The sequence below is a fragment of the Enterococcus sp. AMC1252 genome (genome assembly GCF_058216515.1).
Map to the genome: position 1 here is coordinate 2,133,475 of NZ_CM177097.1, position 115,343 is coordinate 2,248,817.

Annotated in this window: 104 protein-coding genes, 1 other RNA gene, 1 pseudogene and 1 other annotated feature (2 of these 107 only partly in view); of the genes and pseudogenes, 19 read left to right on the forward strand and 87 right to left on the reverse strand. The window is 35.3% G+C overall.

What is annotated here, in order from left to right; all coding sequences use genetic code 11:
* A protein-coding gene (locus tag AC4BB5_RS10070) for an aldo/keto reductase (RefSeq protein WP_490456023.1) crosses the window boundary here: on the reverse strand, window positions 1–370 show its beginning. 614 nt of this gene lie to the left of the window's left edge; the window shows 370 of its 984 coding nt (coding positions 1–370); it begins with the start codon at window positions 368–370; the stop codon falls past the left edge of the window.
* Window positions 371–486: 116 nt separating this feature from the next.
* Here AC4BB5_RS10070 and AC4BB5_RS10075 point away from each other — a divergent pair, with 116 nt between their 5' ends.
* Window positions 487–1,320, forward strand: coding sequence for a helix-turn-helix transcriptional regulator (locus AC4BB5_RS10075; RefSeq protein WP_490456024.1), 834 nt, complete (start codon window positions 487–489; stop codon window positions 1,318–1,320).
* A 1,304-nt stretch (window positions 1,321–2,624) separates the two neighbouring features.
* On the opposite strand, the gene AC4BB5_RS10080 is transcribed toward AC4BB5_RS10075, so the two are convergent.
* The 16 genes from AC4BB5_RS10080 to AC4BB5_RS10155 all read right to left on the reverse strand — a co-directional run bounded on the left by AC4BB5_RS10080 (window position 2,625) and on the right by AC4BB5_RS10155 (window position 16,372).
* Entirely contained in the window at window positions 2,625–4,367 is a 1,743-nt protein-coding gene (locus tag AC4BB5_RS10080; RefSeq protein ID WP_490456025.1) for a class I mannose-6-phosphate isomerase, read from the reverse strand.
* On the reverse strand, window positions 4,342–4,884 hold the full coding sequence (locus AC4BB5_RS10085) for a glucose-6-phosphate isomerase family protein (RefSeq protein ID WP_490459057.1): 543 nt from the start codon (window positions 4,882–4,884) through the stop codon (window positions 4,342–4,344). Before AC4BB5_RS10085 ends, AC4BB5_RS10080 begins: the two co-directional genes overlap by 26 nt.
* Window positions 4,885–4,908: 24 nt before the next feature.
* On the reverse strand, window positions 4,909–5,685 hold the full coding sequence (locus AC4BB5_RS10090; protein ID WP_490456026.1) for a glucose-6-phosphate isomerase family protein: 777 nt from the start codon (window positions 5,683–5,685) through the stop codon (window positions 4,909–4,911).
* The gene (locus AC4BB5_RS10095; RefSeq protein WP_490456027.1) at window positions 5,675–6,091 is read right to left on the reverse strand and encodes a PTS sugar transporter subunit IIA; all 417 of its coding nucleotides are present in this window, start codon (window positions 6,089–6,091) and stop codon (window positions 5,675–5,677) included. The genes AC4BB5_RS10090 and AC4BB5_RS10095 overlap by 11 nt, the downstream gene beginning before the upstream one ends.
* Before the next feature lie 69 nt (window positions 6,092–6,160).
* The gene (locus AC4BB5_RS10100) at window positions 6,161–6,979 is read right to left on the reverse strand and encodes a PTS system mannose/fructose/sorbose family transporter subunit IID (protein ID WP_490456028.1); all 819 of its coding nucleotides are present in this window, start codon (window positions 6,977–6,979) and stop codon (window positions 6,161–6,163) included.
* 2 nt (window positions 6,980–6,981) lie between these two features.
* On the reverse strand, window positions 6,982–7,794 hold the full coding sequence (locus tag AC4BB5_RS10105; RefSeq protein WP_490456029.1) for a PTS mannose/fructose/sorbose/N-acetylgalactosamine transporter subunit IIC: 813 nt from the start codon (window positions 7,792–7,794) through the stop codon (window positions 6,982–6,984).
* Complete coding sequence (locus AC4BB5_RS10110) at window positions 7,794–8,297, reverse strand: PTS sugar transporter subunit IIB (protein WP_490456030.1); 504 nt, start codon at window positions 8,295–8,297, stop codon at window positions 7,794–7,796. The genes AC4BB5_RS10105 and AC4BB5_RS10110 overlap by 1 nt, the downstream gene beginning before the upstream one ends.
* Before the next feature lie 93 nt (window positions 8,298–8,390).
* Window positions 8,391–9,098, reverse strand: coding sequence for a GntR family transcriptional regulator (locus AC4BB5_RS10115; RefSeq protein ID WP_490456031.1), 708 nt, complete (start codon window positions 9,096–9,098; stop codon window positions 8,391–8,393).
* A gap of 327 nt (window positions 9,099–9,425) precedes the next feature.
* The gene (locus AC4BB5_RS10120; protein ID WP_490456032.1) at window positions 9,426–9,941 is read right to left on the reverse strand and encodes a YjbQ family protein; all 516 of its coding nucleotides are present in this window, start codon (window positions 9,939–9,941) and stop codon (window positions 9,426–9,428) included.
* Window positions 9,942–9,944: 3 nt separating this feature from the next.
* Complete coding sequence (locus AC4BB5_RS10125; RefSeq protein WP_490456033.1) at window positions 9,945–10,646, reverse strand: triose-phosphate isomerase; 702 nt, start codon at window positions 10,644–10,646, stop codon at window positions 9,945–9,947.
* A gap of 14 nt (window positions 10,647–10,660) precedes the next feature.
* Window positions 10,661–11,488 carry a class II fructose-bisphosphate aldolase gene (locus AC4BB5_RS10130; protein ID WP_490456034.1) on the reverse strand — a complete coding sequence of 276 codons (828 nt, stop codon included), beginning with the start codon at window positions 11,486–11,488 and terminating at the stop codon, window positions 10,661–10,663.
* 11 nt (window positions 11,489–11,499) lie between these two features.
* The gene (locus tag AC4BB5_RS10135) at window positions 11,500–11,784 is read right to left on the reverse strand and encodes a PTS sugar transporter subunit IIB (RefSeq protein ID WP_025869074.1); all 285 of its coding nucleotides are present in this window, start codon (window positions 11,782–11,784) and stop codon (window positions 11,500–11,502) included.
* Between the two features lie 24 nt (window positions 11,785–11,808).
* Window positions 11,809–13,146 carry a PTS galactitol transporter subunit IIC gene (locus tag AC4BB5_RS10140; protein WP_490456035.1) on the reverse strand — a complete coding sequence of 446 codons (1,338 nt, stop codon included), beginning with the start codon at window positions 13,144–13,146 and terminating at the stop codon, window positions 11,809–11,811.
* Window positions 13,147–13,164: 18 nt separating this feature from the next.
* Window positions 13,165–13,620: a PTS sugar transporter subunit IIA gene (locus tag AC4BB5_RS10145; protein ID WP_490456036.1), complete on the reverse strand. Its 456-nt coding sequence runs from the start codon at window positions 13,618–13,620 to the stop codon at window positions 13,165–13,167.
* Between the two features lie 2 nt (window positions 13,621–13,622).
* Window positions 13,623–15,596, reverse strand: a complete 1,974-nt coding sequence (locus tag AC4BB5_RS10150; protein WP_490456037.1) for a BglG family transcription antiterminator — start codon at window positions 15,594–15,596, stop codon at window positions 13,623–13,625.
* 221 nt (window positions 15,597–15,817) lie between these two features.
* A complete protein-coding gene (locus tag AC4BB5_RS10155; protein WP_490456038.1) occupies window positions 15,818–16,372 on the reverse strand; it encodes an NAD(P)H-dependent oxidoreductase in 555 nt (184 codons plus the stop codon).
* A gap of 179 nt (window positions 16,373–16,551) precedes the next feature.
* Between AC4BB5_RS10155 and AC4BB5_RS10160 the strand changes: the two genes are divergently transcribed.
* The gene (locus tag AC4BB5_RS10160; RefSeq protein WP_490456039.1) at window positions 16,552–16,848 is read left to right on the forward strand and encodes a winged helix-turn-helix transcriptional regulator; all 297 of its coding nucleotides are present in this window, start codon (window positions 16,552–16,554) and stop codon (window positions 16,846–16,848) included.
* 89 nt (window positions 16,849–16,937) lie between these two features.
* On the opposite strand, the gene AC4BB5_RS10165 is transcribed toward AC4BB5_RS10160, so the two are convergent.
* The 13 genes from AC4BB5_RS10165 to AC4BB5_RS10225 all read right to left on the reverse strand — a co-directional run bounded on the left by AC4BB5_RS10165 (window position 16,938) and on the right by AC4BB5_RS10225 (window position 32,352).
* Window positions 16,938–17,909: a LacI family DNA-binding transcriptional regulator gene (locus AC4BB5_RS10165; RefSeq protein ID WP_490456040.1), complete on the reverse strand. Its 972-nt coding sequence runs from the start codon at window positions 17,907–17,909 to the stop codon at window positions 16,938–16,940.
* A 13-nt stretch (window positions 17,910–17,922) separates the two neighbouring features.
* Window positions 17,923–21,228, reverse strand: a complete 3,306-nt coding sequence (locus AC4BB5_RS10170) for a GH36-type glycosyl hydrolase domain-containing protein (RefSeq protein ID WP_490456041.1) — start codon at window positions 21,226–21,228, stop codon at window positions 17,923–17,925.
* 14 nt (window positions 21,229–21,242) lie between these two features.
* On the reverse strand, window positions 21,243–23,390 hold the full coding sequence (locus AC4BB5_RS10175) for a glycoside hydrolase family 3 N-terminal domain-containing protein (protein WP_490456042.1): 2,148 nt from the start codon (window positions 23,388–23,390) through the stop codon (window positions 21,243–21,245).
* A 33-nt stretch (window positions 23,391–23,423) separates the two neighbouring features.
* On the reverse strand, window positions 23,424–24,254 hold the full coding sequence (locus tag AC4BB5_RS10180) for a carbohydrate ABC transporter permease (RefSeq protein ID WP_490456043.1): 831 nt from the start codon (window positions 24,252–24,254) through the stop codon (window positions 23,424–23,426).
* Window positions 24,255–24,268: 14 nt separating this feature from the next.
* Entirely contained in the window at window positions 24,269–25,153 is an 885-nt protein-coding gene (locus tag AC4BB5_RS10185) for a carbohydrate ABC transporter permease (RefSeq protein ID WP_490456044.1), read from the reverse strand.
* Between the two features lie 118 nt (window positions 25,154–25,271).
* Window positions 25,272–26,513, reverse strand: coding sequence for a sugar ABC transporter substrate-binding protein (locus tag AC4BB5_RS10190; protein WP_490456045.1), 1,242 nt, complete (start codon window positions 26,511–26,513; stop codon window positions 25,272–25,274).
* A gap of 290 nt (window positions 26,514–26,803) precedes the next feature.
* Window positions 26,804–27,490 carry an alpha/beta hydrolase gene (locus AC4BB5_RS10195; protein ID WP_490456046.1) on the reverse strand — a complete coding sequence of 229 codons (687 nt, stop codon included), beginning with the start codon at window positions 27,488–27,490 and terminating at the stop codon, window positions 26,804–26,806.
* 232 nt (window positions 27,491–27,722) lie between these two features.
* Window positions 27,723–28,037, reverse strand: coding sequence for a carboxymuconolactone decarboxylase family protein (locus AC4BB5_RS10200; RefSeq protein WP_490456047.1), 315 nt, complete (start codon window positions 28,035–28,037; stop codon window positions 27,723–27,725).
* Between the two features lie 19 nt (window positions 28,038–28,056).
* Entirely contained in the window at window positions 28,057–28,473 is a 417-nt protein-coding gene (locus AC4BB5_RS10205; RefSeq protein WP_490456048.1) for a cupin domain-containing protein, read from the reverse strand.
* 36 nt (window positions 28,474–28,509) lie between these two features.
* Window positions 28,510–29,493 (reverse strand): aldo/keto reductase, encoded by a 984-nt coding sequence (locus AC4BB5_RS10210; RefSeq protein WP_490456049.1) that lies wholly within the window; start codon window positions 29,491–29,493, stop codon window positions 28,510–28,512.
* A gap of 118 nt (window positions 29,494–29,611) precedes the next feature.
* Entirely contained in the window at window positions 29,612–30,025 is a 414-nt protein-coding gene (locus AC4BB5_RS10215) for a MerR family transcriptional regulator (protein WP_490456050.1), read from the reverse strand.
* Window positions 30,026–30,236: 211 nt separating this feature from the next.
* Window positions 30,237–30,791 (reverse strand): hypothetical protein, encoded by a 555-nt coding sequence (locus AC4BB5_RS10220; protein ID WP_490456051.1) that lies wholly within the window; start codon window positions 30,789–30,791, stop codon window positions 30,237–30,239.
* Window positions 30,792–31,200: 409 nt separating this feature from the next.
* Window positions 31,201–32,352 (reverse strand): hydroxymethylglutaryl-CoA synthase, encoded by a 1,152-nt coding sequence (locus AC4BB5_RS10225; protein ID WP_490456052.1) that lies wholly within the window; start codon window positions 32,350–32,352, stop codon window positions 31,201–31,203.
* A gap of 185 nt (window positions 32,353–32,537) precedes the next feature.
* On the opposite strand from AC4BB5_RS10225, the gene AC4BB5_RS10230 reads away from it, so the two are divergent.
* A complete protein-coding gene (locus tag AC4BB5_RS10230) occupies window positions 32,538–34,958 on the forward strand; it encodes a hydroxymethylglutaryl-CoA reductase, degradative (RefSeq protein ID WP_490456053.1) in 2,421 nt (806 codons plus the stop codon).
* Between the two features lie 497 nt (window positions 34,959–35,455).
* Here AC4BB5_RS10230 and AC4BB5_RS10235 read toward each other — a convergent pair whose 3' ends face one another.
* Both AC4BB5_RS10235 and AC4BB5_RS10240 read right to left on the reverse strand, forming a co-directional pair.
* A complete protein-coding gene (locus tag AC4BB5_RS10235; RefSeq protein ID WP_490456054.1) occupies window positions 35,456–36,634 on the reverse strand; it encodes a tyrosine-type recombinase/integrase in 1,179 nt (392 codons plus the stop codon).
* 103 nt (window positions 36,635–36,737) lie between these two features.
* Window positions 36,738–37,094, reverse strand: coding sequence for a DNA-binding protein (locus AC4BB5_RS10240; protein WP_490456055.1), 357 nt, complete (start codon window positions 37,092–37,094; stop codon window positions 36,738–36,740).
* A 448-nt stretch (window positions 37,095–37,542) separates the two neighbouring features.
* Here AC4BB5_RS10240 and AC4BB5_RS10245 point away from each other — a divergent pair, with 448 nt between their 5' ends.
* Window positions 37,543–38,487, forward strand: coding sequence for a hypothetical protein (locus tag AC4BB5_RS10245; protein ID WP_490456056.1), 945 nt, complete (start codon window positions 37,543–37,545; stop codon window positions 38,485–38,487).
* A gap of 148 nt (window positions 38,488–38,635) precedes the next feature.
* Here AC4BB5_RS10245 and AC4BB5_RS10250 read toward each other — a convergent pair whose 3' ends face one another.
* The 15 genes from AC4BB5_RS10250 to AC4BB5_RS10320 form a co-directional block, all read right to left on the reverse strand.
* The gene (locus tag AC4BB5_RS10250; protein ID WP_490456057.1) at window positions 38,636–38,845 is read right to left on the reverse strand and encodes a helix-turn-helix domain-containing protein; all 210 of its coding nucleotides are present in this window, start codon (window positions 38,843–38,845) and stop codon (window positions 38,636–38,638) included.
* 74 nt (window positions 38,846–38,919) lie between these two features.
* Window positions 38,920–39,315: a sigma-70 RNA polymerase sigma factor region 4 domain-containing protein gene (locus AC4BB5_RS10255; RefSeq protein WP_490456058.1), complete on the reverse strand. Its 396-nt coding sequence runs from the start codon at window positions 39,313–39,315 to the stop codon at window positions 38,920–38,922.
* 14 nt (window positions 39,316–39,329) lie between these two features.
* A complete protein-coding gene (locus AC4BB5_RS10260) occupies window positions 39,330–39,794 on the reverse strand; it encodes a hypothetical protein (RefSeq protein WP_490456059.1) in 465 nt (154 codons plus the stop codon).
* A 94-nt stretch (window positions 39,795–39,888) separates the two neighbouring features.
* Window positions 39,889–40,896 (reverse strand): ADP-ribosylglycohydrolase family protein, encoded by a 1,008-nt coding sequence (locus tag AC4BB5_RS10265; RefSeq protein ID WP_490456060.1) that lies wholly within the window; start codon window positions 40,894–40,896, stop codon window positions 39,889–39,891.
* Complete coding sequence (locus AC4BB5_RS10270) at window positions 40,893–42,851, reverse strand: beta-glucoside-specific PTS transporter subunit IIABC (RefSeq protein ID WP_490456061.1); 1,959 nt, start codon at window positions 42,849–42,851, stop codon at window positions 40,893–40,895. Before AC4BB5_RS10270 ends, AC4BB5_RS10265 begins: the two co-directional genes overlap by 4 nt.
* A 121-nt stretch (window positions 42,852–42,972) precedes the next feature.
* Window positions 42,973–43,806, reverse strand: coding sequence for a BglG family transcription antiterminator LicT (gene licT, locus AC4BB5_RS10275; protein WP_490456062.1), 834 nt, complete (start codon window positions 43,804–43,806; stop codon window positions 42,973–42,975).
* A 230-nt stretch (window positions 43,807–44,036) separates the two neighbouring features.
* On the reverse strand, window positions 44,037–45,065 hold the full coding sequence (locus AC4BB5_RS10280) for a lysozyme family protein (protein WP_490456063.1): 1,029 nt from the start codon (window positions 45,063–45,065) through the stop codon (window positions 44,037–44,039).
* Window positions 45,052–46,830 carry a CD3337/EF1877 family mobilome membrane protein gene (locus tag AC4BB5_RS10285; protein WP_490456064.1) on the reverse strand — a complete coding sequence of 593 codons (1,779 nt, stop codon included), beginning with the start codon at window positions 46,828–46,830 and terminating at the stop codon, window positions 45,052–45,054. Before AC4BB5_RS10285 ends, AC4BB5_RS10280 begins: the two co-directional genes overlap by 14 nt.
* A gap of 15 nt (window positions 46,831–46,845) precedes the next feature.
* The gene (locus AC4BB5_RS10290) at window positions 46,846–49,368 is read right to left on the reverse strand and encodes an ATP-binding protein (protein ID WP_490456065.1); all 2,523 of its coding nucleotides are present in this window, start codon (window positions 49,366–49,368) and stop codon (window positions 46,846–46,848) included.
* 13 nt (window positions 49,369–49,381) lie between these two features.
* A complete protein-coding gene (locus AC4BB5_RS10295; RefSeq protein WP_490456066.1) occupies window positions 49,382–50,068 on the reverse strand; it encodes a TcpE family conjugal transfer membrane protein in 687 nt (228 codons plus the stop codon).
* A gap of 2 nt (window positions 50,069–50,070) precedes the next feature.
* Complete coding sequence (locus AC4BB5_RS10300) at window positions 50,071–50,394, reverse strand: TcpD family membrane protein (protein ID WP_490456067.1); 324 nt, start codon at window positions 50,392–50,394, stop codon at window positions 50,071–50,073.
* Window positions 50,395–51,414 (reverse strand): conjugal transfer protein, encoded by a 1,020-nt coding sequence (locus AC4BB5_RS10305; RefSeq protein WP_490456068.1) that lies wholly within the window; start codon window positions 51,412–51,414, stop codon window positions 50,395–50,397. It lies immediately after the preceding gene.
* An 18-nt stretch (window positions 51,415–51,432) separates the two neighbouring features.
* Complete coding sequence (locus AC4BB5_RS10310; RefSeq protein WP_490456069.1) at window positions 51,433–51,795, reverse strand: hypothetical protein; 363 nt, start codon at window positions 51,793–51,795, stop codon at window positions 51,433–51,435.
* Window positions 51,792–52,277, reverse strand: a complete 486-nt coding sequence (locus tag AC4BB5_RS10315; protein WP_490456070.1) for an antirestriction protein ArdA — start codon at window positions 52,275–52,277, stop codon at window positions 51,792–51,794. Before AC4BB5_RS10315 ends, AC4BB5_RS10310 begins: the two co-directional genes overlap by 4 nt.
* Before the next feature lie 12 nt (window positions 52,278–52,289).
* Entirely contained in the window at window positions 52,290–53,591 is a 1,302-nt protein-coding gene (locus tag AC4BB5_RS10320) for a replication initiation factor domain-containing protein (protein WP_490456071.1), read from the reverse strand.
* A gap of 401 nt (window positions 53,592–53,992) precedes the next feature.
* On the opposite strand from AC4BB5_RS10320, the pseudogene AC4BB5_RS10325 reads away from it, so the two are divergent.
* Window positions 53,993–55,395: pseudogene (locus tag AC4BB5_RS10325) on the forward strand (IS3 family transposase).
* A 146-nt stretch (window positions 55,396–55,541) separates the two neighbouring features.
* On the opposite strand, the gene AC4BB5_RS10330 reads toward AC4BB5_RS10325, so the two are convergent.
* The 11 genes from AC4BB5_RS10330 to AC4BB5_RS10380 form a co-directional block, all read right to left on the reverse strand.
* Complete coding sequence (locus tag AC4BB5_RS10330) at window positions 55,542–56,966, reverse strand: FtsK/SpoIIIE domain-containing protein (protein ID WP_490456072.1); 1,425 nt, start codon at window positions 56,964–56,966, stop codon at window positions 55,542–55,544.
* 6 nt (window positions 56,967–56,972) lie between these two features.
* Window positions 56,973–57,377, reverse strand: coding sequence for a DUF961 family protein (locus tag AC4BB5_RS10335; protein WP_490456073.1), 405 nt, complete (start codon window positions 57,375–57,377; stop codon window positions 56,973–56,975).
* Window positions 57,378–57,393: 16 nt separating this feature from the next.
* On the reverse strand, window positions 57,394–57,714 hold the full coding sequence (locus tag AC4BB5_RS10340; protein ID WP_429976361.1) for a hypothetical protein: 321 nt from the start codon (window positions 57,712–57,714) through the stop codon (window positions 57,394–57,396).
* A gap of 22 nt (window positions 57,715–57,736) precedes the next feature.
* Window positions 57,737–60,403 carry a SpaA isopeptide-forming pilin-related protein gene (locus AC4BB5_RS10345; RefSeq protein ID WP_490456074.1) on the reverse strand — a complete coding sequence of 889 codons (2,667 nt, stop codon included), beginning with the start codon at window positions 60,401–60,403 and terminating at the stop codon, window positions 57,737–57,739.
* Between the two features lie 134 nt (window positions 60,404–60,537).
* Window positions 60,538–62,472 (reverse strand): NACHT domain-containing protein, encoded by a 1,935-nt coding sequence (locus tag AC4BB5_RS10350; RefSeq protein WP_490456075.1) that lies wholly within the window; start codon window positions 62,470–62,472, stop codon window positions 60,538–60,540.
* A gap of 263 nt (window positions 62,473–62,735) precedes the next feature.
* Window positions 62,736–63,596, reverse strand: coding sequence for a hypothetical protein (locus AC4BB5_RS10355; RefSeq protein WP_490456076.1), 861 nt, complete (start codon window positions 63,594–63,596; stop codon window positions 62,736–62,738).
* 231 nt (window positions 63,597–63,827) lie between these two features.
* The gene (locus AC4BB5_RS10360) at window positions 63,828–64,472 is read right to left on the reverse strand and encodes a hypothetical protein (RefSeq protein WP_490456077.1); all 645 of its coding nucleotides are present in this window, start codon (window positions 64,470–64,472) and stop codon (window positions 63,828–63,830) included.
* 341 nt (window positions 64,473–64,813) lie between these two features.
* On the reverse strand, window positions 64,814–65,161 hold the full coding sequence (gene rplS / locus AC4BB5_RS10365; protein ID WP_010761540.1) for a 50S ribosomal protein L19: 348 nt from the start codon (window positions 65,159–65,161) through the stop codon (window positions 64,814–64,816).
* Window positions 65,162–65,305: 144 nt separating this feature from the next.
* Window positions 65,306–66,055, reverse strand: a complete 750-nt coding sequence (trmD, locus tag AC4BB5_RS10370; RefSeq protein WP_490456078.1) for a tRNA (guanosine(37)-N1)-methyltransferase TrmD — start codon at window positions 66,053–66,055, stop codon at window positions 65,306–65,308.
* The gene (rimM, locus tag AC4BB5_RS10375) at window positions 66,045–66,569 is read right to left on the reverse strand and encodes a ribosome maturation factor RimM (RefSeq protein ID WP_490456079.1); all 525 of its coding nucleotides are present in this window, start codon (window positions 66,567–66,569) and stop codon (window positions 66,045–66,047) included. Before rimM ends, trmD begins: the two co-directional genes overlap by 11 nt.
* Before the next feature lie 118 nt (window positions 66,570–66,687).
* Entirely contained in the window at window positions 66,688–68,055 is a 1,368-nt protein-coding gene (locus AC4BB5_RS10380; RefSeq protein WP_490456080.1) for an Nramp family divalent metal transporter, read from the reverse strand.
* 386 nt (window positions 68,056–68,441) lie between these two features.
* Here AC4BB5_RS10380 and AC4BB5_RS10385 point away from each other — a divergent pair, with 386 nt between their 5' ends.
* Both AC4BB5_RS10385 and AC4BB5_RS10390 read left to right on the forward strand, forming a co-directional pair.
* Entirely contained in the window at window positions 68,442–69,041 is a 600-nt protein-coding gene (locus AC4BB5_RS10385; RefSeq protein ID WP_490456081.1) for a TVP38/TMEM64 family protein, read from the forward strand.
* A 93-nt stretch (window positions 69,042–69,134) separates the two neighbouring features.
* The gene (locus tag AC4BB5_RS10390) at window positions 69,135–70,937 is read left to right on the forward strand and encodes a glycerophosphoryl diester phosphodiesterase membrane domain-containing protein (protein ID WP_490456082.1); all 1,803 of its coding nucleotides are present in this window, start codon (window positions 69,135–69,137) and stop codon (window positions 70,935–70,937) included.
* Window positions 70,938–70,994: 57 nt separating this feature from the next.
* Here AC4BB5_RS10390 and nth read toward each other — a convergent pair whose 3' ends face one another.
* The 7 genes from nth to AC4BB5_RS10425 all read right to left on the reverse strand — a co-directional run bounded on the left by nth (window position 70,995) and on the right by AC4BB5_RS10425 (window position 76,805).
* A complete protein-coding gene (gene nth / locus AC4BB5_RS10395; RefSeq protein ID WP_490456083.1) occupies window positions 70,995–71,642 on the reverse strand; it encodes an endonuclease III in 648 nt (215 codons plus the stop codon).
* Between the two features lie 12 nt (window positions 71,643–71,654).
* Window positions 71,655–72,371 (reverse strand): DnaD domain protein, encoded by a 717-nt coding sequence (locus AC4BB5_RS10400; protein WP_490456084.1) that lies wholly within the window; start codon window positions 72,369–72,371, stop codon window positions 71,655–71,657.
* Between the two features lie 36 nt (window positions 72,372–72,407).
* The gene (locus AC4BB5_RS10405; RefSeq protein WP_490456085.1) at window positions 72,408–73,907 is read right to left on the reverse strand and encodes a carboxypeptidase M32; all 1,500 of its coding nucleotides are present in this window, start codon (window positions 73,905–73,907) and stop codon (window positions 72,408–72,410) included.
* Between the two features lie 11 nt (window positions 73,908–73,918).
* On the reverse strand, window positions 73,919–75,082 hold the full coding sequence (locus AC4BB5_RS10410) for a THUMP domain-containing class I SAM-dependent RNA methyltransferase (protein ID WP_490456086.1): 1,164 nt from the start codon (window positions 75,080–75,082) through the stop codon (window positions 73,919–73,921).
* A 258-nt stretch (window positions 75,083–75,340) separates the two neighbouring features.
* Window positions 75,341–75,711, reverse strand: an RNA gene (rnpB, locus tag AC4BB5_RS10415) — RNase P RNA component class B.
* 23 nt (window positions 75,712–75,734) lie between these two features.
* The gene (gene gpsB, locus AC4BB5_RS10420; protein ID WP_490456087.1) at window positions 75,735–76,169 is read right to left on the reverse strand and encodes a cell division regulator GpsB; all 435 of its coding nucleotides are present in this window, start codon (window positions 76,167–76,169) and stop codon (window positions 75,735–75,737) included.
* 96 nt (window positions 76,170–76,265) lie between these two features.
* Entirely contained in the window at window positions 76,266–76,805 is a 540-nt protein-coding gene (locus tag AC4BB5_RS10425) for an SLOG family protein (RefSeq protein WP_490456088.1), read from the reverse strand.
* A 61-nt stretch (window positions 76,806–76,866) separates the two neighbouring features.
* Between AC4BB5_RS10425 and recU the strand changes: the two genes are divergently transcribed.
* Window positions 76,867–77,508, forward strand: coding sequence for a Holliday junction resolvase RecU (gene recU, locus AC4BB5_RS10430; protein ID WP_490456089.1), 642 nt, complete (start codon window positions 76,867–76,869; stop codon window positions 77,506–77,508).
* Entirely contained in the window at window positions 77,498–79,825 is a 2,328-nt protein-coding gene (locus AC4BB5_RS10435) for a PBP1A family penicillin-binding protein (RefSeq protein ID WP_490456090.1), read from the forward strand. The genes recU and AC4BB5_RS10435 overlap by 11 nt, the downstream gene beginning before the upstream one ends.
* A 45-nt stretch (window positions 79,826–79,870) precedes the next feature.
* On the opposite strand, the gene pyrG is transcribed toward AC4BB5_RS10435, so the two are convergent.
* The 4 genes from pyrG to AC4BB5_RS10455 form a co-directional block, all read right to left on the reverse strand.
* Window positions 79,871–81,472 carry a CTP synthase gene (gene pyrG / locus AC4BB5_RS10440; RefSeq protein ID WP_490456091.1) on the reverse strand — a complete coding sequence of 534 codons (1,602 nt, stop codon included), beginning with the start codon at window positions 81,470–81,472 and terminating at the stop codon, window positions 79,871–79,873.
* Between the two features lie 242 nt (window positions 81,473–81,714).
* Window positions 81,715–83,385: a peptide ABC transporter substrate-binding protein gene (locus tag AC4BB5_RS10445; RefSeq protein WP_490456092.1), complete on the reverse strand. Its 1,671-nt coding sequence runs from the start codon at window positions 83,383–83,385 to the stop codon at window positions 81,715–81,717.
* 32 nt (window positions 83,386–83,417) lie between these two features.
* The gene (locus tag AC4BB5_RS10450) at window positions 83,418–84,788 is read right to left on the reverse strand and encodes a transglutaminase-like domain-containing protein (protein WP_490456093.1); all 1,371 of its coding nucleotides are present in this window, start codon (window positions 84,786–84,788) and stop codon (window positions 83,418–83,420) included.
* A gap of 15 nt (window positions 84,789–84,803) precedes the next feature.
* Entirely contained in the window at window positions 84,804–85,868 is a 1,065-nt protein-coding gene (locus tag AC4BB5_RS10455) for a dipeptide epimerase (RefSeq protein ID WP_490456094.1), read from the reverse strand.
* A 302-nt stretch (window positions 85,869–86,170) separates the two neighbouring features.
* On the opposite strand from AC4BB5_RS10455, the gene AC4BB5_RS10460 reads away from it, so the two are divergent.
* Together AC4BB5_RS10460 and AC4BB5_RS10465 are read left to right on the forward strand one after the other, a co-directional pair.
* Complete coding sequence (locus AC4BB5_RS10460) at window positions 86,171–86,737, forward strand: helix-turn-helix domain-containing protein (RefSeq protein ID WP_490456095.1); 567 nt, start codon at window positions 86,171–86,173, stop codon at window positions 86,735–86,737.
* A gap of 125 nt (window positions 86,738–86,862) precedes the next feature.
* Complete coding sequence (locus AC4BB5_RS10465; protein WP_069644547.1) at window positions 86,863–87,204, forward strand: metal-sulfur cluster assembly factor; 342 nt, start codon at window positions 86,863–86,865, stop codon at window positions 87,202–87,204.
* Between the two features lie 193 nt (window positions 87,205–87,397).
* Here the strand turns inward: AC4BB5_RS10465 and AC4BB5_RS10470 are convergent, their stop codons facing one another.
* From AC4BB5_RS10470 to ppdK, 8 genes are all read right to left on the reverse strand, one after another.
* Window positions 87,398–87,571 carry a hypothetical protein gene (locus AC4BB5_RS10470; RefSeq protein ID WP_490456096.1) on the reverse strand — a complete coding sequence of 58 codons (174 nt, stop codon included), beginning with the start codon at window positions 87,569–87,571 and terminating at the stop codon, window positions 87,398–87,400.
* Between the two features lie 374 nt (window positions 87,572–87,945).
* Entirely contained in the window at window positions 87,946–88,389 is a 444-nt protein-coding gene (locus tag AC4BB5_RS10475; RefSeq protein WP_490456097.1) for a hypothetical protein, read from the reverse strand.
* A gap of 431 nt (window positions 88,390–88,820) precedes the next feature.
* Window positions 88,821–89,168, reverse strand: a complete 348-nt coding sequence (locus tag AC4BB5_RS10480) for an EamA family transporter (RefSeq protein WP_490456098.1) — start codon at window positions 89,166–89,168, stop codon at window positions 88,821–88,823.
* Entirely contained in the window at window positions 89,165–89,533 is a 369-nt protein-coding gene (locus AC4BB5_RS10485; RefSeq protein WP_490456099.1) for an EamA family transporter, read from the reverse strand. The genes AC4BB5_RS10480 and AC4BB5_RS10485 overlap by 4 nt, the downstream gene beginning before the upstream one ends.
* 15 nt (window positions 89,534–89,548) lie before the next feature.
* Entirely contained in the window at window positions 89,549–90,517 is a 969-nt protein-coding gene (locus AC4BB5_RS10490) for an alpha/beta hydrolase (protein ID WP_490456100.1), read from the reverse strand.
* Between the two features lie 135 nt (window positions 90,518–90,652).
* The gene (lysA, locus tag AC4BB5_RS10495; protein WP_490456101.1) at window positions 90,653–91,954 is read right to left on the reverse strand and encodes a diaminopimelate decarboxylase; all 1,302 of its coding nucleotides are present in this window, start codon (window positions 91,952–91,954) and stop codon (window positions 90,653–90,655) included.
* Window positions 91,955–92,046: 92 nt separating this feature from the next.
* A complete protein-coding gene (locus AC4BB5_RS10500) occupies window positions 92,047–93,153 on the reverse strand; it encodes a serine hydrolase domain-containing protein (RefSeq protein ID WP_490456102.1) in 1,107 nt (368 codons plus the stop codon).
* A 133-nt stretch (window positions 93,154–93,286) separates the two neighbouring features.
* Entirely contained in the window at window positions 93,287–95,896 is a 2,610-nt protein-coding gene (gene ppdK, locus AC4BB5_RS10505) for a pyruvate, phosphate dikinase (protein WP_490456103.1), read from the reverse strand.
* 172 nt (window positions 95,897–96,068) lie between these two features.
* On the opposite strand from ppdK, the gene ccpN reads away from it, so the two are divergent.
* The 4 genes from ccpN to AC4BB5_RS10525 all read left to right on the forward strand — a co-directional run bounded on the left by ccpN (window position 96,069) and on the right by AC4BB5_RS10525 (window position 100,925).
* Window positions 96,069–96,704 (forward strand): transcriptional regulator CcpN, encoded by a 636-nt coding sequence (gene ccpN / locus AC4BB5_RS10510; protein ID WP_490456104.1) that lies wholly within the window; start codon window positions 96,069–96,071, stop codon window positions 96,702–96,704.
* 90 nt (window positions 96,705–96,794) lie between these two features.
* Window positions 96,795–97,607: a pyruvate, water dikinase regulatory protein gene (locus tag AC4BB5_RS10515; RefSeq protein WP_490456105.1), complete on the forward strand. Its 813-nt coding sequence runs from the start codon at window positions 96,795–96,797 to the stop codon at window positions 97,605–97,607.
* A gap of 15 nt (window positions 97,608–97,622) precedes the next feature.
* Entirely contained in the window at window positions 97,623–99,518 is a 1,896-nt protein-coding gene (locus tag AC4BB5_RS10520; protein ID WP_490456106.1) for a fructose-1,6-bisphosphatase, read from the forward strand.
* A 450-nt stretch (window positions 99,519–99,968) separates the two neighbouring features.
* Window positions 99,969–100,925, forward strand: coding sequence for a serine hydrolase (locus tag AC4BB5_RS10525; protein ID WP_490456107.1), 957 nt, complete (start codon window positions 99,969–99,971; stop codon window positions 100,923–100,925).
* A gap of 120 nt (window positions 100,926–101,045) precedes the next feature.
* On the opposite strand, the gene AC4BB5_RS10530 is transcribed toward AC4BB5_RS10525, so the two are convergent.
* The 10 genes from AC4BB5_RS10530 to AC4BB5_RS10575 all read right to left on the reverse strand — a co-directional run bounded on the left by AC4BB5_RS10530 (window position 101,046) and on the right by AC4BB5_RS10575 (window position 110,520).
* Window positions 101,046–101,681, reverse strand: a complete 636-nt coding sequence (locus tag AC4BB5_RS10530; RefSeq protein ID WP_490456108.1) for a V-type ATP synthase subunit D — start codon at window positions 101,679–101,681, stop codon at window positions 101,046–101,048.
* A gap of 6 nt (window positions 101,682–101,687) precedes the next feature.
* The gene (locus AC4BB5_RS10535) at window positions 101,688–103,064 is read right to left on the reverse strand and encodes a V-type ATP synthase subunit B (protein WP_490456109.1); all 1,377 of its coding nucleotides are present in this window, start codon (window positions 103,062–103,064) and stop codon (window positions 101,688–101,690) included.
* Window positions 103,057–104,838, reverse strand: a complete 1,782-nt coding sequence (locus tag AC4BB5_RS10540) for a V-type ATP synthase subunit A (RefSeq protein WP_490456110.1) — start codon at window positions 104,836–104,838, stop codon at window positions 103,057–103,059. Before AC4BB5_RS10540 ends, AC4BB5_RS10535 begins: the two co-directional genes overlap by 8 nt.
* Before the next feature lie 181 nt (window positions 104,839–105,019).
* On the reverse strand, window positions 105,020–105,331 hold the full coding sequence (locus AC4BB5_RS10545) for a V-type ATP synthase subunit F (RefSeq protein WP_490456111.1): 312 nt from the start codon (window positions 105,329–105,331) through the stop codon (window positions 105,020–105,022).
* Entirely contained in the window at window positions 105,321–106,322 is a 1,002-nt protein-coding gene (locus tag AC4BB5_RS10550; protein WP_490456112.1) for a V-type ATPase subunit, read from the reverse strand. The genes AC4BB5_RS10545 and AC4BB5_RS10550 overlap by 11 nt, the downstream gene beginning before the upstream one ends.
* Before the next feature lie 37 nt (window positions 106,323–106,359).
* Window positions 106,360–106,941, reverse strand: coding sequence for a hypothetical protein (locus tag AC4BB5_RS10555; protein ID WP_490456113.1), 582 nt, complete (start codon window positions 106,939–106,941; stop codon window positions 106,360–106,362).
* A gap of 13 nt (window positions 106,942–106,954) precedes the next feature.
* Window positions 106,955–107,428, reverse strand: coding sequence for a V-type ATP synthase subunit K (locus AC4BB5_RS10560; RefSeq protein WP_010760283.1), 474 nt, complete (start codon window positions 107,426–107,428; stop codon window positions 106,955–106,957).
* A gap of 15 nt (window positions 107,429–107,443) precedes the next feature.
* Entirely contained in the window at window positions 107,444–109,447 is a 2,004-nt protein-coding gene (locus AC4BB5_RS10565) for a V-type ATP synthase subunit I (protein WP_490456114.1), read from the reverse strand.
* Window positions 109,434–109,760, reverse strand: a complete 327-nt coding sequence (locus tag AC4BB5_RS10570) for a hypothetical protein (protein WP_490456115.1) — start codon at window positions 109,758–109,760, stop codon at window positions 109,434–109,436. Before AC4BB5_RS10570 ends, AC4BB5_RS10565 begins: the two co-directional genes overlap by 14 nt.
* A gap of 166 nt (window positions 109,761–109,926) precedes the next feature.
* Window positions 109,927–109,974, reverse strand: a sequence feature (sodium ion sensor (DUF1646 type); this cis-regulatory element may regulate processes involved in with the transportation of sodium ions).
* A gap of 228 nt (window positions 109,975–110,202) precedes the next feature.
* The gene (locus AC4BB5_RS10575) at window positions 110,203–110,520 is read right to left on the reverse strand and encodes a hypothetical protein (protein ID WP_490456116.1); all 318 of its coding nucleotides are present in this window, start codon (window positions 110,518–110,520) and stop codon (window positions 110,203–110,205) included.
* Window positions 110,521–110,698: 178 nt separating this feature from the next.
* On the opposite strand from AC4BB5_RS10575, the gene AC4BB5_RS10580 reads away from it, so the two are divergent.
* The 4 genes from AC4BB5_RS10580 to AC4BB5_RS10595 form a co-directional block, all read left to right on the forward strand.
* On the forward strand, window positions 110,699–111,025 hold the full coding sequence (locus AC4BB5_RS10580) for a hypothetical protein (protein WP_490456117.1): 327 nt from the start codon (window positions 110,699–110,701) through the stop codon (window positions 111,023–111,025).
* 453 nt (window positions 111,026–111,478) lie between these two features.
* Window positions 111,479–112,393, forward strand: coding sequence for a helix-turn-helix domain-containing protein (locus AC4BB5_RS10585; protein WP_490456118.1), 915 nt, complete (start codon window positions 111,479–111,481; stop codon window positions 112,391–112,393).
* Window positions 112,394–112,771: 378 nt separating this feature from the next.
* The gene (locus AC4BB5_RS10590) at window positions 112,772–114,409 is read left to right on the forward strand and encodes a hypothetical protein (RefSeq protein WP_490456119.1); all 1,638 of its coding nucleotides are present in this window, start codon (window positions 112,772–112,774) and stop codon (window positions 114,407–114,409) included.
* A 718-nt stretch (window positions 114,410–115,127) separates the two neighbouring features.
* On the forward strand, window positions 115,128–115,343 hold the 5' end (the start) of the coding sequence (locus AC4BB5_RS10595; protein ID WP_490456120.1) for a DUF4393 domain-containing protein. It continues 603 nt past the right edge of the window; 216 of the gene's 819 nt are visible here — the first part of the coding sequence; its start codon is at window positions 115,128–115,130; the stop codon falls past the right edge of the window.

The window sequence follows — 115,343 nt, forward strand, 5'->3', positions numbered from 1 at the left end:
ACAAATCTATATAATCAGTCTTTAGACGTTTTAAACTACGCTCAATGCTATTTTTGATATATTCAGGAGATCCATCAAGCAGTTTTTTCCCACTTGCATCTGTAGATGACGTAGAATCGTATACGTTCCCAACTTTTGTTGCCAAGAAAACATTTTTCCTATGTTCCTTCAACGCTTTTGCTAGTAGCTCTTCATTCTTTCCAGCGCTATAAAAATCTGCTGTATCCCAAAAATCACAGCCAATTTCAAGCGCCTTTGCCAACACATTTAAATTTTCCCTTTCATCTGAAGGGCCGTAAGCATGCGTCATTCCCATACAACCTAGCCCTATCTCGCCCACTAAATCCTTGCCTATCTTTCTTTTTTCCATTGTTTATCCACTCCTTTGATTGATTTAAGTACAATAGAAGCATATACTAATCTAATTCCAGAAAGTAGCCGTCCGTTTATCCTAGGATAAATAGTGATAGAAAAGAGTGAGTAGTAATGGAAAATCAAACTAAAAACAAGGAACTTGGTCATTTTTTAAAAAGTCGCAGACAAATGATCTCACCAGCCCAAGTCGGCATACCTGATAGCAAGCGTCGCCGGACTTCTGGACTAAGGAGAGAGGAAGTGGCTTTGCTTTCAAATGTCAGCGTCAGTTGGTATACACGACTAGAGCAAGGAAAAGAAATACAGGTTTCTTCCCAAGTTTTACTAAGTGTCGCTAAAACATTGCACTTAAACGCTGATGAAACAATTTATAGCCTGAATCTTGCTGGATTTAGTTCAGGACTTTATAAAAACACCCCTCCTGAAAAAGTGTCTTATATGGTCCAACATGTTTTAGATAGTTTTGTGTCAGCTCCTGCGATAGTTCTTGATATTTATTGGAATATTATTGCTTGGAATAGCGTCGCTTGTTCTCTCTTTTATGATTTTGAACAATTAGAGCCGTGCGACTGTAACTTGATTAAATTACTCTTTTTAAATGTTGATTTCAAAAAACTGTACCAACAACCGACTTGGGAAATGAAAGCTAAAATAACATTGGCAAATTTCCGGCGTTCTTTTGCACAAAACGTCAATGATGAACAATTCTTATCGTTTATAGAACAATTAAAGTTACTCAGTTCGGAATTTAATATTTGGTGGTCAGATCACGACATTGCAGTCGAACACGAGTTGACTAAAAGTATTGTTCATCCTCAATTGGGTGAATTGACTTTTGAGCATACCAGTTATACACTTTCTGATCAGAATAATCTTAAAATGTATATCAACCTTCCTAAAAAAAACAGTGATACAGAAAAGAAGATTCTAAATTTTATAGGTTAAAGTAACCTTTGTTTCTAGTAAAAAATAACATCAATACTTTAGCAAAAGGCTAAAATGTAATTACAATAGATTGAATGATGAGATATAAAAAAGTTTTTTTAATGACATTTCTAAAGAGATATGGCTTTTTTATTATGATTTTGGTCATTTTTAGCGAGCTTATTATGTCGTTTATTTTGATTACTTTTTAGCCTCATTATGATCCGATTTTGATGTTAATCAGTAATTTTGGTGAAAATGGGAGTCCAACAAAATGTTTTTTAGAATGTGGCAGTTGGTTGACGGTAGTCTATTTCTTTTAACCGTGCTAAGCTTTTATGAACGATTTGAAAGAACGTCCAAGTCGTTAGCTGCCCAGCTTAGTATTATGATATCCGTTTTTTGCGTTAAGTGATTGTCTTGTTACTAGTATATTTGACCGCTCGCCTAGCATAGCAACTATTGAAACTGTGATCCATGACTATGTCTCAAACTCTGGATTTGAGGCACTGCTTATTGTGATCTTTCTTTTAATCAGACTCTACATTTTGGAAGAAAATTGGTTGCCGATTCGTAGATTTTTCCACGTTTTTTCTTTTCGGTCTATTTTATATTTTTATTTGCAACACAAAAAAATACTTATTGTAAGAGAGCTGCATATTCCATGTTCGAGTTTGGCAACGAGTCAATTTATTGTTTCTCTATCTGTCATTACTCTTTGTCTGTTCTCTACGAGTCCCTGTAGCTAAAGTATTAAAAATTAGCGAATATTTACCTGATCATTAAACGCCCATCACTACGATCAATTGGGGGTTAGGGGTCTGAGTCGTCACATGTTTCAATTTATTTTGTGTTGTAATTTTTATGTCAATCAGCTCTTTTTTCATATTGTTTCTCCTACTTGGTTGATACATCAGTCTTAACGATTTAAATAATAATAGGGACTGTTTACTTTCAAATATTTATTATTGAATGTGAATTTATACCTAAACTAAACTTTCTGGATTTGTGTTATTAGACTACGTCTTACCACACAAGACTTATTTTTCGGTAAATAACCAATCAACTTAAGAAAACTTTTAACATCATTCGACGTTTGATCGTTCGACGCTAAAAGTTTTTTTGCTATTCTTTTTTTTGAACTGCAATTTGGTTCATTTTGTAATCCATCCAATTCAAAGCCAAGCTTAGTTACAAGAGGTGGATGCTACCTAATTCCTGTGTTTTAAATTTTGTTAATTTCTACTTATTTTACGATGGAGTTTTGCTACTCCCAACGTAAAAAACTATTCCTTTTGTCACACACTCATTTCTGTTCGATCATCTTATCGAACAAAGGCTTTCATTGTTTTGATTGTTTTACCTAAACTGGCTCCAACTGGTTCAATATCGTATGTTTCAATCGTTGCAGGAATAATAAATGTCTGAGCATATTGAACGCGATAAGGAGCAAATTCTCCTGTAGGACTTGTCACTAGCGCCTCTTCTCCTTCAACTAAGTTCAATACATTAACGCTTCCATGATTTTCATGATGTACCTTTTGATTAAATGTATGCCGTCTCGTTTCAATAAACTCTGTTTCATGAAGACCAGTTTTTTCTTCCAACCAGCCTTCACCTTGAGCTATCGAAATAAAAGGATTGATCAGTTCTTTTTCGACCCACTTTTTATCTTTGTAACTATCAATATTAGGTCCTCCGTGATCGATATTAACAGGTCTAGGCAAGCCATCAAAATCTACTCGATCCCAATCCCAAAGCTTAAAGGTAAACCGATTTGGTGTTGCACTAATTTCTAAAATAACAGAATCTTTTCCGCTAGAATGAATGGTACCTGATGGAATAGAGTAATGATCATGTTTTTTCATCACATGGCGGTAAATATATTTTTCATCATCAAAACTTACTTGACCTTTTTCAGCTTCTTTTAAAGCATTGATCAACTCGTCTTTTTCAATCCCTTCATTAACCCCTAAATAAACAACAGCATCATTTTTTGCTTCTAATACGTAATAACTTTCATCCTGTGTATAATGAACACCAAATTTTTCTTGGGCATAGTCTACTTTTGGGTGCACTTGTAAACTTAGATTTTGTCCATCCATCGTATCTAGAAGGTTGAACCTTATAGGAAATTCATGCCCAAAATGTCCGAAAGTCCGCTCACCTAAAAGCTCTTCTCCAAAATTAAAAATCAAATTATTGGCCGGTACTTCAACACAAATGCCAGAAAAATTCAAAAGCAAACTATTTTCTTCTGGTACACCATTAAAGCTCCAAGCTAAATTCTTTTCCTCATGGCCAATGTCAAATGTTTTTTGCATCCAAGTACCGCCCCAAATCCCCGGATCAAAAAAGGGCACCAGCGAGAATGGCTGAAAAGCGACTTCTTTCAAACCGTTTAAGTAATCACGATACACAATCATTTTCGGCTGATTTTCGTCATGGATATCTAATAAATAATCTATTCTTTTAGCAATTTTCCGCTTATAACGATCCGCTACAGGCCATTCAAAGAAATATCCGCGTTTGATCATACGTAATGAATCTTCTCCTGCATTATTTCCCAGCCAATTACTGTATTCTCCAGACCGATAACGTTTTTGAATTTCCCAACGCGCTAGGTCTACATAAATCAAAAGATCAACATTCTCAACAAGAGAGGCCCCGACGCCATACAAAACCGAAAGCTCTCCTTGAGTTCGTGTTTCATTCAATTTATCTGTCACACGATTGATTTTTTTTTCATCAATAAAGTCTTCAAGAACATGATGGCTCATCAGCCCAAAGATGCGATCATCTGTTAAATTATCTTGAATTCTTTTATTTAAATCAGATGCGTCTATAAATAGTTCAGTTCCCTTGATAACTGTAGCTGGTTTTAATGGGCGAATGATTTTTTCCAACAAAAGCGTTTCATTTGTAACTGGATAACATTCGATGGCGATCGTTAAAGATTTTTGTTTGTTTTTTTGTTCTAATAACGTTTTGACAATTCCTTCATAAGATGTAAGAACAGTTGCCTGATTTTGCATTTTTATCTCAGGTCGTACAATGGATGACTTCAAATTTTCCCTCTCCTTTTTTAAATACTCTGATCGGAAAATGACAGTTAACGTAATCATGCCCAGATTCTGTTAACCAACACGCACCGACTGATAGTTTTTTAGTACCGATATTGATCAAACGATGACTTGTTTTCCCATGAATATAATGGATCGAACCTTGTGTAACATTCTGGAGTTCATAAGTCCCATCCTCATAAACTAAAAGCAACAGTCCACACCCTTCCAAGCCCCAATAATATTCCCCGGTATCTTTTTTTTGGTGCACATGACCTTTAGTCATATAAAATTCTTCGCCCACCGTTCCAGGCTCCACATGAGAAATTCCTAGAAAAAGACCACCTTCTTGTCCCTCATATAACCCGTTATCGTGATATTCAACTTCATAAATAACCTTAGAAAGATCAAACTCTTGGTTGCTTTTTTGATAATAGTCTAGGTAACTTCCAAGCATAGTTTGACTGACTCTAACGGTCTTTCCTTCAAAGCAAGTTAGCTTTTCATTGAACCGAATCCTCACTTCATTCAATTTTTCAGATCCTTTCTACGGCTGGAAATCTACCCAAATTTTTTGATAGTTTAATGGTTCAGTAACAAAGTCAAAGACAGATGTTTTTTCTTCGTATTGCGTATATAAATTCTTGTTTGATAAACCAAATTCTGGATAATCCCTAGGTTGTTCTATTTCTAATCCTTCGTGTATATAATGAGAGTTGCCTATCCATTTCGTTACACCTGCCTCAACTACTGGATAGTAGGCCAACCCTTGACGTTTTCTAATTTCTTTATACTCAAAGGCGTAATCTCGAATACACCAAGCCCCAAAAAGCATTGTTTTATCTTGAGAAGCATTCACGGTATAATGAGCCCAATTTGGCGGTACGATAACAATATCACCAGGTTTAGCTAAAATCACTTTGCACCGACCTGGTAACGCCTCAACAAATTCTTGCATATAAATATAGGCTTCTCCTTGCCAAATTTCATAAACCTCAGGTGTTGAAGAACCACAAGAAGTAGATATTGCATGAATATGACCTTGACCTCGGACCAATTCGTTTCCGATTAACCCGGCATTATATGCAACGATTCCATATAATAAATGACGTTTTTTTAAGTCTTCATAATGTTCTTTTTTCCCCACATCCATCGCAATAGAATATAAAATCTCCGGTCCTTTTGCCTCTTTATCTAGCAAACTTGAACGAACCTCTTTCAAGCTTCTTTTTTCTACCACGTCAGGATGAAAAATAGCTGATCCAAATTGTATAGATAAATCATCGTCTTTCAACTGAATATCAAGTACTCGATCAAAAGTCATCGTCCATTTCTCCATCCGAAAAGATTGTGTAGTCTTGAAGGCTCTCTTTCGCTGCAGTGATTGCCTCAGGAATTAATTGTTCAAGTGGTTTTACTGCATTTGATAACACCAACTCCAACACTAAAGGAAGGTTCATTCCACTTAACAAGATGACGTTTCCTGTTTCAGCAAAAAAACTATAGGCAGTAGCTCCTGGTGAACCTGAAGGGATATCACTTACAATAATCGTTTTCTCAGTGTTATTTTCATTTTCTAAAAGACTTAGTTTCTTTTTAAAATACTCGATTCCTTGTTCATCAAGTTCTACTGCATAAAGTTCTGGTTGCTCGCCGACAATAAACTCTAGAGCCTTTTTCATCCCTGTTGCTAAACCGAGGTGACTTACTAAGATGATTCGATCATTCATTTTTATCATGTCTCCTTTATTACTTTATTCAACACACTAAATTATAAATGAGTAATTGTGTTTGTCTTTTTAAAATAGATAGGCCAGACCTACGCCAGCAAATGCAACTACAAAATAAATCATAATTAACTTCACTGGTGAAACATTTTTTTTCGCCATCAAATACCAAGAAAGGAAAATCACTAAAAGCGGCGCTAATTTGGGAAAAATACCATCTAAAATAGCTTGGACATCAATTTCTGTTCCTGTTAAAGCAAACTTTGCAGGAATCTCAAGTTTTACATAAGAAGCTGCAACACCACCAATAACCGTCATGCCTAACACGGTAATGGCTTTTGTTATTTGTTGCGCTTTTTCACCTGTAAATACGTCGACTGATTCAGCACCAAGTTCATAGCCTTTGAAAAATAAATAGCGAGAGCCGAAATACATGATACAGTTATATGCCACGATATAGAAAAGAACTCCTAAGATACTCCCATTTGAAGACAATCCCATTCCGATTGAAAGTAAAATAGGAATCAACATCCCCGGCACCATTGAATCCCCAATTCCAGCCAATGGGCCCATTAAACCAATCTTCAAACTATTGATCAACTCACCCGTAATACCTGAGTTTCCCAGAGCCTTTTGTTCTTCAAGTCCGGCCGAAATCCCATTGATCAACGCTCCTACTTGTGGTTCTGTATTGTAAAACGCAGTGTGTCGCTCCATCATCTCTTTTTTCTTTTCGGGTTCTTCACTATATAATTTATCTGCGATTGGTTCCATCGACAGCGCAAAGCCCATCGCTTCTAAAAACTCAAAGCTCATAGCAACCAAGTTATACATCATCCATTTATGGTAGGATTTTGTTAAAGTTTTTTTATCTAATAATTTTTCTGTCATGATTAAAACTCCTCCTCATCGTCTTCATCCACTACACCATTCGGAGTAACCACACCTTTTTTACTTGAACCAGTGTAATATAGATACGCTATAACAGCTGCTACGATTGTTAGCGCAATCATATTTAGATTTAAAAAAACAATACAAACGAATCCTAACAAGAAGAATAAAAATAGCGAATTCTCTTTAACTACAGCTGTCAATAACATCGCAATCCCAATCGCTGGCAAAACACCGCCTAAGTAACTCATCACATCAATCAAATATTGCGGCATAGAATCTAACATTGATTTAGCAAATCCTGAGCCAAAATAAACAACTAAAAATGAAGGCAAGAAACGAGAAATAAAATTTATTACTTGAGGACCTGCAATAGCATTTAAGCGAAATTTCCGATAATCACCTTCTTGAATAGCCGCCACTGCTCGATGATTCCAAAATGAGTTGACTACTTGATATAAGTTAAACACGATCGTACCCAAAACACCGATTGTTGTTGCCAATGTTACGGCTACTTCGGTACTTGCATTTGAAAGCATAGCCAACGCAATAGCTGGAAAAGCCACAAAGTTTAGATCTGCTGGCATTTGTCCTCCAGGGGTGACCATGGCAATATAGACCGTCTGAATCGCAACACCAATCAAAATTCCTTGTTTTAGATCACCTAAAATCAAACCAACGATCATTCCTGACACCAATGGTCGAGTAATCGTGTACCATCCTCCTGTCAAACCTAACAACCAAGGTGTTGACAAAGCACCCAAGTAACAGAAGATTGATACTGCGAATGCTTGAAATAATAAGGGTCCATTCATTATTGTTCTCCTCCTTCAGCTTTCAATTCCATCCATGTTTTCTTTTTAGAATCAGGTACTAATTGAAATGAAACGGTCATTCCATTTTTTTGCAGCGTATCAAAAGCTGCTTCCTCTGCCGGTATCATACTTAAGTTTTTACCATATTTTTTCGCCCCTTCTCTAACACTCATCGGACCAACATTCAGCTCTTGATGTTCAGTGATGAAATCGGCACCGCTTTCAAAAATTCTAACAAGGGTTTCTGGAGAACGTGCAATCAGAAAATATTGCCTCTTGCTTTCAACAATCTTAGCCCATTTTTGCACTAGTTCCGCTTCTGTTAACACAAATCCTTTTAATGGTGAAGGAACTGCTGACTTCAACATTTTAGCGAGCACCGGATTATTTGCTGATGGATCATCCACCGCTACAACCCCATCACATTTTCTTTCACTCATCCAACGTGTAACTACTTGCCCATGGATAATTCGATCATCGATTCTAATAAACGAAATTGCCATTTTATTTCCTCCTCATATTGACATATTGTCATTACATTATATTATAAAGAAAATATATTCCTTTTTCAGAAATACACTTTCATTTACTTAAACTTAGCCCTCCACATAATATCGATATTCGCTACCAATATAAAAACACTCTGAATACTCATGAAACGCTTTACCTAATTGCTGTGTGATTCTTACTCGCTTTAATATTGGTGTATGTTCATGGATTTCAAGAGATTTTAATAATTGTTCACTTGGCTCGATTGCTTCAACGTATTCCTTGATTGAGTCCACAACTATATCATATTTTTTCAAGTATTCATAAAAAGATCCGTAATAGTCTTGGCTATCGGTTGAAAAACGTTGATCAAAAGTAAGATAAGTATCAAAAAAAGCAAATGCTAAATCGTCCGTTCCAAAAACACGTTGTAGATTTAAAACTGGATCCCCTTCTTTAATATTTAAAAAGTTTGCAATTTTAGCTGACGCAGTCTTTTTTTCTATTCGCGCTTTAAGAGTATGGACTTTTCTACCAAGATCATTCATTTCTTGTGTAAAGCTTTTGACAATTGTTTCTCTGATTTCAGGTTCTTTGGATTGTACGAATGTTCCAACCGCACGTTTACGATATAAAAGCCCTTCATTGACTAATTGATCAATTGCTTTACGGATTGTAATCCTACTGACATCATAGATATTACATAACTCAAACTCTGTAGGAATTTGATCTTCAACCTCCCACTCCCCAGAATGAATCTTAAATTTTAAGTCACTGGCGATTTGAATATATAAGGGCAACCTATTGTCGTTCATTGACTCACCTTCCGTTCACGTCTTATTGTCATAACAATAACACATGGACAAATCTATTACAAGTATATTCTCCATTTCAGTATCAATTAAAGTTATAAATCCTTTAAAAACACTACTTTTTTCTACATTATTGATTAGCAATTGGATTGTCTATAAATAAAACATTATTATATTTGTCATATACAATTTCCTTATTTGATATAACAAAAAAGTGATTGATACATGGCTCAAAGCAATCTGTACCAATCACATATTATCCAGATAAACGATGGGAGTTTAATACTTACGCCCCAACCTCTTTAGAAATGTTATTTCTGCTACAAAAAGTTATTCACCCAAAATCATTAACTGACATTTTCTATTCCGTTTGCGATTTTGATCAAAGTCAATAAAATAAATGTATCCAACCGAGCCTATTTGAAGTTCCGTATCTTTGACAATAAATGTTTCACTAGCACCAAATAAAGAAGCTCGGATATGGGCATCTCCATTCAAGATTGTCCCTGGATCACTTGGATAATTTGGATCATTCAAACTCATTAGAAATTCAAGATGCTTAGGGCCTGGATAACGGTAGTTTGTTTCTTCTGACAGTTCTCTTGGAATGATTTTATCTAATATTCGATTGAGATCTACTTGTAGAAATTCGTCCCCATTAAAATCCAAATCGTGGACATATTCTTCAAAAATCACTGAACAGGTCGTATGAGGTGATTGAACAACACATATACCATTTTGAACCTCACTCTCTTTTACAGCTTGTTTTACTTCTTCAGTGATATTATGATAACTCACACGTTGTCCGTTAGATGTTAAAATTAAATCCTTCGTATATGTCTTCATCCCTCATTGCTCCTTTGACTCTGCTCTGACTTTAGCAACTTCTTCCACCATATCGCGCAAAATTTGAAGAGAATCTTTCGCACATACGATTCCACTAGTCCCACCCGTGCCATCTGCTCCAGATTCTAATGCTTGCCGAACATCCGCAACAGTGCTGATTCCTGCGGCTTGCAGCACTAATATTTCAGATGAAACAGACTTCACGGCTTCATTCGTTTGTTTCATATATGAACTATCACTTGTATTCCCCGTACCAATTAACTCTGTTGGCTCACAAACCATTACGTCAGGTTTGAGTGTGGCAATTGCTTTGGCTTCTGCAATCGAATCTGCACAGGCAATAATCAAAATCCCTTGTTCTTCCGCTCTTTTCATGATGGTTACGAGCTGATTGATCCCAACAGGATGTTCAGCATGGTTCATAAATGTCGCTTGTACACCTGCTTCTACAAGTCCTTCTGGTAAAATATAGCCCATACCTGGTCCCACAATTAAGCCATCCATATGTTGCACCGTAATAATCAAATTTTTTGTTGCTTGGGCAATGCGATAGGCATCAACATATTGAACCGTGAAAAAAATATCTATGTCATATTTTTCAGCAAGTTCATCTGCCTCTATTGCTAGTCTTAGTGCTGCATCCCCATATAAATATGCTTTAGGATTCACACAGAAAAATGGCGCTCGAACTATTCTTTTTTTCAAAATGATCACCTCTTTTATTTAGTTGAAAATACTGTAAAGTAATGTTCCAATGTTTTTTCCATCGCCAGATTGGCTTCTTTTTTTAATTGAAAATAATCAGCAGGCTTCTCTTGATCGATCGATTTCATTGCCGCCGTAATAAAGTCAGTAAAAATATTGATTTTACTGATTCCTTCTGTAGCACATCGATGTAAATTATCATCTCCTGAAGAAGAACCTCCATGTAATACAAGCGGTATTTTTACAGCCTTTTGAAGTTCTACCAAGCGTTCAAAACTAATTTTAGGTGTCCCTTTATAAAACCCGTGAGCAGTTCCAATCGAAACAGCTAAAGAATCTACGTTGGTCTCTTCAACAAAGCGCACCGCATCTTTTACTTCCGTGTATATGGAATCGCTATGGTCGTGATTTTCATAATTCACACCCGAACCGACAAAACCGATTTCTGCTTCAACAACGACGCCTCTTTCATGAGCATAATCCGCAATTTCTTTGGAACGACAAACATTTTCCTCAAATGAATCAAGGGATGCATCGATCATGACAGATGAAAACCCTAATTCTATGGCTTGTTTTATGATCGTTTCATCTTGTCCATGATCTAAATGTAAGACCACCGGTACTTTCGCTTTTTTTGCTAAATAGTTGCCAATCAAAGATGCCTCTTCTAATGACATCATATCCATATGTGCCTGTGCAAAAGCAAGAATCAAAGGCTTATTCATGCGTTCAGCCACGCCCACATATGCTCGTGCCGAATCTAAGTCAAAGAAATTAGTAGCTGGAATCGCAAATTGTTCTTTTTGTGCCTGTTCAAATAATTCTTTAGATGTAACTAACAAAATAATTCCTCCTATTCTTTGATTTTAGCTTCAATTTCTTGATACATTTCCTCAGTTCCCATTCCCGTCAATAACGGTAACCCCATGATGATTTTATCTTTTATTTTATCTGGTACGACCGTTGTGCTTACGATAATGTCGTAATCATCGATTCGATTCATCTCATCAGCGACTTTTGATTGGTATAATCGTACATCATTCTCATAACCCTTTTCTTTCAGCCATTCTTTCACTTTATTTGTTACAATTGTAGAAGTAGCAACACCAGTACCACACATGATCAACATTTTTTTCATCGTCTATCCGTCCTCTCATTTCATTTATTTAGTTACTTGTCTTTTAGGTAAAACTTTATTTACATAGATCATTCCACATAGTACAACCACCCCTATGATGGCTAAACCACCCCAGCTCAATAATTTTGTAAGACCAACATACAGCCACGTTGTCCATAAACCACCTTCTGCTAGTGCTGTAATACTTGAATTCCCTTGGAGGTCAAAGTTTGCTGCCTTAGCTGACATCGTAACCAATGGCGCGACCCAAGAAGTGATATAAAGAATACTCACCATATAGATTGAACCTGCGATAACCGTTCGAACGATGTTGCCTGCAAAAACGGCTGCCATTAAACAAACTAAGAAAGGAATCGTTGCAAGGTCTCCAAACGGCAAGGTTGTATTTCCTGGTAAAATAACTGCTAATAAAATTGTAATCGGCACTAATAACAGAGAAGAAGACAGAACTGCAGGATGTCCTACTGATAATGCTGCGTCCATCCCAATATATAATTCTCTTCCTGGAAAACGTTTCTTCACAAATTCATTAGCTGCTTCTGAAATTGGTGTCAACCCTTCCATTAACAATGCGACCATTTTCGGCATCAACACCATTACAGCTCCTGTTTTAACAGCCAGTTGACCGACACCTGCAACATCATATCCTGCAAAAAGACCAATCACTAACCCAATCAGAAAGCCCATCACAGTCGAATCTCCGAAAATACCAAAACGTTTTTGGATCGTTTCAGGATCTGCTTTCCAGTTTTTGATCCCTGGAATACGATCGAATAACCAATTCATTGGTATCGCAAAAATAAAACCAGGTGCTGCAGTGCCATGCGGAAATGTAATATTAGGAAAGCCATAGAATTTTTTCACGATTGGTCCTAAAATATCACCAAACAATAAAATCATCATCATATACACCACTGTTGCTGCAATTCCGATTGCAAAGTTGCCAGTTAATGCATAGACTAAAGACGCAATAAACGCCCCATGCCAAAAATTCCAAATATCAACATTCAATGTCTTAGTTAGCCCTAAAATGATCAACGCCACATTTAGTAACACGCCTATAGGAATTGCCAAACTGCCTAAAACCGTTCCATATGAAATTGCGGCTGCCGCTGGCCAGCCCACATCGATAGTAGTCAAATTCAACCCAAAACGTTCAACCATCGCTTGCGCTGCCGGTCCTAAACTACTACTTAATAAATCAATCACCAAATTTAGACCTACAAACCCAACACCGACTGTCAAAGCAGATGTAAAAGCTTTAGCTGGTTTTGTTCCAAGAATCATTCCAAACACGAAAATCAAAATCGGTAGAACAACGATTGCACCCAGATCGACAAACCATTGTAATGCATCTAACATATTCTTTCCCCCATTTCTTTACGATAAACCCACTTGATGAATAATTTTAATAAATTCTGGTTTCGACTGACACTGATATAATTTTTCCATTATTTCCGACTTTTGGATCATACCGATCAACTTCTGTAACATCTCCAATTGTTCATGCGGCTCTTTCAATGCCAGCATAAAAATCATATGAACATCTACTGGCTTATCAGCGGTCCCCATTTCAAAAAATGTGATTGGTTCCTTCAAAGACATAAATGCAATTTGCGATTTTTTTACATAGTCACTATCAGTATGTGGAATTGCAACACCGATATTATTAACAGGAAGTCCTGTTGGAAAATATTCCTCTCTTTCAATAACATGTTCGAGAAAACTATCCGTAATAAACTGCTTCTCTCTTAATTCTTTGGTTAATCGTTGAAATGCTTCATTTCTATCCTTAACTTCTATCTGAAATTCAGCAATCTCACTATTAAAATACATGTTCAACATTCCCTCCTTTTCAAACAAACCATTAGTTCTTCTACACTTTGACTTTGAATGATCTGCTCAACACGCTCTTTTGAATCAATTCTGTCATATAAAGCCGAAACCAAATCTTTGGCTATGGCCATATCCTTTTCTGCAATTGCGATAGTAACAATCAGACGAACCTTATTTACTCCCCACTGAATAGGTTGTTTAGTCGTCATAAAAGATAATTTAGTTTCTTTTACTGTATCTGGTGCACTGTGCGGAATTGCTACTCCACTGACAATACTGGTATCACCTAGCTCTTCTCTTTGAACGATTGATTCTTCAAATCCTTCATTTACTAATCCTAGCTCTTGGTATTGTTGAATTAAATACTCTAAAATATCTTCTTTTTGATAAAAACCTTGATCTAAGAAAATTAGCTCATTTTGAACAAACGGAATCAGAGACATCGTGTGATTCTCTTTTGAATAAGTAAACGTTTTTTCGTTTTCACTAATGTTGGATAAATAAGTTGCAATCAACGCTACTTCTTCCGCTGTAGGTAAAGCAGATACATGAAACACTGGGATGCTCTTTATTTCAAGTGGAATTGCCGCGATAATCAAGTCAATGTCATCCACTGGATTTTGCAAGAGTTGTTTTTCTGTTCCGATTTCAACAATGACACTTGCAGGCAGATTTTGTTTGATGCGATTAAAAATCAATTCAGACGTCGCTAATCCATTACCACAGACAATCAAAACATGTTTCGTTAATTGAATTTTTTCAAATGCAACTTGAAAATGAATCGTCAAAAATGACACTTCATCTTCATTTAAAAAAAGTGAATAGTATTTTTCAAAAACAGCAGAAGCAAATTGAGTTAAGGTAAACATCGTAGTATATTGTTTTTTTATACTATCTTTAAGCGGATTTCGTACATAAATGTCGTTTTTTAATCTGTGGAGCATTGGCATGATATGCGCAATGAGCGAATGATATAATTGCTCATCTTTATCGACTTTCACATCAAGTAGGTGTGTCATATCATTGATCAAAGCATTTGTTACATCATTCATTTTTTTGTCAACAGGTAAATCAGATACTCCTGGCACAACACTATGAGCGAATAATAATGAACAAATATATTGAATATCGTTCTTAGAAAAAATACACTTTAATTCTTGGTTAATTTCTTCTGAGAAGTTTAATGCAACCATATAAAGCTGCATTTTCTGCAAATCCTTAAAAATAAATTCATTCTGCTCTTCCATATGATGCCCAGCTTTGAGCCTAGTTAAAAAAATAATCAGTGACAATTTTAAGGAGTAAACAAAATAATCATTCAGTATCTTTCCAGTATGAATCATTATTTTTTCAATGAAGTCATTCACTAATCGGATCACCTGTGATTCGATAATTTCAGACAGAAAATTTAAGCTATCTTTTTCGCTTTTTTCAGCATGTGGGTGGTATTTTTTGCTGTAACGTACTAAATATTTCTTATAGACCTTTTGAATCACAGTTTCTTTTTCAAAAGCATTGATTCTACGTTCATTAAGCGCACGAAGCTCCGTCTTTTTTAAATAATACAACACATCATCCATATCTTTTTTAATCGATTGCTTACTGACTAAAAATCGCTTTGCATATTCGTCATATGTTATTTTTTCATCAAAAAGTAAAATAGATGAAAGCATGATCAATTGTCGATAAGCTGGTGAAAATTCCTCATCTTCTAACACAAGGACCCGATCTTGCTGCACCACTGCTTTTAAGCGTTCTTTTGCTTCTTTAGTTCCAATTAAATAAACTCCTTTTCTTGGAACTCGATCGATCGTCAAATCGTTTTCACCAAGATAAGCCTCAATACTCTTTAAGTCTGTATACGTCGTCTTATTTGATACAGAGAGCTTCTTACTGAAATAGCTAGTTGCCTGATACTCTTTTTGATGCAGCAGTAAACGAATCAACTCATTTTCTCGTTTAGTCCGTTTTTCCATTTATCACACCTCCGGAAAGCGCTTTCCATAAATAGAGTATACGAATATTTTAATAGATAGTAAATCATCTTTTATTTCCACATTAATGTGGAAATAGTTATCATGATTGTTATTTTATGCATTAGGAAAGAAAAAAACAGTATCGGGAATTTTTCCCAATACTGTTTACTTATTCGTTTATTGATTTATTTTAAAATCAAAGATTTCTAATTTTTCAATTTTTACTGCTCATTAATCGAATTGATTTCTGTGATCTCTTGAATAAATTGAATATACCTCTCATACTCATTTTCCAACCTATTCTCATGAAAATTAGTGTTTGCGTCAAAAATGTATAGACTGTCTAAATATTCAGCTCTAATTGTTCTAATTGTTTCATAAAAACCATACATATAGCTTTCAATATCTCTAGAGTTAGATTGATTATATTGGTAAGAGCTCTTTGAGCCACCTGTTGTTATGATCAAAGCAATGTTCTTACCTTTTAACGCATGACGCTCACCATAGGCCCAATTATGTTCTAGTATCACTTCAAGCCATTTTCTTAAGCTTGAAGGAGCACTGTACCAAAAAATTGGAAATTGAAAAATGACTAAATCAGAAGAAAGCAGCATTTCTTTTTCAACCTCAACATCAATGTTACCATCTGGGTATTTGCGATCAATATGATGGACCTCCAAATCTAATTTTTCTCTACTTAATCTCTTAACCAAATACTTATTCATTGTTGACTCCTGTAAATGCGGATGTGACAAAACTAATACGTTTTTTCCCATAATTATCTTTCCTCCATTTATTATTTATGACTAAAAAATCAATAATAGCTAGAATTTGATTTACTGTCATAGCCAAGCATACAATAGATCTCGGATAATGGAAGTACGCACTTTATTTATATATGATATACTTTAGTGATAGTAAGTTTAAAAAAGATACTGTAAAAAGGAGGTATTGAATGACTGAAAATTGTCCTGTAAAAAAGACAGTCAATCTAATCAGCGGAAAATGGAAGCCGATCATTTTATTCCGCTTACTTTCTGGTAAAATGAGGTTTGGTGAGTTGAAAAAAGGACTTGGTAATATAACCAATAAGTCCTTGACTGATCAATTAAGACAACTTGAAAGCGATGGCCTGATCTCCAGAAAAGTCTATGCTGTTGTACCACCCAAAGTAGAATATCAGTTAACGGATAAAGGTCGGTCTATGGAAAGTATTCTGCGCTCTATGTCCATTTGGGGAGATACGTACTGAAAAATTTCAAAATCAAATTAAAGGGTGAGCAAAAACGTTTAGCATTTTTGCCCACCCTTTTAATCTAGTTGTTGTTCCATCCACTTATTCTACTCGTTTCCTCCAGAAAATGAAGCTCCATCTATATAACTTGTATAAATATGATCATCTTCTGCCTCTTCTCCAGTAATCAGCTGAATGATTTTTTCAGCAGCTAACATTCCCCAGCGATGTTTAGAGTAAGAAATCGTCGCTAATCTTGGCTGAACAAAGGCGCTAATATCAATATTATCAAAACCGATCAAGCGAATGTCTTTTCCGATTTGGTATGGTGTTTCTTTAAAATATTTATAAATACCAATAGCCATTTCATCATTCAACGCAAAAATATCCACAGGGAGTGTTGGCTCTTTTCCCATGATTTTTTTTGCTGCACGATATCCAGACGGCTCGGTAAAATCACCAGAAATAATGTCATATTCAATATCAAACCGCTCTAGTTCTTTGATACTAGCATTTAGTCGCTCTTGCCCATCGTAACTCTTCTGAGGTCCCGATACTAAGAATAACTTTTCAGTCTCGCAAGCAACTGCCTTTTCAATCGCTAGCGTAGCACCGCCTTTATTATCTAACAGAATTTTTCGGACATTTTCATGCGTGATCAAACGATCCAAAATGACAAGAAAATGCCCTCTGTCTGCATACTGTTCAATTTCTTTGTTTTTAAACGTCCAATCTAACACAATTGCCCCATCGACCATTCGCTCTGGAATAAATAAATGCGATTTATTTCCACTGCAGACGATCATCTCATAATTTTGGGCTTCCAGTCCTTTTTTGATTCCATCTAATAATTCACCATAAAAGCTGCCTCCATAATCAGCAAGATAAACACCGATTATATTGGTTTGTTGTCTTTTTAAGGTACGAGCAGCCATATTAGGAACGTAGTCCAGTTCCTCTGCAATCGCTTGGATTCTTGCTCGAGTTGCTTCTGTCACTTTGGAACTGCCATTTAATGCATAAGAAACAGTAGAAATCGATACCCCTGCTTTTTTTGCAATTTCTTTAATTCCTACCATGTGTGCTCATCTCCTAACAAAAAATATCTATTTGATTCTCTTGCCTATCTAATAATGCTGTAAATTCATCTAACTGGACGCTCAAGCCGCCTTGCCGATATGGATTTTGTTCTCTTTGTGCAGACAGCTCAGTACCATTTACCAAAATGAACTCTTTTTGATTGGTTAAATGAAATACGATTCGTACCACTTTTCCTGCTAATTGATACCTCATTTCTAATCCATCTAAACTAGTTGGTAATACAGGATCAAAAACCACATTCTCTTTGTCTTCACGAATACCTAATACATTTGTCAATAACTGATTCATATAAATACCTGGTCCGCTAGAATAAATTCGCCAGCCACCTTTGACACCAACTCGACCCTCTTTTAGTTTCCCAAAATTTTCTTGGGCATCATATCTAGTCTTAAAGTCGCCATCGGAACTGCTAAAATAAGCATTTGCTTGTCGAATTTCCGCATTTTTCACGTGATTTTTTATCTGAATCGGATTGATTCGATTCAATGCTTGCCACGTTTCATCTGTCTTCCCTAATTTGGCCATAGCTTCTGTGAAACGAATATGGGCATGAACATACTGCAACCCGATTTCACGACCAAAATTTGCCGATTGTTCAGCACGCTTAAAGTTTGTACTTACCCCACCTTGATAAGCAGCAGGATGATTCATCAAACGAACGCCATCAGGAAATTCTAAATGCTCTTTAATAATAGCATAATGGTGCTCTACCTGTTCAGTCGTCAACAATTCAGCAATCATGCTTCGTGTCATAGGGAGTAAACGATACTGGATCCCTGTTTTTTTATCAGTTGGATGAATCATAAATTCCACATGCTCTGTATCTTCCATATAAACAAATCCTGGAATCGTCTCAGAAGATAAAATATATGTTTCAAAATCCTTTTTGATATTTAGAGCTAATCCTTGTAAATGTTCCCCATACTCAGCATCAATTTCTTTTAATAGATTTGCCAGTTTATTTACCACTTGATAAGTTAAAGCAACTGTCCAGCTACTTGCCATATATTTTTTCAACTTATTATCATAAGGTTGTAAGGTATCATCCCAATCCCCATCGCTATAACATGATAAGTACGTTCCTTCTAAAAAATTATCTTCAATAAATTGAATTTCTTTTTTTATATGGTCGAATAAAAGATAATTTTCTTTCGTTTTTAAAAACGTCGAGCGGTCCGTATAGGGGATTTTCTCATCCAAAATTCCAAAATCTTTGGTTTTAGCCAGATAATCTGCAACGATTTTCATCGGCCAAACAATCACATCTCCGTGACTTTCATCGGCCTTTTGTTTTTCATATCGATCAAACATAAACCATTGGGGCCAATTTCCGTCATTTTGAAATTGGTTTGCATAAACAGTTTGAATAATTGAACGCACAACTTCTGGGCGATTGACTGCAAAGAAAAATTCTGTTGGTCCTTGGGAAACATCGCGTGTACCCCATGCAGCGCCACCATATTGTTCTAATCCATGAGGTGACAAATAATGAACGAGCATATTATGCGTGTACCAGCGAGCTAAAGCATTCATTGTGTCGACGTCTTCGGTTGCATGCGTTAACTGGAAATGATTTAATAATCCATTTATAAAAGTTAAGAATTGATTATTTTCTACTTGATAGTTGGTATTCACTACGTCGAATGTTTCCCCTGTAAAGGTTCCTTGGATATGCATAGAAAACTCTGATTGATCCTCGAGTACAAATACAGTTAAGCGCTCAGTTGATTCATCCGCTAAAAACAAACGTTCATCTGTCAATTCAAATGATTTATCTAGAGAAAAGTAATATGTTAATTCTGGGTATTCTTGCTGGATAACAGAATCAGTTGATGCTTTTACTGTCACTAAATTATTTTCTTTCGTAGTTGTATAAGCTGGCTCTTCTTCATCAGCGTTCATCACCAAGTGATTCGTTACAGCGAACGTATAATTTATCTTTTGCTGACTCTTTACTTCAGTGATAACTTCTCTAGCATCACATAGCGTAAACGTTCTCACCGTAATTATATCATTCTCTAATTTATAATACCATGTGGCAGAGTTTAATCCCATTTCAAAAGCAGATGGCATCGTTAATAATCGCCAAAGCTCGCCATATTTGATATAGATTCTTTGCCCAGATTGTTTCATGACATTTAATGAATTACGGCTATTACTCATTAATTTGTTCATTGAGGTATTGCCTAAAACAATCTGGGAATTAAATAAACCATACATATAAACCGTTGTACTTAGTACTGGATTTGCCACATCAAGTTCGGCGCCGCTTAATAAAATATGCCCATGCGCTCTTTCCATTACCACTTCTTTTTCTTTTAAAACAACATGATGATACTCTTCAGTAAAGAAAGAACCAATTTGACCATCGATTGTTTCAACTAGGTTTTGAGTAGGAAATAATTGGTTCCGCTCTTTTTCCGTTAACGTTTCACCTGTAATCGAATCACCGATTCTTTTCTCAACGACCTTCCCTTGCTCTCTACTATTTTCTATTTTTAACGAGTCGTAATTTTCCTTGATAATTGCTTTAGAAATCAGTGGTTGTTGAATGACGGTTTGTTGATTTTTAATTGGTGCTCCATAAAAAACGACCGTCATTGATTGACCCGTTACGTCAAATCTTTCTGTTTGTAATGCGATATAGGCAAATTCATATTGATACACTTCATTCGCTAGCCTTTCATGAGTCAACGCGATTGCTTGATTTGTTTCTTTATACTCACGACCAAAAAATTGATACCCATCTGTCGAAAAAGCGACTAGTTTATTTAAACTTCCTTGTTCGACTACTGGAAAGTTACCTTCTTGCGGTTGGTTTTGTCGAGATGAGATTGTGATCGTCTCACCTGCTTTTGTAACATGATGATCCACGTATTGGGACATGTATGCTTCATTTGATTGCACAGCCCCTTTTGTTGCATTGCCGATGTCTTGGCCGTAGATGAGGTCTATTTTCTGACCAGAGCCTTTCACTGTTACCTGCCAAAACCAAATACCTGATTTGGCAATTTGAAAATCGACTCGATAAGATACTTCTAAAAATACACCACTCCATGAAGCTTGTTCCTTTGACACTTGAAATTTACTTTTTGAGTTAGAACCTATCATGGGTACTGCTTGAATACCATTTTCATCATAAACTCTCAGATAAATCTGGTTACAGCTACCATCCAAGGGATTTCCATTCAGCTGATTGATCATAATATTTCCATGCATTATTTCATAAAGATCTCCAGTTTCTAAAAACGAAACCGTGGTTCCACCGTTTTCAATCGTTCGTTTTTGATACGCCATCTCAATCTTCCTATCTATTTCAATAATTTAAAGGTTTTAGTTAACACATCTCTACTATTTGATCCAACCATTACATCAAAAGATCCCGCATCACTGACAACTGTTTGATCACTATGAACATAGCGTAACAGTTCTTCTGTAATGACAAATTGAATTGTCTTTTTCTCATGCGCTTTAAGCGTTACTTTTTCAAAGCCTTTTAATTCCTTCACTGGACGAACAACTTCACCAACTTGATCACGTAGGTACAATTGTACAGTCTCTTGCCCTTGTATATCTGACTGATTCTCTACAGTAACGGATACAGTGATAGCTTCATTTGATTTTATTTCATTTGAGCTTAAGTTAAAGTCGGTATAGGTAAATTCGCTATAGCTTAAACCAAAACCAAAAGGATATTTAGCATAGTTCGAAACATCTAAATATTTTGATACATACTTTTCATCCCCTGGTTTATAAGGTCTGCCTGTATTATCGTAATTATAATACACAGGTACTTGACCCACCGTTTCAGGAAATGACATGCTTAAACGGCCGCTTGGATTATACTCTCCGTAAAGAATATCTGCTAACGCGGCACCACCTTCTGTCCCAGGGAACCACGCCTCAACAATCGATTTTGCAGAATCAATCCCCTCTAAATCAAGTGGGCGACCATTGTACAACGTCACAATAATATTGTCATTTACAGCCTGAATAGCATTGAATAAGTCTAATTGAGCTTGTGGTAAACGAATATCGCTACGACTTGATGCTTCCCCACTCATCCAATCCTCTTCTCCTAGGGCTAAAATTACTTTATCTGCTCCTTCAGCTAAAGAAACAGCTTCATCAATTGCCGCTTGAGTTGGTTCAAAATAGTCAAACACTTCTTTCCCAATCAAATAATCTGCATTAAGTTGCTTTACACCTTGTGCTAAAGAAACTGCTTCTTCTTTTTTTCCTTGCCAAGACCATACACCAATAACATCATTAGAATCAGCGCCTGGCCCTACAATGGCAACTTTATCTTGTTTAGATAATGGCAAGATTGCCTCATTTTTTAATAAGACAATCGATTTTCTTGCAACATCTCTAGCAATGTCCCGATGTTCTTTCGATAGAACCAACTCTTTTTCCAACGTCACATCTGCACCTCGATGGGGATTTTCAAATAAACCTAAATCATTTTTTAGCGTTAAAATTCTTAAAACCGCTTCGTCAAGAATTGCTTCGTCAATAACCTTTTCTTCAATCAATTCTTTTAAATTTTCGGTATAGCAAGTCGTCATCATTTCAATATCAACCCCTGCTTTTATTGCAAGTTCTGCGGCCTGTTTTTTATCTGCTGCTACACCATGAGGAATCAATTCAATTACAGCTCCCCAGTCAGAAATCACCACACCATCAAATCCAAATTCTTTTCTTAATACGTCTCTAAATAACCATTTATTCCCAGTCGCAGGAACACCATCTACCGTATTAAACGACGTCATGACTAACTTGGCGCCAGCATCAAGAGCCGCTTTGTATCCTGGTAAATAACTATCTCGCAATTGTCTTTCAGACATGTTGACCGTATTGTAATCTCGTCCACCAATTGCTGCACCATATGCTGCAAAATGCTTGACACAAGCTGCTACACGGAAGAAGTCATTTTGTAAGTCATCCCCTTGATACCCTTTAACAAACGCTTCTGCAAATCGACTATTTAAAAATGGGTCTTCTCCTGTTGATTCCATGACACGCCCCCAACGAGGATCACGAACTAAATCGACCATTGGTGAAAATGTCACGTGTAACCCGGATACAGCTGCTTCTTTCGCTGAAATTTCTGCAACTTTCTTAGCCGCCTCTACATCCCATGAGCTGCCTAAGCCAAGAGGAATCGGAAAAATAGTGCGAAATCCATGAATAATATCGGCCATCAAAATAGTTGGAATGCCTAATCGATTGTTTTCCATATAGGTCTTTTGCACACGAATCGCTTCTTTTGCTCCTGAAATGCCAAGTGTCGTTCCAGCATTATTGATATCTTCATGTGTCAAGCCAAGATCCGTCATGGGCCCTGTCTTTTCTTCTGCTTTTTCTGAGTAAAATTCTGCTGCTAATTGAAGTAATTGACCTATTTTTTCATCTAGTGTCATCTGCTTTAGTAAATCTATTAGTTGCTTTTGCTCCATATTTATTCACCTTTTCCTTTATATTGTTCTCTTTTATTTCATTCCAGATACATTAAATCCTTGTAAAATATACTTTTGGAAAATCGAAAATACAATTAAAATCGGAATCACCATAAATGTTGCTCCCGCCATTTGTAAGGCATAGTTTGAACCATGTTGGCCTTGTAGTAATTGTAAGCCGACCGATAACGTATAATATTTTTCATCATTCGCAATGATCAACGGCCATAAAAATGAGTTCCAACCGCCGATAAACGTTAAGATTCCTTGAACAGCCAAAATGGGACGACTTAGTGGTAAGATGACTTTGAAAAAGATGTACCATTCACTCGCGCCATCAAGTCGAGCCGCTTCAAGCATTTCATTTGAGATGTTGTTCATAAACTGTCGGAAAAGAAAAATTCCGAAGGCTCCCGCTAAGCCTGGCAAAACGATACCAATCAAAGTATTCGTTAAACCAAAAGAGTTTAAAAGTAAATACACAGGGATCATCGTTACTTGACCTGGAATCATCATAGTCGCTAATACCATTAGAAAAAGCGGATTTTTGCCTTTAAAATCAAACTTAGCAAAGCCATATCCTGCCATAGCATTTAATAACAAGCCTACGAATGAACAGGCTGTTATGATCAAGGTATTTTTAAGATACGTTCCAAAATTAAGCCTGATAAAAAGCTCTTTAAAATTATCAAATGTCGCATTCTTCGGAAATAAACTAGGAACGATCTGATTAATTTCCGCATTGGTTTTAAATGAAGAAAAGATCATCCAAAGAAATGGGAAAAAGGTCATAATACCCAGAACGCCTAGAAGGATACCGATAAAAAGCTTAAAACTCATTTGCGCATTTTTATGTGAATTCATAACGTTCTCTCCTTTTAGCCTTCATTTTCTTTTTGCTTCGTTTGGATTTTCATTTGAATACTAGTTACGATAATGATCGCGATGAATAAAATTACAGATCCTGCTGCAGCATAGCCAAACTTGTTGTATTGAAAACCTCTTTGATAAATGAATAATGCAACAGATAAAGTACTATCTAGCGGACCTCCTTTTGTCATAACGAAAGGTTCATCGAAAAATTGGAACCAACCAATCAAGGTCGTTACCGTCACGAAGAAAATCGAAAATTTTAATAGTGGGATGGTGATTTTTAAAATTTGCTGCCATTTATTGGCACCATCGATTTCCGCCGCTTCATAATATTCTTTAGGAATCCCTTGGATCGCCGCTAGGAAAATCAACATATTCAAGCCGATTGCTTTCCAAACAGCTATAATAATCAGAGAAAACTTCGATGTACTGGGATCTGTTAGCCACATAATAGGCCCTACATTTAAGTAAGATAATAAATGATTTAATAAGCCAATCGTTGGATTGTATAAATACATCCAAACAACAGATACTGCGACAGTATTTGTGATCGATGGACTATAGAATACTAAACGCATAAATGAGAAAAATTTATTTTCACCAAAATTGATCATAATAGCTAAAGCCAATGCAGAGGTAATGACAAGTGGGACACCGATAATCACATAATAGGCCGTATTGAACATTGCTTGTCCAAAAACCTTATCATTAAATATGTTCAAATAATTATCAAACCCGACAAAATTGATTCGAGAAAAATCTGCCAAACCAGCTAAACTCATATCGGTAAAACTAATCGTTACGGCAATAAAAATCGGTATAATCGAAAAAACAAGTAATAATGCTACGGCTGGAGCTATAAAGAAATAAGGGGATTTTGACTTTTTCATTGTTCTATTCCTCCTTGCCAAATCAATAGAAGGAACAAAAGACAGGGGTGTGTCTATGATTTATCAGAGAAATAATAAATAACACATTCTAGGCTTTTGCTCCTACTTTTACTTAAATTTATTTAATCAAGCTTTCTGTTTGTTCGTTTAGCTCATCCATAGCCTCTTGGAGATCCTTTCCGCTTACAACAACTTGCTCCCATTGCTTCATAAAATTTTGAGAGATTTCATCCCATTGTTTTAACAACGGCATTGGTTGTGACTCATTCAATTGTTTCCCGAAAACTGAAATTAGTGGATCGCTTTTGAACACATCGGAATTCCAAGACCCTTTATTGGTCGGAAGTGAATTCGTACTTTCAAAGAATTTGGTTTGGTTTTCAGATTTTGATAAATATTCGATCAATTTCATTGCATCCTCTTTTTTCTTAGAACTGTTAAAAACTGCTAAGTTAGCCCCACCTGTTACAGACATATTGTTTTTAGGGCCTTTTGGTAACTCAGCAACACCCCATTTTCCGTCAATATCAGGAGCAGAATCTTTGATGCTATTAATCATCCAAGGACCACTAATAAACATTGGTACAACACCTTCACCACCAAAGCTTTGACCGATTTCTAGACCTAGATCTGTTTTAGGTGCAGACCCATCTTGTACTAATTTATCTAAAAATTTTAAAGCATCAATCATTTCTGGTTGGTTAAATAGTGGTTTGTCACCTTTATCAAATAATTGAGAGCCATTTTGACGAGCAAACATAAAACCAAATGTTGGTTCTTTCAATTCAACACCAAAACCGTATTTATTTTCACCACGTGCTGCTAATTTTTTCGCTGCATCAGCTAGCTCATCCCACGTTTTAGGTGCTTCCTTGTAACCAACACTTTCTAACAAATCTTTTCTATAATAGAGTCCCCGGGTTTCTGTATACCACGGTACTGCGTATGCTTTTCCATCAAATTCAGTTGTAGCAACTGAACCATCAAAAAAATTATCTGATTTCATGACATCACTGTTCTTAACATCCTCCGTTATGTCCATTAGAGCACCGGCATCGACAAATTCGCTCATATATGTCGTCCCCATTTGCACAACATCTGGGCCTTCTTTAGAAGCCACCGCTGTTAATAACTTATCTCTAGAAGTAGACCATGGAATACTTTGAATTTTGACTTTGATTCCAGACTCCTTTGTAAACTCATCAACGATTGGCTTGATTCCTTGATCGCCATCACCCATATACCAAAATGTCAATTCATCTGAAGCGCTTTCTTTATCTCCTGAAGAACATGCCGCCATTACACCTACAGTTGCGAATAAAGTTGTTCCAAGTAAGCAAAGCTTTTTCCATGATTTCATACTTCCACTCCTCAATATTATTTAGTGAAACGTTTCTACAAAAATGATTATATTCCTTGCAACGAATAAAAGCAAGCGTTTTCTTTCTCTTTATACTGCTTAATTTCCCTCAGATAACGAGGATTCATTCAAACGAATAGAGAAACGTTTCACCGAATGCTCGTAATAAACACAGTTTGATAAAACGATTTTCTATTCTCAATAAAAAAATAAAACAACCTTATTGTAGTATTTCTACTTACTCAATAAGATTGTTTTGCCATACAACAGTCATATAATTATACAAAAAATCATTGCCGGATAAATTTTTTAATATCATTTATAGCCAAGTTTTTATTTTCTCCCAAAAATAATTGATGTCGACCTTTTTCATAAATTCTCAAAAATACATGTGCATTAATTGCTTTAGCTAAGTAATATGCGCTTTTATAATATGTAATTTCATCTTCCCTATTCTGTAAAATAAGCATTTTTTTATTGGGTGCTGTTGGAGGATTCATTTTCAGTTTGGTCTTAGTTTTTTTTAACACTGACAAAAATTGAAAACACGCTTGTATAGACGCCGTTTGTGCAGATTCAAAATAATAATTCAGCTGCGCTTTTTTTTTTAATAACAAACCTTTCATAACATCTTGCACAATTATGCTAGCATTATATAGATAGATTGGTGTGTTGCATAAAACTATTTGGTCTATTGATTCTCTTTCTGATACTTGAATCGTCAACAACCCTCCCATTGAAAAACCAATGCAGGTAATATGTGTATATTCTTGTTCAAGCTCCTCTAATTTATTCTCAACATCTGTTAACCATTGATCAGCTGTCGCTTTTGAAAAGCTTTGTTTATTTCCATCATGTCCGGTCAATCGAATCCAAAATGAATCAAGATTATTTTGTTTTAAGTTTTCATGTAAATAAAGGATTTCTTTTTCGTTACCACCGAACCCATGAATAATCAATATTGCTCTTTTTTTCATTTTGCCTCTCTTTCTTATAGATAAATGAATTTAGTATCAAAACAATCGTTTCTCAAACATAACAAAACATCCAACGATGTCATTTAATTTTTTCATATTTAACTTTACCATTTTATCTTATTTGTGCCCAATTATTTCCAACTTTTTGATTAATCTTAATGAAAATTTAGCATAAAAAGTGAATCGCTAAAAAGAAACATGCGTTTCACTTTTACACTAAATATAATCTGTTCTATTCACCAAAAACTTCTTTGGCTAGATTGAATGCTGACCACGCTTTTGGCCAACCTGTATAAAAGGCTAAATGAGTGATCAACTCCACCATTTCTTCCTTAGTCACGCCGTTTTGTTTTGCCATTTCCATATGGGGTTTTAACTGAGGCACCCCTTGGGTTAATAAACTTGAACAGGTAATCAAACTACGATCACGCGACGATAATTCTTCTTCTCTTGACCAAACTTCGCCAAATAATACATCGTCATTTAATTCTGCAAATTTCGGCGCAAAAACGCCTAGTTGATCTCTGCCAGCTGTTTGTTTTTTCATTAGGTAAGACTCCCATCTTTTATTCATTTTTCAGCGAATCATATAGTGCATCAGCAACTGGTTCTAACCACTCTGGCGTTCCTGCAGTAATTGCGATATGTTCAAACCAGCTATCTTTTGTAGCACCATGCCAGTGTTTCACGCCATCACGGGTAATAATAACATCCCCAACAGTCAAAAACTGAGCATCTCTCCCCTCTTCTTGGTACCAACCTTCCCCGCCAGTTATTAGCAAAATTTGAAATCCGTCACGGTGAATATGCCAATTATTGCGACAACCAGGTTCAAATGTAACATTCCCTATTCCCACATTGATGTCAGGCTCAGTAACCAAATTTTTTAAATAGCTTTGACCGATAAAATATTGTGCATAAGCATCATTTTTTTCTCCTACTGGAAAAATCACACCATTTTTTATTTCTTCGAACTTTGCCATTGTCTATTCCCCCAACTTTTATTAACATATATCCGCTTATTTATGCCCAACAATTACATGCGGAACATATGGTTCTTCTAAATACTGCACTTCTTCTTTGGTTAAGATTAAATCCAAAGCTGGGATTGCATTTGTCAAGTGACTTTCTTTCGTTGCACCAACAATCGGCGCAACAACCGGCCCTTTTTGTAGTAACCAAGCAAGAGCAATTTGTACTCGTTCAACACCACGTTTATTCGCAATTTCAGCTACTCTTTCAACAATAATGCGATCTTGCTCTGCTGTAGTGTCATATTTTGACATTGCCATCTTGTCGGTTTCAAACCGCTTAGTTTGCGCACTCCAGTCGCGTGTCAAACGCCCTGATGCCAATGGACTATACGGTGTCACAGCAATTTTCTGATCCTCACATAACGGCAACATTTCTCTTTCTTCTTCACGGTATAATAAATTCAAATGATTTTGCATTGAAACAAATTTTGTCCAGCCATTTTTGTCAGCTACCGCTTGGGCTTTTGCAAATTGCCATGCATACATAGCAGAAGCCCCGATATAGCGAACTTTTCCAGATTTCACTAAATCATGCAGAGCTTCCATCGTTTCTTCAATTGGGGTGTTATAATCCCAGCGGTGAATAATGTATAAATCCACATACTCCATCCCTAAACGTTCTAAACTAGCATCAATTTGATGGAAAATCTCTTTTCTCGAAAGACCACCGCTATTCGGCACATCTTTTTTCATCGTGGTAAATAATTTCGTAGCAACAACTATTTCATCACGATTGGCATATTCATTCAGTACTTTTCCAAGAATCCGTTCACTTTCCCCATATGAATAAACATTGGCTGTATCAAAGAAATTAATTCCTAAATCCAACGCTGTCTTAATCACTTTTTTACTCTCTTCTTCTTCTAACACCCATTCATGAAAACCACTCTTTGGATCCCCAAATCCCATTGCACCTAAACAAATTCTTGAAACGTCCATTCCTGTATTGCCAAATTTAACATAATTCATTGAATATCCTCCTTATGATGACTACTTTTTTCTTGTCGCTAAGTATAGGATACCTCTTAAAGTGAACTCTAAGTCAAGAGATTTATCTAATAAACAAAAAAACTCCAAACAAAAATGTTTAGAAGTTTTTTCTGTTTTGTTCCTTATTTTGATTAAAATCTCTTAACGCACTTTCTGCTGGAATCATATGCTCATCATAATTATCTAATTTAAACTCTAACCTTCCGATTGCAGTGTTTAGTTCTGTTGCCTTCTTTTTCAATTCTACTATTTGATTGGCAATAATTTCTTTACGAGCGGGAACTGTTTTATTTCCAATTTGAAATAGAGTTAAATACTCCACTAACGATTCAATCGATAAACCAGCATTTCTCATCTGTCTACTAAAAACAATCCAACGTAAATCTTCCTCATCGAACTCGCGAATCCCATTAACACTACGTTTCACAGGTGGAATCAAGCCGATTCGTTCATAATATCTAATTGTATCTGCTGAAACACCACTTAATTCACTCACCTTTTTTATATTCATAACCCAATCCTCCTTTGCTCATCACTCAATAAGTCTCTTCCTTTTTTATTATAGTACAATTTTCTTGTCCTATACAACTTCTCTCATTGAGTTACATCCCTATTTTACGAGATGCATAAAGGTTTAGAACTATAACAGCATTTAGAATAATAGACTTCTCTTCGTTATTAAATACCACCTTTGTTTAGTTATGGATTGTTAAAAACGTTTATCATGACGATAATTGCAATGAATCAACACTGGCAACCAACTCACTAACTCTTCCAGTAAACAAGCAATTTCCAACAGCTAAATTCATATAATCTATAGGTCTGATTAATTCCGGTGGCTTTGGTAAGATAACAGCCTGACTTTTTTCTAATATTTCCGCTACAAATTGAGAACAAAAATAATATTTCTTTCGTTGATATGGAATTGAAAATTTGCAACATACCAATCCGATGATACTGTAACGGTACTGCTTTTTTTCTGTTACCATTTGTTGAACTTCTTGCAAGGCTTGCGCAAAGACTGATTTTGTCACTTTCAATTCATACAAGACACAAGGCATTTCCTTGTGGTAATCAAAAAAAGAATTAGTCAAACTTTCTTGAACAAGTCCTGCTGGTAAAGGAAAATGCGGATGCTTGCGTCCAAAACTATAGAATTGGGTTAGCATTTTGTCAAAAGAAATCGAAACATGTGTATAATCATCTGACGTAGCCAAATGAATCAAGCGTGAGATATAAGTTGTAGAACGAGTTAATAAAATATAGATAGTTTTCATCATTTCCTCCTTTTTATCCGTTCATCTCTTAATCACTGTATCACTCATCTGATACAGTGGTAATATCTTTATTCTATTCAATTTCTTTTTTTCAAGTTATATCACAGATATAACAGTCGTGATTACAGCTAGGTGAGCACATATATTAAATGGATAAATTTAACAAAGAAATTACTAGTATTTTTCTATAGCAAATTGCTTCACCCTAACGTCGCTGACAGAAGCTTGAAGGAACTAGGGAGTCGTTTTGACCTTTCATCCATATAAAATAATTCCTGTCAAGTTCAATTGCTTTGAATTTGACAGGAATTATTTATTGTTTGATACATTTTTGTGATTCACAGGTAATAGACTCAACTATAAGCGATTATACTAAATAACTTTATACTCTATTTCTACTCCGAATTGACTAATTTTCCTTGTACGATCTAACTGTATTTGAAATAGAAGCAACACTAAAGAGAAGCGAATCTTCATACTCACTATCTACCTCAGTTTCTAAAACATCATTAAATATTTCTTCATATTCAGCAATAGATAGTACGTTTCGTTCTATTAATTGTTTTTGATGAAGATCTGTACGCAAGTATTTTTGGTAGTCTTCAACTAACTTGCCACTAAAGAATTCTGCCACAGTACCAGAACCGTAACTAAATAACCCAATTTGTTCCCCTGCGTTCAATTGCCCGTTCTCTAATAATGAAATCAAACCTAGATACAACGAACCAGTATACAAGTTTCCTACTTGTCGACTGTATACAATGCTTGCTTCATATTTTGCTAAAATTCGTTCTTGCTCTTCGGGTGACTCGTCTTCTAAAGCAGCTAGCAGAGCTTTTTTCCCCATTTTTGTATAAGGAATATGAAAAGCCAGGGCATCAAAATCAGCAATTGTTTTTTTATGTCTGCGCTGATATTCTTCCCAGACCTTTTGAAACGCTTGAATATACGTTTCATTAGATAATTGTCCATCCACCATTGGATAATCATGTCCAACTGGTCGCCAAAAATCATAAATATCTTGCGTTAGTGCCACACTATCATCATTTAATTGTAAAATTCTTGGATTGGTTGACACCAGCATTGCAACCGCTCCCGCACCTTGTGTCGGTTCTCCACCTGAAGCTAATCCATATTTTGCAATATCAGAAGCAATGACTAATACTTTACTTTCTGGATGACTTTGAATATGTGCTACAGCATACTGTAAAGCCGCCGTCCCTGCGTAGCAAGCTTCTTTTATTTCAAACGCGCGAGCAAATGGTTGAATCTCTAATAAGCGATGTAAAACGATTGCAGATGCTTTCGACTCATCGATACCTGATTCTGTTCCCACGATCACCATATCGATTTGATCTTTATCTTCATCTGATAAAATATTTTTTGCAGCATTTGCGGCAAATGTTACTATATCTTGCGTTTTTTTATTGACGGCCATCTTGTCTTGCCCGATACCAATATGAAATTTATTTGGATCTACCCCTCTTGCCAAAGCTAAATCGGTCATATCTACATAGTATGGTGGAACAAAAAAACTGATTTTATCTATGCCAACGTTCATTGTATATCTCCTTTGTCGTTATTCTCAATTCACTACATAGTATAATTTATCATAAAATCGCGCAAGATTGGTAGAAAAAAGAACAATTTAAAATTTGTTAAAGAATTTCGGAAGTTTTTTTATTATGGTTTATTGAGTATTCTTTTTTCACAAACCATGGTATATTTCATAGTGGAGGTGACGTCGTGGAAATCGTAATTATCGACGCCTTGAGAACGCCTATCGGCAAATATCGAGGACAATTAAAATCATTATCTGCAGTTGAGTTGGGAACCGCGGTTACAAAAGAGTTACTTAAAAGGAATACAAAGGCAGCAGAACATATAAAACAAGTCGTGTTTGGAAACGTATTACAAGCTGGTAATGGGCAAAATCCTGCAAGACAAATTGCACTCAACAGTGGATTAAGCTTTGAAGTTCCGGCTTTTACTGTAAATGAAGTTTGTGGATCAGGTATGAAAGCTATTAGTCTAGCTAAGCAAGCTATCCAATTGGGTCAGGCCGATGTTATTTTAGCTGGCGGAACAGAAAGTATGACAACTGCTCCTGCTATCACTTACAAAGAAGCAGACACCTATTCAAAACCTGCTCCAACTATGATGGTAGACGGTTTAACCGATGCATTTAGCGGTAAAGCGATGGGATTGACGGCAGAAAACGTTGCTGAGCAATATAACATTACACGAGAAATGCAAGATATTTTTGCTGTTCAATCACAATTGAAAGCAGCAAAAGCCCAAATTGAAGGAAAGTTTGTGAAGGAAATAATTCCTCTTTCCATCGATGGTACTATTTTTGAGCACGATGAAGGCGTTCGAAAAGATACTACTGTAGAAAAATTAAGTACATTAAAAACCGTTTTTAAAGAAAATGGCTCGGTCACTGCAGGCAATGCATCAACAATCAACGATGCAGCATCCGCAATGATCTTAGCTTCAAAATCATTCGCAGAAAAACATCAAATTCCTTATCTCGCTATCGTCAAAGATGTTACTGAAATTGGAATCGATCCAAGCGTAATGGGCATTTCACCGATCAAGGCTATTCAAACCTTATTACAACGCAATGATCTGACTATCGAAGACATTGATTTATTTGAAATCAATGAAGCTTTTGCGGCTTCTTCTATTGTCGTTCAAAATGAATTGAATATTCCTGAGGAAAAACTCAACATTTGGGGCGGTGGTATTAGTTTAGGCCATCCAATTGGTGCTTCTGGTACTCGAATCGTAACGACTTTAGCACAACAGTTAGAAGACACAAATGGTCGGTATGGAGTGGCTTCTCTATGTGTTGGCGGTGGTATTGGACTCGCTATGCTGATTGAACGTCCTAAAAAAAAAACAACAAATAAAAAATTTTATCAACTATCAAGAGAAGAACGCTTAGCGTATTTACAAGAAAATGGTAGCCTTTCTTTAGAAAGCAGACAAGAATTGGAAAACGTATCATTAGATACAGATACTGCTAATCATTTGATTGAAAATCAAATCAGTGAAATGGCCTTACCCATGGGTATTGTTCCGGATATTTTAGTCAACAATAAACACTACCAAGTTCCTATGGCAACAGAAGAACCATCTGTTATTGCCGCATGTAGTAACGGGGCTAAAATGATTCAACAATCTGGCAGCATTCACAGTGAATTAACAGAAGGTCTTTTACGAGGTCAAATAGTTTTTATGAAGGTTACAGATTCAACCTCAATAGAAGAAAAAATCATCCAGTTCTCAGAAGAAATTTTCATCCAAGCTGAGAAAAGCTATCCCTCTATTGTAAGACGAGGCGGCGGATTAAAAAGAATCCAAGTTCGACATTTTCCTGAGGACAGTAGCTACTTATCAGTGGATTTACTTGTTGATACCAAAGATGCTATGGGTGCAAATATCCTTAATTCTATTTTAGAAGGCGTCACAGATTTGTTCCGTCAATGGTTTGATGATGAAATATTATTTAGCATCTTAAGCAATTACGCAACTGAATCTATCGTAACGGCTACTTGTGAAGTTTCATTTGCTAGCTTAAGTAAAACAGGGACTTTAGAAGCTGGAAGGTTCGTTGCAGAAAAAATTGCCGCAGCTTCAAAACTTGCTCTACTAGACCCCTATCGTGCTGCCACACACAATAAAGGCATTATGAATGGAATAGAAGCTGTCGTTTTAGCAACGGGTAATGATACTCGTGCTGTAGCCGCCGCGGCTCACACTTACGCGGCTCAAGGAAATCGTTATCACGGTTTAAGCCGTTGGGAAATGACTGAATATGCCTTAAAAGGTACAATAGAATTACCAGTGGCTATTGGAACCGTTGGTGGTGCCATTAGTGTTTTACCTAAAGCTCAGGCTGCTTTAGAAATTTTAAACGTAACAGATGCCAAAGAATTAGCAGAAGTGATTGCAGCTATTGGTTTAGCACAAAATTTAGCTGCTTTACGTGCATTAGTTTCAGAAGGCATTCAACAAGGTCATATGTCCTTACAAGCTCGCTCTTTAGCCATGTCTGTTGGTGCCAAAGGAGCAGAAATCGAACTCATTGCTAGGAGACTAAAATCAGGAACAATGAATCGAGAACAAGCACTAGCATTCCTATCAGAATTAAGAAAATAAAATAATTATTTACTAGGAAAGAACTCGATAAATAAAAAATAAACTGTTAGCTAACAGTTTATTTTTTATGCGCTTTTCATTCTACTTTGCCATGTTATAAGCCATCTAAAAAGGTACTGCAGCAATTTACTCATTTTCAGTATAAGATGCTGCAATTAGCTTTGAGGTGGTATCGTGTTCTTATCAAGAATTTTTTTGTATTCAGTATTCTATCGTTAGTTAAGTACAATGCAACTAAAGAGAATCTTTTTTTATACATAGCGCCTTCTTATCTTTGCTTTTCAATTATTATAGGGATCATTTTACACTACTTATTTTGATCACCAATCCTGAGGTAGACAAAAAAATAAAACCCCTTGATAATCAAGGGGTTCATTGTTAATTAATAACAAGTTTTTAACGACGGATTTCTTTAATTCATGTGAAAAGCTTGTTTTTTATTAACGTAAAGCCATTCTTATTGGCTTGAATGCACTGTGACTGCATAATATTTGAGTTTAACTTTCTAATATTTCAAATGCTTTCAAAGGTTTCATTTTTTCTTCCGAAGTTAAATGGCGATAAATTTCAGACGTAGATTTATCAGCATGTCCCAATCGTCCTTTTAGAACTTCCCAGCTACAGTGCTGTGCAACTAAGCTTGCCATTGTATGTCGAGTTAAGTGTGTATGGAATGGTTTGGTAATTCCACAACGTTCTACACAACGCTTTATGTGATCATTTACATATTCTCTTCGATAAGGGATTCCTCTCTTAAATGGAGATAGATAAACAAAAAGATAGTTCTCTTTCACTCTAAATGGAAACTGTGAATTCAGATTATCCAAAACTGTTATTAGTTGTTGCAACTTTTCCATAACTAAATCTGTTACCACTACTCGCCTTGCAGAACTCACTGACTTAGTGGTCTCAATTTTGAAATCAATTTGTTTTCCTTTTACAGAAGTTTGCTTATAAAAAAGAATTTCATTATTTTCAAAGTCAATATCTTCTTTTTGCAAAGCTAAGGCTTCACTAATGCGACAACCAGTGTAAAATAATACATGAAAAAGTGTAGCTAGTGGTAACTCTTCATGAAGAATTGAATAATTTAACAGCATCCTAAGTTCATCAGTTGTAAGATATTTTTCATCTAAGGAATTCAACGATCTTTTTAAATCCGTCACACTTTTTTGATATTTTGGCATTGGCACATTCGTTAGAGGATTATCACTCAATATTCCTTTTTTTACACAATACTTAAAAATCATATTTAGCGTTTGTCTTAAAGAATACAATGTGTTCTTTGCATATCCTTGGGACTCACCGTCTATCCCTCGTTCTTTTAAAGAAAACATTAATTCTTCTAAAAAATCAGGAGTTAAATCAATCAATTTCTTTTCACCCAGCCACCTGTTCAAAGTCCCTACTAATTCAGAACGCTTATCATATGTGCTTATCTTTTGCTCGTTCAAGGATTTATAGTATAAAAACCATTGATCTGCAACAAGTGAAAATTTTTCATTTGAATTAACCAACTGCTTTCTCTTTTGTCGACTTTTTTTCAATTCCAAGAATTCTAATTGTGCCTCTCTCTTTGTTTTAAATCCTCTTCGTGTTGTTCGGAATGCTTGAAAATACCAAGTAACTTCACCAGAAGCACCAATATGTTTTTTAAAACGATCTTTTGTTTCCATTCTTACATTTCCTCCTCAGTTTGAAGGAGGTTGGAAAGCCAAATCTGAATTACTATATTCTCTATAGCTACTATTATAGTGCATCTCCTCTCAAATTTGAAGATTATATTGAACGTAATAACTGCATTTTTTCTCTAAAGTTTTCATAGTCATTTTTTTGATACCAGCTCATTATCTGATCTCTTGAATAATGACCTCGAATACCATACCAACAGCTCGGAAAATCGGTTAACTTGATTAATCGATTTAATGTACTGTCACTAATTTGGAATTCTCTTTTTAAATCATCATTAGTTAAAACCAATGGTAATCTATTTATTTTTAATAGTGTCGTTGCGTATCTCTCTAGAAAAGGAATTAACGTATTAATTAACTGATTTTCGATAGATTCTAAATTAATTTTCATCCCTCCATGTTCATAAAAAAATAACTTCATGACTTTTTGACATCGTATATTCATCTACTAATTTGCTAGTCAATCAAAACACTGTAAATTCTCTCACTTTTAAATCGCTTTAGGTAAAGCACATAGGAATTTCACCTCTCCTCAGTCTATGGGAGCCTTGCGGAAGTATCATTATATTCTGTCACCATCATTGCAACTTGATTACCTAGATCAAATCTTGCATTAACTAAATGTCGCTCGCTAAAGTCTTGGCGTAATTATGCTATAGCTTTGATAACAGAAAACGTAATTTAAAAGTTCATTATTCAATTTTCAAGGAACAATCGGCATTATTTTTGCCTTCACAAGGTAAATAGACAGAGACAGACATTTTGAAACCATAAAATTTGAAAATAACCTAAATTATGATAAACATGATCATTAACAATGAAAATTGATTAATTAGATGAATCTATTAAGTTTTCATGTATAATAGTATTATCTAATTTTATTGGAGGTAAACATGAATTTTAATGAAACTATATCTGAAATTAATATTGACGCTGAAAATTGGGCTGATTTAAAAAGTAAAGTAAAGAAAGAACTTAAAGAATTAGCATTGAAATCTGAACATAGTCGACTCTCGGATGAAGAAATTATACGACAGTACAAATTAAATAATCTTAAAGACGACTTAAAAAAGACCACATCTTCAATGAATGAAGTATCAAAAACTGATACAGAACTGTCATTAGCTCTAGCACGAGAATTAACCAATATTATTGCTGCTCAAAATATTGAAAAAGCAGATTTATCATCTATGAAGACAAATGATTCTATAAGAAGTAATCTATCTACTTTCAGAATCGCTTCCGTAAAGAGAGCACGTGTTCCACAATTTACCAGTACAGGTATATTTACTGCCTTATCAGCTCTATTTTTTATACCAACTAATATTTTTGAGCATACCTTCGCTGGAACTTTTTTTTCTAATATATCCATAAGTTACCCAACTTTATTAGTAACTTGGATGTTCAGTCTTCTCATAATGATCCATTTTTGGTCTTCAACAAAATATGTTGAAAATGAAATTGACTCCATTGTTGCAACAATTGGAAACGAATCAAACATGAACGCTCTATTTCAAGATTTTGTTCTTTCAAACCACTTTGTGGCAGATATGGAATCTAAAGACGTATTTTTAACACTTTCAAATTTTACGAACTTTATAAGAGAATATTTTTTCCGCAACACATTATATAGACCTTACACACACTTCTTAATTAGTAGAAGATCAATCAAAAGAAGATTTTTAAGCAATCCCGAATTACTCAATTCATTCGAACTAGCAGCAAAGCTCCAAATTGAAAAAGCCTTGGAAAACGAGATTATTACTGTAGACTCTAAAGGATTTGAAATTTCGTATAAGATTAACTCAGATTTACTTAACATACCTTCGACCACTTGAACCATATTTCTTTTGTTGAAGTATTATATTTAGATTAGTATTTTTTAACCCCAAACATTGATAAAAATCATATTTTCTCTTTACTCTCAATAAACTAAATACAGTGATTCTGAAACTTTTTTTGATTTCAGAATCACTGTATTTTTATCTATTCATTTAAATATTTATCAAGATCAAATGACTGTACCGCCACAATAAATTGAGTAGCTAGTTCTTGATAACAATCTTTGTTCACTTGTTTTGAGTAACGCCGTGAATAATTAATAATGGACGGCTCAAAAGAAAGGAATAGTTCGAGCAATGCCTCTTCATCTCCATCTTGTGCTTTTTGAAGAAGAGGAACTAAATTGACTGTCATAATACCTCCACCTAAATCATTAAGTTTGCGCCTTCAAACTTTTTTTGGTGGTGATTTATTACGAACAGTTATCTTTAAAGCAAAAGAAATTCTTTTAGCTTTCCAAAAACTTTTCGCTTTTTTTTAGAGATCATTTGACTACTTACATTCAGTTTTTTTCCAATTTCTGCATCTGAAAGTTTTTTTAGATACTTTTCATTCAGAATGAAAAATTCTTCATTGGTCAGACATGAAAAACTTAATCGAAGTTGTTCATTCTCAAAATTCATTTCAAAAACTTCTTCGGGAGTAAGTCCCTTTTCATTAAACCATAGTTCTCCTGATTGCTCATTTTGATTGAACTCTGTTAATTCCTTAGATTCGTGAGAAAATATTTTACCCTGTTGTTTATAAAAGGCATTTGCTTGACGTTTTAAGGTAACAGTAACATAACGAATAAAGATATAAGTGATGTCCATTTCTGTTTTCATATCGCAAGCACCTCCTATATTTGGGACAGGTGATATTGCCAATAACCACGGTAAGCACGTTCAATAGGCAAAGACCGCTCTTTTAGCATTTTGGGTAAAATGTTGCAAGTTAAGTTCTTATAAGAAACACACAATTCATATTCCGTATTTAATTTTTCCAATAGTTGTTGATTACTCAGCGGTACTGGACTTTGCTTTAAAATGGATAATATATTTTTAGATACACGATCAAAGGAAATATGATGCTGTGTTTTATTTTTTTTAAACAAATAGTCCTTACTTTTTATTTTTTCTTGCTCGAATACTGAAATTACTTTTTTGTCTCCAGACGAAACTTTATCGGGTGATTGATCTACAGAATTTAATTCATCCAAGCGCTGTTTTAATTCAGAATATTGTTTACTAATATCTCTCCTTTCTGCGATTAATTCTCTCATTAATTGGTAGATACACTCTTTTTCTTCTTGTATGTTTAACATAAAAATCCCTCCTAAAAGGTAAATAGGAGGGAGGATCACTTTTGAAACTAAAAGTGTCGAAATAAATTATTTTTTTGAAGAATTTTAGCTAAATTTATGATTGAAAATAAGGTGAATAAGGTAGAATATTTTTTGTTAATTCTTCAAAATTTAAATCATTGATAGTTTCTAGTAGATTGGTAGTTTTTTCATCGAATTCAGGTTGCATTCCACCACAAATTCCAGCACTAATTGCTCCAATTGTATCAGTATCCCAACCAATATTGGCACTAATTTTTGCAGCCTCCATCGGATTACCTTGAGCTAAATCAATTACTGCAAAAACTGCAGGGATTGTTTCAATTGTTTCAACGCTTGTTCCTAATTGTTCATAAATCATTTTAATTGCATCTTCTTTTTTCTCATTTCGAACAATATTTTTAGCGTATTCCATTCTGAATTTTAAAGAAGAACTAGGGTAGTCCCACCCCTTGTGCTTACTAGCATCGACAGCTTTAAAGGCAATGTCCCAGATATCATCAATACTTGTACCTCCGCTTAATACATAGCTCACACATGCAGCTACCGCACTTGCACCAGATATAGCAATGGTTGTGTTATGTGTAGGTAGGCAAATTTGATAGACTTTTTCTACTAGTTCATCCATTTTTTTGTAGTCAGATACAATACCAATAGGTGCAATTCTCATTGATGCCCCGTTTGTAGTACCTTCTCTACCTGTTTTTTCTAAAGGAACCCCATTTTCAATTTTTTTAAGTGCTTTTAATGTAGATGGACCAGAAACATATTCTGAAACACCTGAATGATCATTCCATTCTTTTAGTTTATTAACATAGTGTTCAGCTGTTAAGTGACCATTTTGCTCAACAATAGAATTTAAAATCATAACTGTATTTATGGTGTCATCAGTTACAGAACCAGCTTTCATAGTTCTTCCTAAAACATCATTCTCATCGCTATCAATAAAAGTAGATAAACCATCAGGGAATGCCGCTCTAATTTGATCCTGAGACCAGCATTCAGTTGGCATACCCATTGCATCACCGACAGCACCTCCTATTAATAATCCTTTAATTTTCTTTTCTAATTCTAAATTTTTCATGAAACAATTTCCTCCCTAATATTGTTTTTTATAAATTCTTTTCCTTTTTCTTTAAAAGGAATAAGAGTTAACAGTGGTGATAGTTCATCGACACCTAAGTTATCTGTTTCTATAACATCTAAATAATCAGATGAATTCGTTACAATAATAGCTGTCTCTGTTTTATATCCAGCTTTTGATATAGAGTCTATATCAAATTCGAGTAAAATATCTCCTTGCTTAACAATGTCTCCTTGTTTGAATTTAGGATGGAAATATTTGCCATCTAACTCCACAGTATCTACACCAACATGAATTAATAATTCTATATTTTTGTCTGAATTAGTGATTCCTATTGCATGACCAGTAGGAAACATTGTTGTTAAAGTTCCGTCAAAAGGAGCGTATATTTTTCCTTCTGCTGGATAAACCAATATGCCTTTCCCCATAGACTCGCTAGAAAATATATCATCTAAAGCATTTCCTAAAGCTGATACAGTTCCTTTTAGCGGAGAGTTTACTTCATAATCTTTATAAGTTTTTTTAGGCTTCTCCATTATTTCTTTTTCATCGGCAGGATCTTCATTAAAAGTAAAGTACGTGAGTGCAAACGAAACTAACATTGATATTGCTACCGCTATTAGGCTGACAAACACCCCTGAAATATTTCCATTATTAGGATTAATGAAACTAGCAAAACCCAAAAATCCGAATGAAAAAGCAAACATATCTGCAGAGAATAGGGTTATAATCACGCCACCAATAGTTGCTCCAATCATGGAATAAGCGAATCTTTTAACAATTGGTAACGTGAACCCATAAATGGCCGGTTCAATAATACAAAAGACACAAGAAATTAATGCAGGAACGCCCATGGCTTTTCTTTGTCGAGATTTCGTTCGTATCATAACAGCTAGAACCACAGCCATTTGAGCAAAAGAAGCTGGAAACCAAGTCGCCATAAGATAGTCGCTACCAGTATTTGCAAGATTTGTAATAGCGATTGTAATCAATGGCCAGTGAAGTCCTAAGACTACTAGCGGTTGATAAATCAGTGCTACAACAACGGCAGTTACGATTGGAGAGAAGTTATTTAACCCTGTTACTCCAGTTTCGATAAGCAAGCTAGCAATATTTGTGATTGGACCTATAACTAATATAGTTATAGGAACTGAAATGAATATAGTTAGAAAAGGAACCAGATCATGTGCCATTAATGGCGAAATTCTTTTCTTAAAGAAATGTTCAATTTTTGAAGCAAAGAAAGTTGAAAAAATAATTGGAATAACTGTTGTAGTATATCCATGTTCTGGGAACATAATTGGAATACCAAAAAATGTTTTATAGATCGATGATTCCAAAACAGTTCCTGAAAAAAGAGTATACAAGGAATCGCCTTCGGTTAAATTAGGTAGTAATTCTGGCATAATCAACGCTGCACCTAAAATCATCCCCACAAAAGGACTCATTTTAAACGTTTTTGCACTGGTATAACCTAAAATAATTGGAAAGAAATAGAAGACTGCTTGTCCCATAGCTCTTAATATAAAATAAGCACCATCATTTTGAGTTAGAAGATTAGTCGCAATCAAGATAGCAGTAATTCCTTGAATTAATCCACCTGCTACTAGCAGACTAATTACTGGAGTAATAACTTTTGTGATGATGTCGATGAGTTTGTTGAGTCCACCTTTTTTTTCTTCATTGTCCCCTTCATTGTTGTTAGAAATACCTGTTAATTCCAATATTTCGCTGTAAACATCAGCTACATGTGTTCCAACTACAACTTGAAATTTTCCACCAGCATTTTGAACCGTAACTATCCCTGAATGTTTCATTAATTTTTCTTCATCAATGAGTGAATTGTCTTTCAAGTTAAATCGCAAACGAGTCACACAATGTGTTAATTTATTTATATTCTCCTTTCCACCAACATTTTTAATAATGAATTCCGATAGTTCTTTGTATTTTCCCATAAGAGAGTTCTCCTTTCATATAAAAAAGCAACACCGAATCAGCAGCAATGAGGTAGATTACTTCATTGCCATCTCAATTCAGGTGTTGCCTGCCAAACAGTTACAATCCTGTGTACGTATGCTATTTTATTAGTCGTTGTATGTGTAACGTAAGGTACATTTTCTCATCAACAGTAACAGGTTGATGGAATTTTTTTTGAGTGTATTCAGCGATATCATCAACACAACTACTAACTTCTGAATATTTTTTCTTTACTTGTTCGTATATGGATTGATCATCACTTTCTTCTTCTAACTCATTATCTAAAATTCTATTTATAAAGAATTTTAAGTGTGTAAGGAATCTTCCAAAGTTTAATGAATTTGGTTCGATCTGGATATTAAAATGAGTTTCAATTATTTCTACAGTGTCCTGTATAAACTCTGTTGTAAAAATTGTACGAGTCATTTCTTCATTGTCGTATTGAGCATTAACAAAGTGAAGAGCTATGAATCCTGCTTCATCTTCGGGAAGTAGAATATTTTCATAGTATTTAATTAGTTCAAGCGAATGTGTTGCAGCTTTAAATTCTTTGGGATAAAATCTTTTGATTTCCCATAAAAGAGCATTGCTAACTGGAATAGAGTTTTTGTACCTATCAATCGCATAATTAATATGATCTGTTAAACCAATATAAATAATATCATTAAATTTTGTTTGTAATTCTTTTTCAGCAGAATTCACAATTTTATTTGTTAGTTCAAGTTGATTAACAGGAACTTCATTCAATAACTGTATAAACTGATTCATTGTTTGATCGGATTTAATTACAAATAATTTCTCTATTTTCGCTTTTTCTATCACATCACCTCTTTTTTTTTGAAAAGCAATTCCTCTACCTAAAACGATATGCTCTAGCCGTCCAACATCTTCTGCCAAAATAATATTGTTATTGTATATTTTCTTTATTTTCAACAATTAGCACCTCCTTTTAGGGAAAAGAAAAAAGACCAGTATAATACATAGCAGAAACCACAAAAGTGTCCCTCTTTGCATTATAGGTCTTGCCTGCTTAACAGTTACAATCCTAAAAATATTTCGTTTTTATGACTTAAGTATATATTGGAAGCGTTTAGTTGTCAATGGCAGTTTGAAAAAATAATCGTGATTTTTGAAAACTACTAAATAAATGAGCTTTAGAATACCTATGGAGTTCCATAGCCCATGATATAAGGACTGTCCCTTCCATAATTTTGTCTAGCAATAATATCTCCTGAATTCCCTTCAATCGTGTAGACAGTATTTTTTTCAAATTTTTCCACAATACCTACATGATCACTGACTCCATCACCATCCCAATCAAAGAAAATAATCACTCCACTCTTCGGCTCTACACCAGCGTTTTGCCATTGATTATTCGCTTTAAAATTACTTATTCCAGTTGGACAATAGGCAAATCGCTCCATCTTTACATTTGCTTTTTCTGCCACATAAGAAACAAAGGTTGCACACCATTCCACACGACTGTTAAAGCCATACCATCTCCAGTATTTTTCGCCACCTTCATGAATGCCTTCTCCTAGTTCATCTGATGCAATCTTGGCAATTTCGGAATTTCCACCAGTGCCAGTATTACTAGAATTGGAAGAGATATATTGCTTCACAATTTGACTATAAAACATGTTGCCATACGCATAGCGGTAATCATAACCTAAACCAATTGCCACTGGATTTGTGTAGGTAACCGTCTGTCCATTTGCTTGATTTTTGGAAAATTGAATGGCACTCTCCAGTGAATAGCTTTTTCCTGAATGACTCAAAAAGCCACCTCCGAAATTGTACGCCTGCACAATGTTTAAAACCTCATACTCTCGATGCCCTTTCCACATATCCGCAAAGTATTTAACCCCGACTTCTATTGATTCATCGGGGTCTGTTATGGAATTTGGTGGTCTCCCTAGGCTTTCACTGCATTGCATGATATCGGGATATTTTTCAGAATTCCCTCCTGTTTCTACCATGATAATTCCTAACAGATAGGGTACAGCTTCGGGTATCTCATTTTTAACCGCTTCTTTTGTTACTTTTTCTTTCCAACGAAGCACCACTTCTGGAAGGTTTTGTTCCTCTTCTGTGCCTGTAACACTAGTTGAAGAACTTGCTCCTCCAATCAATAGAATAAAGACAAAAAAGAAACCTAGTAGAAAAAGTGGCATACTCTTAGATAGCTTCATAAGCTGATTCCTCAATAGTTTCTACTTCCTCGTATGTTTCTTGTCTAAGCTCACCCATTTCTTTTGCTAATTGCTTGGCTTCTTTTGGTTCTACAGGTATTGGTTGGTGCTGAGGTTCAGAAGTAAAGCGAGGCGGTTCAATCTGATTGTCTCTATTTTCTTCGTTCGGGTATATCTGATGCTGCTCAGCTTTCTCAGAACTAGGTTGCTGGTGAAGGAACGCCTCATCCATTTCTTCCACTGGCAAGACTGTTTCTTGCCCAACTGTTGATACCACTGACACTGGTTCTATATCGTGTTCACCATAAGAATAGACTTCTTCTTTTTCACCAAGATCATTTGACTCTTCATTCTCTGAGTCATTTATTGATTCAATCACAGGCTCTGTTGATGCTGTATCAAATGAAACAATTTCTGGAGAAGTAGTGTCATTTCCAGCTTGAACCAATAAATTATCTTGGAAATCATTCTGTCGGTAGGCGTAATCTAACTCTACGCCTGAACGAAGATAATCATTTTCTGCGGTTTGGGTCTTATACGCTTGTTCTGCCAATCGGTTCTGTTGATCTTCACACTGCTCCATCTGTTGTTGCCGATTATTGGCAGCTCTTTTAGGAAAGCTAAAATCTCGTAGTTCTGTTTTTCCTTTCGTCAATGAACGAACAATCTGTCCTTTATTTTTCCAGATAAACAATCCTAATAAGACTTTGACAAATAAACCTACTAACATGGTGACAATATTTGTAACGACAAAGAAAGAATCCAATAGATTGATAATGGAAAAGAGTAACCCAAAACCAAAGCCTATCCCAACCTTTGAGGCAAACAACGTCCCCAGCATCATAAAGCCATTTTTTAACAAATGATGCATATTAGGAATCAGTGCTAAAAAGAGCAAGGATGGAAAGAGAAAAATGATCCCGTAAATCAATAGCTGAATCAAAATATTGGCAACACCTATTAATAGCACCGCAATCCCTATCACAAGTAACATTACAAACGTATTCAGTAATACAGCGACTTTTTCCGTCATACGATCCGAAGTCAGGTAAGAGTTTTTGTCAGAATCCTGTTTGATTTTTTTCTCAATTTCTTTCGTTTTTGCTTTGCCAAAGGCTTCTCCTTTTTTGACTAAATACAGCTCAAATTGTTCCTTTGTAATGTCTGTTTTTCCAAAATTGAGTAATGCATACGGCTTAATGATAAATTCATCAAAAATCAGGTTACGAATATTACTCGTGCCATCTAGCTGCTGCCCACCACCAATCAGTTTTTCTGTTGCGCTTTGATTACTGCTGTTTAGGCTACCGCTTGTTAAATCTACTAGTTGCCCTTGAACGTTCTGTGAAATCGTATTGACCTCTTGGACTTTTGTTGCACCATCTGAAAAAAACGCTATGCTCCCAGCATAAATCAATGTAAAGATACCAAAACGAATCAAGGCTTTTGTAATTCCTTTTTCAAAGAAGTCCTTCACTGATATGACAATTACAAAGGTAAAAAGTAAGATACCTAACACGCTAAATAATTGGTTGTAGATGGAACCAGCTGTAGAAAACAAATCTGGCAGTATCCCATCCAAAAGATTTAAACTAAACAATTTATCAATGACATAATCAAGTGCAAGAACCATATACTTAATCAGCCCAAAAGCAAGATTAATTAAGGCGTTTAGAACACTTTGTAAATTCTCATTGATACTAAACCAACCTCCCTTTTCAAAGAAAGACTGGAAGGAATCAATATCAAATACATCTTTTAACAATAGACTAGCTCCCTTCTATGCACTAAAGGCAGTTTCCACGTCTGCACTTGAATTTTTCTTCACGGTCTGCAACATTTGATGCAATTCTTCATAAGGACAATAGACCAACATTTTCCCAACCCGTCCTCTTAAATCTAAATAAAGACAATGGTACTTAGGCAAATTCTTTAGCCATTCAATGTTCTCTTCACTCACTTCTAACCCTAAATGACGAAGAATTTCTTCTCGCTCATCTTTATCATCATAGGTAAAAATACGCCCAAAATTCCCTGTGTCGTCTTCTTCTGCGGTATCTTTTACAGACTGTGTCACAATAATAAGAGTATTGTTAAAACTTCGACCAACTCGGCGCATAGACTTAATAATCGCTCGCCCATTTTTTGACGTGTTAAAAATCCAACTTTCATCAAAAAGTACCACGGTGCTTTCTTCCCGATCTCGCAAGCCAAATAATTCACAGAACTTCCCAATACACATCATTAACATAATTGATTTTCTTTGGGTAGCGCTGTAATCACTACTTAAGGTTTCTGCTCTAGGCATTTCTAGCCCTAACACTTCTAGTACTGTCACTTTGTTATGCAGATTCAATCCTTCATTTTCACCATAACTAAACGCCAATTCTAAGATAGACCCTTGAACAGATTTTTTAATCAAATTAGCAGTATCTCGGACTTCCTCATTGGTATTTTCTAACATAAAATCAACCACATGGAGAAGTCCGACTCGTTCCCCACCATCTCGTTTCTTTAAGACAACCTCAATGCCTTCCAACATAGCTAGGCGAGATTTTTTCTCTCTAGCATTAGTAAAATCATACAATTCTTCAAATAAATCTTGCGCCATATCTTTTGCGGCAACTCGATTCGGAATAAAGCAAATAGGATCAAGAACGCCTTTATTACTCTCTTTGTCTGGATCAAGTCGTACTTGATGGAAATGCTGCTGAACAAAGGTGCACGTTTCAGGGTATTTTTTCTGGTAAATTGGATCATTGATCACTTCCATGATCCAATCAAAGAATTCGGATTTTGGGTCAACATACAGCCCTTTTCCTTTCATCAATACAGAGAGGAAGAACACAAACTTAGCCAAATAGGATTTTCCATTTCCTGTGGGTCCTGTAATGGCAATGTGCGGACTATTCGCTTTCTTATCAGCGATATCACTTTGATTGCCAATAGAAGGATTAAAGAATACTGGCTTACGACTGGTTTTCGCAATTTCTTTAGGCGTTAAATTTCGTGTATTTTTTAATTCTGAAACCATGCCAATTGGGATGCCTACATTGTCCCCAATTCTATTTTCTACCCCTAGCATTAATTCGCTGATACCTTCTACGGTGGTGTAATGAATCCAATTCTTTTCGGGTCCTAATTTATTTCCAGACAAGAATTGGTGAAATAGAAAGACTTGATCAGCTAATCCTTTGACAACATCCACGTTGCGAGACTGGCAAAGAGAGAGCACCGTACGAATTCGGCTGCGACACTCTTCTGGCGTTTGACCAAAGACACCAAAAAGCCCCAACCATTTAATGACTGGGACTCGTAAATCAATTTTATTGTTTAAATCAGTCAGGGTATACCGATTGAACCGACTGGATTTCATTTCGGCATCCCCCATTGATAAGGTTTCTTTGGCGCTATTTTTTAAGCGTTTGGATGCCCTAGAAGATTTCCCTTTTAATCCTTTGCCTCCTTTCAAAGGCTCGAAATGTGCCTTCAATCGGAACTCTACTGGAAACGGCAGACTTTGAACAAGCTCTACCGCATGATTAAAGGCTAAGTTCGGCGCAAATTTATGAATCGGTAATAGCGCAATATAACTGGTTCCTTCCAAACTTCGTAGCTTTAACAAACCTTGTTCCTCTGTAGGATCAAGAATCGTATCGGTTAATGAATATCCTTCTTTTTCAATAAAATCACTATCAAAAGAGGTGTCCATCCCACGAACATAAGGATAGCGACAGACTTGTAACACTTCTTTTTCAGTTAATCTTCGACCATTGATCGCCCCGACTAATTGAAAGACTTCTGCTTCAATGATACGATAACGTGCCAAAAAATCCTCGTCAACGGTCATGTGGTACTGCGCAATCGCTAAGAGTTTGCCTGCATAATAATCCACCAATTCCATTGCTTTTCCTTTAAGAGAAGTGGCAGAAGACAGACTAGACAGCTTCACACCAATGTAAAATTTCTCTGTTGTAATCACTCGTAGCTGACTTTCTAATTCAGACAAAGTGCGATCAATTAAGGCATCGCCCATGTCTTGGGCTTGTTCATCAAAGCTCTTAGAAAAAGCAGACAATCGTTCATTAAGATTATATGAATGAGGGTTAAGAAATAACTCAAAGTCTTCAAAACGCCGCAAACTTTGAAGAAACTGTTGCCATTTTCGCTTGTGTTTTTCTTGTACTTCTTTGTTTTGACCAATGACATACTCACTTGGACACGTAAAGTATGCCCACACCTCATTTTCTGTCGTAATCAGCACATTGCGGTACACTTTATGAAAGGGTTGTTTTAATCTCATGCTTTTCCTCCTTTTACAATAATCGAGTAATACGTTTGCGTATGGATTGCTTGATTAATGGTTGGTATTGCTCTTTCAACTTGGGCACCTCTGTCAGTGGAAGCAATCCATCTGTATAGTGCCGATGAAGGGTCTTTTTCATAAGCAATACCTCATCATCTGTTTCAAATAATTCATAGAATCCTTCTTCTCTTGTCTGTATCGACTCAAATTCATGAATGAGTTCTGGAACAATGACTTCTTTTATTTCCTGTTTCACTTGATCAACGGTTATGGTACTCATGGGTCTAGGTTCCTCCTTTATTATTAGTTGTTTCAATGTGCAGCGGTGATAAATTGCTTTTTCTTGCTTCATTGTTTGAAGCTGCTCATGGTATAACACCTGATGCTTCATGACATACGTCACTAAATAGCTCAGGTAATCTTTTAGGAAAATGTCGGCTCGTTTGCCATCTGGTTCCACACGATTAAACAATTGAACCAATCCATAGGGAATCGCAATAGAGATCATAATCACCAACTGATTCATTCCAAATAAAAGCAATAAGCAGCTGAAAACCAGCGCAAAGCCCACAGTAGCGACAGTAAAATCTTGTGCATAGACCACAAACGGTAAATTGACATTTTTCGCAATTTCTCGAATCATATAGGGGGCATTAAACGGCTCACGATAATCTAAAATCTGTTTTTCTCTGTTCATGGTTATAACCCAAAATAGCTTTTTAGATTAGACAATGAATTTAGAACACTGGCTGGGTCTTTAATCACGGCATAAATAATGCCACCAAAAAACAGAATCGCAAAGCCTTGTATCCACTTTGAATTCATAAATTCTTTAATGACTAAATAAACAACAACGACACCGAAAATCGGGGCAATCCAATCATTCAAAATGTAATTGCTAGCTTCTTTTGCGTTCGCATCGGCATAAGCCAAAGGCGAGATTGAAAAGAATAAGAAAATCGCATTACAAATAGCTGAGAGTTTCATTGTTAGAAGTTGCTTGTTAGAATAGCGTTGATTCATTTAAATTCCTCCTAGATAATGCTGTAATTTTTCAATAAAGTACGTGTTGTCTCGGTGTTTCAGTCCTAATGTCATCGTTTCTAGATGACTACTTTTAGTCTGTCCATCCACCAGTTTGAACGTGACAAAGACGACAATCTGCTTCTCACTTATCAAGGGTTCAATCGTCACATCTCCAATTTGATAATCTCCAGTCAATAACTCTGGTTCTTTCATCAAAAAGCTCATGTCCTCTATCGAATCTGAAACATACTTTTCAAGAAAAGCTTGCACAAAACTAGTAATCGCCTTTTCCTCTTTGTTATCTAGTCGCTGGTACTGAGAACGATCGATTGTTGCTTGAAGTGTTTTTCCAGATATTAAAGAAGGTTCCATTGAAAAATAAGGATACGCAGTAATCTTAAACGAGTGATTGTCTAATTGAGTAAACGGGATATTCACTAGCGTTTTCGTTTCACTTTTCTCGTAATCAATGTATTTTTCTTTGACGGTCACTTCTTTGTTTCCTTCTTTTTTCTTCACTTCTCGTTCTTTTGTGACAGGTGTAGTAATTTCATAAGCAATCCTGTATTTTGCGATCGTTTGTCCCTGTTCACTCACCAAATCATAAAAATCAGCAGATAGTAATTTCCTCTCAAGTCCTGTATTTTTCTCTTCTTCCAGCTCAAAGTTGAAATAGGTGTCTTGTAACGTATCAAGCCTCTCCCCAAACGCTTTTTGATCAGCTGAAATCGAGATATAGGTCGTGATAAAGGGATGTAAGAACTGCTTGTATAATTCAGATGCAACAGGTGTACTCGTATTTTTTGATAGTTCTTTTTGGATGGTTTTGGTTAATGCTGCTTGTTCATTTTTTATCCTTCCTTGCATCTTGGAAGACTGAAACAACGCAATTGGACCACTTATCACTAAAAAAAGTGTCAGAATCAGAACACTCAAACGAACAGTTCGGATACTCGCTGCTTTTTCTTCTTTTAGGGCAACTGGTTTTGGTTGTTTTTTCTCTTTTATAAAGTTCATAGAGTCACTCCTTGTTTTTTAATGTAAAAAAGAGAACCCCTTTAATAAATAAAGAAGTTCTCTTGTAGAAAGCTGAATCCCATAAATTTTCAAACGACTAGGTTGGGAACTAAACAGATAGGTTGCTTTGTAAAGATCGTAGGAAAAACCACGATATAAACCAGTCTCACTAAAGCGCTCCAGTCCTTCAATATAAAGACTCGTATTCTTTGACAACATTCGTTCAAAGCACAGCTCCCTTTTAGGCTGAAACACTAAATTCTCTCGTTGTATCAATTTCTTAACCGTAAGAAATTGTCGAGCTTGTCGCTCAGGAATTTCCCCTTCCAAGCAAATAAATCCATAGCGCTTCAATTCCTCGGCTAATTGTTTCTGGTTCATGTCATGACCTCAATAATGGTATTGTCATTCGCTTGATAGAGCCTGCCATCTTGACGTAAATCTTCTCCAATTCCTTCATAGTCAATATTCCATTTGATAATATCTGGTACACCAGAGAGATAGCCAAGATCATCCATTAGTTGTTCGGCATAGGACGTATATGAATAACAATCAGCATAGATGTATATTTCATCAATCTGTTCAAAGGCTTCTAACAGATCATTGAAAAAACCAGCATCAATTAGTTCCTCCAGATACTTAATCGTTTCATGTCCTTCGTGTTCGTCAAACTGTTCAGCTACTTCATTCATATAATCAAAATCTTCAAAATTAAACAGCTTAATAGGCGCTGAGTAGTCGTTTATTTCATAGGCTTGTTCATCTTTTAATACTAACTTTTCTTGTACCACTTCCCACAGAATAGGCAGCTCAAACCAACGCCCTTTATGTGTTTTAGGGTTCTCAATATATAACTCAATCATATCGTTCACCTCTCATTCAAATAAAAATTGGGCGAGTAACTGTTCCACTTCTTGTTGTGTAACGGATACAGTTATAGAGGATACAACCTCTTCCTCTTCTTGTACTAACAACTCTTTAATCGTTGTGGTCAACTTCGCCAATTCCTCTTGGTCTTTTTCTTTCAATTCTGCTTGTTTAATACGGGTCATTAGTTCATCCGTACCAAATGTTTGATCCATAATCAAAATTTTCTTTAGCGTTGGAGCAAGATAATTGGAGAGCCAGCGTAATGACTTTTCATAATTAGGCTTCTCTCCTTTCATGGTCAGCTTCAATTCTTGCATACTTTCAATGACCAGTCGCCAATTAGTACTGTATTGAGTACGCAGCCCAGCTTCATCACAGTCGTAAACTTTGATTGCCGTGTCAATTAACTCTTTGACGACCCACTCTAGTGTTTCACCAGTGGATAATAAATATTCGACAAAAAGATAGGCTTTTTCATCTGCTAATCGAATCTCATAACGATTCTTAATGCCATACTTCTGACGAGCCATCTCTACAGAAATTAGTTCGTTTTTTGCCAGCTCACAGTCCTTTTGGTAGAAATTTAGATAAAAGGGGGATTGTCGTGAACCAAAATAAAGAGACATTCCCTTATTTAATCGTTGCCCATTTTTTATCACATAGCCTCCTGTAAAATCAAAGTTGCGAAAAGTGGTATCAACTAAACCTTGTTCGTATTTTTCTTTCAGTTCAAATAAATCATAGTTTGGATATAACAATGAAACTTGTTCATCTAATGCCAAATCAATTCTAGTAATCTTTGTATCAATTATTAGATGATTCCCAAAAAGATTCGTTTCATACAGCCGCCAAAAGAACTCTGTCCATGTTTCTTGTTGCTCTTCCAACACTAGCTCATATTCACGACATCCTTGACCTCGTAATTCAATCATGACACCCATATCTAAGTTTTCAGGATTAGCGAACACAAATATCTCACTAAAACAATAGGTTTCTGTATAGTGATTAAACCCATAATTTTTATAAATAAACACATCTGGATTCATTCGTAACACATTTTCAATAACTTGGTCTGGTGCATGAATCTTAAATCGAATTCGAAGAAAATCAATTTTTGCTTGCATCGGAAGAAGTCCTCCTTCTATACAGAATGTCTGGTTGATTCGTTCAATAGCAGCTTTTGTGAGTGCGCGCTTCCCTGTTTCAATCATGGATAAATAAGATTTACTCCAGTGAAGCTTCTCAGCAAATTGACGTTGGGATAACCCTAGTCGATTGCGTAATTGTCTAATCTCTTGATTGGTCATTTTTAGCCTCTTACCTTTCTTGTACGTTCACAAAATCAATCCAAATCGTTCACAAGTTTAAATGTCCATTCAAGCTTGGATACATAAGGTTTTCTGATGATTTTGTGTCCTCATTTTTAAAAAGTTACCCCCATGTTATTAAGTGGGGGTAACGGGTTAGAGCGAGCGTTGCTCGCCCTAACCTCTACACAGTCACAGACAGGATACCTGCCTGTTCCTTTTCGTTCTACCGCCACCCGTTAAGACGTGCGGCTTTCACAAGGAAACCTTGTTCATAGACGAAGTAGGGCGTATCAGCTCCTTCCATCCGCTGAGACAACGAAAAAAGGAAAACGAAACACACTTCTGTACCGACCCCCAAAAGTTAGACCTGAAAATCTAACTTTTGGAGGTTTTTTTGTATGGCAAAATACAGTTTTGAATTTAAACTTAAAATTGTCCATGACTACTTATCTGGTCAAGGAGGCACACCGTTTCTCGCAAAAAAGTATGGGTTTAAAAATAATTCTCAAATAAGTAAATGGATTAATAGCTATAAAGAATTTGGTGAAGAAGGATTACTTCGTAGTCGGGAAAATAAGAATTACTCTGTTCAATTTAAGTTAGATGCGATAGAGTTGTATTTAACTACAGAGTTGTCCTATCAAAAAGTAGCCAATCTTCTCAAAATGAACAATCCACCATTGATTGCGAATTGGCTTAAAACATATCGTCAGTTTGGTATAGATGGACTTTCTAAACAGAAAGGACGTCCACCTAGAATGCCTAAGAAGGAATTAAATGAAGCCCAACCATTACCAAGTGAACAATCTCAATTAGATAAACTAGAAAAAGAAAATAGAATGTTAAAAATTGAGAATGCCTATTTAAAAGAATTGAGGAGGCTACGTTTAGAGGACGAACAAAAAATGAACGAATCGCCCGAATCATTCACAGCCTCCGAGGACACTTTCAATTAAAAGATATTCTGGAAACCTTAAGGTTTCCAAAAGCCACTTACATGTACTGGCAAAAACGTTTAGACAGAATAAATTCAACACAAATGATTGAAGAAGAAATTCAAGCGATCCGTAAGGAACATCAACATTATGGCTATAGAAGAATAACACAAGAATTGAAGAGACGTGGATTTCAAGTAAATAAAAAGAAAGTGCAGCGATTAATTCAAAAGCTACAGTTACAAGTCAATGCTTTCACTAAGAAATCAAGGAAATACAATTCATATAAAGGAACCGTTGGTAAGATCGCTAGAAATTTGATTCATCGCCGATTCAACACCTCTGTTCCTCACCAAAAAATCACAACAGATACAACTGAATTTAAGTACTTTGAAGCAGATAAAGCAGGTATTCTTCGTCAGAAAAAACTCTATTTAGATCCATTTATGGATATGTATAACCGTGAAATTTTAAGTTACAGTCTGTCTAATCAACCAAACGGTAAAACGATTATGAGCGGTCTAGAAGAAGCTATCACTCAAACAAATGATTGTCCCTATCGTCGCACCTTCCACTCTGATCAAGGGTGGGCGTATCAAATGAACGCCTATATACAAACATTAAAGGACAACAGTATCTTTCAAAGTATGTCTCGAAAAGGAACCTGTTTGGATAATTCTCCTATGGAGAATTTCTTCAGCATTCTAAAGCAAGAATTGTATTACGGTAAAGTCTATCAAAGTCAAAATGAGTTAAGACAAGCAATTGAGAACTACATTTATTATTATAATCATCATCGGATTAAAGAAAAACTTAACTGGAAAAGTCCAGTCGAGTTTCGACAATTTAATCAACAAACTGCATAAAAAATAGAGTGAAAAAATCCACTCTATAAAAAGTCTAACTTTTTGGGGTCACTACATTCTCTTCCTTTCCCTTTTTTCATTGAAATGGGTTAGTTTTCCATATATTTGTTTGTCACTATTTAGCATCATATTTTGGCGTGACTCCCCTATCCCTCCGATCGTATTACTTCAAATGCTTCTTGTGCCTCTTCAATTTCCTTAGCAGTTGGATCAACCTCTCTGGTATCTAATAGTTTCATCGATTCAATCTTTTCAAATTCCTTTAAAAAGTTATAGCCTCTAGGAACAAGCGGCGCATAGAATTCTCTTGGTACAGCTGAACCATCATCCACATACCCTCTTCCTTTGATTGACTTATTGATGAATGCCTTATTTTTTTGATCCGATCCAAACGTCATATAATAGCCCTGTTCTTGAAGCTTTCCAACACTCACTCGAAACAGGATATTATCTCGAATCCCTCCACCAAAATTCTCTGCATCAGGGCGTTGTGTCGCAAGAATTAAGAAAACACCTGCTTGACGAGCCTTCAATACCAATTCTTTGACATACCCTAAAATTGCATCCTGTTCTTTATAATTTAAGGTTCCAAAAAAAGCCGCCCATTCGTCTACGATGATGAAATAAGGCGGAATATCATAATAAGCAAAGTTCTTACCTGTTGTATAGGTTGGGAGAAGTTTCATATAGACATAACGCCGATTCATTTCTGCTACAGCATTTTTTAAGCAACGAGTAATCCATTTTGTTCCCGTAAAGACATGCCCCTTAAACAATTTAAGGTCTTGTAAATCCTTTAAATCTGCTTCTTTTGGGTCGCAAATATCAACTGTTCCCACCTTTACTAACGCTTGAATCAATGTCAAAATCAGGTAGGTTTTGCCTCCTCCTGTGCCGCCTGTGATCAACATATGTGGCACTTCTGCATAATCCCAAACCACGCCATCCATTAGTTTTACCTGACCATTTACGGCAACACAATCTGAAATAGCAATCCGTTTACTAATGACATCGATCATCAAAGAATAGGTTGTGAAGCCCATTTCTTTTTGTACATTGATAAAATCAGCAATATACATTTCTTCAAAGGTTTTCGCAATCTTTTCAAATCGATCATGCCACTTCATTCCATCTGTTGGAACCGTTAAATAGAGAATCTCCTTAGTGTTCCGATAATAGACTTTAGGGAAAATCATCTTTTCTGTGGTTCGCTCATTTGATTTCCGTTCCTTCTTATCATATAAGCCGTTACTTTTTAACATCCGTGCCAACATTTGACGTTGATAGGCTCGATAAAAGAAACCACCTTTGAGAAAAGATTGTCTTCTCCCCCATAAACAGATGAACAACGGAAGTAAGAGCAATAAAAAAAGCCCTCCAACTGGAAGAAGGAGAGCAGCATAATCTATTGATTGTTTTTCAAAAATTTCACTTACTAATGGATATAGTACAAAATAGCCATAGGCACCACTAGCAAGGAGCGCTGGAGACCACATACCAAACAAGTAATGACGATAGAGATTCAAGTGATACGGACGGATTCTGGTGCCTCTATAGTTTAGAAATTTCATCTCGTATTACCCTTGTGAAGTTCCAGCTGGCTTTTGTTTTTCAGGTTTCTGATGAAGGACCGCTACCTTTTTGATCCCTCCAGCTCGAATTTTAAAGGCTTGTTCTGATTGAATGGAATCATTGTACCCAGCGTAAGAAGATAGCCATGCTAATGCAGTCACTTCACCTGTCAGTTCAATTTCATCATCATAAGAAAATGAAGCTAAGTCAGTCGTATCTGGCAATGCAATATCAATTTGATCATTTTTTGCTTCGGAATAAACTGTCACACGTTGCTCTCTTACCATTTCTGTTCGGTTACCTTCGCCATCATTTTCATAGATAGGTTGAGTGCTTAAATAATAACAAATTCCAAATGTTTTCTTAATATCAAAATCCTTAATCGTGTTTTCTTCAAATTTTAAACTCATTTATTTTTCCTCTTTTCTAGTTTAGTGTGATTAATTGCTTGGCAAAAACTTGTAATTCTAACGTTCGACTGGCTGTTCCAATATTATTTCGTTTGGCACTAGGAACTAACGTAGCATCCTTCAACTCCACTTCTTTTCTTCCATCAAAGCGCTGTGAGTTTCTCAGATTAGGCACAATGATTTCAAAGTCTGGGTGTAGTGCAGATGAAGCAGTGAAAATACGACAAGGAACTCGTTTTCCTTCAACATAAATTTCTCGTTCCTCTTTTACCGTAGCTTTGATTTTAGCACCCAACTGTTGTTCCTTTAAGGCAATACTTGTGACACGATTTGACATAGTTGATTCCTTCTTTCATTTTTTATTTTGTTTTATTTCCTTGTTTTTTCTTTGCATAAAAGTAATAGCTAGCAACACCCATCAGTAGCAAGCTTCCTAGCGTAATTCCTAAAATAGACATTGTTTCACCTGTTTGCGGTAAACTTCCTTTTTCGTTTGGAATGAGCTGATTGGTCATGGTACATTTGATAATCTCGCCATCTTCCTTAATTTCAAATTGAATCGGTGTTTCGTCTAATTGATAACCCGAAGGAGCATCAAATTCTTGGAAATAGTACACACCTTTTAGTAATTCTTCAAAGGTAAATTGACCTTGGTTATCTGTTTTCCCTTCAATCACTACTTTCTTATCTTTATCAAGAATACGAATACCCGTATTTGGAAGAGTTTTTCCATTCGATACGTCTGTTTTCGTTAATTCTGCAATTCCTTTAACCAAATGGTTTTTAAGCTCTAGTAACACGATTGGCTCATCTTTTGTAGGTTCTTTAGAATCAGGCTCTTCGGTCTGCTCGATAATTTCCTCTTCCTCACTTGTTTCTTCATTCATTGTTTCACCAAGAAGCTGACCTTTACTATCATAGGCTTGAACGCCCTTTAGTGTAGAGATAATTTGATAGGTTTCAGAAGAACCTACGTAATTCTCAGAAGATGGTTGCTTTTCTTTCAAATAGAACGTTCCGACAGGTACATTCGTGAACGTAGCCAAAGAATCCTTATTAACTGTGACTGTTTGAATCACTTCTTTGTCTTCCGTTTCTAGGGTGAAAATAGCACCTTCGCCATTTCCAGTGAAAGTAAAATCATAGCCATTTTTTTCTTCTAATGTTGCTTCTTCATTTACTTTCTTTAATGAAAACTGATTAAAATGAAGTTTATTTAACAGTGGCAGCGATTCATCCTCTTGACTGTCTTTAGGTGCATAGAGTTCAATAATTTTTTCTGTCTCATGATCCGTTGCTTTAAACTCAAATTCATGATGAGTCGTATCAATATCATGGTTTTCTCCAGCATCCAATTCTTGAATGTAGTACCTTCCTTCCATTAGTTGTAGATTAGGAAAGACAAGCTCCCCATCATTAACTGTTCCAAACGCTAATAAAGCATCAGTTGGTACAATAGTGTTGTCAGTGATTGGATATTCTTGGTTCGTAAATAAGCCAAATACTTTGTCATTAGCCTTCACTTCTTCTAGTACTGGCACATTTTCCTTCCAGCCCTGAATTTGTTCTTCATTTTTATAAACAGTGATCTTTAGCTGTTGAAAGTCATTCTTTGCTTCAAGTGATTGAGAAACTAATTCAACATTTTGCCCTTCATAGGTAAACTCAAAAGGCAGAGGTGTTGTATTCATCAGGTATCCAGCAGGAGCCGCTGTTTCAATGGCTTCATATTTTCCTAGATATAGCTTAGGCATATTGATTAATTCACCATTTGCATCTGTTTTTACAGTCGCAACAACACTTCCTTTTTTAGCGTGAACATAATCACCTACCTTAATGTCTTCACGAGCTTTAATAGTAAACGTCACATCCGCTAGAGGAACATAATCAAAGCTAATGTCATGTAGCTTTCCATAATCAGAATCCGTTGTGGTAACTGTGGTCGCTTTCTGACCTGTTTTTTTTAATTTTAGTAATCCTTGTTGGGCTTTATTTCCAAACACTACTTCAATTGTTTTATTTGGTTCTATCGTGATTTCTTTTGATTCTCCTTTATTCACAAACCCTTTATTGGCAGTGACTTCGGTTATTTTTACTTTTGTGCCAGCTTTTAGGTCATTGATTTGAGCAAGACCATTTGTATCAGTCACAATTTCTTTTGTTTGTCCGCTATACTCAAATTTCATTTTCGTATTTGGTACAGCTTTCCCAGTATCTTCATCTACTTTTTTCAATTTTACATTTCCATTGAGATTCACTTTGATCGCTAAATTCATTTCTCCAGCATTGGATAATTTAAATGTCGCTACAGTCTGTTCACCAGGTTTCTTGTAGATGAAACTTTGACCTACTTGATCTTTTGGCACCATACTGTATTGAAGCTTGCCAGACTCTTTAGAACTAGCCGTAGCAGTCAATTTCAGCGTATTTCCATTCTTTTCAATTTGCAGGTTTGCGGAATTTTCTAAAAGATTACCATATTTTGATAAAACATTGTTTGTATCTGTTAGCGTGATAGAGTCACCAACATTTAAGGTGATGCTCTGATTCGCAAAACTTGGCTTAATTTTATGATTAGCTACTTTCGCTAAAATTTCATTTTTGCGATTTGCATAGTTTGGAAGTTGAGTGGTTAACAATGTATCACCGAACTCTTCCCAAATAATGTTTTGAGTGATTCCATAATTTTCCATTGTAGGACTAATTTGATAACCGTAATATGAAATCAAAGATAGCCGTTCTTTTTCAGCACTGTTTAGCTCAGAAGGTTCAAATCCTGAGCCACCATTCAGTAGAACACCGTGTTCAATACAAAAAGCAGGTTGATTATCTGCCTTAATCATGTGCACACCTTTATCTGTCCAGTGTAAGCCCCCTAGTGAAGCAACATGCCAAGTAGAAACATAATCTCCAATTTTTTCATAATTGACCGAAGCCGCAAGAGCCGTTATTGGGGTAATAAAAAAAGCAATCATCACTGTGAGTACACCCACTAGCGAGATCGCTTGTCGTCTTTTCTTATTCATTTGTTTTCCTCCTCTATTTGTTAGAATTGTACTTCCAACTGGTGGAGCTCGTATTTCATATTTTATAATAGTCCCTCCAAACAAAAAAAGCTAAATCATTAGACTCAGCTTTCTTTAATTGCTACTATTAAAAATTATATTTCATCTAACTCAAACAAAATTAGTTCTTCGTTCTCAATTTTTTTTCGTTCTGCCAATAGATCATTTTTTAACTGACTTAACCCTTCCATTAATTTATACCTACGTGTTTTTTTTATTGTAGGATAAAGTAGTTCATCTTCCTCAATAGTTTTCATATCAAGAATAATTCTGAAATTTTCGTTATCATTTCTTTTTATTATTTGTAAATATTTAGACAAATCTTGTTTAGTATAAGTAGATCTACTCACTAAATTACGTATCTCATTTTGATTTAAAATTATTATTGGTTTAATTGTTCCTGCAGCTACTATTGGATTACCTCCATACTTATAATAAAAACTTAATCTGTTTAAAAGTATCCTGACCTTCTCTCTATGAAAATCTGATCTTGGTGACAGATATAATTCAAAATGAGTATTTCCTTTCTTCTTCACATTGAATGCATAGATGAAATAATGCTGAAAATCTATAAAGTTTTCACTATTCTCAATTGACTCAATCAATGGTAGTAAAATTCCTAAATTAATTGTCTCCGTATTTTTTAAACAGTCTAGTTCATACATATAGTCAAAAGTCGTTGAGAATAGTCTAATATTGGAAAAATAAGAGCTAGTTTCAGATAAAATATATTTTGAAATAAAACCCTTTTTTCCTTTCTCAGACAATTGATAAATGTGATACGCAGCAAAAAACTCCTGAAAAATATTATGGACGTAATAGTAGTTCTGTCCTTCTTCATACAGCAAGCATAGACAAACTTTCAAATCAAAAAGAATGTCATTATCCGAAATCTGAGTATTTTGATTTACCCATGGGTATCTTTTAATAACTAATCTGATATACTTCAAAATTGTTTCTTTCGAAAATTCTTTTGATTGAGCATTAGAATGAAAATAGGTAATGAAGCAAAAAGCTGAGAAAAATTGTAGCATTTGCTCTTCACTGAAGTTAGAGCGAAACTCTCGTTGATAACTTAATTTAGATGCATCATGTTGTTCATATAAAACTTTGAAGGCATCAATTAAAAATTTACTAATATCTTTGGGAAAATTTGGATTTTGCTTAAAAACTTTCAACATCAAAACTAATAATAAAGGGTTTGCAACTATAGATTCATATTTTTCATAGAGATCTTCGTCTAATTGAACGAGAAATTCTTCTTTAATATCTGGAATATACTCAATTTTTCTAATAAAGCTGATTGCCTCAGCTTTTGTAAATCCTTTTAATTCTAATTGTGTGAGGGAAACAATGTTCTCTAAATTCCCTTTCGGCATCTTTCTGCTAGTGATAACAAAATTATTTTCACCATATTTTGTCATAAAATCATCAAACTCTAGCATGAATAATTGACTTTTATCCGAAACGATTTCATCATATGCATCAAAAAGAAATAAAAATCGCCCTCTTTTTAGCATAAATTCAAATAAATCATAATCCAAATCAAAACCTAAAGTGTTCATCTCACTATAAATAAATTTAGATAGTTTTCTTCGTTCGTACTTCTCATTATTATACTTACGTAATTCGATGTAAATTGGTATTCTTTGTTTACTTTTTTTTTCATCAAACAAAATTTGTAGCATTAAATATCTTAATAAAGTAGATTTTCCTTGCCCTCCATGCCCTGTGACCCAAATATATTTTGCATTACCAATGAATTTTAACAAATCTTTTGATTGGATTTCTTCTTTTTCTTGAAATAAAGAAGTAGGTTGAAAAACTTTCATCAAGTCTTGTTCTTTATCATTAAGAATTGTTCGAATAATTCGATACTTTTTTTCACATCGTTGAAAATATTGTTTGAAATTTTTATTATATTTAGTTTCAAATTGCTCCCATTTTTCAACAGCTTCATTTACAATCCCTTCACTTAGTTGCTCAAGATTGTAAGCAAGTAGAGTGGTAGCTATTAAATCAAGAACCATAATTACTCCTCCAGTTTATTTCAAAATTTTTATTATGAAATGCTACTATAAATATATTATACAGGGAAATGATTCAAAAAGAAGCTTTCTGTAACAATTGTTTTTTTAGCTCACATTTATTAGCTACTATAAAAATTTAATTGGATAGTAATTTTAATGGTTAAAAAATATTGTTCACTTAAAATAACAAAAAAACATCCTCTTTTTGAGAATGCTTTTTGCTTATACAAATATCATCAAAATTTTTGAGCAACATCTCTAATTTATTCAGTATCCTGAATAAGCTTACTAAAAAATAAATCTTTGTAAATGGACTGATCATGGAATGATAGATATTTGAACTTACCATCTTTTTTTCCAAAATAACCTCGAAAATATATTTTAATTTCTTCATCACTATCTGCATATTTTGAAATAATTTCTTTATTTTGTCTCATTGCTCTATCCTTGTTTGTAAAAATTGGATTTTCAGGAAAATCAGAAAAGACTACTTTAAGTATTGTTTTCTTAAATATAGTAATTTTCCCTACACCCATGTAAATTCTAACTTTAGTTCCCACACTTGTTTCTGAGGATGGAACAAATAATTCATTCAAAGAGATCAATTCATCCTTTATTCTAACTTGTTGCCAATCATTATCAATCATTGGATCAGAATATAGCTCAACAAAACTCGCAAGTGAATAGATATTTCTAGTTTCTCTAATGGTTCCGTTTTTTGTAGTACTATTAGTTTCATTTGTCACTATTGTTCCATTCTTATCTTCAACCTCTGTTTTAATAGTTGATGCTACTTTATTTAGAGATTGTGACATACGAATAGTACCATCTTTTTGAATCGTTTTTTTAGCCAATTCATGTTCAGTGCTAATTTGTTCTTTTCTATCGGTAGCCGATATTTCTGAACAATCTATATTATGCAGTGCTTCACGATGAGAAGTGGTAAAGTAAAATCGTTTCCCTTTTGGTTCACCAAAATTTGTACAGGTTAACTGAATTGCACAGTTAGGGTCTATACAATGAAAAGACTTTTTGTCCGTTATTTCACCCTTCATTGACTTCCTATAAGCCACTTTTGCTGATACCTCTTCACCAAGCTCTTCACTGAATGCTCTCTCTACCATAAACCATCACCTTCAAAATGTTTTTAATCACATTATGTCAATTTTGTTTGAACAATTCATGAAATAATATAGCGTTTTCTGAGAATAATAAACAATATAAGAATTACTCACTATTTAATAAATTTTGGCTATCTTTCAAATTGGGATCAAAGTAGAAAATTGTGCTATACTCAACATTACAATTTCACGTATTTTAAATAGAAAATAGTTCTATCATTTTTTAACACATAATTACTTAAAGTTTTTAGTCAATTTCTCAATTTTTAAAGTCCTATAATCAAAACCAATCTCTTCCATCAATTCTTCCCAAGACTTCCCAGTTCTCCTCATAATTGTATCCACTGATGGTAAATATTCTGAGTTCGCTCTGTTTCTAAACTCGTTCATTGATAAACTCTCTTCCAAACCTAATCGAATAATCTCATTTCTTAGCTCAAAAAGAAGTTCAAAATTGGAGACTGATCCTTCTATTTCTCTTTTAAAGAAAGGCTTAATATCATCAAATCGCTTTTTCAAAGTATCTAGTGAAGGAATAGTTTTATTTCCAACAGTTCTTCTCTCATAAGCTCTTTGAGAACGAATCTTCTCTTCTTTAATAAATGCTACAACAATTTCTTGCAGTTCATCATTAGGTATTTTCGACCAACAATATCTCTCTAATCTATTTTCACCTAGTTGAATCAATAACTTATCCCAAGATCCAAATCGTTCTTTAATAAACCACAAGCTAGGGACTTCTTTAGGGTACTCTTTTAATTTCAGTTGATATTTTCTCACAGAATCAATTTGATGTTTTTCAATAAATTCCAAAATAACCTGCATTAGTTTCAAATCATTTTCTTGCTTCCAAACTACTCTCTTATCATCATTCATCATAATAGATGTCTCCTTAACTATATTATAGAGAATATAGTTCTATCATCCTTTTTAGCAGCCACTGGGTACGCATCGGCTTCTGTCTCCCTTCTTAGCAAGTCAACCTCAAACTTGCTAAATTCGGAGGCTCGTATTGGTATTTTCGGATGACTTTTGTCGTCAGCGTAATCGTTAAATTTAGCCCATATTTGACTACCTATGTCGTCAAAATGGGACAATCTAGGACAATTACAGACTAAAATACCTTTTTTACGAAATTTAGGAATAAAGACAAATAGAAAAAGCCCTTGATATACAAGGACTTTTCACATTCGAAATTTGATAGACAGTCAGAGACTTTCTTATCTTCTGATTTCTTTAATACGAGCTGCTTTACCATGTAATGCACGTAAGTAATAAAGTTTCGCACGACGAACTTTACCATAGCGAACTACTTCGATTTGAGCAACACGTGGTGTGTGTAATGGGAATGTACGTTCCACGCCAACACCATTAGAAATTTTACGTACTGTATAAGTTTCGCTGATACCAGCGCCGCGGCGTCCGATAACAACTCCTTCAAATAATTGGATACGTTCGCGTGTTCCTTCGACTACTTTCGCATGTACGCGAACAGTGTCTCCAGGACGAAACGCAGGGATATCCGTACGTAGTTGTTCTTGTGTTAATTCTTGAATTAATGGATTCATTCTTTTTTCTCCTCATTCCAAACATTCTTATGACTCTTGTCACAGCGGAATATCGTAATAGTTGAGCGCTTTGCACTCACTGAAATAGTTTAACATAGCTATTCACTGCTGTAAAGGGATTTTTCTTTAAAGATAGCTTATTTTCTATTCCGTTGCTGACTTCTCTTCTTCAATGATCTCAGCAAGGAATTTTTTCATTTCATCATCAAGTTCAAGGATTTCCAGCATATCTGGACGTCTCAAATAGGTTCTGCGCAAAGATTCTTTTAACTGCCATTCCGCTATCAATTTATGATTGCCATTCGTCAAAACTTCCGGCACATTCATTCCATTAAATTCAGCTGGGCGTGTATATTGTGGGTGCTCCAACAATCCTGTTGAATGGGAATCTGTTTGTGCGGAAAGTTTGTTTCCTAATACATCTGGCAGCAGCCGAACCGTTGCATCGATCATAACCATTGCCCCTAATTCTCCACCAGTTAAAACATAATCTCCTAATGAAACTTCGTCTGTAACAAGTGAACGAATACGCTCGTCATACCCTTCATAGTGACCACAAATAAAAACTAAGTGCTCTTCTTCAGAAAATTCCTCCGCCATTTTTTGATCGAACTGTTTACCAGCTGGATCTAGCAAAATCACGCGTTTTTTCGTTTCTGGCGATCCTTCTTCAATTCTTCTTAAATTTTCATATATAGGCTGAACCTTTAAAAGCATTCCGGCTCCTCCACCATAAGGGTAATCATCAACAGACTGGTGTTTATTATCTGAATGATCACGAAAATTGGACACATTGATTTCCAGCAAGTTTTTCTCTACAGCTTTCCCAATGATCGATTCCCCCATCGGTCCTTCAAACATTCTTGGAAAAAGCGTCAATACATCAATTTTCATCGTCGATCAAACCTTCTGGAATTTCTACACGAACAATACCTGTTTCTAAATCGATCGACTTAACAACAGATTCGATATAAGGTATCAGAACATCTTTCTTCTTTGGTCTTTGAACAACCCAGACATCATTTGCGCCAGGTGAAAGAATTTCTTTGATTTTCCCTAGTTCTTCACCCTTTTCATCGATAACCGTCAATCCAATGATTTCATGATAATAAAATTCATCTCCTGGTAGATCAGTTAAATCATCTTTTGATACTTTTAAAATTCCATCACGGTATTTTTCAACATCGTTGATTGAAAAATGATCTTCAAATGTTACAATATCAAAATTTTTATGTTTTCTATGTGTTTTGATCGTCAGCTCGATTGGTGCTTTTTTTTCTTGAAATAATGTCAAAACTGATCCTTTTTTATAGCGTAGTTCTGGAAAATCCGTTTGAGATATTATTCGTACTTCACCTTTTAAGCCTTGAGTATTGACGATTTTTCCAACATTTAAATATTCAGTCACTTAAAACCCTCATTTCAAAATTTTTGTCTTTCTCATTTTACCATTTCTATAGAACGAATTCTATTATATATACATAAAAAGAAAGCCATTCAATCAAGAATCGCCTTCTTTTTATTTATTATGCATTCACACCAGTCAATGTTCCATAAATCAAGAACAAGTTCAATGCCGTCAATACGATTGCGATGATCCACGCTAAAACTTTCACCCACATTGGATTAGCAAACCGACCCATTATTTTTTTATCACTCGTGTACATTGTTAAAGGAATAATGGAAATTGGCAAAGCAATACTTAAAAAGACTTGAGTGTAAAGTAATAAATCCTCAACTGCCGATTCTCTTCCTCCATAGAGGATCACACAAATAATAACAGGTACGATTGCAATCAAGCGTGTAACCACTCTGCGCATCCATAGTGGCATTTTTAAGTGAATGAAGCCCTCCATAACAATTTGACCAGAAAGTGTTCCAGTTATCGTAGAATTTTGACCAGAGGCAAGCAACGCTATCGCAAATAAAATACTTAACACAGGACTCGCAATATTTCCGACGATATCAGGATTTTTCAATGCATCAAACAAATCTACAAACTTACCTAGGTCACTATTTGTTCCATAAAACAAAGCGCCACCTAAAATTAGCAAAAGACAATTCACGATAAACGCCACCGTCAATTGAATATTTGAGTCCCAAATCGTGAAACGAATTGCCTTTGCTTTTTCTTTATCATCATGACGATCAAATTTCCTTGCTTGAGCGATCGATGAATGCAAGTATAAATTATGCGGCATCACCGTTGCTCCAACAATTCCTAGGGCCAAAAACAACATTGATTTGTCACTAGCAATTTTAGGATCTGGAATAAATCCACGCAGTACTTCACCAATATTCGGATCAGCCAAGGCTACTTCATAAGCGAAAACAAAAAAGATAACTGCAATCAAACAAGCAACGATTGCTTCAATTTTTCTAAAGCCTAACTTTGTTAATAATAATAACAATAAAACATCGAAGGTCGTAATCAACACGCCAATCAATAATGGAAAACCAAACAGCAATTGTAAGGCAACAGCCCCACCAATTACTTCAGCAATATCTGTTGCCATGATCGCAAGTTCCGTAATGATCCACAAAACAAATCCTGTTTTTTTACTTGTATGTTCCCGGGTTGCTTGAGCTAAATCTCTTCCTGTTACTATTCCTAGTTTTGCTGCCATACTTTGAAGCAACATAGCAATCAAACTTGACAGTAAGATAACACTTAATAACGCATATTTATATTCTGCCCCGCCAGCAATTGAAGTAATCCAATTCCCTGGATCCATATAACCTACTGCTACAAGAGCTCCTGGTCCACTATATGCCATTAATGTTCGCCAAAAATTAGCATCTTTCGGTACATCAACTGTATTATTGATCTCTTCCAAACTAGGACCATTTGCATACTCCAACAACTTTTCCGCTTCATTTTTCTCTTCTTTCATATTTATCCTTCTTCCAACTATAAATCATAAGGTTTATATTATTATATTTTTAGGTGCGCCATAATCTTTAAAACAATTATAATCCTCTCATTGTTTCTTGTAAATAGGAAAGTCGTGGTTATTTTTTTATTTAGGGCTAAAGTAGGATGTTTTTAGAAAAAAAAATTTGTATAATAATCGTACCAAGTTCGTTCTTACAACTTTGTTCGTAACTTTTGATAAATAACAATGGTAAAATATTAAAAAGGCTTTTATACTAATAATAGCTACTTTATCTAGCGTTCTGGCTAGTCTCTAGGAAAAGTGACAAAAAGCGTCACAAGCATGTTTTCCTATTTTTCAATCAAACTAGACTGCTACGCTTTTAAATCAAGGAGATGATAGATATGAGCATCGCGCTTTCAAGAAAAATTATTAACTGCATTTCAATCGTAGGGATTATAGCAACGATTGCTATGACGATTTATTTTATACGATTAGGTGTTTTTAAAGATATCAATGCTTTGAGAGGGTTAGTCGGTGACTCAGTTATCATGGGACCCATTTTGTTTATGTTGGTTCAAATCATTCAAGTAGTAATCCCAATTATACCAGGCGGTATTAGTTGTGCTGCTGGGGTTCTGATATTTGGTCCAGTTGCAGGATTTATCTATAATTATGTAGGAATCGCAATCGGTTCTGTGATCATTTTTCTATTAGGCCGCCAATATGGTAAACCTTTCATTCTAAGTTTAGTCAGTGATAAGACCTATGATAAATATATTGGGTGGTTGGATAACGAAAAACGTTTTGAGCGTCTCTTCGCATTAGCAATTTTCCTTCCAATCGCACCAGACGATACTCTTTGTTTGATGGCTGGTTTAACTAAAATGTCCTTAAAGAAGTTCACATTGATCATTATTTTAGCAAAACCTGTTTCAATCTTCTTATATAGTCTAGCATTGATTTACGGTGGCACATTCTTAAACGGGTTATTAGGCGTTTAAACATCATAAATATATAATAGAACTATGCAGAGGATAGGATGCTACAGTATCCTATCTTCTTTTTATTCTAGTTTTATAGGAGTGGATTAAATAATGACATACTTAAAGAATAGTTTTAAAAATATGATTGATTTCTTTGCAGGCACATCTGCTTACTTCCGCGATGTTTTATTAATGCATGGTTTTATGCTTTTTGTACTACTTCCACTTTTGGCAAGTTCAACTCGTTTTATATTAAAACAAGGGAAAATCAATTATCTATCTTATGATACGATTCCGATCATCTTCTCTAAACATCCTGGCGTGCTGATTGCGCTAATCATCGTACTTCTAACAATTGTGATTGCGGTTTTTTTTGAATTTACTTTTTTACTTTTAAGTATTTTTTTTATAAAGAAAAAAGAACCAATCTCTCTACCGAATTTGCTTAAAGGGACAATACTTCAACTTAAAAAAATTAAACTTAGTACGATTCTTTTTTTCTTATTCTATTTTTTCCTAGTTTTACCGCTTAGTGGTTTAGGATTTAATTCCGATCTGCTATCAAAAATAAAAATCCCAGCATTTATTATGGACTTTATCTTTGCCAATCGTGTCGCGATTATCGCTTTAGTAGGTTTAGGTTATTTGCTTTTCTTTTATCTTTCGATTCGCTTGATTTTTGCCTTACCTGAAATGATTTTAAGAGACGTCCCATTCCGTCAAGCAGTAAGAGAAAGTTGGCGTTCAACCAAAAACCATTTCTTTAAGATATTAGGTCAGTTTATTGTAATTGGCGGCAGTATTCTTTTGGTTTTTGTTCTAAGCTATACGGTGATTCTCAGCGCCCAAGCAATTATTGAAACAGCATTTCCAAGTTATGCATTGGTCAGTGCGGTTATTGCGATGACACTTTTACAATTTATATTACTCATGAACATTATCTTTTCTACGGTGGGTATATTTTATATTACGATCGACTATATGGATGACGAAGGTTTTTTGCCTGAGCTACCAAAATGGTTTTTTGATCAGCCCAAACAAGCAAGAAAAGAATGGTCTGTCTTTAAAATTGGATTATTCGCTTTTACTGCTGCTCTCTTTGGGATCGGTGTCGGAACTTATAATACTAACTATTTAAGCAATCCGTCAGTTACAGAACCTTTAACGATATCTCATAGGGGGGTCGATGCAGCAAACGGTGTTCAAAACACATTACCCGCGCTAGAAAAAACAAGCTTAGAACATCCTACTTATGTAGAAATGGACATCCAAGAAACCAAAGACAAACAATTTGTTGTCATGCACGACTTCAATCTAAAAAAACTTACTGGTGTAAATAAACGTCCAAACGAACTTACATTAGCAGAACTTGTCAAACTGACTGCTAAAGAAAATGGTCAGAAGGCTAACGTGTGCTCATTCGATGAGTATCTCGCAAAAGCCCAGCAATTAAATCAAAAGTTACTGATCGAAATCAAAACAACACCACAAGACAGTCCTGATCTCGTTAAGCGATTTACTGATAGATATCGCAAGATTATTTTAGCGGAAAAACATATTCTTCATACACTGACCTTTGATACAGCTACTCAATTAAAAGAACAAGAACCAGCGTTTTATGTCGGCTATATTCTCCCTTTTAATATTGTCGGTCCGCCAGTTTCAAATGTAGATTTCTTTACTATGGAATATACAACGCTAAACCGTAATTTCATCAATGCAGCTCATAATGATGGTAAGAAAGTCTACGCCTGGACTGTGAATGATGAAGATACAATGACACGAATGATGTTTTATGGCGTGGACGGCATTGTTACCGATGAATTAAAATTACTCAATGACACGATCAAAACTGATTTAGATGAACTTACTTATTCAGATAAATTATTTCATTTTGTTATTGGAATTGGTTAAACAACTACAAACAAAAAAATGACGTAAAACAATTGGATGTTTACGTCATTTTTTTGTTTATTTTGCATTCATTCGTGTTTTTCCTTCTTGACACATGTACAAAAGCGGACAAATATCACATTTAGGGTTTCTCGCTAAACAATGATAGCGTCCGAAAAAAATCATTGTATGATGGGTTTTCACCCATAATTCTTTAGGAATTTTCCGCATCAAAGTTTGTTCAACTTCCATTACATTGGCATCTAACTTGCAGATACGTAAACGTTTTGACACCCGTTCAACATGTGTATCAACAGCAATAGCTGGTTCGCCAAACGCGTCTCCCATCACTACATTCACTGTTTTACGACCCACTCCAGGTAAGGAAACTAACTCTTCTCTGGTTTCAGGTACTTTTCCATCAAATTGATCCAGTAATTGTGCTGCACACGCTTTAATATTCTTAGCTTTATTCCGATACAAACCAATTGTTTTAATTTTTAAGATGATGTCCTCAACAGGAGCTGCCGCCAATGCCTCAGGGGTCGGATAAGCAGCAAATAATCCTGGTGTTGCTTTATTCACAGAAACATCTGTTGCCTGCGCACTTAAAATAACAGCAATCAACAATTGAAAAGGACTTTGATGCGTAAGTTCACACGCCGCTTCTGGGAACATCTCATACATGATCTCGATTGCTTCCATTGTCTTCTCTTTAGAAAGCATTTACCTACCTCCTTACTCGCTATCTTCTGGATTAAGCCAATTGTGTAAGGTAACTTTGGGAATCGGCTCGTTTTGTGCATCTTGTTGTTCGATTTCTTTTTGAATCAATGCTTGTTTTCTACGCTTTTGATCTTCTGCTACTTGCTCTTTTGTCGTGATATTTTTACGTTCCCACGCAAGCAAGATTCGATCGATATATTTTAAGCTATACGCTTGATTTAACACTGCTTCTCTTAATGCTAGTCGAATAAGTTCAGGTTGATAGTGATCCATTTCCAACCATTGGCCAATCATTTCTAATTCAATTGGTGATAACTGCCGACCAAATTCTTTTTCGAACCCTTGGTAAAGTTGCTTGATTGTTTCTTCTGATGAAAGCTCTTGTTGTTTTTCTATCTGCTTTTTTTGTAAAAGAGCAATTTTCTCGAAAATTGGCAATAAATCATATGTATCGATCATTTGCCCTTGCTCATTTTGCTTTGTATCAATGATCAAAAATCCACGTGAAACGAGTTGATTCATCAATTTATAAATAACGTCGATTGGTTTTCCCATCATTTGACTGATTTCAGCCAAATCTGGGAATAAATCTCCTTTAGCTTGAGATCGAAACAATTGCAGCCAAAATAAAAATTCTTCATCGGTTAGACCAATTTTCTGATAGTTCTCGATGACTAAGTTGGAGACAGTCGTTTCACCTGCTTTTAAATACTCATTAATTGATAACATAACTGCTCCCTCATTTCTGTTGCTAGATAAAAATAACTATTCTTTGATTTTATAGACATCATAATAAATAGACTTCATATAATCAATCAGGTATTGCGGATTTAAAGCTTCACCTGTTGCATCTAAAATCAATTGGTTTGGTTCTCTTGATGCACCATATTGGTGAATATGCTCAGTCAGCCAATTTTTGATCACTGAATAATCATCACTGGCTAAAACAGTATCTACATCGATTTCTTTCCCCATAGCATGACGTAATTGCGCTGCGTACATATAGCCTAATGCATAGGAAGGGAAATAGCCAAAACTCCCTCCAGACCAGTGCACATCCTGTACAATTCCTTCTAAATCATTTTCTGGTCGAATTCCTAGATATTCCTCATACTTATCATTCCAAATTTGAGGTAGCTGATCTATTGAAACCTCATCATTAAAAATCATTTTTTCGATTTCATAACGAATAATAATATGGAGTGGATATGTTAAACTATCCGCTTCAATTCGAACTAAGCTCGCTTTTGTCTCTTTTAAAGAGTCATAAAAGGTATCAAAATAAATGTCAGCAAATGTTTCTTCTGTACATTCTTTAAAAAACGGGAATTGCTTTTTCCAAAATTGTTTATTACTGCCAATAATAATTTCATTAAATAACGATTGAGATTCGTGGATACCCATAGAAGCACCCGCTGAAATTGGCGTATAGTCATATTTTGGATCGATGCTTTGTTCATAAATTCCATGTCCTGCTTCATGAATAATGCCAAAAGTTGCCATAGAAAAATTTGTTTCATCCCAACGGGTCGTGATACGTGCATCATTACGATTTAAAGCTAACATGAATGGATGAACTGTATCATCTAAACGTCCTCTGGAAAAATCATACCCAAGTTGCTTTGCAACACCTGTAACAAATGTTCTTTGTTGTTCTTTCGTCACACGTCTAGATAAAAAATCTGTACGCGGAACTGACCCTTTTTCCGAAACAGTCTCTCTAATACTCATGATACCAGTTTTAAGTTGATCAAAAATTTTATCCAGTTTTTCAACTGTTAAACCAGGTTCGTATTGATTTAACAAAACATCATAGTTTGTTGCTTCATCTTTTTTCCAGTAAGGAATAAATTCCTTTAAAAAATCAATGATTGTTTGAATTTCCTTTTTCATTTCAGCAAAATCTTTAGATTTTCTAGCTTGAAGCCAAGCTGTATGTGCGTTAGTTAACGCTGTATTATATGCCTGCATCCGATCAGCCGGGATACTGTGATTTAGCTCGTAATCCTTTTTGACGTGCTTATAAACTGACAACCCTACTTCCGACAATTCGTCAGAATGTGTATCAAAATAAGCTAAGGCTTCTTGAACTTTAGGTCCAACACTTCTTTCAAAAGCCATTCCATATAAATAACCCGAGGTTTCTCCACGGAATTCACTACCGGCTTCTGGCATTCCAGTTTGGCTGTCCCATTCTAATAAACCTAAAGCTTGTTGTAGTAATTGGATTTCTTTTATCTCTTGTAGAAATTCTTGTTCTTTCATACTTGTTTCACCTACTCTTCTCTTGGTTTTCTTGGTGGTCGCTCTCCCCAATATTGGAACAAATCAGTTCTCAAAGCACCGTTGTAAAGTTTACGCTTCTTAGTCGCTCTTGCTCCGTAATATTGTTCGAAAGTTAAGTCACTTGTTAAGATATATTTACTCCATGTTTTTAATGGACGGAAGACCTCTCCCATCTCTTTATATAATTTGCGTACAGACTCTTCTTCACCCAAACGTTCACCATAAGGTGGATTGGCAACCATTACGCCATATTCTTTTTCCGTTGTAAAGTCACGCAAAGCTAATTGCTTGAAAGTAATTGAATCGCCCAATCCGATTTCTTCCGCATTAGCTTTAGCAATTTCAATCATTTTCCCATTAATATCAGACCCCATAATATCTAGTTCGATATCATAATCCGCTTTTTCGTCCGCTTCTTTACGAACTTTTTCAAAAATAGCCGAATCAAACCAGTCCCACGTTTCACAGACAAACTCACGGTTAAATCCTGGCGCAATATTATGTCCCATTAGCGCAGCTTCAATACAAATCGTGCCAGAACCACAAACAGGATCATAGAATGGACGATCTTTACGCCAATTCGTTAACATGACTAAAGCCGCCGCCATATTTTCTTTTAGCGGTGCTCCACCTTTTTCAATACGATAGCCACGTTTAAACAAACTTGGACCTGTCGTATCAATAGTTACTGTTACATGGTCTTTTAAAAGAGCAACTTCTAATTGAAAAAAAGCACCCGTTTCAGCTAAAGGTACAGTTGCTGGACGATGATAGACTTCCCTTAAACGATTGACAATTGCTTTTTTAGTAATCGATTGACAATCAGGTGTGCTGTATAATTTCGATTTGATTGATTTTCCAGCTACAGGAAATTCTGCATCCATTGGTAAATAATCTTCCCATGGCAATGCTTTGACTTTTTCAAACAATTCGTCAAAACTAAAAGCATCGAATTCACCAACTATAATTTTGATACGATCTGCCGTACGTAACCACAAATTAGCTGTAGCAATCGTCTCCATTGTGCCTTCAAATAATGCTTTACCATTTTCAACTTCACAAGGAATGCCTAAATCACGTAATTCTTTACCTACTAATGCTTCTAAACCACTTGCTGCAGTTGCAACAAGTTTAAATGTTTTTTCTTTTGTCATCCTATCTCCTCTTAAGGTCGAGACAGAAGCGTTTACCTCCAAAAGACAATTCGTACCCTTGCATTAAATCGATACGATCAAAACGGACGTTTATTTGCTTCTTTATCGCCATTTATTCTGAGTCTAGATTAACAAGCTAAAAACAACATTTTTACCTTGTACTCAGAATTTCAACTATTTATAATAAAACTTGTTTATCCCTTACTTTAAAAAAAGCCTTCACAACAAAGTTGGAAGGTCTCCTGAATAATTGTAATTTTCTGTAAGCCATGTTCTGTATCGAATGCCTCTCAGGGAAAAACACTCGACGGTCATCATCTATCTGCAGAAATCAATCTGCCTCTTCTACTCGTTCATTTCCTTTAGAAGAGCGCCCCTACCATCGTTTGGGTTGCTCGCTCGAGGGGTTTACCGCGTTCCACCAATTCCGTTTCCAAAATTGCTTCGTCACTGTGGCACTTTCAAGGGTACTTTGACATAGCCGAAACCTTAGTCATTTTTCCTGCCGTTACTTTTTCAAGCACCTTAGCTTATGTTTTCGCTAAGCACGAACACTACAGACATCTCAGTCTGTGCGAGCATGGACTTTCCTCAGCTTGAATTAATTCAAACCGCGATCACCCGAAAATTACAAATTGTTCGTTCTAATCAATTAAAATTGACGTGTTTCTGAATTATCTATTTCACGTTCATATGAATTATGGTGAATATTACTTTCATATGGATTTGAGTGGCTCATACCTGAAATAGGGTTTGAAGCAGGAGTGTCATCTAATTTTTTACCGAAAACTTCACGTTCTAAATTAGATAAACGTTTTAAAATATCAAAATTTGTCACTGCGGCACTCTTTGGCATTTCTTGCCCACCACGTGGTGGCATTGCTTGTTGTACTTTGGACGCTTGATCTAATTTAGCTAAAAGACGATTATTTTCTTCTTGCAACGTCAATAGCTCTTTGTTGTAAGCTTCATAATCTTTGATTACGTTATCTAAAAATTCATCAACTTCAACTGGATCATAACCGCGCATTTTCGTTTTAAATTCTTTTTGTAAAATATCTTTTGGACTGTATACTAAATTTGCCATACTTACACCTCATTGTTTTCTTTGATTAGGATAAAAGTTCATAGTTCAACAGCATTATTGTATCGGAAAATCGTCAGAAAATCAAACAGATTCTCACTATTCCATCGAGTTTTGTAAATCATCCATTGTTATCAAGCGAATTTCATAAGGAAATCTCTCAGAAAAAAGTTCAGCATCTTTCAAAAAATACTCCGTTTTCCCTGGATATTCTTTATCATAAACTAATAGACTTGCACCAGAGTGTTCCAATAAAAAACGTGTGTGCATTTTTAATTGTGCTGGCGATTTATAAGGTTGATGGCTCACTGAATCCACGAAATCTGCTAAAAGTTCAATTTTTTCTAAATTTGCTCGATTTTTTTCATTCCAGTTACTGCCAAAATCCTTAAACGGATAAATCACTCCTAGTTTTAATTCAGGATAATCATTCTTCAATTCTGCTACTACTTCTGCTGCCCAAATCTCAGTCCCAAGATTGCCAGAAACCAAAACCCACTCCAATCCTGTGTCTAAATAGCCCATAATTTCCTTTTTTAATACATTTTTAATAACTATAATTTTAGGGTCATTATCTTGAAAAGCCCCGATTTCAAAGCTTTTATAACCAGTCACATAAAGTGTTTTTATGTTTTCCATAGACATTCCTTTTCTTTCATAAAGATTTTTTGTTATAATATTGGCTAGGAGTGTGATAGAAATGGCTTTTCATTATCCTAATGGTACTCCCTATAACAATCATGAAGCACCAAAATCAAAAAAACAAGTAAAAAACCAAAAATCAATTCAATTTGGTAAACGAGGAATGGATTTTGAAGAAGAGATCAACAAAAGTAACGCTTTTTATTTATCACGCAATGCAGCAGTTATTCATAAAAAGCCAACCCCCGTTCAAATTGTCAAAGTTGATTACCCTAGCCGTAGTGCTGCCGTAATCAAGGAAGCTTACTTTAGACAAGCTTCTACAACTGATTATAATGGTGTCTACAACGGATATTATCTGGATTTCGAAGCAAAGGAAACAAAGAATAAAACTTCCTTTCCTTTTAAAAACTTCCATCAACACCAGATTGATCATATCCAACAATGTTTGACACAAAAAGGTATTTGCTTTGTTCTATTGTGGTTTTCTTCATTGAATAGATGTTTCTTTTTTAGCGGAGAAGAATTAGTAACCTATTGGTCAGAACAAGAAAATACTGGAAAAAAATCGTTGCCTTTATCTATTATTGAAAAAAAAGGAATAGAGATTCAAATTGGGATTGCACCTAGAATTCCTTATTTGGATGCGGTCTGGCAACATATTCAATCAAACAAAGGAGTTGCGACTAATGACAACTGATGAAATAGGGTCACGTGCTGCACGACATGGACATACTCCTATATCTAACAGCACTCAAAACACACCGTCTGGCGGTGCTAAAAAACCAAAGAAAAAGCGAATTTTTCTAAAAATATTTTTAGGTTTGATCCTGCTCGGTATTTTAGGGGTTCTAGCTGGTGTAGGCTTATTTTGGTCATATGCCAAAGATGCTCCTAAGCTAGAAGATGACAAACTAAGTGCCACAGTTTCTTCAAAGCTATATGATGCAAATAATGAAGTATTTGAAGAATTAGGCGCTGAAAAACGTGAAATGATCAAACCAACAGATGTACCTCAATTGCTTAAAGATGCAGTCGTATCGGTTGAAGACAAACGTTTTTACAAACATAGTGGTGTTGATCCAATCCGAATTTTAGGATCCGCATTCTCTAATTTTAAAACAGGCGGACTTCAAGGTGGTAGTACGCTAACACAGCAATTGATCAAACTTTCTTATTTCTCTACAAAGGAAAAAGATCAAAACCTTAAACGGAAAGCACAAGAAGCTTGGCTTGCGATGCAGTTAGAAAAAGAAAAATCCAAAGAAGAGATTTTAACGTACTATATCAATAAAGTATATATGGCTAATGGTTTATACGGTATGGAAACTGCTGCGCAATCATACTATGGAAAGCCGTTAGCAGAGTTAACACTTCCGCAAACAGCTCTTTTAGCTGGAATGCCGCAAGCACCTAACGACTATGATCCATATGTAAAACCAGATGTTGCTAAAGAACGACGTGATGTTGTTTTATTCACAATGAAAGAGAATGAAAAAATCACTCAAAAAGAATATGATGAAGCAAAAGCAACGCCGATTGATGATGGGTTACAACCTTTGAAACAGTCAAATGAAAATCGTAAAATCGTGGATAATTATATTAAAGAAGTTATCGCTGAAGTAGAAAGTATGGGGAAAAACGTCTACACTGATGGTTTAGATATTCATACAAATCTTGACATGAATGCACAAAAACGACTATACGATATCATCAACAGCGACACTTATGTTGAATATCCTGATCCAGATTTCCTAGTTGCTTCCACTGTGATCGATGTAAAAACAGGACAAGTCAAGGCTCAAATAGGCGGTCGGAATATTCCCGATGATGTCCAATTGGGGACTAATTTAGCAATTGAAACAGATCGCGATGTCGGATCAACAATGAAGCCTATCGCAGATTATGGCCCTGCCATTGAGAACTTGAACTATTCTACCGGACGAATCATGATGGATAAACCTACTACGTACGAAGGAACAAACATCCCTGTTACAAATGCAGATATGCAGTATTATGGTGCACTTACGATGCGTAAAGCGATCATGTATTCTCGAAATACAACAGCAATCCAAACATTTGATGCCGTTGGAAGTGATAAATCAGCGGCTTTCCTTAAAGATTTGGGGATCGAATTCAAAGATTTCGTTGCTGCCAATGCAATATCTAGTAACACTAGTGATTTAGGTGGCAACAAATATGGCGTATCGTCCTTAAAATTAGCAGCTGCTTATGCGGCATTTGCAAATATGGGTGTCTACAATAAACCCTATTATGTTAATAAAGTAGTTTATCAAGATGGCTCAGAAGATGTAACTGAAACTGAAAGTAAACGTGCTATGAAGGATTCAACTGCTTATATGATCACAGATATGCTTAAAGATGTTATTAATGGCGGAACAGCCTTTAATGCTGCTGTTCCAGGTCTAATTCAAGCGGGTAAAACCGGAACTGCCAATTATACTGAAGATGACCTTGTAAAAATGGGTGCTTCCGAATCATCTAGTATTGCACCAGACAGCACATTTGTTGGCTATACGCCTCACTACTCTGTTTCCGTTTGGACAGGTTACAAACAGCGCTTAACTCCTATTCCATACGAATATTGGGGAACTGCTTCTGAAGTTTACAGAGAAATGATGACGTACCTTTCTGAAGGTACGTCTACTGATGACTGGGAAATGCCAGATTCTGTTATACGTTCTGGCAGCGAATTATATGTTAAAGGTGCATATGAAGAACAATTATTACCTTCAAATACTGGCTATGAAAGTTCTTCATCTTGGGAAAGTCCGGTAAGCTCTGAACCTGCAACAAGTAGTTCGACGGTCTCTTCGCAAACCGAACCATCGTCTACTCAAGCTAGCGAACCACCGGTTTCATCTACTCAGCAAACCGAACCACCGGCCTCAACTACGCCGACTGACATACCAAGTAGCGAACAACCGCCACAAGAATCCTCTACACCTCCTGTTATACAAAATAATGTAGCCAGAAGACGATCCTCTCCTGGCTGATATAAAAAAGGCCGATATCTCATACAGATATCGGCCTTTTTAGTTTTATTGATTATTTAATGCCGCTTCAACAAATCCTTTGATCAAGTGTTGTGGTCTATTTGGTCTAGAAATCAATTCTGGATGGAATTGACAAGCTACAAAGAATTTCTTCTCTGGTAACTCAACAATTTCAACTAAACGATTATCTGGTGAAACACCTGAAAAGACTAAACCATTTTCTTCAAATAGTTGACGGTATTTATTATTGAACTCATAACGATGACGATGACGTTCTTGAACAACTTCTTGTCCTTCATATGCAGCTTGTGTAACACTACCTTTTTTAAGTTTGCAAGGATACAACCCTAAACGTAATGTACCACCAAGATTTTCAATATTTTCTTGATCGGCCATCAAATCAATGATGTTGTTAAGGATTTCTGGATTATTTTCAGCAGAACCAGCATCCTCTAATTTCACAACATTACGCGCAAATTCTACACAGGCCATTTGCATCCCTAAACAAATACCTAAGAACGGCACATCATTTTCACGAGCAAAACGAATCGCTTCGATCTTCCCTTCAACTCCGCGATCACCAAAGCCACCAGGTACCAAGATCCCATCAGCATCTTTTAAAATTTCAGCAACGTTTTCTTCTGTCAACTCTTGTGAATCGACCCAATCAATCGCAATATCCGAATCAAAAGCAAAACCAGCATGTTTTAATGCTTCAACTACTGATAGATACGCATCAGGAAGCTCTACATATTTACCAACTAAAGCAATTCTAGTTGTTTTCTTCAGGCCTAGTACTTTTTCTTCTAACGCACGCCATTCCGTCATGTCAGCCACTGGTGCGTCTATTTTTAAATGGTCACAGACAATTTGATCCATATTTTGCGCCTGCAAGGCCAGTGGAATCGAATAAAGTGTTTCTACGTCACGTGACTCAATAACAGCTTCTGGTGCAACATCACAAAATTGAGCTAATTTATTTTTTGTTCCTTGAGAAACGGGTAATTCAGTACGAACAACTAAAATATTTGGTTGAATACCTAAACTGCGTAATTCTTTTACGCTGTGTTGTGTTGGTTTAGTTTTCATTTCACCAGCTGCTTTTAAGTAAGGAATCAATGTTGTATGGATGTACATCACATTGTCACTACCAACATCGGCTTTCATTTGGCGCAACGCTTCTAAAAACGGTAATGACTCAATATCACCGACTGTTCCACCGACTTCTGTAATAATGATATCCGCATCTGTCATAGTCGCTGCACGCATGATTTTATCTTTGATTTCATTAGTAATATGTGGTATCACTTGTACAGTCGCACCTAAATACTCACCTTTGCGTTCTTTTCTCAATACTTCCGAATAAATCTTCCCAGTAGTCACATTAGAATACTTATTTAGATTGATATCGATAAAACGTTCATAGTGACCTAAATCCAAGTCTGTTTCGGCACCGTCATCTGTGACAAAAACTTCTCCATGTTGGTAAGGACTCATTGTTCCTGGATCCACATTGATATATGGATCAAATTTTTGAATCGTTACTTTCAAGCCGCGATTTTTTAATAAACGCCCTAGAGATGCTGCAACAATACCCTTCCCAATCGAAGAAACTACGCCGCCTGTAACAAAGATATATTTTGTCATAATATAAAAAAACCCTTTCTGAAAATAGATTTGTAGAGATAAGCAAACAACAACTCGTGATTTTTATACTCATAAAAAACAAAAGCTCCCTATCCAAAATGAATAGGGAGCTGGAATTTGTTGTAAACTTCTGACCTTCTCAAAGGTGCCCAAGTAGTATAATACAAGCAAATCAATTTGAGGTCAAGTGTTTCTATTAGAAGATTTTTGGTTTTTTAGTAAAGCTTTAACTCTTCCCTCATTTATTCTTTGATATAAGCATTTTTATAGGTACTGGTTGCGCCAAAGTTATGATATTCAATTCCTTCAACTCCTGGACGAACTAATTGCCCTCTTGCTTGTTGATACAATGGAATCAAGGCCACATCTTCTTCCACTAAAACTTTTTCAGCTGCGATCAATGCTTCCCAGCGTTTTTCAGGTTCATTGGCATATTTATTCGATGCATCATCGATCAACTTATCATATTTTTCACTACGATAACTTGTTTTATTTTTCGTGCTGACTGAGCTTTCTAAGAAGGTCATTGGATCTTGGTAATCTGGTCCCCACATGCTGACAGACAGTTCATAATCCCCTTTTTTCATTAATTCGATGGAATTATTCAAAGGGACTGTTTTGACATTTATTTTTAGTCCTGGTAATGTTTTTTCCAATTGACCTTGAATAAATTCAGCAACTTTTTTGTCGCCATCACCATCTTTTGATAATAATTCGATCGTTACATCGCCATTCAATTCTTTTTTCGCTTTGTCTAGATACTCATTTGCTAGTTTTTCATTTGTTTTAACTAAGTCTCCAGCTTCTTTTCTGAAGTCTTCCCCTGTTTCAGGATTAGTAACAAAATCTTTCGGGATGTATCCATAAATATCTTTTGAACCATCGGCTAAGATATTTTCTACTAAACTTTTCTTATCAAGAGCATACGCGACAGCTTTACGAACATTTTCATTTGCGAAAATCGATGGTTTGTCATTTCTTTTCTGATTCATTCTCAGTGAATATACTTTTGAACGTTGAATCGCTTCGTAATCTGGATTATCTTTGTTTTGTTTTGCAAAGTCTCCTGTCAGGATCGCTACATCTAATTCACCTGATTCATAAAGGTTGAACACTGTATTCGTTTCTTTTAATACTTCAAAATGGATTTTTTCTGATTTTACTTTATCCGCATCATAATAATTAGGATTTTGAACTAAATCCCATGACATTGAAGATTGATCCCAATTTTCCATTAGGAAAGGACCATTAGAGACGATGTTTTCACTAGATGTTCCATATTCTTTTCCTTTTTCCGTCACAAATTTTTCGTTTTGCGGGAAGAATGGAGAGAATGCTAACAACGACGTGAAATAGGTTACAGGTTTAGCCATTTTTATTTCAAGTGTATAGTCATCTAACGCTTTAACACCTAGTTCATCTGCTGATTTTTCTTCATTGACTATCTCTGTCCCGTTTTCGATCGTGCCATCCATTAAGAAAAAGTAATTGGCTTGATTCTTTGGATCAGCCATCTTTTTCCAAGCAAAAACAAAATCATTTGCTGTCACCTTATCACCATTTGACCATTTTGCATCTTCTCTCAGCTTGATCGTATACGTTTTACCATCTTCTGAAATTTCTGGCATTTCTTTTGCGACTGCTGGAATAACGTTGTCTTTTTCATCTAATTGATAAAGTCCTTCAAAAACGTTAGACTGTGCGTTTACACTAGGTTCATCTTGTGTAAAAATTGTATCCATAGATCCAACTTCTGAGGCTTCCATTAAATTAAGCACTCTTGACGATTTTTGACCTGAGACAACTTTATTGTCTGTACTGTCTGCTGATTTATCGCTTGTATTTCCCCCGCAAGCTGAAAGTAGCAACATTGTTGTGATCAATGTGAGACTCTGTTTTAACCCTTTTTTCATACGTTCCACCATTTCCTTCTCTTTTTTATTTATTACACAAGCTCCTCCATTGAAACTAACTCTTGTTTCACTTCTAAGTAAGCATAAGGAAGACCTTGGTTTTCATACTCGAATTCTCCACGCTGGTTGTCGATTGGATCTGCTCTTAAAAATTGTTTTGGCGGATTAAAATCTGTTTGAATCTCACTATTTGCCGGCATCCGAAAAACATCCAAATTACCAAAGTAATAATTCCAACGATCTAAATCACCATTTCTACGAGCGCCCCCTCCAAATGATAAGTCTGCAAAAACCCAACCATAAGGCGATACATAGAATTGTGCCCAATCGTGACAGCCGGTGTAATATTGCGACACATACAGCCCTGACTGCCATTTTGCCGGGATGTTGGCCATTCGGCATAAAGTGATAAACAAGATTGCTTGAACGCCACAGTCCCCTTTTAAATTGACAGCTGCGTACTCTGAGATATTATCGATCGTAAAATATTCTCGCATAAATGAATAATTGACTTTTGTTGTAATAAAATCATAAATTTTCCGTGCTTTTTTAATTGGATTGGTCTCACCTGCCAAAATTTCCTCAAGTAACTGTTCCAAATAAGGAGTAAAACGGATATGCGGTAGCGCTTCATCCAACTCAAATTCTGGTTGCAATTCAGATACTTTCTCTGGATCTAGTTCTACATAATCAACTTGATTTGTATAGCTGTATTCCACCGAAAAAACTTGGTCTTCTTCTAATATCGTTTCAAAATAAACCGTGCGTTGCGCTTCTTTTTCTGGTGCAATAAAAGTTGCTTCTGGTGTAGTTTTAATAATTTGGATATCAGATACTTGTTTACATTCTTTAGGTATTGGCAGATAGACTTTGACCTTTTCACCTGGACGTTCATATTCTTTTTTTACTTGAATGCTTGTTTTCAAATGAATTCTGACTTTTCTGCCTCCTTGCTCTTTCATTATTTGAACATTTTGGGTCAGCTCTTGTTTTCTTAAACGATCAACTTCATTGTCTTCTTTTACGATCAGTCTTGCTTCATAATCGGCTTGTGTTTTGATCAAATTCATTAAAAATCGACGTTGAAAATGAATTTTACCATTGATATAAAGCCAATCTACTTTTCCAGTTTCTTTTAATATCGTTAATTCTTGCTCTTGGTAATCTTGGAAGGTTTCTTGCATCATTTTATTTGCTTCCGCAAAATCAAATGGATACTCATTGATCCCAACGATCCGGATAATATCTTGCTCGATTTCTAAACGATTTCTCAACGCTTGAGGTAATTCATTGGATAATAAATGTTCAATCAATTTACCCGCACCATCAAAATCACCATAGTTTTTTAATTTGATCACATCTTCTGGTAGCGGTACACTCATATACTTTAAGTCATAATACATTGGAACGCCCCCTTCTTATTTACTCAATCCTAAACCAGCTTTATGCGATAAATGAATCACACTGGTTGCATCTAATCCTACACCACCTGGTATTGCTACTTCATTCAACCCAAAAGTTGCGTCTAAGTCTGCTTTTGTGATGTTTTTAGTAGCTGCGGCTAAATGTGCTGCAGCAGTCACCCCGATATTTGTTTCTTCGACCATACATCCAATCATGCATTCAACACCAGCTGCTTCACAAATACTATTGATTTTCAGTGCCTCATGAATACCCCCGCACTTCATTAACTTAATATTTACAAAATCAACTGCTCGCGCTTTGATCAATCTCAGAGCATCTTTTGAATTAAAGCAACTCTCGTCTGACATGATTGGTGTTGAAACATTATTCGTAACAAAAGTCAGTCCTTCAATATCATAATAAGCAACTGGTTGTTCAACAAGTTCTATGTCATATTGGGCTAAATGGTTAATTGTATTTACAGCTTCCTTCGGTTTCCATCCCTGATTAGCATCAAGGCGGAGATTCACTCCACTTCCCACCGCTTCTCTGATTGTTTTGATACGAGTAACATCTGCATTAAAACCAGTTCCTACTTTAATTTTTAGCGTATCAAATCCTTGTAAAACAGCTATTTTAGCCTTTTCAGCCATTATTTCAGGTGTATCTATCCCAATCGTCATATCTGTTTTAACAGCCGAATCATAACCACCCAAGAGCTTATAAACTGGCAAATTTGCTTTTTTCCCAAACAAATCATAACAAGCAATATCAATTGCAGTCTTTGCAGAAGGTGCAAGCGCCGCCACAGAATCCATAATACTGTGAATCTTTTCGATATCTAAAGGATCAACACCTATTAGCTGTTTTTCAAATAATTGAATACACTCTGTCGTTCCTTTTAGCGTTTCCCCTGTAATCAAAATTCCAGGTGATCCTTCACCATAGCCAATTATTCCTTCATCCGTTTCGATTTCAACAATCGCACTCATCGAATGCTCGATCGTTCCAAGTGAAATTGTAATAGGTTCCTTTAATTTTACTGATTTTGGTGCCACATTTATTTTTGTTATCTTCAATTCATTTCCCCCAATGGTCATCACTTTAATCCAACACTCATTTTTATACTAATTTCTAATCCTAATAAAAAAAATTAAATCCATCGAAAGGAAACAATAAATGTTCTTTTTTTAATTTTGAATTAAATTTTCGTATAAATTTGAATTATTGGTTACAATTTTAAATTTACTCTATGTAAATGTCAACATAATTATGAGATTTCAATGTGCTTTTTTTAATTAAAATTCAAGTGCTTGTATTTTTGTAACGAATCCGAGATAATATGATTGAAAAAAGGACTATATGCAAAGGACGGCTGTAGATGGAATTTAGAAAAATCAAGAATTTAAGAAAAGAAAAAAAGATCACATTAACTGAACTAGGTGAACAAACAGGTTATTCCGCCAGTTTCTTATCGCAAATCGAACGTGGCACCAATCGCCCCTCTCTTGAAGCATTAAGGAAAATAGCAGATTCATTGGATGTTACTGTCGCTTCTCTTCTAGCGAATGAAGCTCCGCAAGTAATTCAAGATGACGAAACTTCTGAAAATGGCTATAAAGTGATTCGTAACTCTTCTGGTACGATTTATAACCCTTGGCAAACAAACTCTACTTATTATGATACTTTGTTCAATCTACCTGTACATACAAACAACATGGTCATCTCAAAAATTTATATCGATGCTCAATCATCATCCAGTGGTAGAAAAATTGCTCATAACCTTTGTGAAATTAATTACGTTTTAAAAGGTGAAGCAACCGTTGAATTGAAAGATGAAGTGCTTATTCTACATGAAGGCGATGCGATTTTTTTAGAGGCATTTACTCAACATAATATTCTCAACGCAACGGAAAACGAGTTGATGCTTTTCACTCTTCAATTTTAACTGAGTACTTGATGTCATTGGATCACTGCACTTGTATTATCACTCTATTGAAAAAGATTCTCATTTACAAAGTATTTAAAAAAAGGTATTATATGAAAAGAACGAACTGTAAAGGAGTAGATACAATGACTGAAACAAATCAAGAATGGTCTGCTGAAGAGATTGAAGATATCAAGGAACAAATTTTAACTGCTCTAGAAACTGTAATCGATCCTGAGCTTGGGATTGATATTGTTAATTTAGGATTAATTTATGAAGTGGAATTTGCGCAAAATGGTGATACTGTTATCAAAATGACCTTAACAACCATGGGCTGCCCACTTGCTGATGTTCTTACTGAACAAATTCATGAAGCGTTAAAAGAAATTCCAGAAGTAAAAAATCCAGAAGTAAAACTAGTCTGGTATCCCGCTTGGACGACTGATAAAATGTCACGCTATGCTCGGATTGCTTTAGGTATTCGTTAACATTTTCTAATTAAATAATAGCTACCAAGGGTCAGGAGAATTGCTTTTAATTCCTCTGGCTCTTATTGTTATACTTATAAAATCCTTATCCTCTCATGAAAATATTTAACCAAATTCAACGGTTGAAAAATCAAAGTGATTTCAGCATAAATGCAGACTGAGAGTATCCTGGTAATTGTAAAACTGTACAATTTTAGGGAAGATTACCTATAAACTCTAATGCTGCATCATATTGGTGTGAACCCGATTCTGAAGTGGTACATAGAGCGCCATGGAGATCTTTAAGATCATCGCCGTCTGTTGCAGCTGCGACAATTGTTACTTGGCTGTAGTTAGGTTTTCCGTTGACAATTGGTGGTACCGCCATTCCTTGGAAGCTTCTTCTTGTACATTCTTTTTTGCCATATTTCTTTCTTCCCTAATTTTAGCTTGTTCATCCATATATAATCTGCCTCCAATTCCTAAAATCACTACTATAACTATGAAAATAATTCCTATAATTTTCTTTTTTCGACAAGTTCACCTTGATTAACTCAAAGTAAATTATACATAACTATAGATATTATGTAAACGTCAATTGATAATATTAAGCTAACAGAACGCGGAAATCTACACAGAAAAATAGAAGCGTTCTAAAAATAGAACACTTCTATGTTAAAAATCTTCATTCTCTGTGGACCTAAAGACTTCCTAATAATATTATTAAACACAATTTTCAAATTAAATATCGGTAAAAAATGTTTACTCACCCTTTTCATCTGCTTTTGATGTCATCACTTTCCATTTGCCATCTGTACGTATTTCCAGAATATAATTATCCGCATCTTTTGGAATCTGAACAATTGTTTTCCCTGAATAACTACCAATTTTATCAACTAAAGTTTCTACAACAACTCCATTACTATCCAACATTTTTACAGTAAATTTTGCTTGTCCTTCATGGGTGAGCATAATAACAACAGGTCCTTTTTTAAACGCTAAATTCGTAAGAACTTCATCTCCTGTACCTGTCTGTGAAACCAGTGTACCACTAGTTTTATCGTCTCCACTGCTCTCATTACTGTAACTATTGCCCGCATTCACGCCATAGTTATCATCTCTAGCACTTTGCGGACTATTGCATTCTATTTTACACCCAGATAATACAACTAAACAAAATAATACTAAACCGATTATTTTTCCCATCTTTCTCCTCCTTACATACGCACAATCACGCATCCTGATAAAAGTAGCAGCATCACTACAAATATAAGTAAGATTCTAATTTTTTTATTCATCTTTTTGCCTCCTTTTTACCAATTATTTTTCCTAAGTTAAGCATATACGTTTACAATCAATTCAACCTTTTAAAAATCTCCCATATTTTTTACATACAAAAAAAGCATTACTCCTAGCTCTCTTCACAAGAGCAGCCACAGTAATGCTTACGATTAAACATAATTATTTTTTGCTTGCTTTCAACACGGCATTCAGCATAATGATTCCTGTAACAATCGTGGTCACAGCCTGCAATAACTTGATTTTATCGATTCCTTTTGCTTTGGTACCCATAGTAATCCCTCCCGTTGTATATATCTATCGTACAACCAGAATCGTTGTATTACCAGCAACACGTTTTACTGACTAATAATAAAAACACCAATAATAATCAGAATTACAGCTAAAACTTTTCGAACACTTAACTTTTCTTTGAAAATAAAATAACTAATAATAACAGTCCAAACGTAAGTCAACGAAGTCATTGGAAATGCAATTGAATAGTCTAAGAATTTCAACAAAACAATATTTGTTACTGCACTTAAAATGTATAAAAATGATCCTAAATAAATCCAAGCATTCTTCAACACCAACCTTAGACTTAAGTGCGGTAAGTCATTCATTCCTTTCTTCAGTGCTAGTGCACCTACGCTACCGGAAAAAGTGGTGACAATCAGAGTCGTCAGAATCGCTGCATAATCGATCATAGAGAGTCCTCGTTTCCTTCGATTCCTAAGAGAATCGACCCTGCGATAATAAAACCTGTTCCTAATAATTTATACCAAGTAATACTTTCATTTAAAAATAATGCACCTAAAACAATCGATAAGGCAAAGCCTAAACTCATCATCGGCTGTAAAATCGATACTTCACCATAACGAAAAGCTGCCATCATAAAAAACATTCCTGCCCCAGCTGCTAAAAAACCAACTGCATAAAGAATAATTGCATAACTCCCAGTTCCATCAGCACCGAATTTCCAGGCCAATTGACCTAAACTACTCAAAGTAGCTGCAATCAGAATCAATATAATACCTAGGCTTAATTTTTGTTGTTTGTTTTTAGCGTCCATTTGATCTCCCCTTCCCTAACAATAACGGTGAATAAACTCAAATACAGTGTCAAAATAATGCCCTGGCTCGTAAATAAAAGAAGATAAATGAGGTGCCTTTTCAACAATCAAGCTTTCTTTGACACCATTGGTTGCTTCCATATTTTCATAAAGCATTTGATGAGGAACAAACTTATCTCCCGTCCCATGAATAAGTAACGTTGGTAAATTATTTTTAGCCAACTGAGCAACTGAAGAAGCTTCTTTAAGTGAATAGCCTACCTTTTTTTTAGCCATTATATCGGCAATAGTCAGTATAGGAAAACTTGGTAGCTTAAATGCTGAACGTAACATAGCAGCAAATTCACCATATACAGATGAATAGCCACAATCAACGATCAAGCCTTTGATATTCCCAGGCAGCACTTCACCACTAGTCATCATCACAGTTGCTGCCCCCATTGATCCACCAAATAAGATGATTTCAGCTAATGGTTCTATATTCGTTACTTCTTGAATCCACTTTAATAGATCTAAACGATCGATCCATCCCATTCCAATCACATTTCCTGTGCTTTTACCATGCGCTCTTAAATCAGGAATTAAAATATTATACTGCTGATCAGCGAACTTAGAAGCTACAAAAGCCATATCACGCTGACCATATGAACGATAACCATGAACGCAAATCACCCATTTTTTACTTTGAGGATGAGGAACAATCAAACGACCGTAAAGCTTTTCCCCATCTGTCTCTAGCCAATAATCCTGAGCAAATTCTGATTCCCAAAATAAATTGCCTTCCTGGTTTTGTCGCTCTTCAGTAAGATCATACTGAGACTGTCCTTTATTAAAATTATCTGGATTCATCATTTTATGACCTATCTTATCATACCAATTATTGTCTCTAAAAAGTGCTACATTCAAGAAAAAATTCGCTGCATAAAAGGAAACTGCAACAATCAAAATTAATACAACAACTATAACCAATACAATCCACTTCAAACATGACACCTCTATTCCAAGATTTGATTTCTTAATTTAAGTATACTCTTATTTATGAAAAAAAGTACCGATCTACTCAAACTAGTTAGAACGATAAAAAACCTTTTCCAATTAAGAAAAGGTTTTAATCTATTATTACTCACAATCTAATGCAATCAAGTCTTCATAAGTTTCACGCCGTATAACTAGTTTATCTTGTCCATTTTCTACAAAAACAACAGCTGGTTTTAAATTGCGGTTATAGTTATTGGCCATTGAGTAACCGTATGCACCTGTACTTGTCATAGCAAATAAGTCTTCAGCTACCATCGGTGGCAACGAAATTTCTTTGATCAAAATGTCACCAGATTCACAATATTTGCCCACGATTCGCACTTTTTCAACAGCTTCATTACTAACTCTATTTGCTAAAAATCCATCATACACTGCATCATAAAGCGCTGGTCGAATATTATCACCCATACCGCCGTCAACTGAAACATAATGACGAACACCGGGAATTACTTTTTGGGCACCAACAGTATAAATTGTTGTTCCAGCTTCAGCAATGATACTACGTCCAGGTTCGATCCAAATTTCTGGGAGTGTATAATCAAGCAATTCACATTGACCTTTTACTGCATTCACAATAGCTTTTACAAATATTTCTGGCTCTAAAGGATCATCTGCTTCAGTGTATCGCACACCAAAACCACCGCCCATATTTAAAATGTCCACAGTATAACCAAACGTTTTTTTCCATTCGTTTAAAATCAATAACATTTTCTCAACAGCTGCTAAAAAACCTTCCGCTGAAAATATTTGTGAACCAATATGACAATGTACGCCTTTTAATATTAAATGCTCATCTGCCATAATTTTTTCTAACGCTTGTGTTGCTTGCCCACTATTTACATCAAAGCCGAATTTTGAATCAACTTGTCCAGTTAAAATATACTCGTGCGTCTCAGCATCTACCCCAGGCGTAATACGAAACATAACGTTTTGGCTCTTCTTTTTTTCTTTTAAAATCGTACTTAATAAATCGATCTCATAGAAATTATCAATGATGATTGTACCAATTCCTTGATCTACAGCATAAATAAGTTCTTCCTTGGTCTTATTGTTTCCATGAAATTCAATATTTTCAGGAGACATCCCTGCTTTAATGGCAGTATAAATTTCTCCAGCTGAAACCACATCACAACCTAGCTCTTCTTCTTCTAAAAGCTTGTACATTGCTAAACAACAGAATGCTTTGCTTGCATAAATAACCTTATTTTTTACTCCTAAAGAATCGAATGTTTGTTTGAAACCTCTAGCCCGTTGACGAATATGTGCGACATCATAAACAAATAACGGTGTCCCGTATTTTTCAGCTAAGTAAACTGTATCACAACCACCGATCGTTAAATGTTGATTTTCATTAAATTCCGCCGTTCCAAATAAGAGTGGCATCTCTTCACCTTCTTCAATTGATTTATTAAAAATAATAGCATAAAAATGAAAAACTTCCTATCTATTTTTTCATTATTTTCACAACAAATTCCTTACATTTTTAGTAACTGATCATATAATTCTTCACTTAAGCTTCGCATTCCATCTTTTGCTGGCTGATTCGCAAAAAGAATCACTAAGTTTTGGTTATCTTGATCTCCATAAATCACTGTGTCATAACCACCCAAATTTCCTTCAGAGTATTTTAAATCCTCAAAATAAACGATCCCTGCCTGATATCCTTCTTTTTTAATATCAGCAAGCCGCTCATAATCTGTCTGCTCAAAAAGCTGACCATTAGCTAAACTTTGAATAAAAGTCCAAAAATTCTCCGTTGACATATACATATTCCCAGCACCTAATAAGCTGGAAAATAATTTTTCACTCGGTTTAAAAGGATCCTCATGGTAATCTGTTTCCATATAATAATAAGGGTGCGGAATCACTTCTTCTTTAGGTAAATCATCCCAAAAATAAGTATGATTCAAAGATAATTTATCTAGTACTCTTTCTTTAACTACCTCTTCATATGACTCTCCTGCAAGCTTAGAAATAATCCCAGCTAACAAAGTGTAGTTCCCATTTGTATAAGTAAAGTCTTTATTTTTAGTCACAGACAAAGTGGTTAATGCGTTGTTGATCTGGCTGTCTTGATCTTTCAACAACTGTTCTGGTTCTTCTTCTGCCATGAAGATACCTGAATTATGATTAAGTAGTTGCTGAATCGTAATTGTCTGGCTTAGATCGATATCTGGATAAAACTTATCTAATGTTGTATCTAATTCTATTTTGCCTTCTTTTACTAACTCTAAAATAATTGAGCCAGTAATTATTTTTTGTAAAGAAGCAATTGGAAACAGCCCGTCTATTTTATTTGGCTGCTTATTTTGTGCATCAGCATAACCATAACTTTGTTGATAGAAAATTTGTTCTTGGTTCACTAATAACGCTGCACCTTGAAAATGAGTCTCTTTTATTATTTTATCGATATTCTTTTGACGATCCAACTTGGAAAGTTTATCCTTATGATGGCTTTCTTGCTTTTCTGATAATCCTCTCTCGAAAAGGCTATTGTCTTTATTAAAAAACCAATTACCTAAAAGAATTAAAAGAAAAAAAATTGTTCCAGCTAAAATGGACATCTTCCACCGCTTGTTCATCTTACTCACTTCTTTCTCAATAGACTTCCAATAGATTATACCATTTACTGAAAAATATTCAGAATACTAAGAAAAATAATAAATGGACGAAAACAACACCTTCAAGGCGCTACTTTCGTCCAGCTCTTTCATTCTACTGTTCTTGTGCAATCGTCAATATGGCGGATGGAATTCGATAAGGGGAACAAGAAATATAATCCACGCCAATTTTTTTTAAGAATCGAATTGACTGAGGGTCTCCACCAACTTCTCCACAAACACCAATTTTAATAGTAGGGTCAAAGCTTCTGATTTTATCCACCGCAATTCTCATCAAACTACCAACCCCTTCTTCATCGATATGCTGAAACGGATCTTCTTTCAATAATTTCTTATCTTGATAAGCTCCTATAAATTTCACTGAATCATCACGTGAAAAACCATAAGTCAGTTGCGTTAAATCATTTGTACCAAAACTGAAAAAGTCAGCCACCGTTGCTATTTTTTCTGCTGTTAAACAAGCTCTTGGAATCTCTAACATTGTTCCTATTTTGTAGGGAATCGTTTGCTGTTTTTTATCAAATATCTTTTGAATAGTAGTAACTAGTCGCTCTCGTAACCACTTCATCTCTTCTTGACTACCAATCAAAGGAATCATAATTTCTGGTACGACCTTTACACCCTTTTCTTTTTGAGCTACTTCCATAGCACTTTCAATAATAGCTGCTACTTGCATTTCATAGATTTGTGGTGTTGTAATTGCTAGTCTACACCCCCGATGGCCAAGCATTGGATTTTGTTCATGAAGTTCTTCGATGCGATGCTTGATTTCAGCAATTGTTTTCTGTGTCGCATTTGCCAAATGAGTAATCTCCTCTTCCGTTTGCGGCAAAAATTCATGGAGCGGTGGATCTAATAAACGAATGGTACACTCTTTTCCTTTCAGCAAAGTAAACATTATCCGAAAATCATCTTTTTGGAACTCTTTTAACAAATTCAATGGTGCTATTAAGGAATCTTGGTTTTCAGCAAGAATCATTTTGCGCATTTCAAATATCCTTTCTTCTCCAAAAAACATATGCTCAGTTCTTGCCAATCCAATTCCTTGAGCGCCTAATTTCAATGCCGTTTTAATATCTTTAGGCGTTTCAGCATTGGCTTTGACGCCGATACTACCTTCTTCTTTCGCCCAATCCGTAATTGTTTCTAATAATTCCCATTCATCCCCTTCAACATAAGGTATACTGCCTAGATAAATGATTCCTGTAGTCCCATCCACAGAAATTGTATCTCCTTGATGCAACGTAATTTCCCCTACAATTGCCTGCTCTAGAAATTCATCTACATGAATTTCTTCACAACCAGCTACACAACAAACACCCATTCCCCGAGCTACAACTGCAGCATGGGAGGTCATACCACCTCTAGAAGTTACAATTGCTTCACTAACTACCATACCTTCTATATCCTCAGGAGATGTTTCTTGACGGATTAAAATAACCTTCTCTCCTTGTTCACTCGCTCTTTTAGCCTGTTCGGCTGTAAAATAGATCTTGCCACTAGCAGCTCCTGGACTTGCTGGTAACCCCTTAGCAAAGATTTCAGCCTTTTTTAATTGATCAGGTTCAAAAACAGGATGTAGCAGTTGGGTCACTATAGATGGATTAATACGTTGAATGGCTTCTTTCTTAGAAATAATTCCTTCTTCAACTAATTGAATACAAACTTTGAAAGCAGATTTAGCTGTACGTTTGCCATTTCTCGTCTGTAAAAGATACAATTTGCGATTTTCAATTGTAAATTCAATATCCTGCATATCTTTGTAATGGCTTTCCAGAAGATGGCTTAAGCGCAAAAACTCTTGATAAACTTCCGGCATTAAAATGTTAAGTTCACTGATTGGCTGTGGTGTCCGAATACCCGCAACAACATCTTCCCCTTGAGCATTCAAAAGAAATTCACCAAAAATCCCCTTGTCACCAGTTGCAGGATTTCTCGTAAAAGCAACACCCGTTCCGCTTTCAGCCCCAAAATTACCAAAAACCATCTCTTGAATATTGACTGCGGTTCCTAATGTATCTGGAATATCATGCAAACGACGGTAAGTAATCGCTCTACGATTATTCCAAGATCGAAAAACGGCTTCCACGGCTAACGTCAACTGCTCATATGGATTTTGAGGAAACGCTAGATGAGTCACTTCTAAAAATATATCTTTATAAACCGCTACTAATTCTTCCCAATCTTCTGCTTGCATCTCTGTATCTGACAAATAGCTTTTCTTTGATTTGTAAAAATCTAATTGTTCTTCAAATCGATTTTTATCAATACCACAAACCACATCACCAAACATTTGCAATAATCTTCTATAACAATCATAAGCAAACCGACCATCTCCGGTTTTTCGTGCTAAACCAATAACCGTTTCATCATTTAATCCTAAGTTTAAAATCGTATCCATCATCCCAGGCATTGAAAATTTTGAACCACTTCTCACTGAAACTAATAAGGGGTCTAAAGCATCCCCTAACGTCTTCTTAGCTCTTTTTTCCATGCTAAGGATATGTTCTCGAATTTCTTCATTCAGCCTAATTGAAACATTTTCTTTCTTTTCTAGATAGTCCAGACAAGCTGTCGTTGTAATCGTAAAACCGGTTGGAACTGGAAGATTCAATTTGGTCATTTCCGCTAAATTAGCACCTTTTCCTCCTAATAAGTCTTTTTGTTCTTTACTTCCTTCTAAAAAATCAATTACATATGCCACAAGCAAAATCTCCTCTCTGCTAATTAGTGTATCACATTTATCTAAAATCGATTATATTGTGTATCATATATAATGTCAACAATAATTAGTGTGTCTTTTTTTTATTGTTGCTTTATTTTTATAAGAAATATATAATAATTAGTGTGTCACATTTAGAAAGTAGGTCGATAAAATGAAACTTACCTCAAGACAATTAGAGATCATCAAAATCGTTAAGGAAAATGAGCCTATCAGCGGAGACAGTATCGCCAAAACTCTTGGTTTAAGCCGCGCGACTTTACGAAGTGATCTAGCTATTTTGACGATGACTGGTTTGCTTGATGCAAGGCCAAAAGTAGGCTATTTTTATACGGGTCAAACAATTGAGCCTTTACTTTATGAAAAACTGTACAAAAAAACAGTGAAAGATATTATGTTACCGCCTATCCTTATTCATCAAAGTACGACAGTTTATGATGCTGTAACAAATTTGTTTATGTACGATGTCGGTTCTTTATATGTAAAAGATGACAATGATGAATTGAATGGTGTTTTATCTCGTAAAGACTTATTGCGAGCAGCTATCAGCAATCCAAATACCGAAAAAACACCCGTTGCTATGATTATGAGTCGTATGCCCAACATCATTACGATCACTAGTAACCGTACTATTTTAGAAGCTGGGGGTTTGTTGATGCAACATAGTATCGATACTTTACCAGTCGTTGAGATCGATCAGCCTAAAAAAGTGATTGGTAAAGTGACCAAAACTAGAATGATGGCTTATTTTATTAATGCAGGCAATGATATTGAAAAGGAAAACTATTAATAATTGATATGGTTTACCTCATATTTTCTTCCAAGAGTTATTTATACACAACTACAGATTAAAACCATCAAAAAATAGGAGCGTGTACTTATGAAAAAAGACAAAATCAAAATTTATTTAGTATCAGATTCAGTTGGAGAAACTGCGCAAAAAATCATTTCAGCCGTCTCAGCTCAATACCCAAGTATTGATATGAGCGATATTCAACGTTTCCCATTCATTACAGACGAAGAATTATTACAGCCTATTTTAAGAGATGCTTTACATGACAAAGCTATTGTCGTTACAACTTTAGTAAATAAACAACTAGTAAATTTAGTCAAAGAGTTTGCGGGCAGAACAGGATTACAATATGTGGATTATATGAGCCCATTAAGTGAAATTATTGAAGGAACCTTTGGCATTCAACCCTTACAAGAACCTGGAGCCATCCACAAGCTGAATGAACAGTATTTTAGCCGTGTTTCAGCGATAGAATTTGCGGTTAGATATGATGATGGCAAAGACTCAAAAGGTTTTCTAGAAGCAGATTACGTCTTGTTAGGCGTTTCTCGAACATCAAAAACACCACTAAGTATGTATATGGCGAATCGAAATCATAAAGTTGCTAATCTACCTTTAATTCCAGAAGTTTCTTTGCCTGCTGAATTAGATCAAATTGATCCAAGAAAAATTATTGGATTAACGAGTAGTATCGAAAGTTTAATGGGTATTCGTAAGTCCCGTTTGCATTCATTAGGCTTAAAAGAAGATTCTGCCTACACAAATGCTGATCGTATCCAAGAAGAATTAGACTACGCCAATCGTATCTTTGAAAAATACAATGCCCTTGTAATCAATGTAGACAAAAAATCGATTGAAGAAACAACAACGATCATCGAAGATTTAACCCAAAATAAATAATAAGGAGACCTCTAGATGAGTAAGATCCGATCCAATGAGCTGATTGCCGAAATTATAAATTTGGAGGCTATCTTAAATTTACCTAAAGGTACTGAACATTTTATCAGCGATCTACACGGAGAATTTGATGCATTCAACCATATTTTAAGAAATGGCTCTGGAAGTATTCGTGACAAAGTTTATACACTTTTCAATCAAACACTTTCTGCACAACAAATGGATGAACTCTGCTTTTTGATTTATTATCCAGAAGAAAAAATTCAATCTTTAAAGAAACAACAGTCTTTGTCTCAAGCTTGGTGGTTTGAAACAATTGAATATTTGTTGATTATTGTTCGGTTTTCTTCGAGTAAATATACCCGCTCTAAAGTTCGTAAAGCCTTACCTAAAACATATGCATATATTCTAGAGGAATTGATTTATCAATATGATGAAACAACCGATAAAAAAGCTTACTATCGACAAATTATCAAAAAAATCATCGAGCTTGGTGAAACAGAGCGTTTTATAGCAGATCTGGCTTATTTAACTCAACGATTTGTGATCGATCATCTTCACGTAATTGGCGATATTTATGATCGTGGTCCTCATCCTGATAAAATAATTGATTCTTTGATTGAGTATCACTCGCTTGATATCCAGTGGGGAAATCATGACATTATTTGGCTAGGTGCGGTGAGTGGTTCTAAAGCTTGCTTAGCCAATGTTTTGAGAATTTGCGCCCGTTATGGTAATCTTGATCTTTTGGAAAATGCTTATGGGATTGATTTAAACTTATTGAAGTCATACAGTCGTATAACCTATCAGGAAAACCTTCATTTTATGCCTAAAAAAAATCCTTACAGAAAGCTTACGATAACCGAACTTACTGATGCGATGAAAATTCAACAAGCAATGGCAATCATTCAAGAAAAATTAGAAGGCCAACTCATTGAACGTCGTCCCGAATTTCAAATGGACCATCGGTTACTATTAAATAAAATCAAAAACAACCAAATTACACTCAATGGTCGTTCCTATCAATTGATCAACACATGCTTTCAAACAATTGATTGGCGTGACCCCTATAAGCTGTCAAAAGAAGAAGAGTTCATCATAAATGATTTGCTACGGCAATTCCAACACTCTCAAAAACTGAATCAGCATATGACATTTCTTATAGAAAAAGGTTCACTTTACCTTTCCTATAACCACAATCTGTTAATTCATGGTTGCATTCCACTTAACGAAGATGGCTCGTTTCAATCTGCATTCTTTAATGGGAAAGAATATGCGGGTAGAAGTTTACTGGACTTTTTTGAGGCAAACATTAAGCAAGCCTTTACTCAGCCTTGGCAAACTGAAGATTTCCCCACAGATATCGTGTGGTATTTATGGTGTGGTGAAAGTTCTTCTCTCTTTGGAAAAAAAGCCATGAAGACGTTTGAGCGCTATTTTATTCGAGAAAGTGACACCCACATAGAAGAAAAAAATGCTTATTATGAGCTGAGGAATAATTCTGAAATCTGCCAACACATCTTGAGTGCTTTTACTCTAAACGAAGCAGATGCTCATATTATTAATGGACACACGCCAGTGAAACAAATCAAAGGAGAATCACCGATCAAAGCCGATGGTAAAATGATTGTGATCGATGGCGGCTTCTCACGAGCTTATCAAAAAGTGACTGGAATTGGCGGTTATACACTTTTATATAATTCTTTTGGCATGCAGTTAGCTGCTCACAAACCGTTTTCCAATAAAGAAACGGCAATCAAAAAAAACGACGACATTATTTCTACCAGACAAATCGTCGATCGACGGATGAAACGCTTAAAAGTGAAGGACACAACAATTGGTAAGTCGTTGATAAAAGATACAAAACAGTTAAAACGACGATTAGAAAACCAAAACCACCTGTTTTCTAACTAAAAAACAAGAGCTAAGACGAACGTAAACAACTGGTCTTAGCTCTTGTTTTAATTTTATCAGCAGAATGCTTTTTTTAATTCATGCTCTTCGTCGCAAACTTTCACTACTTTTTTTGCTCTCCTGTTGCCTCCTTTTGCACTGCTAGACTTTGTTCATTACACAGATTCCATTTACTGATCAATCAATTGCTCACCACCTAGATTTCTGATGCTATTCCCGCGTTAAAATACACCTTCCAACATTATGAACAGCTAACGCTTTAGTTTGCTTACCTTAAATCACCACTCTAAGATTTTCTTACTCTAACTTACCTTGCAAATCAACAAGAAAAATGATTAAATGGGTATGGTCGTATTTTTAGTTGAACCTTTTATGTGAATTAAAATCGCTTTAATCATTCTTTGATATGGCCATTAAAACTCTACTTTTTTTGAAAGGAACGAAAAGTATTTGGAAAAAAAGAAAATGACTCTATATGGGATGATTTTCTCTATTTGTTTCTTTTTGATCGTATCGTTCTTTTTTTCTACCCACACAGTAGATTACGCAAACGGAACAGAAACGAGTGAAAAGATTATCGTTCCAATAAAATCTGCATCTGCTTCCGCAGTTAAAAATTCGGAAACAAAAAGTGCTGACAGTCCAGAATTGACGAATTTTTATCATAAAATTGAACAAATGATGATTGATACTGCTAAAACTTTTAAAGGCGATGTGGGAATGACTTATGTTGATCTGACAACTGGAAAACAGATTTCAGTTAATGGGGAAAAGGAATTTTATAGTGCTAGTACTATAAAAGTACCACTGGCTATGATGATCGCTGATAAAGTCCAAGCTGGGAGTTTAAAATGGGATGATCAGCTTACTTTTAATGAAAAAGAAGACTACGAAGATGGTACGGGGATCATTATCAATGATATTCAACCAAAATATTCGTTAAGAACGTTGCAGGAATATAGCATCACTTATTCAGATAATATTGCTAAAAATATGTTGTATGACACCTTTGGCGGTGGTGTTGAAGCAAAAAAAGCACTCTACGCTCATTTTTTACAAAAGGAAACTGACTGGGATGATGCGAAGTTTACTTCTGAAGATGCTGCAAAAATTCTTAAGATTTTATACGATGAAAAATCCTCAAATCAAGAATATCAAACAATCTATGATTACATGAAAAACACGGTTTTCCATGAAAGAATGGATACACCGACAACATCAGGAAAAGTGGCACATAAAATTGGCTCTTATGAAGGTTTTTTACATGATATTGGGATCTTAGAAACCGAGCATCCTTTTATTCTAACTGTATTTACAAACGGACAAACAGATGCTGGTATTTCATTCATTTCAGCAGTTACAGATCAGTTATGGACTGTTCAAAGTCATGAATATCCAAAAAAATGAGGGAGAAACAAAACAATCGTTTTGTTTCTCCCTCTTAGACTTAATAAATGATTAAACGATCTGCTGCTTCACATATCAACTCAGTACCGAGCATATTTTGTATCGGTCTTTTGTTGATTATCAAGCATTGCTTCCCATATTCTTAATCTTAATCAAACGAGTGATTTCACTTCGCTCATTTTCTTCCAATTTCATCTGAATATAGTAAATGGTTTCTTCTAGTTGAGGAATCGTCATATATTCTAATGCATTTACTCGACGACGTGTTTTTTCAATTTCTTCTGACATCAACTGACAAGTTTTTTCAACTTCCGCTAATTCTAACAATTTTGGCAAAATAGTCGAAATTTTGTCAAAAACGCCATCCAACTCTGCATTTGAATTTAGATAACCGTAATTTAGCGGTGCTTCCGTTACAGTTTCATCATAATGGAAATTCATGATTGGAACAGTAACACTCATAATATTTTTTTCAATGACATCGAGCGTAATATCAGCCGCTGGAACAGCTACTAATTCTTCGATGAAGGCTTCATTCAACGTTGCATTAGCCAATACAAAACTAGATAACGCGCCAGTTAGCTCTTCCTCTACATCAATCCGTAGCTGATTATTTTTTTTGACGAGCAGAATAAAACGACGCATCAATTCATCTTGCTTATCTTTTAATAATTTATGTCCTCGAGTTGCAGTTCCAAGTTGTTTCTTTAATCGAGAGAGTTCCATTCGAGTAGGATTCACATTTAACCGTACCACAATCGATCACTCTCCTTCAGTCAAGTATTCGTCCAGCATATCATCCTTGATTCGTTTCAATTCAGTTCTTGGCAACATTGACAATAATTCCCATCCTAGGTCCAACGTTACATTGATCGAGCGGTTTGTATAAAATCCTTGATTAACATATTCTTTTTCAAATCTGTCAGCAAATGTTGCATAGATTTTATCGACATCAGATAAAGCGGACTCGCCGAGAACAACAGCTAATTCTTTCGCTTGCTTTCCTTGAGCATACGCTGCAAATAATTGATTCATTGTAGGTGCGTGATCGATTCGTGTCTTGCCTTCACCAGTCCCTTTATCTTTTAATCGAGATAATGACGGTAAAACATCGATTGGCGGCTGTATCCCACTCTTATATAACTCTCTAGATAAAATAATTTGACCTTCAGTAATATAACCCGTTAAATCGGGGATCGGATGTGTTTTGTCATCTTCTGGCATCGTTAAAATCGGAATCTGAGTTACCGATCCTTTTAGACCTCGAATACGACCAGCGCGTTCATAAAGTGTAGCCAAATTGGTGTACAGATATCCTGGATAACCACGACGACCTGGTACTTCCCGGCGTGCTGCTGAAATTTCACGTAATGCTTCGCAATAATTCGTCATATCTGTCATGATCACTAACACATGCATCCCTTTTTCATAAGCTAAATATTCAGCTGCAGTCAGCGCCATTCTTGGCGTGGCAATTCGTTCAATTGCAGGATCATTGGCCAAATTCATAAACATGACAGAGCGATCGATCGCTCCTGTTTGTCGGAAATCTTCCATGAAAAATTCAGCTTCTTCAAATGTAATACCGATTGCTGCAAAGACAACAGCAAATTCTTCATCGCTGTTTAGAACATTTGCTTGCCGAGCGATTTGCGCTGCTAATTCTTTATGAGGCAATCCAGATCCAGAAAATACTGGTAATTTTTGTCCACGAACCAATGTATTCAAATGATCGATTGCAGAAATTCCTGTTTGAATGAATTCATCTGGATAGTCTCTAGCAACTGGATTGATTACTTCTCCATTGATATCTACCATTTTTTCTGGCAAAATTTCAGGTCCATTATCCTTCGGTCGACCTAAACCATCAAAGATCCGCCCCACCATATCTTCTGATACACCTAATTCTAAAGGATGTCCTAAAAAGCGAACTTTTGAATCACGAAGATTGATCCCACTAGTTCCTTCAAAAATTTGAACCATTGCTTTATCACCATTGATTTCAAGTACTTGTCCACGACGGATTTCACCGTTTTGCATCCGAACTTCAATCAACTCTTCGTATTTGACTCCTTCAACTTTTTCAACGATCATCAAGGGGCCGACAACTTCATTAATCGTACGATACTCTTTAATCATTTGCCATCCCTCCGTCTGCGATAATTTGTTTTATGGTCTGTTTCATTTCATCAACTAAACTATCTAACTGGTCGATGTCTGCTTCTGGTACATATTTACTTCTAGCAATTTGATCTCTCAAACCTATTGTTCCAGCCATAAGTTCTGATAAATACGCACCTAAACTCAATGCCGACTGCCCTTCTTTATAAAAAGTTAAAATCAAATGCAACATCTTATATTGTTTCTCTCTTGATGTAAACGTATCAACATCATCAAAGGCATTTTGCTGCAGATAATCTTCGCGAATCGATTTAGCGACTTCCAAAGTTAAGCGGTCTTTATCAGATAATGAATCGATTCCAACTAATCGAACGATTTCTTCTAATTGCGACTCTTCTTGTAAGATACGCATGCCTTCTGTGACCATCTCAGACCACTCAACTTGTAATTGTTGATCTAGATATTTACCCACCTCTGAATCATACAATGAATAACTTTGCAGCCAGTTGATCGAAGGGAAGTGACGTTTTTGCGCTAGTGTTGCGTCTAGACCCCAGAATACTTTTACTACACGTAGTGTATTTTGCGTCACAGGCTCAGAGATATCTCCACCAGACGGAGATACAGCACTAATTGCTGTGATACTCCCTTCACGATGATCTTTACCTAACGCTACAACTTGTCCTGCCCGTTCATAGTATTCTGCTAAACGACTCCCTAAGTATGCAGGATACCCCTCATCACCCGGCATCTCTTCCAAACGTCCACTCATTTCACGCAATGCTTCCGCCCAACGAGAAGTTGAGTCAGCCATAATCGCCACAGAATAGCCCATATCACGAAAGTATTCCGCAATTGTGATTCCTGTATAGATCGATGCTTCACGAGCAGCTACAGGCATATTAGATGTATTTGCGATCAGTACAGTTCGTTCCATTACAGATTCTCCTGTACTCGGATCAATCAATTCCGGAAATTCATTCAACACATCTGTCATTTCGTTTCCGCGCTCACCACATCCCACATAGACAACTAAGTCAACATCTGCCCATTTAGCAATTTGATGCTGTACCACCGTTTTGCCAGCCCCGAAAGGACCAGGAACTGCAGCCGCTCCGCCTTTAGTTACAGGGAAAAAGGTATCAATCACACGTTGACCAGTTAGTAATGGGACATCTGGATTTAGTTTTTCTAAAATCGGACGGCTTCGGCGAACAGGCCATTTTTGCATCATGGTAAATTCCTTTTCACCCATCGAAGTTTGGATGACATAAACGATTTCTTCAATCGTGAACTCACCTTGTTTAACCTCTACCACAGTTCCGCTGACGCCAAAAGGTACCATAATTTTGTGGGGAATTACTTTTGTCTCTTGAACAAACCCAATAATGTCTCCTGCGGATACTTCCTCTCCTATGGAAACAGTAGGTTCAAAAAACCATTTTTTGTTTCTATCTAGGGCAGGGATTTGAACTCCTCTGCTTAAAAAATTACTTTCTGTTACTTCAGCAAAGGTATCCAATGGACGCTGAATACCATCAAACATTTCGGAAATTAACCCAGGTGCTAATTCAACTGACAATGCCTCACCAGTTGTTACGACAGGTTCACCCGGTCCAATTCCCGTTGTTTCCTCATATACTTGAATCGATGCTACATCTCCACGCATCTCAATTATTTCTCCTATGACACCCAACTCCCCAACATGACAAATATCCTGAATACTTGCATCAGACATATTCTCCGCCATAACTAAAGGACCGGATACTTTAATAATTCGACCAGTTTGCAAAATCATTCCTCCTATTCCGTAAAGCTAAGCAAGCTCGTTTAGCACTGACTGAAAAACAGGAAAATTTGAGGACGGGCTTTTCGCCGCAATCAGATTTTATCTTTTTTCCGAAGTCCTAACTTGCAAAGCTAGATCAAACGTAAAGCTAAATCACACATCACTGAAAAAACATTCCAACATCCTACAAAATATTCTGTCCAACTGCTCTTTCCACATTATCTTGAATTTCTTTCAAGCCAATGCCTTTTGTTCCATTATGACTAGGGATCAAAATAATTGCTGGTGTGACCTCACTTTTATAACGTTCGATTGTTTCAACTGCTAATTCAGAAGCATCTTCAGTGATAAAAATAACACCGAAATTATTTTTCGCCATTGATTCAATCGTCTCTCTCACTTGCTTTGGTGAAATGGCATAAATTACCTCAAAGCCAAAAATTTTGAATGGCATAACAGAATCTCTGTCGCCGATTACGCCTATATTATATGCCATCTGTTATCCGCATCCTTTCTCTTACGACTTCTGTAGGAAAGTTACTCCGTTTGCTCACTAAAATCAAACGCAAATTCTTCCACTCCACTTCCTTAGCATTTAAAAAGGCGAGGAGTGGCAATGGACCAAAAGCCATGATTTTAGCTTTATCATAAAGACTTGTCAAATAGTCATCTTTTACTTTTTCAAAAGCAACGAGGTCTAGTTTTTTCGTTTCTGCAGAAACGATTGGCGCTAATATGTCACCATAAGTCGTACCTAGAATAAAATCAGTAAAAGAAACGAGTGATTGTTCCGTATACTCTATAAATGTTGCTTTAGGAATACTTCCTGAACTAGACAAGACTGTTGATAAAAAGTTTTCATGCTGTCCTTGTATGATTCCTCTCGCCATTGTAGAAATATTCGTCAAATCAATAAATGCGGTAACTTCTGCCACAATATCTTTATCACCTAGTTTTTCAGCTAATTGTCGTTGGAATGTTAAAAAATTTCGATCATAAATGATATCGATTGCTTGCAGAGTAGAAGATTCTTGAAAATAATCTAACACTTCAAGTATGGCATTCATCAAGGCTTGTGGTAATTCATTTGAAACACGCGTCCGGATCGCACTTTTCAGTGTTTCTATCGAATAGTGCCCATCATCAATAAACAGATAATCCAAATCTTGATTTGTCAGCTCCGCTTTTGTCAAGACTTTCAAATTGTGAAACGTTGCCCTCGAAGTATAAATTGTAATCACTTCCGGCTCTGGAGCCATTTCATACAGCCATTCATATAGTTTGCCTTTTTCCTCTGAATAAACATATTCAAATCGCTCAGCAAAATCATCCGTCAGATATGTTCCGTAAACTGTATTTTTTAAAATATCTTTTAGTTCATCAGTGCTTTTTGCATTTAATAATTGTTCATACTGACTATTACTTAGAAGTTCAGTTTCTTTAAGACGAATCAAAGGATTGATTTGATTATATACAGTCTCTTTCATTATGATCCTCCCATCATATAAGGTGGAGCAAATCGTTTTATTGAAACAGCATCTCTGCTATTTTAAAACTTTCCATTTTTTTAATTTCTTGAATTAAGCTGGAAAACAAGAAATTATACTCGATACCCTCTTTTGCAACAATAAATCCCCCATCATTTGGAACTTCCCCTTTTTCCAGTATCAACGTTAAGACATCACTAGAATGTTCGAATACCCATTGCTCAGACAGTTTTCCTTTTGAAAACGCACCTAATTTTAAGAAAGCCTCGCCTTCTATTGGTAACTGGGCAATGATTTGTTCTGCAAATAGTTGAAATTCCTCTTCCGTCCAGTCATTCATCCGTTCAACAGATTCTTTAAAAAGCTGCTCTAGATACTCCTGTTTTTGATTCAAGGTTGCTTGCTTGATTTCCAATTGTTGACGATTTTCTTTTTGTTTATAAACTTTAGTTGTTTGTTCTTGATTTTTTTCGATCAGCTTACTTTCTTGTAAAAATAGTGCTTCTTCCTGTTCTTGATACTCTTGGTCGATCCGACTTATTTCACTTTTCTTCAGCTCCGAAACTTCTATTTGACCTTTTTCCAGAATTTGTTCGACGATTTTTTCGATTGCCTCCATTTTTTTCCTCCTGTTACTTCACATTTAGGACAAGTAAGAATGAGATAACAAACCCAAGAATGGCATACGTTTCAACCATGGCAGCGTAAATGATCCCTTTTGTTGCGTGTTCAGGCTTTTTCGCTAAAATTTGAATACCCGCTGCAGCCACCCTACCTTGTGCAATTCCAGAAAATAAACCAGCAAATGCGATGGGTAATGATGCCACAAAATAATCTAAACCTTGAACCATCGTCATATCATTGTTTAAATTGATAAAGATCAAAAAGGCAATAACGAACCCATATAACCCTTGCGTACCTGGCAGCAATTGTAAAATCAACGCTTGTCCAAATTTTTCAGGTTGTTCAGTTGTTAAGGCTGCCGCCGCTTCCCCTGTAAAACCAACACCTTTAGCCGAACCGATCCCTGCTAAAATTGTTGCCATAGCCATTCCTAATACTGCAAAAAGAATTCCACCATTGTTATTGATTAAGTAATCTATCATGTTATTATTCCTCCATTATTCTTTTACTTTTGATTTTTTTTCGATGTTCATATACTTTTCTTCTGTCTTCAGCGGCTTAAACGCTCGTCCGCCTCCTGTATAAAATTTCCCAAAAAACTCCACGTATTGCAAACGAGCGCCATGAACATATGCACTTAATAAACTTAAGAAAAGATTCAACGCATGTAACGCGATGATCAATAAAATCCCAACTGTAAATCGTGCAGCTGGTGGCATGAATGCGACTAACATATTAAATGCCGCAGCAATACTTCCGCCTGATATTCCCAAAGCCATCAATCGAGTATAACTGACCAAATCCCCAATATAGCCAGTTAAACCATATAACCCATAGAGTCCCTTTGCTAATCCTTTGACTTTTGATTTCGTTTGGATGACCGGCACAATCACGATTGATAAAGCGGAAATGACAGCCACAATGACTCCTGCTGTAATTAAACCATCATTACTGAATATCATCATACCTAAGACCACAATCAAAATCCCAATCAGTAAACCCTGCCAAGCAAAACTTTCACCGATACTATCCAAGTAACGTTTTCGCTTTGTCAATTCGATTCCATTCACCATTAAACCTGTCAGTAATTGAATAAACCCAAAAATTACAGATAAAATCAAAATTGTATTTACATCTTCAGTTGTTGATAAAATAGGAAACGGCAACTGGATACCAAATAATAATTTGGGTAATGCAGCGCCAAAAAATGACCCATAAATAAAGCCCCAAATAATCGTTGGAAATGATAATATTAGAAAGAAGTCCGCAAATCGTTTCATTCCTCGCGGTAAAACCATTAACTTCAACGCAAGTAATGCGCCTATCAACATTAACAAGCCATAACCAATATCTGCCACCATCATACCAAAAAATACCATATAAAACGGTGTCATGATCGGTGTAGGATCTATCTCATCATACTTTGGCAAGCTATACATTTCAGTGAGCATCTCAAAAGGTGCGACTAGGGAATTGTTCTTCAATTTCACTGGAATATCAGCCTGAATCTCATCAACTGATGGCTGATCAAAGGTAATATACACTTCATCTTTAGGTAATCCAGCCTCTAAAATTGCAGTCAATTCTCGTTTCTCATCAACGGGAATCCAGCCTTGCATAATGAAAAAGTAAGACGTATTCAGCAAATGTTTTTTTGCCTCTTCACGATGGATATACGCATACGTCATTTCTTCTGCTAAATATAATTCTTCTAAATGTTCTCGATAAGAAGATAACTCACTTTTTAATCGCTTCTCTTCCTCAACGAGTGCGAACAGGTCACCTTTATTCTGTTGATATGCCTCTTTAGGTAAAATATCGTATGGATAATCAAAAGGAGTAAAACTATATCTAGTTGCGATTTCATCTACATCGGATGATTGACTCTTTAGATAAACCAAACTGTAATAAACATGATTTTGACTATGGTATATCTCTTCCACATAAATTGATGAAATTGTTTTTAAGTCTGACAAAAAATCCGTCTGACTTGCTGAACTGATGGACCCTAGTAATATATTGGTACTTTCAAAATTATTGTTTTTCGGAACAATATCTAAATACTGCCAGCGAGATAACCATTTTTCTTTAGACAATAAGTCCTTTCTTGTAGTCTCAATTATTGTCAATCTATTTTTCAGTGATGCTATTTCCTTTAAATATCTGTTGATTTTTAACACATCAAAGTCTTTTTCCAAAGAACTTAATGTACGAACTTGTCTTTTTAATGGTTTCTTCTTAGAAGAGCTTTCAGAGAATCGTTCAATAAAAGTCAATGAATCTTGAATCTCAGTCAACATCGACTGGAACTGCTTCTTTTGAGTTTCATCTTCTTCTACCAGTGTTGTTGCAAAATGCTTTTTTACATAAGAGCTATCTACATTTGAATGAAAAAAATCTTTGATTTCGATTGCCTGCATCCCTTGGATTGCTTGAAGAATTTCTTCTTCTTTTTCAGCTGCAGCTATAATCGTCATTTTTTCCATTTTATTGACTGCCATAGATTTTTTTCACCCTTTCTATTACGTGATCAATGATTGATTCTTTGTTTTTTTCATACTTTTCTCTAAAGCTTTGATTTTGCACTTTCGCTTCACTTAGCAAAATATCTTTTTCTTTTTGAAGTTGTTTGTTTTTTTGCGTTTCTAACTCACAAAGTAACGTCTTGACTTTCTCTTGACTTTCTTCTTGTTTTTTCTTGAAATCCGCTGCTTTTTTTTGCTCATAAAGATCCATGTCGTCTTGAGTATTTTGTCTCATTTTTTCAACTCTGTCTTCTGCATCACGAATTCTATCTAGCGCTTCTAAAACCATTTTTTCACCCCTATCATTCGATTACTTATTCTTCAACCTTATTATTGAACGTATCCTTTTTTATTACAATCAAAAAGGGAATAACTTGTGCTTCTATTTACTAAAAACACAGCTTATTCCCTTATTTAATCGGAAAATAAAAAAAGGGCGTAAGTTCAAAAAACCATTCTTCTCACCCCTTGAAGAACCTGATCCTTGAAGCTTGCGCCCAACCATTTTTATTCATATGCCCTAATCTTAGCAAAAAAAAATGAAAATTACAACTGATTTTCGAGTAAACTTTATCTGACGAAAAAAAGAATCCCATCTTCTACATAAGATGGGAAAAGGAGTTTTACTCATGAGAGTAAATGAAAAAAAGTTTAATGTTAGGATAGATTTATATTACTACCCTATTTTTACTTTTACAAATGATATGCACTACTATTCTTCTTTTTACTCTTTAAAAAAAGAATGCCTCTAAATCATAAGAGGATCGGTTGATTCTTTCAACAATCGTCTCTTTCCAGACATCAGTAAACCAATCATATTGAATTTGATTGATGATACTTTTTTGCAACTCTGTAATCAGTGTTTCATTATTAATATCTTCTTCATAAAATGAACCTAACATAGCTAGCATTTTTGTATTATTATGTTGTTGAAATCGATAGATTCGTCCTTTTTCTATGTAATAAAACCAGTGATTGATAACAACTGCAAATCGCTCTTCTTTACTTTCTAGTAATGTGATAAACATCTTGGGTGTGATTTTCTTCATTCTATTTCTCCTTTGATCGCTCAGTTCAGTTTATCATATCAAACTATTATTCCCTAAACAATCCGTACTATACAATCAAATAACAAAAAAGAAAGACTAATCTTTATGTCCCAAATGATAGACTATTTGGTATAATAGACATAGCTAGCTATTATTACATTTGATTGGAGGATAACAAATGGCTCAACATTTGATCAAAGTAACTACAACTTTTCACAATACTTGGCTGATTGATTTGAAAAAAGATTCTTTCTCTAAAGAAAACAAGATTTTATTTGGGGATACACTCCGTCTTTCTATTTCTAAAAACGACTCTTATTATTTTTCAAAAGCCATTGCTTTAACCTATGATAAAGAAATTTTATCAAGAGAACAGCCCACTAAAAGTGAAATTGACTTTTTTCGATATATGGAGACCGTTCAAGAAAAAATGTTTTCAAAATCAATAGCAACTAAATATGCTATTGAACAATATATACTTCCCGTCAATAACAACGAAGAATAAAAAAATAACAGCCTCTGATTTACTTCATTCAACAGGAAAAGTAAATCAGAAGCTATTATTCGCACTTTTTTTGGTACGCACTTTTTACTTATACATTTTTAGTTATTTTAGTTAAATTGTTTGTTTACAAAATTGGTTTTTGATAACTTGAATACGAGGTAGCTAGATGCGTCTTAGGCTCCGCCTGTAACTACATATACAGAAATTACGCTTGCTACAACAGCAATTAATGAAATCATCAACACACCTCCACTCGTTTTTTTAGAAATCAACGTTTGCAAACAAATAATTCTCCTAAGGTAAAGAATAACAAACAAGTGAAAAAAAATAAAGCATGAAAATCAAAAAGTGCGAAATTGGCATAAAATTCAAATAAAATATCTACTTTTTTGTTAAAAATAAGAATTCTCCTTTCTTTTTATGCTATAATCGCATAAGAAGGGAGAGAAACTATTGAATATCAATGAAACATTGCGTTTTTTTAGACTTAAACTGAAGTTAACACAAAGAGAAATGATGTCTGAATATACTGACCCTTCCACCTATTCAAAAATAGAAAGTGGAAAACGGTTACTAAAGGTAACTGAATTAGAAGAGATACTAAATCAAACCTCTATTAATGTTGACGAATTTTTTAGTTTCACAACATTTGATAAGCGGCAACAAGATTTTAGAGAAACTTTTTATTATTGTGGTGCGCATTTAGAAAATAAGAGCACTAAACAAAAACTTCTTAACTATTATTTTTCATTAAAGAATAATAAAAAGAAGACATTAAGAGAATTATCAAATTATATTGCTATTAAAAATTTTTTCAATGCTCACTGGGAAGAAGTCGAACCTGTGACCTCAGAAGAGATAACTAATATTTTTGACGATTTACTAAATAAGTCTTTCTATCTTCAATATGACTATATTATCACCGCAAATTTAATTCGCTTTTTTAAAGCTAAACAAGCTGACTTACTTCTTGCGAGAATGTTTCCTATAAAATATGAAGAACAACGTGATTTTACTACTAAAAAGTTCGCTCATAATATTCTTATCAACCTTATTTCTATGCGTCTATACGCGAAGGATTACGAAAGCGCCGAAAAGTATATAAAGCTTGCTAAGAAACAAGATAAACTAAATGAAAATTACAGTTTTAAATTAAATCTTCAGTATTTAACAAATCTATTAAACTATATTCTTGAGGGAGAACCTGTATATATGGAACGAGTTTATGACTTCATACATTTATTAGAAAATACCGGCGATACCTTACAAGCAGAACAAGTAAAAAAAGAAGTAAAAATGCTAACACATGAACGAGACAGCGAGAAAATGTTAAATAATTATGTAGTAGGCTTACTAAAAGAATCGTAGCTTTAAAAAAGTTCAAAACCAGAATATCCCACCTTTTTCAAGGTGGGATAAGGAGTATTACTCGGATTGAGTAAAATGAAAATACTGTTAGGGTACATTTATAATACTACATCATGTTATTAATTTCAACCCTTTAGTTAATAAATATTTTTTATTTGTCATTTCTTAAAAATCATCACTCAAATTTTTCCGACTTTTTTCTAGACAAACTCACTATTCATTGGCTAGTGAGTTTGTTTAGATGTTTTAAAACATGTCAAATAGCAAACGTTCCCCACCTTAACTCTTCATTTCCCCTACTATTTTTCTTTCGAATATTTTATATAATTATTGCTTTTCTGTTAAAATAGAAAAAAACAATAAAGCAGGCGAATTCACTTGAATATAAACTATAATAAGACAACTATCATCATAATATTTGCTTTACTAGGCATTAGCATTCTATCTATTTTCCCTTATTTTTTTAATCACTATATTTTCAGCCAAGATGATCTCTTCTTTCATCGAACACGATTGGAAAGTTATACACAGGCAGTCAAACATTTTGATTTTTTCCCACGAGTCTTTCCAAATATGGGGTTAAATTTTGGTTATGGAGCGGACTTGTTTTATCCCTCAATTCTACTATTACCGTTTGCTGTTTTCAGGTTGGTAGGGATTGATTTCGTCCCCTCTTACTATCTGTATCAATTATCGGTCAGTTTATTTACAGCTGCTAGTTCTTATTATTTTCTATATTCTATTAAACATTCGAAAAAGCAAGCTCTATTATTCTCTTGCTTTTATACACTTTCCACCTATCGATTGATCGATCAATCAGTTCGAGCAGCTTTTGGTGAAACATTAGCTTTTGCTTTTTTGCCTTTATTTATACTTGGTGTTTACTCGATTTTTTATAGTGAGAAACATCGTTGGCAACTGCTAGGAGTAGGTATGAGTTTGTTGATTGCTAGCCACTTGATCACAGCTTTTTACTCATTTATCTTACTTTTACTTTTTATATTGATCCATTGGAAAAAATGTAAACAAGCCCAATTAAAAAGTCTGATTCAAGCTGGTTTGCTATCACTTGGTTTGTCCGCTTGGTTTTTATTTCCTTATCTTGAACAGATCAATTCCGTAAAATTTAACTTTAATAATACCACTTTATGGGCTAATGGCTTAAACTTTAGTTTAGGGAATTTGATTCTAAATAGTCTTGCTAACTTGAGCGCGCCTTTCACTGAATTAAAACCTAATATAGGACTTTTTCTTCTCGTTGCTATTCTAATCGCTATTTTTAATTATCGAAAACTAACACCTGTCAACAAACAACTTACATTAATCACACTATTCTTTATTCTACTAGCTACAAATATTTTTCCTTGGGGACTTTTTAAAGGATCCATTTTAGCGACGATCCAATTTCCTTGGCGATTATTATTATTTGCTTCATTTTTTGCTAGCCTACTTGCTACTAGTTTAAGTGAACAATTTCTTTTCCTTTCAAGAAAAAATGTGTATGTGTTGATTGCGTTATCTAGCTTTTTAGCGCTCAGTTTTAATATCAACAACCTCGTACAAAGCAACATCCAAAACAACATCACTGTGACTAATGAAAATTTTACTGATTTTTACGAATCAGAAATCGGACATGGTAAAGAATATTTAGTAAAAAATACCGATTTTAAAAAGTATTTTGCGTCTCCTGGTTTGATCATTGATGGAATTCCCGCTCTTGATTCGTCTCATCAATATATGAAAAAATACAATTTTAATTATTATTCTGCACAAATCAATGGGACTCAAGAAGTACAGTTTCCTAAGTTTTTTTACAAGGGGTATGAAGTTCAAGTCGATAAAAAAGTGATTCATAATTATAATAAAAATGGCTTAGTTACAGTGAAACTTAGATCAGGTGCCCATAATATTCGTGTTTCTTATAAAAAAACGGCTATTCAAAAACTTTCGGTTATTTTTTCAGTTTTAGTTGTTGGACTATTAATCGTATATAACTTGATAAAAAAAAGACAATAAGCAAATTATATTCACTTTTCTAAAATAATAGACAGTATCAATTTTCAACTCGTTGGTACTGTCTATTGTTTTACTAAGATCAACTCCTCCTCCCCTTTTAAATTCACTCTGACGCACATCTTTATTTGTGATATAATTAATTTATACATAACAAAAGTCATTTTCAAAAATGAGTATTTCACCTTATTGGTGTAATCCTTAAAAAGGAGGGAAATTAATGCTTTATCCATTAATTTTTATTTTGATTGGCATCTTTTTTCTATTTTTTTACAAAAAAAGGGAGAACGACTTTATAAATATATAGCTATAAGTTTTTTCATTGGTGCTGTACTTCTAACAATTTATTTTTATTGGATATTTTCTATACTATTTCATTGAACTCAAGTGTACATCGTTACTAATAGATTGAATTAAAAGCACTCATAATAGATTAATACCTAGTAAACCATAAAAATTTTGTACTACTTACTTAAAAAAAACAGTTATAAACACTTATTTGAATGTGTTTATAACTGTTTTTTTATTTCAATTATTTTTCGCATATCTATTAAAAATAGCATTTATTGAATATCGAAATACTTTCCCTATCCATAATTAATGCCTATTGCTTTAAAAATCGTTATAAGTGAAATATTAAAACTTTTTTTTTTATATAGTCTACGTTTTATAGATAAATCATTCCTTATTTGTTATAATAGGTTCAAAAGGAGATGTAATTATGACTAAAGATAAAAAATCAATTATAAATATTGAAACAATACCAAAAGAGTTGATTACCAATCTTTTAGGGCCCGCCACCGTTGGAATCGGACAAGGATTGGGTGGCGTTGTAAATTTTATCATGAATCCACTAAGAAAATTAAATGTCATTACAGAAAAAAATTATGAGGATTTTGTTGAGAAAATTAATAAGGAAACTGATAAAATTCCGGCA

Excerpts from the sequence above, each read along its gene's own strand:
- AC4BB5_RS10075 (WP_490456024.1), top strand. The coding sequence starts at position 487 with ATGGAAAATCAAACTAAAAACAAGGAACTTGGTCATTTTTTAAAAAGT.
- AC4BB5_RS10090 (WP_490456026.1), bottom strand. The coding sequence starts at position 5,685 with ATGACTTTTGATCGAGTACTTGATATTCAGTTGAAAGACGATGATTTA.
- AC4BB5_RS10095 (WP_490456027.1), bottom strand. The coding sequence starts at position 6,091 with ATGAATGATCGAATCATCTTAGTAAGTCACCTCGGTTTAGCAACAGGG.
- AC4BB5_RS10100 (WP_490456028.1), bottom strand. The coding sequence starts at position 6,979 with ATGACAGAAAAATTATTAGATAAAAAAACTTTAACAAAATCCTACCAT.
- AC4BB5_RS10105 (WP_490456029.1), bottom strand. The coding sequence starts at position 7,794 with ATGAATGGACCCTTATTATTTCAAGCATTCGCAGTATCAATCTTCTGT.
- AC4BB5_RS10110 (WP_490456030.1), bottom strand. The coding sequence starts at position 8,297 with ATGGCAATTTCGTTTATTAGAATCGATGATCGAATTATCCATGGGCAA.
- AC4BB5_RS10115 (WP_490456031.1), bottom strand. The coding sequence starts at position 9,098 with ATGAACGACAATAGGTTGCCCTTATATATTCAAATCGCCAGTGACTTA.
- AC4BB5_RS10120 (WP_490456032.1), bottom strand. The coding sequence starts at position 9,941 with ATGAAGACATATACGAAGGATTTAATTTTAACATCTAACGGACAACGT.
- AC4BB5_RS10135 (WP_025869074.1), bottom strand. The coding sequence starts at position 11,784 with ATGAAAAAAATGTTGATCATGTGTGGTACTGGTGTTGCTACTTCTACA.
- AC4BB5_RS10140 (WP_490456035.1), bottom strand. The coding sequence starts at position 13,146 with ATGTTAGATGCATTACAATGGTTTGTCGATCTGGGTGCAATCGTTGTT.
- AC4BB5_RS10145 (WP_490456036.1), bottom strand. The coding sequence starts at position 13,620 with ATGTATTTTAATAGTGAGATTGCTGAATTTCAGATAGAAGTTAAGGAT.
- AC4BB5_RS10150 (WP_490456037.1), bottom strand. The coding sequence starts at position 15,596 with ATGGAAAAACGGACTAAACGAGAAAATGAGTTGATTCGTTTACTGCTG.
- AC4BB5_RS10155 (WP_490456038.1), bottom strand. The coding sequence starts at position 16,372 with ATGGGAAAAAACGTATTAGTTTTGTCACATCCGCATTTACAGGAGTCA.
- AC4BB5_RS10160 (WP_490456039.1), top strand. The coding sequence starts at position 16,552 with ATGACTGAAAATTGTCCTGTAAAAAAGACAGTCAATCTAATCAGCGGA.
- AC4BB5_RS10165 (WP_490456040.1), bottom strand. The coding sequence starts at position 17,909 with ATGGTAGGAATTAAAGAAATTGCAAAAAAAGCAGGGGTATCGATTTCT.
- AC4BB5_RS10170 (WP_490456041.1), bottom strand. The coding sequence starts at position 21,228 with ATGGCGTATCAAAAACGAACGATTGAAAACGGTGGAACCACGGTTTCG.
- AC4BB5_RS10175 (WP_490456042.1), bottom strand. The coding sequence starts at position 23,390 with ATGGAGCAAAAGCAACTAATAGATTTACTAAAGCAGATGACACTAGAT.
- AC4BB5_RS10180 (WP_490456043.1), bottom strand. The coding sequence starts at position 24,254 with ATGAATTCACATAAAAATGCGCAAATGAGTTTTAAGCTTTTTATCGGT.
- AC4BB5_RS10185 (WP_490456044.1), bottom strand. The coding sequence starts at position 25,153 with ATGAAAAAGTCAAAATCCCCTTATTTCTTTATAGCTCCAGCCGTAGCA.
- AC4BB5_RS10190 (WP_490456045.1), bottom strand. The coding sequence starts at position 26,513 with ATGAAATCATGGAAAAAGCTTTGCTTACTTGGAACAACTTTATTCGCA.
- AC4BB5_RS10195 (WP_490456046.1), bottom strand. The coding sequence starts at position 27,490 with ATGAAAAAAAGAGCAATATTGATTATTCATGGGTTCGGTGGTAACGAA.
- AC4BB5_RS10200 (WP_490456047.1), bottom strand. The coding sequence starts at position 28,037 with ATGAAAAAACAAACAGCTGGCAGAGATCAACTAGGCGTTTTTGCGCCG.
- AC4BB5_RS10205 (WP_490456048.1), bottom strand. The coding sequence starts at position 28,473 with ATGGCAAAGTTCGAAGAAATAAAAAATGGTGTGATTTTTCCAGTAGGA.
- AC4BB5_RS10210 (WP_490456049.1), bottom strand. The coding sequence starts at position 29,493 with ATGAATTATGTTAAATTTGGCAATACAGGAATGGACGTTTCAAGAATT.
- AC4BB5_RS10215 (WP_490456050.1), bottom strand. The coding sequence starts at position 30,025 with ATGAATATAAAAAAGGTGAGTGAATTAAGTGGTGTTTCAGCAGATACA.
- AC4BB5_RS10220 (WP_490456051.1), bottom strand. The coding sequence starts at position 30,791 with ATGAAAACTATCTATATTTTATTAACTCGTTCTACAACTTATATCTCA.
- AC4BB5_RS10225 (WP_490456052.1), bottom strand. The coding sequence starts at position 32,352 with ATGAACGTTGGCATAGATAAAATCAGTTTTTTTGTTCCACCATACTAT.
- AC4BB5_RS10235 (WP_490456054.1), bottom strand. The coding sequence starts at position 36,634 with ATGGAAACAAAAGATCGTTTTAAAAAACATATTGGTGCTTCTGGTGAA.
- AC4BB5_RS10240 (WP_490456055.1), bottom strand. The coding sequence starts at position 37,094 with ATGAATATACGATGTCAAAAAGTCATGAAGTTATTTTTTTATGAACAT.
- AC4BB5_RS10245 (WP_490456056.1), top strand. The coding sequence starts at position 37,543 with ATGAATTTTAATGAAACTATATCTGAAATTAATATTGACGCTGAAAAT.
- AC4BB5_RS10250 (WP_490456057.1), bottom strand. The coding sequence starts at position 38,845 with ATGACAGTCAATTTAGTTCCTCTTCTTCAAAAAGCACAAGATGGAGAT.
- AC4BB5_RS10255 (WP_490456058.1), bottom strand. The coding sequence starts at position 39,315 with ATGAAAACAGAAATGGACATCACTTATATCTTTATTCGTTATGTTACT.
- AC4BB5_RS10260 (WP_490456059.1), bottom strand. The coding sequence starts at position 39,794 with ATGTTAAACATACAAGAAGAAAAAGAGTGTATCTACCAATTAATGAGA.
- AC4BB5_RS10265 (WP_490456060.1), bottom strand. The coding sequence starts at position 40,896 with ATGAAAAATTTAGAATTAGAAAAGAAAATTAAAGGATTATTAATAGGA.
- AC4BB5_RS10270 (WP_490456061.1), bottom strand. The coding sequence starts at position 42,851 with ATGGGAAAATACAAAGAACTATCGGAATTCATTATTAAAAATGTTGGT.
- AC4BB5_RS10280 (WP_490456063.1), bottom strand. The coding sequence starts at position 45,065 with ATGAAGCTATCTAAGAGTATGCCACTTTTTCTACTAGGTTTCTTTTTT.
- AC4BB5_RS10290 (WP_490456065.1), bottom strand. The coding sequence starts at position 49,368 with ATGAGATTAAAACAACCCTTTCATAAAGTGTACCGCAATGTGCTGATT.
- AC4BB5_RS10295 (WP_490456066.1), bottom strand. The coding sequence starts at position 50,068 with ATGAACAGAGAAAAACAGATTTTAGATTATCGTGAGCCGTTTAATGCC.
- AC4BB5_RS10300 (WP_490456067.1), bottom strand. The coding sequence starts at position 50,394 with ATGAATCAACGCTATTCTAACAAGCAACTTCTAACAATGAAACTCTCA.
- AC4BB5_RS10305 (WP_490456068.1), bottom strand. The coding sequence starts at position 51,414 with ATGAACTTTATAAAAGAGAAAAAACAACCAAAACCAGTTGCCCTAAAA.
- AC4BB5_RS10310 (WP_490456069.1), bottom strand. The coding sequence starts at position 51,795 with ATGAACCAGAAACAATTAGCCGAGGAATTGAAGCGCTATGGATTTATT.
- AC4BB5_RS10315 (WP_490456070.1), bottom strand. The coding sequence starts at position 52,277 with ATGATTGAGTTATATATTGAGAACCCTAAAACACATAAAGGGCGTTGG.
- AC4BB5_RS10320 (WP_490456071.1), bottom strand. The coding sequence starts at position 53,591 with ATGACCAATCAAGAGATTAGACAATTACGCAATCGACTAGGGTTATCC.
- AC4BB5_RS10330 (WP_490456072.1), bottom strand. The coding sequence starts at position 56,966 with ATGAAATTTCTAAACTATAGAGGCACCAGAATCCGTCCGTATCACTTG.
- AC4BB5_RS10335 (WP_490456073.1), bottom strand. The coding sequence starts at position 57,377 with ATGAGTTTAAAATTTGAAGAAAACACGATTAAGGATTTTGATATTAAG.
- AC4BB5_RS10340 (WP_429976361.1), bottom strand. The coding sequence starts at position 57,714 with ATGTCAAATCGTGTCACAAGTATTGCCTTAAAGGAACAACAGTTGGGT.
- AC4BB5_RS10345 (WP_490456074.1), bottom strand. The coding sequence starts at position 60,403 with ATGAATAAGAAAAGACGACAAGCGATCTCGCTAGTGGGTGTACTCACA.
- AC4BB5_RS10350 (WP_490456075.1), bottom strand. The coding sequence starts at position 62,472 with ATGGTTCTTGATTTAATAGCTACCACTCTACTTGCTTACAATCTTGAG.
- AC4BB5_RS10355 (WP_490456076.1), bottom strand. The coding sequence starts at position 63,596 with ATGGTAGAGAGAGCATTCAGTGAAGAGCTTGGTGAAGAGGTATCAGCA.
- AC4BB5_RS10360 (WP_490456077.1), bottom strand. The coding sequence starts at position 64,472 with ATGATGAATGATGATAAGAGAGTAGTTTGGAAGCAAGAAAATGATTTG.
- rplS (WP_010761540.1), bottom strand. The coding sequence starts at position 65,161 with ATGAATCCATTAATTCAAGAATTAACACAAGAACAACTACGTACGGAT.
- trmD (WP_490456078.1), bottom strand. The coding sequence starts at position 66,055 with ATGAAAATTGATGTATTGACGCTTTTTCCAAGAATGTTTGAAGGACCG.
- AC4BB5_RS10380 (WP_490456080.1), bottom strand. The coding sequence starts at position 68,055 with ATGAAAGAAGAGAAAAATGAAGCGGAAAAGTTGTTGGAGTATGCAAAT.
- AC4BB5_RS10385 (WP_490456081.1), top strand. The coding sequence starts at position 68,442 with ATGAGCATCGCGCTTTCAAGAAAAATTATTAACTGCATTTCAATCGTA.
- AC4BB5_RS10390 (WP_490456082.1), top strand. The coding sequence starts at position 69,135 with ATGACATACTTAAAGAATAGTTTTAAAAATATGATTGATTTCTTTGCA.
- nth (WP_490456083.1), bottom strand. The coding sequence starts at position 71,642 with ATGCTTTCTAAAGAGAAGACAATGGAAGCAATCGAGATCATGTATGAG.
- AC4BB5_RS10400 (WP_490456084.1), bottom strand. The coding sequence starts at position 72,371 with ATGTTATCAATTAATGAGTATTTAAAAGCAGGTGAAACGACTGTCTCC.
- AC4BB5_RS10405 (WP_490456085.1), bottom strand. The coding sequence starts at position 73,907 with ATGAAAGAACAAGAATTTCTACAAGAGATAAAAGAAATCCAATTACTA.
- AC4BB5_RS10410 (WP_490456086.1), bottom strand. The coding sequence starts at position 75,082 with ATGACAAAAGAAAAAACATTTAAACTTGTTGCAACTGCAGCAAGTGGT.
- gpsB (WP_490456087.1), bottom strand. The coding sequence starts at position 76,169 with ATGGCAAATTTAGTATACAGTCCAAAAGATATTTTACAAAAAGAATTT.
- AC4BB5_RS10425 (WP_490456088.1), bottom strand. The coding sequence starts at position 76,805 with ATGGAAAACATAAAAACACTTTATGTGACTGGTTATAAAAGCTTTGAA.
- recU (WP_490456089.1), top strand. The coding sequence starts at position 76,867 with ATGGCTTTTCATTATCCTAATGGTACTCCCTATAACAATCATGAAGCA.
- AC4BB5_RS10435 (WP_490456090.1), top strand. The coding sequence starts at position 77,498 with ATGACAACTGATGAAATAGGGTCACGTGCTGCACGACATGGACATACT.
- pyrG (WP_490456091.1), bottom strand. The coding sequence starts at position 81,472 with ATGACAAAATATATCTTTGTTACAGGCGGCGTAGTTTCTTCGATTGGG.
- AC4BB5_RS10445 (WP_490456092.1), bottom strand. The coding sequence starts at position 83,385 with ATGAAAAAAGGGTTAAAACAGAGTCTCACATTGATCACAACAATGTTG.
- AC4BB5_RS10450 (WP_490456093.1), bottom strand. The coding sequence starts at position 84,788 with ATGTATTATGACTTAAAGTATATGAGTGTACCGCTACCAGAAGATGTG.
- AC4BB5_RS10460 (WP_490456095.1), top strand. The coding sequence starts at position 86,171 with ATGGAATTTAGAAAAATCAAGAATTTAAGAAAAGAAAAAAAGATCACA.
- AC4BB5_RS10465 (WP_069644547.1), top strand. The coding sequence starts at position 86,863 with ATGACTGAAACAAATCAAGAATGGTCTGCTGAAGAGATTGAAGATATC.
- AC4BB5_RS10470 (WP_490456096.1), bottom strand. The coding sequence starts at position 87,571 with ATGGCGGTACCACCAATTGTCAACGGAAAACCTAACTACAGCCAAGTA.
- AC4BB5_RS10475 (WP_490456097.1), bottom strand. The coding sequence starts at position 88,389 with ATGGGAAAAATAATCGGTTTAGTATTATTTTGTTTAGTTGTATTATCT.
- AC4BB5_RS10480 (WP_490456098.1), bottom strand. The coding sequence starts at position 89,168 with ATGATCGATTATGCAGCGATTCTGACGACTCTGATTGTCACCACTTTT.
- AC4BB5_RS10485 (WP_490456099.1), bottom strand. The coding sequence starts at position 89,533 with ATGGACGCTAAAAACAAACAACAAAAATTAAGCCTAGGTATTATATTG.
- lysA (WP_490456101.1), bottom strand. The coding sequence starts at position 91,954 with ATGCCACTCTTATTTGGAACGGCGGAATTTAATGAAAATCAACATTTA.
- AC4BB5_RS10500 (WP_490456102.1), bottom strand. The coding sequence starts at position 93,153 with ATGAACAAGCGGTGGAAGATGTCCATTTTAGCTGGAACAATTTTTTTT.
- ccpN (WP_490456104.1), top strand. The coding sequence starts at position 96,069 with ATGAAACTTACCTCAAGACAATTAGAGATCATCAAAATCGTTAAGGAA.
- AC4BB5_RS10515 (WP_490456105.1), top strand. The coding sequence starts at position 96,795 with ATGAAAAAAGACAAAATCAAAATTTATTTAGTATCAGATTCAGTTGGA.
- AC4BB5_RS10520 (WP_490456106.1), top strand. The coding sequence starts at position 97,623 with ATGAGTAAGATCCGATCCAATGAGCTGATTGCCGAAATTATAAATTTG.
- AC4BB5_RS10535 (WP_490456109.1), bottom strand. The coding sequence starts at position 103,064 with ATGATTAAAGAGTATCGTACGATTAATGAAGTTGTCGGCCCCTTGATG.
- AC4BB5_RS10545 (WP_490456111.1), bottom strand. The coding sequence starts at position 105,331 with ATGGCATATAATATAGGCGTAATCGGCGACAGAGATTCTGTTATGCCA.
- AC4BB5_RS10550 (WP_490456112.1), bottom strand. The coding sequence starts at position 106,322 with ATGAAAGAGACTGTATATAATCAAATCAATCCTTTGATTCGTCTTAAA.
- AC4BB5_RS10555 (WP_490456113.1), bottom strand. The coding sequence starts at position 106,941 with ATGGAGGCAATCGAAAAAATCGTCGAACAAATTCTGGAAAAAGGTCAA.
- AC4BB5_RS10560 (WP_010760283.1), bottom strand. The coding sequence starts at position 107,428 with ATGATAGATTACTTAATCAATAACAATGGTGGAATTCTTTTTGCAGTA.
- AC4BB5_RS10565 (WP_490456114.1), bottom strand. The coding sequence starts at position 109,447 with ATGGCAGTCAATAAAATGGAAAAAATGACGATTATAGCTGCAGCTGAA.
- AC4BB5_RS10570 (WP_490456115.1), bottom strand. The coding sequence starts at position 109,760 with ATGGTTTTAGAAGCGCTAGATAGAATTCGTGATGCAGAAGACAGAGTT.
- AC4BB5_RS10575 (WP_490456116.1), bottom strand. The coding sequence starts at position 110,520 with ATGAAGAAAATCACACCCAAGATGTTTATCACATTACTAGAAAGTAAA.
- AC4BB5_RS10580 (WP_490456117.1), top strand. The coding sequence starts at position 110,699 with ATGGCTCAACATTTGATCAAAGTAACTACAACTTTTCACAATACTTGG.